At 37.0% G+C, this 115,343-nt stretch carries 113 protein-coding genes and 4 pseudogenes; 13 read left to right on the top strand and 104 right to left on the bottom strand.

Going from position 1 to position 115,343, the window contains the following annotated elements; genetic code table 11:
- Positions 1-50: 50 nt before the first annotated feature.
- The 54 genes and pseudogenes from yknW to nuoA form a co-directional block, all read right to left on the bottom strand.
- Positions 51-752, bottom strand: a complete 702-nt coding sequence (yknW, locus tag DN410_RS09935) for a YknW family membrane protein (protein ID WP_149176355.1) — start codon at positions 750-752, stop codon at positions 51-53.
- A gap of 126 nt (positions 753-878) precedes the next feature.
- Positions 879-2,081: an ABC transporter permease gene (locus DN410_RS09930; RefSeq protein ID WP_149176354.1), complete on the bottom strand. Its 1,203-nt coding sequence runs from the start codon at positions 2,079-2,081 to the stop codon at positions 879-881.
- Positions 2,078-2,758, bottom strand: a complete 681-nt coding sequence (locus DN410_RS09925) for an ABC transporter ATP-binding protein (protein ID WP_149176353.1) — start codon at positions 2,756-2,758, stop codon at positions 2,078-2,080. The genes DN410_RS09930 and DN410_RS09925 overlap by 4 nt, the downstream gene beginning before the upstream one ends.
- On the bottom strand, positions 2,755-3,948 hold the full coding sequence (locus DN410_RS09920) for an efflux RND transporter periplasmic adaptor subunit (RefSeq protein ID WP_149176352.1): 1,194 nt from the start codon (positions 3,946-3,948) through the stop codon (positions 2,755-2,757). Before DN410_RS09920 ends, DN410_RS09925 begins: the two co-directional genes overlap by 4 nt.
- 240 nt (positions 3,949-4,188) lie before the next feature.
- Positions 4,189-5,523, bottom strand: coding sequence for an MFS transporter (gene pgtP / locus DN410_RS09915; RefSeq protein ID WP_149176351.1), 1,335 nt, complete (start codon positions 5,521-5,523; stop codon positions 4,189-4,191).
- 19 nt (positions 5,524-5,542) lie between these two features.
- Positions 5,543-6,577 carry an ABC transporter substrate-binding protein gene (locus DN410_RS09910; RefSeq protein ID WP_149176350.1) on the bottom strand — a complete coding sequence of 345 codons (1,035 nt, stop codon included), beginning with the start codon at positions 6,575-6,577 and terminating at the stop codon, positions 5,543-5,545.
- Entirely contained in the window at positions 6,574-7,356 is a 783-nt protein-coding gene (locus DN410_RS09905) for a DUF3919 family protein (RefSeq protein ID WP_149176349.1), read from the bottom strand. Before DN410_RS09905 ends, DN410_RS09910 begins: the two co-directional genes overlap by 4 nt.
- A 66-nt stretch (positions 7,357-7,422) precedes the next feature.
- A complete protein-coding gene (locus DN410_RS09900) occupies positions 7,423-8,853 on the bottom strand; it encodes a HAMP domain-containing sensor histidine kinase (protein ID WP_149176348.1) in 1,431 nt (476 codons plus the stop codon).
- A gap of 11 nt (positions 8,854-8,864) precedes the next feature.
- Complete coding sequence (locus DN410_RS09895) at positions 8,865-9,536, bottom strand: response regulator transcription factor (RefSeq protein ID WP_149176395.1); 672 nt, start codon at positions 9,534-9,536, stop codon at positions 8,865-8,867.
- A gap of 122 nt (positions 9,537-9,658) precedes the next feature.
- Positions 9,659-10,603: a mannose-6-phosphate isomerase, class I gene (gene manA / locus DN410_RS09890; protein WP_149176347.1), complete on the bottom strand. Its 945-nt coding sequence runs from the start codon at positions 10,601-10,603 to the stop codon at positions 9,659-9,661.
- A gap of 17 nt (positions 10,604-10,620) precedes the next feature.
- Positions 10,621-12,564, bottom strand: a complete 1,944-nt coding sequence (locus DN410_RS09885) for a PTS fructose transporter subunit IIABC (RefSeq protein WP_149176346.1) — start codon at positions 12,562-12,564, stop codon at positions 10,621-10,623.
- 146 nt (positions 12,565-12,710) lie between these two features.
- Positions 12,711-14,657, bottom strand: a complete 1,947-nt coding sequence (locus tag DN410_RS09880) for a BglG family transcription antiterminator (RefSeq protein WP_149176345.1) — start codon at positions 14,655-14,657, stop codon at positions 12,711-12,713.
- Positions 14,658-14,836: 179 nt separating this feature from the next.
- Positions 14,837-15,829: a UDP-glucose 4-epimerase GalE gene (gene galE, locus DN410_RS09875; protein ID WP_149176344.1), complete on the bottom strand. Its 993-nt coding sequence runs from the start codon at positions 15,827-15,829 to the stop codon at positions 14,837-14,839.
- 89 nt (positions 15,830-15,918) lie between these two features.
- A complete protein-coding gene (locus DN410_RS09870) occupies positions 15,919-16,737 on the bottom strand; it encodes an SGNH/GDSL hydrolase family protein (RefSeq protein WP_149176343.1) in 819 nt (272 codons plus the stop codon).
- 98 nt (positions 16,738-16,835) lie between these two features.
- The gene (gene tagU / locus DN410_RS09865; RefSeq protein ID WP_149176342.1) at positions 16,836-17,750 is read right to left on the bottom strand and encodes a polyisoprenyl-teichoic acid--peptidoglycan teichoic acid transferase TagU; all 915 of its coding nucleotides are present in this window, start codon (positions 17,748-17,750) and stop codon (positions 16,836-16,838) included.
- Positions 17,751-17,851: 101 nt separating this feature from the next.
- Positions 17,852-18,796, bottom strand: a complete 945-nt coding sequence (gene manA, locus DN410_RS09860; protein ID WP_149176341.1) for a mannose-6-phosphate isomerase, class I — start codon at positions 18,794-18,796, stop codon at positions 17,852-17,854.
- A 31-nt stretch (positions 18,797-18,827) separates the two neighbouring features.
- The gene (locus tag DN410_RS09855; RefSeq protein WP_255446717.1) at positions 18,828-19,817 is read right to left on the bottom strand and encodes a glycosyltransferase; all 990 of its coding nucleotides are present in this window, start codon (positions 19,815-19,817) and stop codon (positions 18,828-18,830) included.
- A gap of 119 nt (positions 19,818-19,936) precedes the next feature.
- Entirely contained in the window at positions 19,937-21,322 is a 1,386-nt protein-coding gene (locus DN410_RS09850) for a sugar phosphate nucleotidyltransferase (protein ID WP_149176339.1), read from the bottom strand.
- A 50-nt stretch (positions 21,323-21,372) separates the two neighbouring features.
- On the bottom strand, positions 21,373-22,608 hold the full coding sequence (locus tag DN410_RS09845) for a glycosyltransferase family 4 protein (protein WP_149176338.1): 1,236 nt from the start codon (positions 22,606-22,608) through the stop codon (positions 21,373-21,375).
- Between the two features lie 14 nt (positions 22,609-22,622).
- Positions 22,623-23,717 carry a glycosyltransferase family 4 protein gene (locus DN410_RS09840; RefSeq protein ID WP_149176337.1) on the bottom strand — a complete coding sequence of 365 codons (1,095 nt, stop codon included), beginning with the start codon at positions 23,715-23,717 and terminating at the stop codon, positions 22,623-22,625.
- Between the two features lie 33 nt (positions 23,718-23,750).
- Entirely contained in the window at positions 23,751-24,968 is a 1,218-nt protein-coding gene (locus DN410_RS09835; protein WP_149176336.1) for a polysaccharide pyruvyl transferase family protein, read from the bottom strand.
- Positions 24,969-25,020: 52 nt separating this feature from the next.
- Positions 25,021-26,274 (bottom strand): lipopolysaccharide biosynthesis protein, encoded by a 1,254-nt coding sequence (locus tag DN410_RS09830; protein ID WP_149176335.1) that lies wholly within the window; start codon positions 26,272-26,274, stop codon positions 25,021-25,023.
- 17 nt (positions 26,275-26,291) lie between these two features.
- A complete protein-coding gene (locus DN410_RS09825) occupies positions 26,292-27,767 on the bottom strand; it encodes an O-antigen polymerase (RefSeq protein ID WP_149176334.1) in 1,476 nt (491 codons plus the stop codon).
- 134 nt (positions 27,768-27,901) lie between these two features.
- Positions 27,902-28,978: a GDP-mannose 4,6-dehydratase gene (gene gmd / locus DN410_RS09820; protein ID WP_149176333.1), complete on the bottom strand. Its 1,077-nt coding sequence runs from the start codon at positions 28,976-28,978 to the stop codon at positions 27,902-27,904.
- A gap of 35 nt (positions 28,979-29,013) precedes the next feature.
- Positions 29,014-29,958, bottom strand: coding sequence for a GDP-L-fucose synthase (fcl, locus tag DN410_RS09815; RefSeq protein WP_149176332.1), 945 nt, complete (start codon positions 29,956-29,958; stop codon positions 29,014-29,016).
- 30 nt (positions 29,959-29,988) lie between these two features.
- Positions 29,989-30,618 (bottom strand): sugar transferase, encoded by a 630-nt coding sequence (locus tag DN410_RS09810; RefSeq protein ID WP_472926183.1) that lies wholly within the window; start codon positions 30,616-30,618, stop codon positions 29,989-29,991.
- Positions 30,619-30,689: 71 nt separating this feature from the next.
- Positions 30,690-31,571, bottom strand: a complete 882-nt coding sequence (galU, locus tag DN410_RS09805; RefSeq protein ID WP_149176330.1) for a UTP--glucose-1-phosphate uridylyltransferase GalU — start codon at positions 31,569-31,571, stop codon at positions 30,690-30,692.
- Positions 31,572-31,814: 243 nt separating this feature from the next.
- Complete coding sequence (locus DN410_RS09800; protein ID WP_149176329.1) at positions 31,815-32,582, bottom strand: tyrosine-protein phosphatase; 768 nt, start codon at positions 32,580-32,582, stop codon at positions 31,815-31,817.
- Between the two features lie 24 nt (positions 32,583-32,606).
- Positions 32,607-33,353, bottom strand: a complete 747-nt coding sequence (locus tag DN410_RS09795) for a CpsD/CapB family tyrosine-protein kinase (RefSeq protein WP_149176328.1) — start codon at positions 33,351-33,353, stop codon at positions 32,607-32,609.
- Positions 33,343-34,086, bottom strand: a complete 744-nt coding sequence (locus DN410_RS09790) for a YveK family protein (protein WP_149176327.1) — start codon at positions 34,084-34,086, stop codon at positions 33,343-33,345. The genes DN410_RS09795 and DN410_RS09790 overlap by 11 nt, the downstream gene beginning before the upstream one ends.
- A gap of 273 nt (positions 34,087-34,359) precedes the next feature.
- Positions 34,360-35,037, bottom strand: a complete 678-nt coding sequence (locus tag DN410_RS09785; protein WP_149176326.1) for a CpsD/CapB family tyrosine-protein kinase — start codon at positions 35,035-35,037, stop codon at positions 34,360-34,362.
- Between the two features lie 373 nt (positions 35,038-35,410).
- Entirely contained in the window at positions 35,411-35,845 is a 435-nt protein-coding gene (fabZ, locus tag DN410_RS09780) for a 3-hydroxyacyl-ACP dehydratase FabZ (RefSeq protein ID WP_000931959.1), read from the bottom strand.
- A 469-nt stretch (positions 35,846-36,314) separates the two neighbouring features.
- Positions 36,315-37,316, bottom strand: coding sequence for a rod shape-determining protein (gene mreB / locus DN410_RS09775; protein ID WP_149176325.1), 1,002 nt, complete (start codon positions 37,314-37,316; stop codon positions 36,315-36,317).
- 161 nt (positions 37,317-37,477) lie between these two features.
- On the bottom strand, positions 37,478-37,750 hold the full coding sequence (gene spoIIID / locus DN410_RS09770; protein ID WP_000544012.1) for a sporulation transcriptional regulator SpoIIID: 273 nt from the start codon (positions 37,748-37,750) through the stop codon (positions 37,478-37,480).
- Positions 37,751-38,057: 307 nt separating this feature from the next.
- Positions 38,058-38,192, bottom strand: coding sequence for a hypothetical protein (locus tag DN410_RS09765; RefSeq protein ID WP_002019771.1), 135 nt, complete (start codon positions 38,190-38,192; stop codon positions 38,058-38,060).
- A 141-nt stretch (positions 38,193-38,333) separates the two neighbouring features.
- Positions 38,334-39,239 (bottom strand): stage II sporulation protein SpoIIQ, encoded by a 906-nt coding sequence (locus DN410_RS09760; protein ID WP_149176324.1) that lies wholly within the window; start codon positions 39,237-39,239, stop codon positions 38,334-38,336.
- 161 nt (positions 39,240-39,400) lie between these two features.
- Positions 39,401-40,105 (bottom strand): ABC transporter permease, encoded by a 705-nt coding sequence (locus tag DN410_RS09755; protein WP_149176323.1) that lies wholly within the window; start codon positions 40,103-40,105, stop codon positions 39,401-39,403.
- Entirely contained in the window at positions 40,105-40,947 is an 843-nt protein-coding gene (locus DN410_RS09750) for an ABC transporter ATP-binding protein (protein WP_149176322.1), read from the bottom strand. The genes DN410_RS09755 and DN410_RS09750 overlap by 1 nt, the downstream gene beginning before the upstream one ends.
- 182 nt (positions 40,948-41,129) lie before the next feature.
- Positions 41,130-42,137, bottom strand: a complete 1,008-nt coding sequence (locus DN410_RS09745; protein ID WP_149176321.1) for a LytTR family transcriptional regulator DNA-binding domain-containing protein — start codon at positions 42,135-42,137, stop codon at positions 41,130-41,132.
- A gap of 98 nt (positions 42,138-42,235) precedes the next feature.
- A complete protein-coding gene (gene spoIID, locus DN410_RS09740) occupies positions 42,236-43,255 on the bottom strand; it encodes a stage II sporulation protein D (RefSeq protein ID WP_149176320.1) in 1,020 nt (339 codons plus the stop codon).
- 254 nt (positions 43,256-43,509) lie between these two features.
- A complete protein-coding gene (gene murA / locus DN410_RS09735) occupies positions 43,510-44,814 on the bottom strand; it encodes a UDP-N-acetylglucosamine 1-carboxyvinyltransferase (RefSeq protein WP_000411264.1) in 1,305 nt (434 codons plus the stop codon).
- A 39-nt stretch (positions 44,815-44,853) separates the two neighbouring features.
- Positions 44,854-45,558 (bottom strand): YwmB family TATA-box binding protein, encoded by a 705-nt coding sequence (locus DN410_RS09730; protein WP_370456792.1) that lies wholly within the window; start codon positions 45,556-45,558, stop codon positions 44,854-44,856.
- 51 nt (positions 45,559-45,609) lie between these two features.
- Entirely contained in the window at positions 45,610-45,846 is a 237-nt protein-coding gene (locus DN410_RS09725) for a DUF1146 family protein (protein ID WP_000057886.1), read from the bottom strand.
- A 211-nt stretch (positions 45,847-46,057) separates the two neighbouring features.
- Positions 46,058-47,572 carry an NADH-quinone oxidoreductase subunit NuoN gene (gene nuoN, locus DN410_RS09720; RefSeq protein WP_370456796.1) on the bottom strand — a complete coding sequence of 505 codons (1,515 nt, stop codon included), beginning with the start codon at positions 47,570-47,572 and terminating at the stop codon, positions 46,058-46,060.
- A 7-nt stretch (positions 47,573-47,579) separates the two neighbouring features.
- Positions 47,580-49,082, bottom strand: a complete 1,503-nt coding sequence (locus DN410_RS09715; RefSeq protein ID WP_149176317.1) for an NADH-quinone oxidoreductase subunit M — start codon at positions 49,080-49,082, stop codon at positions 47,580-47,582.
- Positions 49,079-50,941 (bottom strand): NADH-quinone oxidoreductase subunit L, encoded by a 1,863-nt coding sequence (gene nuoL / locus DN410_RS09710; RefSeq protein ID WP_149176316.1) that lies wholly within the window; start codon positions 50,939-50,941, stop codon positions 49,079-49,081. The genes DN410_RS09715 and nuoL overlap by 4 nt, the downstream gene beginning before the upstream one ends.
- Before the next feature lie 29 nt (positions 50,942-50,970).
- A complete protein-coding gene (nuoK, locus tag DN410_RS09705; RefSeq protein ID WP_149176315.1) occupies positions 50,971-51,285 on the bottom strand; it encodes an NADH-quinone oxidoreductase subunit NuoK in 315 nt (104 codons plus the stop codon).
- Positions 51,278-51,805, bottom strand: coding sequence for an NADH-quinone oxidoreductase subunit J (locus tag DN410_RS09700; RefSeq protein WP_071711214.1), 528 nt, complete (start codon positions 51,803-51,805; stop codon positions 51,278-51,280). The genes nuoK and DN410_RS09700 overlap by 8 nt, the downstream gene beginning before the upstream one ends.
- Positions 51,802-52,221 (bottom strand): NADH-quinone oxidoreductase subunit NuoI, encoded by a 420-nt coding sequence (gene nuoI, locus DN410_RS09695; protein WP_000677191.1) that lies wholly within the window; start codon positions 52,219-52,221, stop codon positions 51,802-51,804. Before nuoI ends, DN410_RS09700 begins: the two co-directional genes overlap by 4 nt.
- 25 nt (positions 52,222-52,246) lie before the next feature.
- Positions 52,247-53,248, bottom strand: a complete 1,002-nt coding sequence (nuoH, locus tag DN410_RS09690) for an NADH-quinone oxidoreductase subunit NuoH (RefSeq protein ID WP_000573430.1) — start codon at positions 53,246-53,248, stop codon at positions 52,247-52,249.
- Positions 53,248-54,348, bottom strand: a complete 1,101-nt coding sequence (gene nuoD / locus DN410_RS09685) for an NADH-quinone oxidoreductase subunit NuoD (protein WP_149176314.1) — start codon at positions 54,346-54,348, stop codon at positions 53,248-53,250. The genes nuoH and nuoD overlap by 1 nt, the downstream gene beginning before the upstream one ends.
- Before the next feature lie 3 nt (positions 54,349-54,351).
- Positions 54,352-55,465 (bottom strand): annotated as a pseudogene (locus tag DN410_RS09680) (NADH-quinone oxidoreductase subunit C).
- Entirely contained in the window at positions 55,462-55,980 is a 519-nt protein-coding gene (gene nuoB, locus DN410_RS09675; RefSeq protein ID WP_000236331.1) for an NADH-quinone oxidoreductase subunit NuoB, read from the bottom strand. Before nuoB ends, DN410_RS09680 begins: the two are co-directional and overlap by 4 nt.
- The gene (gene nuoA, locus DN410_RS09670; protein WP_000179277.1) at positions 55,971-56,339 is read right to left on the bottom strand and encodes an NADH-quinone oxidoreductase subunit NuoA; all 369 of its coding nucleotides are present in this window, start codon (positions 56,337-56,339) and stop codon (positions 55,971-55,973) included. Before nuoA ends, nuoB begins: the two co-directional genes overlap by 10 nt.
- A gap of 288 nt (positions 56,340-56,627) precedes the next feature.
- Between nuoA and DN410_RS09665 the strand changes: the two genes are divergently transcribed.
- Entirely contained in the window at positions 56,628-59,357 is a 2,730-nt protein-coding gene (locus DN410_RS09665; RefSeq protein ID WP_149176313.1) for a putative bifunctional diguanylate cyclase/phosphodiesterase, read from the top strand.
- A gap of 87 nt (positions 59,358-59,444) precedes the next feature.
- On the opposite strand, the gene DN410_RS09660 is transcribed toward DN410_RS09665, so the two are convergent.
- From DN410_RS09660 to DN410_RS09570, 19 genes are all read right to left on the bottom strand, one after another.
- A complete protein-coding gene (locus DN410_RS09660; RefSeq protein WP_149176312.1) occupies positions 59,445-60,089 on the bottom strand; it encodes a DUF975 family protein in 645 nt (214 codons plus the stop codon).
- 44 nt (positions 60,090-60,133) lie between these two features.
- The gene (locus tag DN410_RS09655) at positions 60,134-60,919 is read right to left on the bottom strand and encodes a DUF975 family protein (protein WP_149176311.1); all 786 of its coding nucleotides are present in this window, start codon (positions 60,917-60,919) and stop codon (positions 60,134-60,136) included.
- Positions 60,920-61,108: 189 nt separating this feature from the next.
- Positions 61,109-61,510 (bottom strand): F0F1 ATP synthase subunit epsilon, encoded by a 402-nt coding sequence (gene atpC, locus DN410_RS09650; protein ID WP_000847215.1) that lies wholly within the window; start codon positions 61,508-61,510, stop codon positions 61,109-61,111.
- 20 nt (positions 61,511-61,530) lie between these two features.
- The gene (gene atpD / locus DN410_RS09645) at positions 61,531-62,937 is read right to left on the bottom strand and encodes a F0F1 ATP synthase subunit beta (protein ID WP_001032594.1); all 1,407 of its coding nucleotides are present in this window, start codon (positions 62,935-62,937) and stop codon (positions 61,531-61,533) included.
- A gap of 119 nt (positions 62,938-63,056) precedes the next feature.
- Entirely contained in the window at positions 63,057-63,917 is an 861-nt protein-coding gene (atpG, locus tag DN410_RS09640) for a F0F1 ATP synthase subunit gamma (RefSeq protein WP_000157703.1), read from the bottom strand.
- A 214-nt stretch (positions 63,918-64,131) separates the two neighbouring features.
- The gene (gene atpA / locus DN410_RS09635) at positions 64,132-65,640 is read right to left on the bottom strand and encodes a F0F1 ATP synthase subunit alpha (RefSeq protein WP_000027521.1); all 1,509 of its coding nucleotides are present in this window, start codon (positions 65,638-65,640) and stop codon (positions 64,132-64,134) included.
- A gap of 11 nt (positions 65,641-65,651) precedes the next feature.
- The gene (atpH, locus tag DN410_RS09630; protein WP_000064676.1) at positions 65,652-66,194 is read right to left on the bottom strand and encodes a F0F1 ATP synthase subunit delta; all 543 of its coding nucleotides are present in this window, start codon (positions 66,192-66,194) and stop codon (positions 65,652-65,654) included.
- A complete protein-coding gene (gene atpF, locus DN410_RS09625) occupies positions 66,191-66,697 on the bottom strand; it encodes a F0F1 ATP synthase subunit B (protein WP_001142618.1) in 507 nt (168 codons plus the stop codon). Before atpF ends, atpH begins: the two co-directional genes overlap by 4 nt.
- 128 nt (positions 66,698-66,825) lie before the next feature.
- The gene (gene atpE, locus DN410_RS09620; protein WP_000052064.1) at positions 66,826-67,044 is read right to left on the bottom strand and encodes a F0F1 ATP synthase subunit C; all 219 of its coding nucleotides are present in this window, start codon (positions 67,042-67,044) and stop codon (positions 66,826-66,828) included.
- A gap of 56 nt (positions 67,045-67,100) precedes the next feature.
- A complete protein-coding gene (atpB, locus tag DN410_RS09615) occupies positions 67,101-67,820 on the bottom strand; it encodes a F0F1 ATP synthase subunit A (protein ID WP_149176310.1) in 720 nt (239 codons plus the stop codon).
- Positions 67,821-67,827: 7 nt separating this feature from the next.
- Positions 67,828-68,220 (bottom strand): ATP synthase subunit I, encoded by a 393-nt coding sequence (locus tag DN410_RS09610; RefSeq protein WP_000567600.1) that lies wholly within the window; start codon positions 68,218-68,220, stop codon positions 67,828-67,830.
- Positions 68,220-68,444, bottom strand: coding sequence for an AtpZ/AtpI family protein (locus DN410_RS09605; protein WP_001171223.1), 225 nt, complete (start codon positions 68,442-68,444; stop codon positions 68,220-68,222). Before DN410_RS09605 ends, DN410_RS09610 begins: the two co-directional genes overlap by 1 nt.
- A 26-nt stretch (positions 68,445-68,470) precedes the next feature.
- Entirely contained in the window at positions 68,471-68,584 is a 114-nt protein-coding gene (locus DN410_RS09600; RefSeq protein ID WP_033712414.1) for a DUF4024 domain-containing protein, read from the bottom strand.
- A gap of 378 nt (positions 68,585-68,962) precedes the next feature.
- Positions 68,963-69,592, bottom strand: a complete 630-nt coding sequence (upp, locus tag DN410_RS09595) for a uracil phosphoribosyltransferase (protein ID WP_000517536.1) — start codon at positions 69,590-69,592, stop codon at positions 68,963-68,965.
- Positions 69,593-69,862: 270 nt separating this feature from the next.
- Positions 69,863-71,104 carry a serine hydroxymethyltransferase gene (gene glyA, locus DN410_RS09590; RefSeq protein ID WP_149176309.1) on the bottom strand — a complete coding sequence of 414 codons (1,242 nt, stop codon included), beginning with the start codon at positions 71,102-71,104 and terminating at the stop codon, positions 69,863-69,865.
- 215 nt (positions 71,105-71,319) lie between these two features.
- Complete coding sequence (locus DN410_RS09585; RefSeq protein ID WP_149176308.1) at positions 71,320-71,910, bottom strand: TIGR01440 family protein; 591 nt, start codon at positions 71,908-71,910, stop codon at positions 71,320-71,322.
- Positions 71,911-71,958: 48 nt separating this feature from the next.
- Positions 71,959-72,402 carry a ribose 5-phosphate isomerase B gene (rpiB, locus tag DN410_RS09580; RefSeq protein ID WP_149176307.1) on the bottom strand — a complete coding sequence of 148 codons (444 nt, stop codon included), beginning with the start codon at positions 72,400-72,402 and terminating at the stop codon, positions 71,959-71,961.
- Between the two features lie 96 nt (positions 72,403-72,498).
- Complete coding sequence (locus DN410_RS09575) at positions 72,499-72,939, bottom strand: low molecular weight protein arginine phosphatase (RefSeq protein WP_149176306.1); 441 nt, start codon at positions 72,937-72,939, stop codon at positions 72,499-72,501.
- A 392-nt stretch (positions 72,940-73,331) separates the two neighbouring features.
- Positions 73,332-73,829: a PTS sugar transporter subunit IIA gene (locus tag DN410_RS09570; RefSeq protein ID WP_100063355.1), complete on the bottom strand. Its 498-nt coding sequence runs from the start codon at positions 73,827-73,829 to the stop codon at positions 73,332-73,334.
- 387 nt (positions 73,830-74,216) lie between these two features.
- On the opposite strand from DN410_RS09570, the gene DN410_RS09565 reads away from it, so the two are divergent.
- Together DN410_RS09565 and DN410_RS09560 are read left to right on the top strand one after the other, a co-directional pair.
- Positions 74,217-74,603 carry a DoxX family protein gene (locus tag DN410_RS09565; protein WP_000968618.1) on the top strand — a complete coding sequence of 129 codons (387 nt, stop codon included), beginning with the start codon at positions 74,217-74,219 and terminating at the stop codon, positions 74,601-74,603.
- A gap of 166 nt (positions 74,604-74,769) precedes the next feature.
- Entirely contained in the window at positions 74,770-75,381 is a 612-nt protein-coding gene (locus DN410_RS09560) for a flavin reductase family protein (protein ID WP_149176305.1), read from the top strand.
- 434 nt (positions 75,382-75,815) lie between these two features.
- On the opposite strand, the gene DN410_RS09555 is transcribed toward DN410_RS09560, so the two are convergent.
- From DN410_RS09555 to spo0F, 15 genes are all read right to left on the bottom strand, one after another.
- The gene (locus DN410_RS09555) at positions 75,816-76,091 is read right to left on the bottom strand and encodes a DUF3935 domain-containing protein (protein ID WP_149176304.1); all 276 of its coding nucleotides are present in this window, start codon (positions 76,089-76,091) and stop codon (positions 75,816-75,818) included.
- A gap of 82 nt (positions 76,092-76,173) precedes the next feature.
- A complete protein-coding gene (locus DN410_RS28390) occupies positions 76,174-76,308 on the bottom strand; it encodes a hypothetical protein (RefSeq protein WP_255446712.1) in 135 nt (44 codons plus the stop codon).
- A gap of 19 nt (positions 76,309-76,327) precedes the next feature.
- Positions 76,328-76,876 (bottom strand): manganese efflux pump MntP, encoded by a 549-nt coding sequence (locus tag DN410_RS09550; RefSeq protein WP_000142483.1) that lies wholly within the window; start codon positions 76,874-76,876, stop codon positions 76,328-76,330.
- Between the two features lie 74 nt (positions 76,877-76,950).
- Positions 76,951-77,994 carry an L-threonylcarbamoyladenylate synthase gene (locus DN410_RS09545; protein WP_149176303.1) on the bottom strand — a complete coding sequence of 348 codons (1,044 nt, stop codon included), beginning with the start codon at positions 77,992-77,994 and terminating at the stop codon, positions 76,951-76,953.
- Positions 77,995-78,102: 108 nt separating this feature from the next.
- On the bottom strand, positions 78,103-78,561 hold the full coding sequence (locus DN410_RS09540) for a GNAT family N-acetyltransferase (RefSeq protein ID WP_098990772.1): 459 nt from the start codon (positions 78,559-78,561) through the stop codon (positions 78,103-78,105).
- Positions 78,562-78,611: 50 nt separating this feature from the next.
- Entirely contained in the window at positions 78,612-79,475 is an 864-nt protein-coding gene (gene spoIIR / locus DN410_RS09535; protein WP_149176302.1) for a stage II sporulation protein R, read from the bottom strand.
- 112 nt (positions 79,476-79,587) lie between these two features.
- Positions 79,588-80,439, bottom strand: coding sequence for a peptide chain release factor N(5)-glutamine methyltransferase (gene prmC, locus DN410_RS09530; RefSeq protein ID WP_149176301.1), 852 nt, complete (start codon positions 80,437-80,439; stop codon positions 79,588-79,590).
- Positions 80,439-81,506: a peptide chain release factor 1 gene (prfA, locus tag DN410_RS09525; RefSeq protein WP_149176394.1), complete on the bottom strand. Its 1,068-nt coding sequence runs from the start codon at positions 81,504-81,506 to the stop codon at positions 80,439-80,441. Before prfA ends, prmC begins: the two co-directional genes overlap by 1 nt.
- A 392-nt stretch (positions 81,507-81,898) precedes the next feature.
- The gene (locus DN410_RS09520) at positions 81,899-82,486 is read right to left on the bottom strand and encodes a thymidine kinase (RefSeq protein WP_000280852.1); all 588 of its coding nucleotides are present in this window, start codon (positions 82,484-82,486) and stop codon (positions 81,899-81,901) included.
- Between the two features lie 108 nt (positions 82,487-82,594).
- Positions 82,595-82,840 carry a type B 50S ribosomal protein L31 gene (locus DN410_RS09515; RefSeq protein ID WP_000643433.1) on the bottom strand — a complete coding sequence of 82 codons (246 nt, stop codon included), beginning with the start codon at positions 82,838-82,840 and terminating at the stop codon, positions 82,595-82,597.
- Positions 82,841-83,367: 527 nt separating this feature from the next.
- Complete coding sequence (gene rho, locus DN410_RS09510; RefSeq protein WP_001053898.1) at positions 83,368-84,639, bottom strand: transcription termination factor Rho; 1,272 nt, start codon at positions 84,637-84,639, stop codon at positions 83,368-83,370.
- 527 nt (positions 84,640-85,166) lie between these two features.
- Positions 85,167-86,132, bottom strand: a complete 966-nt coding sequence (gene glpX, locus DN410_RS09505; RefSeq protein ID WP_000442336.1) for a class II fructose-bisphosphatase — start codon at positions 86,130-86,132, stop codon at positions 85,167-85,169.
- A gap of 121 nt (positions 86,133-86,253) precedes the next feature.
- Positions 86,254-87,543 (bottom strand): UDP-N-acetylglucosamine 1-carboxyvinyltransferase, encoded by a 1,290-nt coding sequence (murA, locus tag DN410_RS09500; RefSeq protein WP_149176300.1) that lies wholly within the window; start codon positions 87,541-87,543, stop codon positions 86,254-86,256.
- Between the two features lie 319 nt (positions 87,544-87,862).
- Positions 87,863-88,720, bottom strand: a complete 858-nt coding sequence (locus tag DN410_RS09495; RefSeq protein WP_001131847.1) for a class II fructose-bisphosphate aldolase — start codon at positions 88,718-88,720, stop codon at positions 87,863-87,865.
- Between the two features lie 211 nt (positions 88,721-88,931).
- Positions 88,932-89,300 carry a sporulation initiation phosphotransferase Spo0F gene (spo0F, locus tag DN410_RS09490; RefSeq protein WP_000398592.1) on the bottom strand — a complete coding sequence of 123 codons (369 nt, stop codon included), beginning with the start codon at positions 89,298-89,300 and terminating at the stop codon, positions 88,932-88,934.
- A 200-nt stretch (positions 89,301-89,500) separates the two neighbouring features.
- Between spo0F and DN410_RS09485 the strand changes: the two genes are divergently transcribed.
- Complete coding sequence (locus tag DN410_RS09485; RefSeq protein ID WP_149176299.1) at positions 89,501-90,025, top strand: DUF2529 domain-containing protein; 525 nt, start codon at positions 89,501-89,503, stop codon at positions 90,023-90,025.
- 33 nt (positions 90,026-90,058) lie between these two features.
- Here DN410_RS09485 and pyrG read toward each other — a convergent pair whose 3' ends face one another.
- The 8 genes and pseudogenes from pyrG to DN410_RS09445 form a co-directional block, all read right to left on the bottom strand.
- Entirely contained in the window at positions 90,059-91,666 is a 1,608-nt protein-coding gene (gene pyrG / locus DN410_RS09480) for a CTP synthase (RefSeq protein ID WP_000170440.1), read from the bottom strand.
- Between the two features lie 257 nt (positions 91,667-91,923).
- Complete coding sequence (gene rpoE / locus DN410_RS09475; protein ID WP_149176298.1) at positions 91,924-92,460, bottom strand: DNA-directed RNA polymerase subunit delta; 537 nt, start codon at positions 92,458-92,460, stop codon at positions 91,924-91,926.
- 154 nt (positions 92,461-92,614) lie between these two features.
- Positions 92,615-93,244 (bottom strand): TetR/AcrR family transcriptional regulator, encoded by a 630-nt coding sequence (locus DN410_RS09470; protein WP_000238599.1) that lies wholly within the window; start codon positions 93,242-93,244, stop codon positions 92,615-92,617.
- 66 nt (positions 93,245-93,310) lie between these two features.
- Positions 93,311-94,450 (bottom strand): acyl-CoA dehydrogenase AcdA, encoded by a 1,140-nt coding sequence (acdA, locus tag DN410_RS09465; protein ID WP_149176297.1) that lies wholly within the window; start codon positions 94,448-94,450, stop codon positions 93,311-93,313.
- A 21-nt stretch (positions 94,451-94,471) separates the two neighbouring features.
- Positions 94,472-95,602: an acyl-CoA dehydrogenase gene (locus DN410_RS09460; RefSeq protein ID WP_149176296.1), complete on the bottom strand. Its 1,131-nt coding sequence runs from the start codon at positions 95,600-95,602 to the stop codon at positions 94,472-94,474.
- A gap of 72 nt (positions 95,603-95,674) precedes the next feature.
- Positions 95,675-96,526, bottom strand: a complete 852-nt coding sequence (locus tag DN410_RS09455; protein ID WP_149176295.1) for a 3-hydroxybutyryl-CoA dehydrogenase — start codon at positions 96,524-96,526, stop codon at positions 95,675-95,677.
- Positions 96,527-96,582: 56 nt separating this feature from the next.
- Positions 96,583-97,864 (bottom strand): annotated as a pseudogene (locus DN410_RS09450) (acetyl-CoA C-acetyltransferase).
- 9 nt (positions 97,865-97,873) lie between these two features.
- On the bottom strand, positions 97,874-99,985 hold the full coding sequence (locus DN410_RS09445) for a (Fe-S)-binding protein (protein WP_149176293.1): 2,112 nt from the start codon (positions 99,983-99,985) through the stop codon (positions 97,874-97,876).
- Between the two features lie 368 nt (positions 99,986-100,353).
- Between DN410_RS09445 and cls the strand changes: the two genes are divergently transcribed.
- The 3 genes from cls (at position 100,354) to DN410_RS09430 (ending at position 105,336) form a co-directional block, all read left to right on the top strand.
- The gene (cls, locus tag DN410_RS09440) at positions 100,354-101,547 is read left to right on the top strand and encodes a cardiolipin synthase (RefSeq protein WP_149176292.1); all 1,194 of its coding nucleotides are present in this window, start codon (positions 100,354-100,356) and stop codon (positions 101,545-101,547) included.
- Between the two features lie 28 nt (positions 101,548-101,575).
- Complete coding sequence (uvsE, locus tag DN410_RS09435; protein ID WP_149176291.1) at positions 101,576-102,529, top strand: UV DNA damage repair endonuclease UvsE; 954 nt, start codon at positions 101,576-101,578, stop codon at positions 102,527-102,529.
- Positions 102,530-102,657: 128 nt separating this feature from the next.
- Positions 102,658-105,336: a DUF4084 domain-containing protein gene (locus DN410_RS09430; RefSeq protein ID WP_149176290.1), complete on the top strand. Its 2,679-nt coding sequence runs from the start codon at positions 102,658-102,660 to the stop codon at positions 105,334-105,336.
- Positions 105,337-105,351: 15 nt separating this feature from the next.
- Here the strand turns inward: DN410_RS09430 and DN410_RS09425 are convergent, their stop codons facing one another.
- On the bottom strand, positions 105,352-105,498 hold the full coding sequence (locus tag DN410_RS09425; protein WP_088231949.1) for a quorum-sensing peptide PapR: 147 nt from the start codon (positions 105,496-105,498) through the stop codon (positions 105,352-105,354).
- An 88-nt stretch (positions 105,499-105,586) separates the two neighbouring features.
- Positions 105,587-106,444, bottom strand: coding sequence for a helix-turn-helix domain-containing protein (locus DN410_RS09420; RefSeq protein ID WP_149176289.1), 858 nt, complete (start codon positions 106,442-106,444; stop codon positions 105,587-105,589).
- A 168-nt stretch (positions 106,445-106,612) separates the two neighbouring features.
- Between DN410_RS09420 and DN410_RS28740 the strand changes: the two genes are divergently transcribed.
- Complete coding sequence (locus DN410_RS28740; protein ID WP_149176288.1) at positions 106,613-106,732, top strand: bacillolysin; 120 nt, start codon at positions 106,613-106,615, stop codon at positions 106,730-106,732.
- 155 nt (positions 106,733-106,887) lie between these two features.
- Complete coding sequence (locus tag DN410_RS28735; protein ID WP_149176393.1) at positions 106,888-107,163, top strand: bacillolysin; 276 nt, start codon at positions 106,888-106,890, stop codon at positions 107,161-107,163.
- A 46-nt stretch (positions 107,164-107,209) separates the two neighbouring features.
- Here DN410_RS28735 and DN410_RS09405 read toward each other — a convergent pair whose 3' ends face one another.
- Genes DN410_RS09405 through DN410_RS09390 form a run of 4 tightly spaced genes read right to left on the bottom strand, consistent with a single transcriptional unit; the run spans position 107,210 to position 110,573 of the window.
- Positions 107,210-107,812, bottom strand: a complete 603-nt coding sequence (locus DN410_RS09405; RefSeq protein WP_000619255.1) for a response regulator transcription factor — start codon at positions 107,810-107,812, stop codon at positions 107,210-107,212.
- Positions 107,809-108,939, bottom strand: coding sequence for a sensor histidine kinase (locus DN410_RS09400; protein ID WP_149176287.1), 1,131 nt, complete (start codon positions 108,937-108,939; stop codon positions 107,809-107,811). The genes DN410_RS09405 and DN410_RS09400 overlap by 4 nt, the downstream gene beginning before the upstream one ends.
- The gene (locus tag DN410_RS09395) at positions 108,940-109,674 is read right to left on the bottom strand and encodes an ABC transporter permease (protein WP_149176286.1); all 735 of its coding nucleotides are present in this window, start codon (positions 109,672-109,674) and stop codon (positions 108,940-108,942) included.
- Entirely contained in the window at positions 109,671-110,573 is a 903-nt protein-coding gene (locus DN410_RS09390; protein ID WP_149176285.1) for an ABC transporter ATP-binding protein, read from the bottom strand. The genes DN410_RS09395 and DN410_RS09390 overlap by 4 nt, the downstream gene beginning before the upstream one ends.
- A gap of 205 nt (positions 110,574-110,778) precedes the next feature.
- On the opposite strand from DN410_RS09390, the gene map reads away from it, so the two are divergent.
- From map to DN410_RS28380, 4 genes and pseudogenes are all read left to right on the top strand, one after another.
- On the top strand, positions 110,779-111,525 hold the full coding sequence (gene map / locus DN410_RS09385) for a type I methionyl aminopeptidase (protein WP_000586862.1): 747 nt from the start codon (positions 110,779-110,781) through the stop codon (positions 111,523-111,525).
- Positions 111,526-111,855: 330 nt separating this feature from the next.
- Positions 111,856-112,062 (top strand): annotated as a pseudogene (locus tag DN410_RS27890) (LPXTG cell wall anchor domain-containing protein); the annotation flags it as partial.
- 489 nt (positions 112,063-112,551) lie between these two features.
- On the top strand, positions 112,552-113,949 hold the full coding sequence (locus DN410_RS09375; RefSeq protein ID WP_149176283.1) for a M28 family metallopeptidase: 1,398 nt from the start codon (positions 112,552-112,554) through the stop codon (positions 113,947-113,949).
- A 362-nt stretch (positions 113,950-114,311) separates the two neighbouring features.
- Positions 114,312-114,490 (top strand): annotated as a pseudogene (locus DN410_RS28380) (M24 family metallopeptidase); the annotation flags it as partial.
- Positions 114,491-114,678: 188 nt separating this feature from the next.
- Here the strand turns inward: DN410_RS28380 and DN410_RS09370 are convergent.
- Together DN410_RS09370 and DN410_RS09365 are read right to left on the bottom strand one after the other, a co-directional pair.
- Positions 114,679-114,987: an LPXTG cell wall anchor domain-containing protein gene (locus DN410_RS09370; RefSeq protein ID WP_255446710.1), complete on the bottom strand. Its 309-nt coding sequence runs from the start codon at positions 114,985-114,987 to the stop codon at positions 114,679-114,681.
- A gap of 115 nt (positions 114,988-115,102) precedes the next feature.
- The gene (locus tag DN410_RS09365) at positions 115,103-115,270 is read right to left on the bottom strand and encodes a Cna B-type domain-containing protein (RefSeq protein WP_255446719.1); all 168 of its coding nucleotides are present in this window, start codon (positions 115,268-115,270) and stop codon (positions 115,103-115,105) included.
- Positions 115,271-115,343 lie beyond the last annotated feature (73 nt).

Genomic DNA, 115,343 nt, shown 5'->3' with positions numbered 1-115,343 from the left:
AAAAATAAAAAAGGTGACTCTCGGAAGAGCCACCTTTTAGTCCAATCATATTATACCGGCAAACCAGGTAAAAACTTTGCCATCAATACAACAATCGCAGCTAAGAATACCGCCTTAATAATGAATAAAACGATAATTGGAATAGCTGCTTTCACTTTACTTAATCCTGCTGTAACTTGTAATCCTAACCAAATTAAAACTAAATTCCATAAATAGAACACTTCAATTGAATTAGCGATTCCATATGCAAGTGAGCCTTTCTCAAATAACGGACCTAAACTTGTATACGCAGTTGGTGCAGCACCTAAAATTAAAGCTATAATACCATTAATGAGTCCACCAATAATAACAATAATATCCGCGTATACAATAATCATTACTATTTTTTTATAAGAAGTATCATTCCCGTAAAACATCATAAACACTTTATAAATAGCTGCAACAACTAATGTTGCAATCATAACACCTACTATTCCCCATAGCGTACTAGAAATTAAATTTGATACAAGCGATCCCTGCTCTGCAAGTGCACCACCTAATTTCTTTTGCATTTCAATCATCTCAGGTGATGTATACGTAATATACGAATTTAAACCACCCACAAGTCCTTGTAATAGCGCCACTATGAAGAACAGACCCCAAACTTTCTCAGTCGTCTTCATTCTCTCAAACTGTAAACCAGGCGAAGTAATCATTCCAAACAATGATGGCTTCTCTCCGCCAGTTTTTTGTGTATTCACATTCGCTTCCATTATAACGCCTCCTTCTATTTATATAACCCGTTCTAACGGGCGGTTCACTTCCTCATATAGAGGCTACGAACCGCCCACTAGAACGGTAATTTGTAGTAGAGAATCTCCTCTCTACTACACTATTAATTACTCATAACGTAATGCTTCAATTGGATCTAATTTCGCAGCTTTGTTCGCTGGAATTAATCCAAAAATAATACCAAGTGTCATTGAGAACAGTACGCCTCCAACGACAACTTCCCATGAAACGAGTGGTGGCCATTTTGCAAATGTGGATACTATATATGCCCCGCCATATCCAAGACCAATTCCAATCAAACCACCTAGAAGCGTTAACATAACTGCTTCAATTAAAAACTGTAATAAAATTTTACTACGCGTTGCACCAAGTGCTTTACGTATCCCAATTTCGCGCGTACGCTCCGTTACAGATACGAGCATAATGTTCATAACACCAATACCACCAACGACTAATGAAATACCCGCGATACCACCGATAATCATCGTCATAATACCAGTTACCTTAGAAACATTTTCTTGGAATTCTTTTAAATTCACCAGTTCATATTTACCTGAAATTTCACTTGGCTTACGACTATTTAATACATCAACAGCTTGTTTCCCAGCTGCTTCTAAATCGTCTACATTTTTAGCTTGAATTGCGATATTTTGAATATCATCTGTTCCGAATAAAACAGGCCATAATGTAAGGGGGATTAATGCTTCTTCCATTTCAAATCCCATAAACTCATTATCAGATGTATACACACCAATAATTTGCATCGGTTGTCCTTTCATCTCAATAATTTGTCCTACTGGGTTTACGTCCTTAAATAACGTCTCTTCTGTTTTTGTACTAATCATCACAACGTTATTTGCATGAGTAATATCTGATTCACTTAAAGTACGTCCCTTTACGACCTTTACTTTATTTACTGCAAAATATTCATTATCAAGACCAATAACATTCAACCTTGCTTTTTTATCATTTACATCAATCGTCTCTGTCGTCGAATTTGTCGTAATAACATGTGAAACATCTTTCACTTGTTTTACTTCTAAAATATCCTCTTCCGTTAACTTTGGTATTTCAAATCCGCCTATAGCAAATTCATCATTAATATCTGGTTTAAATTGAATTGGCATAAGATTATTACCACCAGAACCTGCGAATTTCGACTTCAGCATCGCTTCCCCGCCTTGCCCAATTGCAACGACAGTAATAATAGAACCTACCCCGATAATAATACCGAGCATCGTAAGAGCTGAACGCAGTTTATGAGCTAAAATAGAAGATAGGGCAATTTTTATACTATCTAGTAAACTCATACCGCACACCTTCTATCTTCTGTAATTTTCCCATCTCGCAATACAATGCGGCGGGAAGAATACGCTGCTACTTCCTCTTCATGCGTAACCATAACAATTGTCGTACCTTCTGCATTAAGTTTCGTGAAAATATCCATAACTTGCTCCCCAGACTTCGTATCAAGCGCACCAGTCGGCTCATCGGCCATAATGAACGTTGGATTATTCGCAATCGCTCTTGCAATTGCGACACGCTGCTTCTGTCCACCTGACAATTCATTTGGTAAATGATGTACGCGGTCCGCTAATCCAACTTTACCTAATGCCTCTAAAGCACGCTTGCGACGCTCGGCTTTCTTTATGCCGCCATATACGAGCGGAAGCTCAACATTTTCGACTGCGGAAAGACGCGGAAGCAAATTAAAGTGCTGAAACACAAAACCGATATATTCATTACGAATTAAAGCAAGCTTTGACTCGTCTGCTGTTAAGATATTCACATCATTCAGCATATATTCGCCTTCTGTTGGACGATCTAAACAACCGATAATATTCATAAGCGTTGACTTACCAGAACCAGAGGGCCCCATAATCGAAACGAACTCACCGTCTTGAATCGTTAAACTAATACCGTGCAAAATCGGCACCGCCAATTTTCCTTGATAATACGTTTTAGCAATATGATTTAACGTAATCATTTCTCTTTCACTTCCATTCCGTCATACACATCGTCGGAAGGATTTTTAACCACCTTTTGCCCCACTGTTACGCCTTCAGTAATCTCTGTCCAGTCTCCATCAGTAGAACCTTTTTTCACATTTTGTTTACGAAGCTTCCCTTTATCCTCAACATAAACAAATGCATCACCGTCTTTTTCTACAATGCTCTTAGTCGGCACAGCAACCATCTTCTTATTCTCTAAATTCACTTGCAATGAAACGTGATAACCTGGAGATAAACCATCTTGACTATCAAGACTTGCTTTATATGTATATTGGGACATACTTTGAGTCGCTTCACCCATACCGCCTGCTTGCGCCATCTCTGCACTCGTTGGGAATTCACTTACCTCTGTAATTTTACCTGTCCACTTCTTCTTATTATTTGCTTTCGCAGTTACAGTAAATGTTTGATCCTTTTGAATTTGTGACTTTTGAAGCTCAGTTAACGTCCCTTGAACTTGGAATGGATCTTTAGAAGCCACTTGTAAGAAGGCTTTCCCTTGACCACCTAACGCTTGAGATGAACTTTGCGCCGCATCTTTATCTAACTTTTGAACAACACCAGCAAAGTTACTATAAATCGTAAGTTCTTTCTGCTTTTTACTTAACTCTTCTTTCTGCAACTTCCCTTTCTCTTTCTCAAGATCAGTTGTCTTTTGTGCTATCTCTAACTCACTTACTTGCTCTTCCATCGGATCTGTTACTTCTTTCCCAGCTCCACTATCTTTCGCTTTCTTAATTTCTTTCTTCAGCGAATCAATCTTCTTCTTCCCTTGATCATAACGCATATCTGCCATCTTCTGATCAAGCTCAGCTTGCTTCATTTGAAGATTAATCTCTTCATTATCATAAGAGAATAACTTCGTACCTTTCTCTACCTCTTGCCCTTCTTTTACCTCAATATCTTTCACTTTTCCTTTAGTCGGATCCGCATAAAAACTTTCAATATTCCCAGGTTTCACCTGACCAGAAATTAACTTCGTATTATTTAGCTTTCGCTCCGTTACTTTCTCAAAACTTACAGCATCAGCAGATGTTGATGCCCCCTTCTTCTTGCCTTGCATAATAAAAATATTAACTGCTGCTACAATAACAATTAGTGCAATAACCCCGATGATAATCCATTTCTTCTTCTTGTTTGGAGTACGAACCGTATTTGGTAACATATTCTCTCTCCTTTTTATAACTTAATAGTTTAATATAAAAATTGCATAAAACTTTCTGAAAATGAATTACATATTATTACATTCTTTTTACAAAGTTTTACACATCCATTTATATTGTAACAAAAATTTCCATGATTAGAAATATGACATTATGTCTTTTAAGATAGATTTAAGGAAAGATTATCTTAATATAAGAAAAGCTATCCAAAATGATAATTGGATAGCTTTTCAGACAAAATATTACGCTACTTTAGAACCTTTTCTCTCATGTCCCATTTGAACAATCAGTAAGAACATTGTTGCTAATACACCACCTGCTAACAGTAACATGAAGCAGCCATCCCAGCCAGAACGATCAACAATAATACCAATTGCTGCGTTTGCTACGAAGCTTCCTCCCACATAACCAAACAGACCACACATACCAACCGTTGTACCTACTGCAAATTTCGGTACTAATTCCATTGCACTTAAACCAATTAAGAACTGTGGTACATAAATTAAACAACCGATAATAGAAACTGCAATACTCACAACAAGAACATTAGTTGCTTGCCAATATACGATTGTTCCAACAACAACCCCAGCCATACTCATAACACATAATGGCATACGTTTTCCTTTGAATAATTTATCGCTTAAGAAGCCAACAATTAAAGAACTCGGAATTGCCGCTGCCTCAAATATTGAATACGCTGCATGCGCTTCTGTTTTTGTAAAACCTTTAACTGTTGTTAAGTAAATTGGTACCCAGTTAATAACACCGAAACGAATTAAATAAACAAATGCATTTGCAATACATAAGAACCATACAAATTTATTTTTCACTACATATTTCATTAGAATTTCTTTTGGTGACATCTTGTTAGTATTATCTGCTTTTTCAAGATCTTCATAGTCATTACGATATTCATCAATTGGCGGAAGACCTTCAGATTCTGGTGTATCCTTCGCATTAATCCAAACAAGAACTGAAATTACCATAGCGATAATGGCTGGGAAAATAAACACGCCACCTTGCCAATGATTTTCACCAAAAATACCTACACCAATTCCAATGAATGGTGGAACAAGTAATCCACCAACGTTATGTGAAATATTCCAAAGACCTGTTTTCGTACCACGTTCTTTCTTTGAAAACCATTTCGTCATAACAATACTACAAGGGGGTGCTCCCATACCTTGTACAATACCGTTTAGAACAAGTAATGTTAAAATCATCCCAAAGGAAGATGCATAGCCGAAACAAATATTAACAAGACCAGATAAAAATAAACCTACTGCAATAAATCGTTGTGCAAAAGCCTTATCCGATAAATTCCCCATAAAGAATTTACTAAGTCCGTAAACAACAGCCATTACTGCGCCTAATAATCCAATTTGTGTCGTGCTAAATCCAAATTCATCTACTAAATACGTAGTAGATAAATTAAAGTTACTGCGAACTAAATAATAAGCAGCATATCCAACTGAAATCCCAATTAACACACGAATACGTAGTAATCGATATACACGATCAATCATATTCGCTGGCAATCGCTCAATTGCAGGTGCTGGCTTAAGCCATTTAAACATATATTTTCGTCTCCTTTTCTCACTTCTGAGAGAGACGCTGTCTATTCCATATCTCGATTATTCCACTATTTGATATACTTTGGTTCGTTCTTCTAACCGGCTGTCCTTCTATTTCTTTCTCATTCTTCGCAAACATCGTTGGTACACCAAACGAAACTTTTTCTAAAATGTGCCCCGCCTCTTCCGATAAACAATAATCAATAAATAAATCCGCAATAATACCACTCGGTGCACGCTTTAGTTTCGAAATCGCATTGACAGATAAGCCTGTTTGCTCAGGTTCGTTACTTACAATAGGAAAGCCTTGTTTTTGAAGCATTCTTTGATCTCCCATAAAATTGATGCCTATCATATATTCACCACTCGCAACAAGTTCTGCTGGTATGTAACCATTCACCGTTACTTCTCCAACTTGCTCTGCCAAGTTCTTAACATATTCCTTCGCTTCCTTTTCACCTAAAGTATCAATAAGTGATTGAAACAACGTATATGCTGTACCTGAAACATTTGGATCGGGCATGACAATCTTTCCCTTATATACTGGATTTAATAAATCTTGCCACCTTGATGGATAAGGAAGTCCGAGCGATGCTATTTCTTCATTCCACCGCTCTTTATTAATCGCAATTGCCAGTTTCTCCACTTCATAACCGTACCAATAACCGTCTTTATCTTTCACAGTCTTCGAAATACGATTCGCATGCTGGCTCGTAACAGGAATAGAAAGGTTCTGTTGCTTCATCATTTGATGCGCATCTACTGTACCACCAATAATAATATCTGCTTTCGGATTTCCAGCTTCCTCTTCCACTCTCCGAAGAAGCTCTTCCGTCGAAAGGCGAATAAACTCATACGTACATCCGCGCGGTTTACAAAATGACGAAAGCAAAGCCTCACCAACTTCCTCGCGGGCTGCTACATATGCAACAAGATGACGATCATCCAAAATAGGGAGACCATTTTTATTATATTTAATAGAGGTTGTATCTCGAGAGCAACTAGACATCGCTCCTCCGAATATTAGCAAAAAGAAGAAAAGGGCTATCTTTCTCATGATACATTCTCCTTTACGAGTAAATCTGCTAGGGAGCCCTTCATATACATGACATTCCCGTTATTATCACCGAGATATTGCACAACAAAGTACGTTGGATACACAGAAATCGTAAGAATATCTTCACGCTCATTCTTTATACGCTTACCTGTCTTATAAGCGGTAATATAAGCAATTGGTTCATTCTGTGATTGTAATAATTTCTGTATTTCTCCGTAATCTGTAATTTGCTTTGCGTACCGAATCGAATCAAGTATGTGCGTAAGATCCATCGCACGTTCTACATCACCTTGGCGGACGACGACATCCTTTGCTGAAGCAAAGAAATCGCTAATACGCTCTGGCGTGTAATACAGGCTTAACAAATACGTTTGAAGTGCTGAAATCATCGGATCCATACCATTCTTTCCGTATACGTTCGCCTCATACTGGAACAAGTCACCTACTGCAAAAGTACGCTTATGTCCATTCAAGTACGTTACTTCTCCAGTAAATACTTGTTCTTGGCTCTTAACATCCCTCGGCTCTATTCGAATTCGGTCAAAGAATGAAACAATCGTATGTAAACGAACTTCATCCGTTACAACAATTTCTCCCCACTTTTCATGCCTTACTCTTACTTCAGTTGGAAGTGATTCATTCACTCTTTGTAAAACGGCTTGTTTGTCATTTACAATTGTGATTCGATTATATATTTGCTTCTCCATAACATAAAACAAAATGAGAGAAACAATCATACAAAGGACAAACATAAGAATTTGAAATGATAGCCTTTTCATTTCTGCCTACCTCCAAGATAAAAAAACGTTGTTTCGAAAATACCGCATAATTGTTTCATAAATGTATCATTTAACCGCTTTCAAGTTTTTTATGTCTTCCATCCGCCTTGGAAGTAAGAATGTAATAAATATTGTAGTCCCTATCTCTTCACTACTCTCAATCTTCATACTTCCGCCTTGCTTATTCATAATCTCCTGACAAATATACAAACCATATCCATTCCCGTAACTAGAAGGCAGTACTTTACCTTCTGAAGATCCATCCCACTCCGCAAGCACGGCTTCATCTATACCAATACCATCATCATGAACAAAAATCTTCGCTTCATGCTCATTTACAATTACATTCATTCGTATTTGCGTAGCATCGCTATATTTTATCGCATTATCAAGCACGTTTAAGAAGATCTGTTTCGTCTTATCGAAATCCGCAACAACATGTACATCCGTTAACTCATTTATAACTTCAATCTCAAATTTCTGCAGGCGAGGTTTCACAATTGAAACTGCTTCTTCTGCCAATTCCTTTATGTTCACAACCGTAGGAGATACTTCGAACGTACTCGTTCCATATTTCGATGACTTAAGCAACTCTTCTACAAGTGATAATAACCGTTCACTTTCCACAGCCACATAACGAAGACTCTCCTGTACATCTTCCTTCGCTTGTAACTTCGGAATTAAATCAACATAACCAATAATCGCTGTTAGCGGTGTTTTCAGCTCATGCGTAATACGGTCTAAGAAATCTTTCTGTTTCTCTTTTTCTTCTTTCAATTGCTTAATATGCAGTTCAATTCCATCAGCCATCGCATTAAAGGATGCTGAAAGCTGTGCAATTTCCACATACTCGTTTAGTTCAATCTTACTTTTATAATCACCATTCGCAAGCCGCTGTGCCATTTGTCTTAATTGATCAATCGGCTTATGAAGAGACTTTGCCAAACGAATTGCAAAGAAAATACCAGTAGCCACTAGACAAAGAGACGTCATTAAAAACGTCCAACTCACATTTGTTAAAACTTCCTTCTCACCCGTTAACTCATTTATAAAACGAATACTTCCAATGACATCGTTTCCATAATAAACTGGGCTTGAAAACAAAAGAATTGGGGCCGGGTCTCCCTCTTCGAAAACATAAGATTTCTTTCCTTTCAAGGAGCTCTCAATATCAATATTTCGATGAAGTAATGCACCTTTTTGTGTATCTGCAACAACATCACCGTTCTTCCCAATCATCTGTACACGGACATCCATCCGCTTCGCTAAATAAGAAGCAATTAAAAGCGAGTTCGGACCTAACGTCTCCACCTCTGCTTCCTTCTCTAAGTAATTCATCGTATAAATTTGTGCTTCTACACTTAACTTTTCTAAAGAATCTGCTGCGTTATGATACATATTCTTTTCTAACGTAATATAAACAACCGCGTACAAAAGAACAAGAATCGGGATTAAAAGCCCAACTATCCCAAATACCATATTTCGTTTCAACGACATATCATCACCACTTAACAATCCAGCTTATAGCCAACGCCATAAATTGTTTTAATATACTCCCCGCTCGTACCAAGCTTCTTCCTAAGTCTTTGCACCATAATATCAACCGCTCTCGTATTTCCGATATACTCAAAACCCCATACTTTCTCAAGCAACTCATCTCTCATAAATACACGCTGCGGATTCGAAACAAACAGCTGACATAAATTAAACTCCCGGTACGTTAACTGAATTTCTTGTCCACTAACATGTAATTTTCTTTCCTTAGGACAAATGATTAACTCCCCGGCTCGAATTACCTCGTGACTTACAGCTACCTCCTCCTTCTTCACACGTCTGCTCATATTCTTCACACGAAGAATAAGCTCCGCATAATTGAAAGGTTTCGTCACATAATCATCCGCACCAAGTTGCAGGCCAAGCAATTTATCATTCATCTGACTCTTTGCAGTTAACATGAGTACTGGAATATCCCTATCCTTCTCACGGAACAAACGAAGCAACTCATACCCATCTGTATCTGGAAGCATAACATCCAAAATCAATACATCTGGTCCTTCATTCCATTTCTCTACGGCTTCTCTTCCGTCAGCTGCTGTCAACACTTCATACCCTTCCATCTCTAACTGCATACGAATCAAATTACGAATACTCGATTCATCATCAACTACAAGTATTTTCATCATTTTCCTCCCTCCGTTCTGTATTATAGTACAGTTTAGTATAGCAAAAATCGTACAAAAAAAGAGCGAGTATTGTCGAACATATTTTGTCGACGATACTCGCTCCTGTTATATTTTATCTCTTATACGCTCGCAATAATAAATTCAGCACGTCCTACAACTCTATATTCCCCAAAATTACTTGGTAATATGAAATGATCTCCTTGTTCAAATCGATACTTTTCAGTCCCATGTACCAATTCTCCTTCGCCATCTATTACACTTATAAGAAGAAATGAATTTTTTTGCGTTAAGTTAACTACTCCATCTAATTCCCATTTTTCCACCGAAAAATAAGAGCATTCAATAAATTTTGTTACATGTAAATCTTCTATTACGTCATATTGAATAGTTTGTTGATTTGAAACAAAGGGTGTCTCCATTACTTCCATACTTTTCTCAAGATGGAGTTCACGCAAATTCCCCTCTGAATCTCTTCTATTATAATCATATAATCGATAAGTAGTATCAGAGTTTTGTTGCGTTTCTAATATTAAAATACCTTCACCAATTGCATGAACCGTTCCGCTTGGAACAAAGAAGAAATCCCCTGGCTTCACTTTTACACGTTGTAATAGCTTGTCCCATCCTTCTTGTTCAACCATATCTACTAGTTCATCTTTTGTTTTCGCATGATGCCCATAAATAATCTCAGCACCTTCTTTACAATCAATGACATACCAACATTCAGTCTTTCCCAACTCACCATTTTCATTTATACGTGCATATTCATCATTCGGATGTACTTGAACAGATAAGTCACGATTTGCATCTAAAATTTTTGTAAGAAGAGGGAAGCGATCCCCCTCAATATTCCCAAATAATTCTCTATGATTGTTCCACAATTGTCCTAAAGATAAACCTTTATACTTTCCAGTCTTAACTACACTTTGTCCGTTCTGATGTGCAGCAAACGCCCAACATTCTCCCGTTTGTTCTGATGGTATTTCATATCCGAAAGAAGTTAATTTCGTACCACCCCAAATTCTTTCTTTAAAAATGGGTGCAAAAAATAACGGTTCTGTCATGATTAAAATCCTCCATTTTATACGATGTCATCTAATAACTTATGTGCTTCCTCTTTCGTTTGGACAGATATTAATCTCTCTCTATAACTATCATCCATAAGTTTTCGTGAAAGCATTTGAAGAATCTTCAAGTGCTCATTTCCTTCGCTCTCTTTTGGAACTGCAATCATAAATATTAACTTTGCATCCGTTCCGTCTAAACTTTTCCAATCTATCCCCGATTGTTTAATTCCAAATACAACACTCGGTTTTTTTACTGCATCCGACTTTCCATGAGGAATCGCAATATTCATTCCAATACCTGTACTGCTCTCTGCTTCGCGACTCATAATAGCTTGCTTAAATTCTGAATCAGAATGTAAAACACCTACAGCATTTAATTTCCCAATCATTTCATCAATAATATCGTCACGTGTCTCTCCTACTAAATTAATATCAATAAGCTCCAGACTCGTTATATCTGTTAACTTCTTAATTTCAACTTTTTCATCTTTCTTTTCTATTACTTGCTCTTGAACTTCCGCTACTTCCTTCGTCGCTGACACTTCTTTCATTTCCTGCGTTTCTTCAACTTTTGAAATATCTTTCTTTAATACATTCACAATAACCGCTGTAACAAGAGAACCTACAATAATAGCAACGAAGAACATAAATACGTTATCTACCGCTCCTAGTACCGCAACAATCGGTCCACCATGTGCTACTCTATCCCCTACATTACCAATCATTGCAATAACAGCACCTGTCATCGAACCGGCCATAATACTTGGAATAACACGTAATGGATCCTGCGCTGCAAAAGGAATAGCTCCTTCTGTAATACCGAATAAGCCCATCGTAAATGAGGCTTTCCCCATTTCCTTTTCAGACTCTTGGAACTTTCTCTTTCCTATAAATGTAGCAAGTCCCATCCCAATTGGTGGAATACAAATTGCTGCTGCGATCGGTCCCATAATTTCATAATTTCCTTCTCCAATCATTGCAGAACCAAATAAGAATGCCACTTTATTTACTGGACCACCCATATCAAATGAAATCATTGCACCTAAGATTAATGCTAAAAGAATTGAACTTGAACCTTGCATACCCGCTAACCAAGCTGTTAACGATTCAAATACTTGTGCTACAGGAGCACCGATAATAAATACAAATGCTAAACCAACAATAAGTGATGTAAATACCGGTATAATAATAATCGGCATAATTGGCTGAATCGCTTTTGGCACTTTTAACTTTTTAATGCCTAAAGCTACATAACCAGCTAAGAAACCTGCGATAATTCCACCTAGGAAACCAGCCCCACTCTCACTACCATAGAAACTTCCAGTTGCTGCAATATATCCGCCAATCATACCAGGAACAAGTCCAGGTTTATCAGCTATACTGTAAGCAATATAACCAGCTAGAATTGGAACCATAAATGCAAATGAAGCTCCACCTATTTGCTCAATTGTTTTCCAAAAAGAACCCTCTGGTATTACTAAACCACCAGGAGTTTTCTCACCGCCAAGTGTCAATGCAATTGCAATTAATAATCCACCTACAACAATGAAGGGAACCATGAATGATACACCATTCATTAAATGACGGTATATAGGATTTTGCTTTTTACCTTGTGAATCATCTCCTGCTTCTTTCACATCTGAATGATAAACAGGAACATTACCATCTACTACTTTTTGAATGAGTTCCTCTGGTTTACGAATACCATCTTTAACTCCTACAACTAATAGCTTTTTACCTATAAATCTATCTTTATTTACAGCACGATCTGCCGCTATAATAATGCCATCTGCTTCACGAATCTCTTGCTCAGTAAGTTCATTTTCAACACCTATACCACCTTGTGTTTCAACTTTCATTTGAATTCCTAATTTATCCGCTGCTTTTTGTAAATTTTCTGCAGCCATATACGTATGGGCAATCCCATTCGGACACGATGTAATCGCTAGTACTTTCATTTAAATCCTCCTTAAACCCATTATGTAAGCGCCTACATATAATATATATCAATATTCGATTCATAAAAGTTTTCTTTTTTACCGTAATCTCCGGAAAAAACATTATTTTACCGAAGCAAACAAAAAAGTAAGGCTTCTCGCCTTACCTATTCATATCTTAAATAAGATAAAAACTTCATTATATTCGTTTCCTTTATAAGCTTTTGAACAAAAACAGGTTGTTCACTTATAAAGGACAACTCATGAAATAATTGTTTCGTAACTTCCTTACCATCACTCTTAACCGCTAACATAAATACGAGCGATACCTTTTCTACTCCCCAGTCCAATGGCTCCCTAAGCGTAGCAACTGCAATTACAGATTGTTTAATTAGCTTAGGACTTCCGTGCGGGATGGCAACTCCTGCGCCAATTGTTGTTGCTGACATTCTATCTCTAGCAATCGCATTTTCAATATACTCTTTCTCTACATATCCCTTTTCATAAAGAGATCTCGCTAATCTTTCTATTAATTCGTAACGATGTTCTACTTCTTGTTGTAAAAAGACTAAAAAAGGAGTCGTGTAATTCAATAACACAAAGTCCTTATTCGCATTAGACGGCAGTTCATCTAATTTCTTCATAAAATCTTCTAATTTACTTTCTTCACTCCGCTCTAATAAAGGAGATACAACACAATGAGGAATCTTTAAATGCGGAAGATCTATCGTGGAAATGATAAGCTCTACCTTTTTATTTTTCATTAAATATTCTTCTAAATCGGACTTTGCGATACAATCCATCACATGGACATGACGGAATTTCCTTTCAATTTTTGTCCGTAATAATTGCGACATCCCTATCCCCATATGGCAAACAATAATCACATTTTTTGATACCTTTTTATCACTCAACCGCTCCATCGCCGCCTGAAAATGCAAAGTAAGATAAGCCGCTTCTTCCTCTGGAATTTGTAAGCTTAACAATTTATTAATATCATCCAGCTCATGGATTAACATATCAAACATATACGGATACATTCGCTTAATTTCATGGAGCATCGGGTTTGAGACAGAAAGATCATATTGCAAACGATTTAATGTCGTATACAAATGCATCTGTAATCCCTCTAATAAAAATGGGTCCTCCCCGAAATCGATTTCATTCACCATAGACATCCGCTCTATTAAATGCGATACAACTTGTAAAAGCACAGGATTACTCACATTTAACTTATTTCTTTCCCATTCATCTTGATAGCGAAATTTCCCGCCTAAAATATGAATAGCTAAATAAGCTACTTCTTCTTCAGTAAAATGGATCGTAAATACAAATTCTAGCCTTGTTAAAAAATCTAACGTCCAACCATACTCTTTCGTCTCTCGCACAACGTTCAAATCATCTTTAGACATTGAAATTGGTTGTTTCAACTTCATCCTCCGCACCATGATTAACGTATGCAATAAAAGATTTTCTAACGTATCATCTGTAAAAAATGTAGCATATCTTTTTTGTAACGCTTTCAATTCAGTCATTACGAATTCAATTTCATGATACAAAAATTGCTTTTTAATAAATTGATTCATTAATTCCTGATTATGAATTAAATCTGACAGTTTAGCTAATGCTTTCCTCTTACTTCTCTCATCACTCTCTACCGTTAATCCTATCCTCTGCTTTACAATTAAATCTAATCCCAGTTCCTCAAGCCAATTTTCAATTCTATCTAAATCTTTCTTAATCGTAGCTCGATTAACAAAATACTGCTCAGCAAGTTCCTGCACAGTAACTGATTTAACATTCATCAACAAGCTATAAGCAATTTGTAACACCCTATCCTCATCTGATTCATAGCTTATTTCTTGCCTTACAGCATATAATCTATTGAACAAACTGGACTTATCATACTCCTTAACTTCCAAACTCACACCTAAACCTGGTTTCCGAATAAGAAGAGCGTCTGAATATCTTTCTAAATACTCCTCAATCACCTTAAAATCATTACGAATCGTCTTCTCCGAACACCCTACCCTATCAGCAAGCTCCTGCACTAACAAGTACTCATTAGACTCAGATAATAAAACTTTTAAAATTTCCTCTTGTCTTTTATTCATCCGCCTCACCTGTTTCTTCAATCCTTTGTACCCAGTATGTTACTAACTTCGTGCATTTATCATAACATATTAGCGAATTTCAGAATCTGAGGATTTTATTGTTTGGAATTTGTTCATTTTTACATAAACAAAAAAACCTCAAAAGTAGTTAAAAACTACTTTTGAGGTTTAAAAAATCATTACTTTTCATACCCATTAGGTTTCTTCTGATGCCAATTCCAAGCATGCTCAATGATTGTCTTCACATTTACATACTGTGGATCCCAACCTAACTTCTCTTTCGCTTTCTGAGAAGAAGCAACTAAACGTGCTGGGTCTCCTGCACGGCGCGGTGCTACCTCAGCTGGAATTTCATGATTTGTAACTTCACGAACTGCATCAACGATTTCTTTTACACTGAAACCATTACCATTTCCTAAGTTATAAAAATCACTTTCTCCGCCGTTCTGTAGGTCTTTAAGCCCTAAGAAATGAGCCGCTACTAAATCTTCAACGTGAATGTAATCACGGATACATGTACCATCTGGTGTATTATAATCATCACCAAACATCATAATCTTCTCACGTTGACCTAACGCCACTTGCAACACAAGAGGAATTAAATGCGTCTCTGGACGGTGATCCTCCCCAATAATACCATTTGGAGTTGCACCAGCCACGTTAAAGTATCTGAAAATCTTATAACGTAAATTAGAAGCTTGGCTATACCAATGAAGCATCTTCTCGATTGCTAACTTCGTCTCTCCATACGTATTCGTTGGATTTGTCATCGTTTCCTCAGTAATAAGATCTACATCTACCTCACCATACGTCGCCGCAGTAGAAGAGAAAATAAACTTATCTACCTTAAACTCATCCATTACCTCTAATAAGCAAAGTGCACCATACACGTTGTTATTATAATATTGAAGAGGCTTCTCCATACTAACCCCAACTAAAGAATCAGCTGCGAAATGCATAACTGCCTCAATACTTTCTTTTGTAAAAACATCTCTTAAAAATGCTTTATCACGAAGGTCACCATTATAAAACTTCGCGCCTTCCGTAATCGCATCTTCATGACCTGTTTGTAAGTTATCTACCACTACTACAGATAGACCTTCGTCTACTAATTTTTTCACAGCGTGAGAACCGATGTAGCCAGCTCCACCGCAGATTAGAATTGAATTCATTGTCTTCCTCCTACATATATTAGGATTTCTTACTCACTTTCTTATTATAAAAGGTATACGATTGCTCGTATACCTTTTGTGTACCTTTATTACTTAGCAACAAAATAATCCGTTACATATTGTGCCCAAACTTCATGACCTTTAGCACTTGGGAAACCAAACTCTTCTTGTAAGTAAGGTAAAATAGCCTTCGTTGTTGCATCAGGCCATGCTGCCCAATGATCCACATATGTATAACCATTTTGCGTCGCAAATTGTTTCAATGCTTCAATCGCTTTCGGATAATTCTTCGCGCCATACACTGGGTTTGATGGTTGAATCATAATTGTAGCGCCTTTTGCACTAGTAGAAAGTGCTTGAACAAACTTCTGTGTATTTACAACAGAGTTTCCATTACCACTTTTACCATTGTCCGTAATAAATGGTGGCTCAAATAAAATCACATCTGGATTGTCTTTCGCAATCTCTTTATCACGTTTATTCGAGATTAATTCTTCTGTACTTTCACCCTTATATTCCTTAACTGTCACATTCCATAAACCCTTACCATAAGCAGTTTCTAAATTAGCCGTAAACTTAGCTACCCAAGCATCTTTTTCAGATGAAGAAGCTTCATCACCAACAATAACAAGATTCACTTTCTTTTTATCTGCAGCTGCTTTCTTCAACTTCTCTTTCACTTCATCTGGTAAATTCTTCGCATATGCTTCATTAAAAGATGACTTCGCATCTTGCTTCTTCTCTTCTTTCTTCGCTCCGCTATCTTTCACTTCAGCCTTTGTGTTCGTTACTTCACTCGTATGCCCTGTCGCATTCGCAACCTTCTTGTTCCAGTATAATTTACCACTCACAATCGAAGCGACAAACAATACAAAAGTCACAAGGACAAGTACTGCTTTCTTATTCATCGATTCACCTCATCTATTAATCTCACAATATATAATACTAATATAAATCTAAGCAAAAATAAACCCAACTCCTTCCAAAGGAGTCGGGTTATTACATATTACTTATTCAATTCAAGATGTGCTCTTAACTTATTCGTTAAATCTTGTTTTGCTGCATCTGGAACATAGTAGTACCAAATACCATCAGCGGCTTTATGACCGTCACCTGGTATTTGAATTTCTTCGCTGTTTTGCAAGCAATCCTTATAGTTCTTTTGAATATCAAACATTTGATCTTGCGTTAAACTTGTTTTAACGTTTTTCTCAATCGCCTTTAATACATCACCGTAGCTTGCTAGAGAAGATACACTTGCACCTTTTTTAATTACAGCTTGAATAACTTGACGTTGACGCATTTGACGACCGAAGTCACCACGTGGGTCATTATATCTCATACGAGTATATTTTAGAGCTTGCTCCCCATTTAAGTGAATATCTCCTTTTGAGAAATGCATACCTTCTTGTACAAATTCTAAATCGTTATAAACATCAATTCCACCAACAGCATCTACAATATCTTTAAAACCTTCCATATTAACTTCAATATAATGATCAACCGGTACATTTAAAAAGTTTTCTACTGTTTTTACAGACATATCAATCCCACCAAAAGCATAAGCGTGATTAATTTTGTCTTTCTTTCCTTTACCAACAATTTCTGTGTAAGAATCACGTGGGATACTAGTGATTTTCATTGACTTTGTTTTAGGGTTTAGTGTGAATAGCATTAAGGAATCTGAACGTCCCTGATCTTCACCACGTTGATCTACACCCATCATTAATATTGAAATGGGCTTTTTATCCGATACGTTTACTTTTTCTGAACGTTTATCAGATTTATCGCGATCTAACGGCTTATGAACGGCATCTAATGTGTTTGATACATTAGAATATACATAGTATGCATACGCTCCTCCTGCAATTACAAGAAAACCTATTATACCTAAAATCCAAAATAAAATTTTCTTTTTCATATTTTTACCCTCTTTATCAATATTTATAAATAACGCAATAATTTTACACTACTAATTATATTACCTTAAGACTGACTACAAACAAAGGAGAATTTATTATTCTACAGATGAGATACAATAGCAGCAATATTTCCTTTTATAACAAAGTTTCCAATTGTTATTGGTAAAATAAAGTGATCACCCTTTTTAATAGAAAACTCACCATCAATAGTAACCAGCGTCCCCTCTCCTTCAATTACACTCACTAATTGAAAGATTTCCCTTTGTTGAAATGATGCTTCCTCTTCAATTTCCCATTTATATACGGAAAAATATGCTTCATGCACATATGTTGTAATTAACGCACCATTTCTCTCAATAGTTTCTGGTTGAACTTGATGATCTTTATGAGGAATTCTTGCAACTTGAATTGCCTTATCTAAATGCAACTCTCGTTTCTTACCATTCGTATCTATTCGATCATAATCGTATACTCTATATGTGGTATCAGAACTTTGCTGTGTTTCTAGTACTACTGTACCTTCACAAAGAGCATGAATAGTTCCACTTGGTACATAGAAAAAATCACCTGGTTTAATGGAAACTCTGCGCAGTAAATCTCCCCAATTTCCATCTTTAATCATCTCTTCAAATTCTAATTTTGTAGAAGCATTATGACCATACACTAATTGAGCATCTTCTTTACAGTCAATAATGTACCAACACTCTGTTTTTCCAAGTTCACCATTCTCATAAACTTTTGCAAATTCATCATTTGGATGTACTTGTACAGATAAATCCTTATTAGCATCTAGTACCTTTGTTAATAATGGAAATTTCTCTGACGGACATACTCCAAACAAATGCTTCTCATCTCTCCATAATTGTTCAAGGGTTTTCCCCACGTATAGTCCCTCTCTCACAACACTCATCCCATTTGGATGAGCTGAAATCCCCCAGCATTCTCCAATGAATTCTGAGGATAAATCATAATTGAAATTTCCTAGTGATTTCCCTCCCCAAATTCTTTCTTGAAGAACAGGTTGTAAAAATAACGGTGATTTCATTCTTGTATAAAACCTTCTTTCCTACTAAAAGTTACGATATAGCAAATTCAAAAATATGAGATATAATATTATGAACTTCATTTTGATATGTAGAATTCTGGGTATCCATGTACCTTTCGATATCTATACTTTGTAGCTCTTCCCAAGTAATTAAATTACATAAATTATTATCCTTTAAAAATTGGATCGTATTTTGATCCTCACTTATACCTTTTCTATTAATAATTAATAGCGGTTTATTTTGAAGAATTGCTTCACTAACTGTACCCCAACCGGCTTTTGAAATAATACAATCAGCAATTGCTACATAATTTTGTGATTCGGTATAGTTTTCGGGGATTTTATGAACGTTTTTATGCTCAATTTTCATATTATAAGACACGATAAAAATATATCTTTCATCATCCCAAAGTGGCAACTTAGTTATATCCCCCATATCAATCTTCATTCCTAATGGCATAAATATAACCTGTTTTTCACCTGTTGGATTTAACTTCTTACTTATTTCTCTTACTTCCAATGGGTTAGTTGTTCTACTATAGAAACTAAAAGAAAAAGTATTTAATCTTGCCCAATTTTCCTCATTGCTTCCAGCTAATGTATAAAAACAATCCATTTTTTTATACATATTTTTAAATAATTGAAGCATATCATCTGGAATAACATTTTTATAAGCTGTATACCACGTAAAATTGGAAATTCCTATAGATGGTACTCCCAATTTATCTGCTATTTCAAAAGCAATTGGTGAAATGTCAGAAATAATATAATCCACGGAAAAAGCACTTAAAAAATCAATTTCGTTATTAATCTTTTGAGGTAAATTCGTACAGAACTCTTCATACGATTGTTGCAATTTTTCTTTGTCTAAATCCAATGAATTTTCTTTTAGAACAAACCCAACGTCAGTCTCCACATCATGAAAAATGACCTTATCCCCATACTCATTTAATGATGCACGAATAAATTGTATTGCAAATGAATTACAAACGATAACTTGCACATCTTCTCTTCTACTCAATATTGATCTAATTAGAGCAATACACCTTGTCGCATGCCCAAATCCATATTCTGAAATATAAAAAACAAAAGTTTTCATAGATTTATCCTTAAAAAATAACAGCTAGAATATACTAGCTGTTACATAATTACTTGCGCTTGTGACTGATAATAATGTTTTAAAATATCTTCCCATCTTGTATACAGGCGAACGAAATCTGTATCTACTACTTCTTTCCCCGTTTGTACTTCGATAAATTCTAATTCACTTAATGCACGAATAGCATGTTTCTTACCAGCTGGAATATGTACAATATCGCCAGCTTTTACGCGACGGATATGATCTTCTAAAATAAGTTCCCCTTCACCGCGAATAATTGTCCATACTTCATTCCGTAAATTATGATAATGATAAGTAGAATTTTGATTTTCTTCTATACAAATTCTTTTCGTTACCATTTCTTCATTTTCGTATTTTGCGTAGTCTAGCACTTTAGACCATCCCCAAATGCGTTCTTCATACATTGGTGGCTGGTCAAATGAACCAATTAAATCTTTAATTTTTGGACTAGAAGCTTTATCCGAAACTAAAATACCATCCGGGCTAGCCGCAACAACAACATCAGAAAGTCCCACAACTGTTACTGGAACCTCTAATTCATTTACTACATGTGTATTGTAAGAATCCTCACTAATTACACCTTTACCAATTTGAGTTGTAGCCATTTCTTCAGTTAATGTATTCCAAGTCCCTAAATCTTTCCAATATCCACTGTAAGGTAAGGCAACAATGTGATTTGCCTTTTCTACAACTTCATAATCAAAACTAATTTTTGGTAAATCACTATAATGTTTAGATAAATCATGATATAAAATTGGAAGATTCTTTTCTTCCAAAATATTGATTAGATAACGTAACTTAAAGGCAAATACACCACAATTCCATAAAGCCTTTTGTTCAATTAATGTTACTGCTTTTTCCTCACTTGGTTTTTCTGTAAAACGTGATACATCAAAATATTCATATGTAGTAGATTCTTCTGTTGGTACAATATAACCATATTTAGAAGATGGATATGTTGGCTCAACCCCCATAAGAGCTAAGTCTGCATCTGAATTTTGTAATGCTATCTCTAAATCTTTTACTCTCTCAAAAAAGCTATCTTCGACGTATGGATCTACTGGTAATACAATAACTGTTTCATCTAAATTTGTATGTTGCTCAGAAAATAAAAAAGAGCTAGCAAGAGCAATTGCGGGAAATGTGTCTCGACGCTCTGGCTCAACAATTAACGGCACATTCATTCCTAACTGATTATGAATCATCTCCGTTTGCGTTTTTGACGTAGCAATAACTGCAGATTCATTTAAACCTACTGACTCTAACTGCCCCCATACACGTTGTACCATTGATTGACGTGCACCATCTTCACTTTCTAACACTTTTAAGAATTGCTTAGAGCGAGTGTCATTTGATAGTGGCCATAAACGTTTTCCTGAACCACCTGATAAAAGAATTAATTTCATTAATAATGACCTCCCAAAATATAAAAAAGACTATCTAACATAGTCTTTTTTTATAGAGATTGTAAAACTTCACTATATTTTTGAATTGAAGTTTCCTTTTTTAGATTCTTTTCTAAATAATCTCTTCCTCTTATACCCATTTCTTTTCTTTCCTGATCCTGCATACTATAAAAATGCTTAATTGCTTCTATAATTCCATTGTAATCTTGGGGTTCAACTACAACACCACAGTCACTATTTGTTATTAGTATTTCTGCTTCACTTTCTCTTTCGAGTACACCAAGAATTGGTTTTCCTGCAGCCATAACCCCATAAATTTTACTAGGAACTGAGACACCCTTAATACCTTTTTGATTAACCACTAGGTGTATATCTGCAACATTTAAAGAGTATTTTATAAACTCTTTAGGCTGGTATGGAAGGAATAGAACATTCTCTATTCCATTTTCCATCACAAAGGTTTTCATATTTTCCTTCATAGCTCCTTCACCAATAAATAAAAATACTAAATCCTCATAATGGCTAAATTCCTTAGTTATTTTAATTATATTTTCTAAATCATAAAATAACCCTATATTTCCTGAGTACATAACTATAAATTTATTGTCTAACTTATTTTCTTCAATAAACTGAGCTACCATAGGATTATCTTTATTTACTGGAACGATTTCACCTTCGTTAGTCCAGTTATTAATAACAGAATGATTTGGAACTTTTTTGCTATCAAATCGTTTTTCTAAAGTTTTAGACATATCATTCCCTACAACTATAACGTGATCAGAATAACTACAATTTATATTATCTATTTTTCTAGCAATATTAAAAATAAATTTTTTATTAGTATAACTTACAGCCTCAGCTTGTTCAGGATTAAAGTCCTGAATATTGTATACATGTTTTGATTTTTTGAAGAATTTCCCTATAGTACCAACTATCCCACCTAGGACCGGTGGTTGTGAAATAGTATAGATGATATCAACATTCCTTTGTTTTAATAATGCTATAGTAGCCAATGTGAAGTACGATAAAATATATTTCACTCTACTCACTTTTGATTTTTTATCTACTTTAGGAACACGAACGCGTACAATATTTATATTCTCTAATTTATCTTCTTCGAAGATTTTTTTTGTTTTTATATCCTCGCCAGCGTACCCTGGTTGAGCTGCAATTACTGTAATATCAAATTTATCTTGTAACTCTAAACAAAGTTCTGTCATTAATTGTCCTGTTGATGCAAAATCCGGATAAAAATAGTTAATAACAAATACAATTTTCTTTTTCATGCTCCAATTCCCTCTTAATTCCTATCGAGTATTTGTATAATCTTACCTATATAATGTTTCATTGTATATTTCTTTTGGAATCTTGATTTACTATTACTTGCGTATCTGTCTAATAAATCCTTATCATTCATAAGTTTTAAAATGCTCTGTTTTATTGATTCTATATTTCCTTGTTCAATAATAATCCCGTTATCTTCTACTAGATCAGGAATGGCTCCTCTATTTGTTGAAATAATAGGCAATCCTGCTGCCATCCCTTCAATTATTGATATGGGCTGTCCCTCAATGGGATAATTAGACGGTAGTATCATTACATGTGACTTGAGTAATAATTCCTTCTTCTCTTGTCCCGTCACAATACCTTTATATGTAATAAAAGAACCTAAATTATTTTCTTCTATACATCTCCAAATCTCATTGAATTCTTCTTGATTATGAATACCACCAGCTAAGTCCATCCTTAACTTATATCCTTCTTTAATCAAATCCATAACAGCCCTAATTAACTCAGTATATCCTTTTTCTCTCATAAGATTGCTTAAATATACAATCTTAAAGTAATCATCCTTTTGATAAGTAGTCTTGTCTTCCTCTTTTATGAAATCCTCATCTATTCCATTAGGAACTATTTCGACACACTTTACCAAACCTCTATAATTAGAAACGAGTGATTTTTCTAATACGATCCCTACATCAACATTTCCAAGCACCCTTTTAGCAAACTTAAATTCCCTATTAGATAAATTATCTAGCACATACCCTAAGTTATTTCCGTGCAAATGTGTAATTGTTTTTTGGCAAAAATGGTTTCCCAAAACTAACATAATTAAATCTCTTATTAACCCTAATCTTGTTTGTGATATTGACAAATACATGATATCAACTTTACTAAATAACAATATTCTAAACAACTTTACTATTAAAAATATATCATTAAAAATTTTTCGCACAGAAAATTTCCCTGCTTTTTTTACATTTTTTCTATTTGTATCTAAAATATTGATATTATACTTACACTTTATATCTACCGACTGGATTATAGAATTAATTGCTACACTTTCACCATGAATAGGGGGTGGTACTGGACCAATAACCAATATTTTCTTCAAGACTATTCTCCTTATTTTTTAATATACCGTGTATTATGCTTCGTTTCTGCCAATTTCCTGTATTAGTTCAGATTGAATATTTGAAATTTCTTGATGTACTTTATCTATTGGATAATTTTCACCCTCAAGTATATTAATAATTGCATTGTAAACCTCTTGTGACGAAAAATCTTGGACATCAAAAACATAATCGCCTGCACCCATTAATTCAAAAGTACCCTTTGTCTTATATTGGTAAGCAAGAGCTAATGTAGGTGTTCCGCTAGCTAAGGCAAATATTGTAGAATGCATCCTACTTCCAATAAAAACATCCATTTTCCCATATAAATTTACTAATTGTTCTGGTACATCAACTATTTTATCTAAATCTATAATAGAACATTTGTTACTACCAATTTTATTTAATAACAGTTTTGAAACTTCTACATCAGTATCCCCTTCACCCACTGTCACTTGTGGGAAAATATAAAAACTTACATTTTTGTATTTTCCAATCAATTCTTTACAGCAATCGGCGACTTTATTCACATATGACTCTATATCATTAAAATCAGAATTTTTCCTAGCAAATCTCCAATCTAAAAGCGTTAACCCCACCTTATATGTAGATCTGTCCTCCTCAATTTCTGCACATTCAACTTCTCTAGATGGCAAAATAAATCCAATATCAGGAATTTCTTTTACATTTTCCAATCCTAGGTTTCCTAAAAGTTCTGTAGTGATTCTTTCGCGACTAATAAATGTATCCACATTTTTCAATACTGTTTTTACTAACAGTTTATCAATTTTGCTTGGTAATGGGCCTACACTTTGAGGGAAAGAGATAACCTTTTTATCCATCTTCTTGGCAAGCCAAACATGAAATAAAGAATTAAGTAAGCCTACCCCTAATGGCCCTTTTCTTGATGAATAGATATAGCCTCCCCCTACACTAAATACTATATCTGCCTGTTCATAGTACCTTAAAACTTCTGCATTGCTATTAATTGAAAATCTCATATATTTTTTCAAACCATTAAAATACCGTTCTAAACTGGATTCATTTTTATTTAAGGCCCAAATTGCTGGAACTGAATGAACATCATACTCTTTATAAAAGGCTTCATTTTCTTTCCAATGAGACGACATTACATAAATTTCAGCATTTTTATCGTATTTCCTAATTAAATGAATCATTGATACAACTATCCCTGCATCCCCCCTATTATTTATAGAATAAGCATTTACAAGTAAGTATTTCTTTTTTTTCATTTTACACCTTTACCTCTTTCATATATTTACATTACCTACAACGTAATAAAAATTAACTACGAGCATTGATGACTTTATAAAAACTAAAAATAAAATACCCAGTTAATATTAGAGTTGCTATTAAAATCCCTATAATTGCACCGTTTATACCATATAAACTAGTCAAATAAACACCTGCACCTAGCGTAATTAATGCACATAGTAAATTTCCTACAAAAAATGGCTTAGTAATATTCATTGCCCTTAACCCAATTACCGATGGTCTGTTTGCTCCTAATAAGAATTGGTATAAACCAAAGAAAATTGTCAAATAAGCAAATTCGACATAACTATTTCCAAATAACAACGGGTATATAAAGTATGCTATCACTGTTGCAGCTATAATAACTACCAACAGAGGAAACATCCTATTTCTATAAAAACTATTAATATATTTTTTTAATTCCACAGTACCTTGATTAAACACTATCTTTGAAGCTTTTGGCGTAGTTTTATTTTCAAAAAGGACTAATAGAATTGTTACTAGCCCCAATAAATTCATGCTCGTACGTAATCCGCCTAATTCGACATCCGATATAATATTAGCTATTAAAACGAAATATCCTTGTGTACATGCCCAATAACATACGCTACCAATCACGGTCCACTTTGCATACTCCCAATGGATAAATAAGACTCTCTTTTGAATTTTAAAAACAGAGCCTCCCCCCCCATTTTTCACCTTTTCACGTCTAACTGCGATAAATACTATTAAGATAGCAGTTAGATAACTTATAAATAAAATAAATAAACTACTGCTAACGTTTAAATTTATTTGCATCATTATATTTCCCAATAAAAATGTAACAACTAAAGTAATACTCCCAATTAGTATGTACATTAGTTTATCAATAGCATAAAATACCTTACGTATTAATTCATATACACTCCACGTAATAATGATCAAAACCCCAAAAATCATTTCATATATCCCCATCGACTTTACAAATATATGTAAAACCAACAATGAAAGTACACCAAGTAAACCGCTACTAATTATATTAAAAAGCAATAAATTTTTGATATATAAATCTTTTGCATCTTTAAATTTGGTTGGCAAAAAAACCAAAATTGGATTAGACCAAATACCCGTAACGATTAAAAAAACTAAACCTATACCCGAAAATATAATAATAAATTTTGCAAATTCATTAGGATTTAACAAATTCCCGTAAACTATTATGATAATAAAATTTAATAGAGAAGTTAAGGATTGCTCGATTAACCCTTTATTAAATATTATTTTTTTTAGCTTTAGCATTAACATCTGTATTCATCCTGACCTTAGATTCTTTCTTTCTTTTTCCTAGTACCTATTCCTAAAAAAAGCAATACTAGGACTATCGGTGCTATATCCTGTATATAATAAACCCAAAAATTGAATACATCCCCACGGATTAGACTAATAACCCTTACTATAGTTATAGTATAAATAAAGAAACAAATTATACTTTGATTTATAATAAATCTTTTATACATTATTCCCAAGACTACAGCCAAAATTAACATCCCTATTATTATTCCCAATAGTCCAAAGTTTAAATACATCTCTCCAACATAAGAAATATTCACTTCAACATTGTTAGGATAATAGAATTGTGGGAAAAAAGTTTTTGTGAAATATGACATAGCTCCATATCCTTTTTCAGGATATAAACTTCGAGGTATTGGGGATAGTAACGCCGCTAACAAAGTCTCACCGTATAGAAAAGTATATTGTGCCTTATTCGCCAGTAAAGTTAGCAAAGCATCGAACTGTAGGACATCATATCCTCCAAAGAAATACCTTGGGAAATCTTTAATTGCATTAATTAAAATTGTAAGCATTGATAAATCATCATTAGCTTTAAAATACTTATCCCTTAAAACAACGCGGTACACTATTACTACAAAGAAGAATAAAGTTCCTCCACCTATAATTGAGGTTGTAACACTTACTTGCTTCTTTAAATAGTGCATCATAATAAAAAGTGTCATTACCCCATATAAAATTGAAGATCTTCCACCAGTTAATAATAAAAGAGCAACTGAAACTATTAAAAGCATAAGCCATATTAACAGAGTTTTTTTATTATATTTTCTTTCAGTTAATATTCTCGCAGTGTACACAAACAATAAGATTTTAGACATATTCGCAATCATTAACAAGTATCCCAGATCTTTCAAATACACATTTCTCAATGCTAAGGAATCTAAATAATTTGTTATTCCACCTGCTCTTTCAAATAAATACAGGATTATACTTACTGTGAAGATTATTGAAATTACACTAAGTATATTTAAAACCCTACTTTGTAGCACGGAATACAAATTCTCCTTAAACTTAGGTTTTATTTTTTCAAAATAGTCATGTCTTCTAGCTGAGAGAAAGAAATGTAATGTTATGTTATAAACAAATATTGATACTAGACAATAGAGATTCGCCTTATTAAACGCTCCGATTTCAACATCAGTTATAGGATGTACATCAAATTCTCCTACACCTACCTCACCAGTAAACAGAATATATACAGGTTTCAAAATATATATAAAAACAAATAATATATTTGGAATAATAAAAGGAGAAAATATATCGAAAGTTTTTTGGACTCTCACATGATAGCCTATTGAAATTGCTATAATAAAACTAGATATTAATATACATACATACCCATACCCCAAAGAAAACTTATAACTAGAGTAATAAGTATATATAGGCACCAGGATACCTATTATGAAAGAAAAAAATAAACACATTCTCATTTGTTTTTCTTTAATCATTTTTTCACCATTATATTAAAGTGCAAAAGATAAGTTTAACAATAAACTTATCTTTTGCACAAACTTTCTATATATTGTCAAAAAACAAAATTCCACTAACATCTAAAACTATATTTAAAATATAGTCTTAAATATTAATCAAACATCTTTCTTAACTTTTCTTCCTTCACAACTTTCTTCATATCTTCCTCTACCATAATACGAACAAGTTCTTCAAAGGAAGTTTTCGTTGGATTCCAACCTAATAATGTTTTTGCCTTTGTAGGATCTCCTAATAATTGCTCTACTTCAGCTGGACGGAAGAATTTAGGATCTACTGCAACAAGTACTTTACCTGTCTCTTTATCGATACCTTTTTCTTCTACACCTTCTCCTACCCATTCAAGTTCAATACCAACATGTTTGAATGCTAGTGTAGTAAATTCACGTACTGTATGCATTTCACCAGTCGCAATTACAAAGTCTTCTGGTTTATCATGCTGAAGGATTAACCACATACATTCTACATAGTCTTTCGCATAGCCCCAGTCACGAAGTGAATCTAAGTTTCCTAAATACAATGTTTCTTGTTTTTCTTGTGCGATACGTGCTGCTGCAAGTGTAATTTTACGTGTTACAAATGTTTCACCGCGACGTTCTGATTCATGATTAAATAAAATCCCGTTTACTGCGAACATGTTATATGATTCACGGTAATTCTTTGTAATCCAAAAACCATAAATTTTTGCTACACCATATGGAGAACGTGGATAAAACGGCGTCGTTTCTTTTTGTGGTACTTCTTGTACTTTACCGTATAACTCAGACGTTGATGCTTGATAAATACGAGTCGTTTCAGTTAGACCTAAAATACGAACTGCTTCTAAAATACGTAATGTTCCTACACCATCTACATCTGCTGTATATTCAGGTACATCAAATGATACTTTTACATGTGATTGTGCACCTAAGTTGTAAATCTCGTCTGGACGAATTTCACTAATTAAACGAATTACATTAGACGTATCTGTAATGTCACCATAATGTAGGTGGAAATTTTCTTGGTTATTTAAGCCTTCAATTTCTTCATTTACTAGGCTCTCAATACGATCTAAATTATAAGAAGAACTACGACGAATAATACCGTGTACTTCATATCCTTTTTCTAATAAAAATTCTGCTAAATAAGATCCATCTTGTCCTGTTACGCCTGTAATAAGTGCTTTTTTCATAATATCCTCCAATTATCTCTATTAATCTTTTATTATTATTTTCTTACTAATGCTTTTTCTGTCTGTAGAAACCAATCATATGCTTTCTTTAAACCTTCATCTAAAGAAGTTGTTGCTTTCCAACCTAAAGCATTAATCTTTGTGACATCCACCAACTTACGAGGAGTACCATCTGGCTTAGAAGTATCAAAACGAAGCTCTCCAGTAAAACCTACTGTTGCTTTCACTTTTTCAGCAAGTTCTTTAATAGATAAATCTTCACCTACACCGACGTTTACAATTTCATTACCTTCATAGTTATTCATTAAGTACACACAAGCATCTGCTAAATCATCAGAATATAGGAACTCACGTAATGGCGTACCTGTTCCCCAAACTTCTACAAACTCAGCATTATTTTCTTTTGCTTCATGGAATTTACGAATTAATGCTGGTAATACATGTGATGTATGTAAATCAAAGTTATCATTTTCACCATACAAGTTTGTTGGCATTGCCGAAATATACTTAGTACCATATTGACGGTTGTATGATTCACACATTTTAATACCCGCAATTTTTGCAAGTGCATATGGCTCATTTGTCGGTTCTAATTCACCTGTTAATAAGTATTCCTCTTTTAATGGTTGCGGAGCTAATTTTGGATAAATACAAGTACTACCTAAAAATAATAACTTCTCTACACCTGAACGATATGCTGAATCAATTACGTTCGTTTGAATCATTAAATTATCACGAATAAAATCCGCCGGATATTGATTATTTGCAACAATTCCGCCTACTTTAGCTGCTGCTAAAAATACATAATCAATTTTTTCTGTCTGGAAAAACTCTTCTACTTGCCTTGGATCACGTAAATCTAATTCTTTACTTGTTTTATATACTAAATTTTCATATCCTTGTTCTTCTAATTTACGTAAGATTGCTGAACCAACTAATCCACGATGACCTGCTATATAAATTTTCGAATTTTTATTCATTCGTTTTTCTTCCTCTCATGTATACTTCAATTAATATGCACCTTTTCTTAATATAACTAATAGACATGTTTGAACTAATATTTTCAAATCTAATAAAAGTGATTGATTATATACATAATATAACTCTATGTCAACTCTCTCTGGATAACCTACATCACTTCTTCCACTAACTTGCCAATATCCTGTTAACCCTGGTTTAACAGATAAAAATTCATCTTTTCTTTGACCATATTCTCGTAATTCTTCTTGAACAACAGGTCTAGGTCCAACCAGGCTCATATCGCCCTTCAAGACATTAATAAATTGCGGCAATTCATCTAAACTAGTTCTCCTTAAGAATCTTCCAATACCAGTGATACGTGGATCTTCTTCTGGTTCAAGTTTATAATTATTTTCTACATATTTTTTATATAAAATTTCATTTTTCTTTAATTTCCCTTCAGCATCGACTACCATTGAACGGAACTTATAAATGTAAAATTCTTTACCATCTTTTCCTATTCGTACTTGCCTAAAAAATACTGGTCCTCTAGCTTCTCCCTTCATATAAAGAATCGGTATTAATATAAATAATGGAGAAAATATAATTAAGCCAATAATTGCTCCTAGAATATCCATGCACCGCTTTAAGAAAATATAAAATACTCCTGTTTGTTTAATATCCTCTGAATTTTCTTGCGCTGCTTCATTTACTAATCCTTGATTTTTCAACTTTCCACCCACCTTATATGTTAAACATGTATATTTTTTTCTTTAACCAATTGATCCATATATTTCATTAACTCTAGTTTTAATTCCTCGTGCTGGAGAGCCATCTCAATCGTCGTCTTAATAAACCCAAACTTCTCTCCAACGTCATAACGAACACCCTCAAAGTCATACGCAAACACACGCTGAATTTCATTTAATCGTTGAATCGCATCCGTCAACTGAATCTCTCCACCAGCACCTGTTTGCTGATCTTCAAGAAACATAAAAATTTCTGGTGTTAATATGTAACGACCCATAATTGCTAAATTAGATGGTGCTGTACCTTCCGCTGGCTTTTCTACAAACTGACGCACTTGGTAACGGCGGTCATTCTGTTCAACCGGATCAATAATACCGTAACGATGTGTTTCATTTTCCGATACCGTTTGTACACCAATAACTGATGACTGTGTTTCCTCGTATTGGTCCATTAGTTGGCGTAAACATGGTGTTTCAGCTTGCACAATATCATCACCAAGTAATACTGCAAATGGTTCGTTTCCAATAAATTTACGTGCACACCATACTGCGTGTCCTAAACCTTTCGGCTCTTTCTGTCTTATGTAATGAATGTTAATTTTTGATGAAGCTTGTACTTTTTCAAGTACTTCCAATTTCCCTTTTTCAAGTAAATTTTGTTCTAACTCAAAAGAGTGATCAAAGTGATCTTCAATTGCACGTTTCCCTTTTCCAGTCACAATAATAATATCTTCAATTCCTGATTCTATCGCTTCTTCTACTATGTATTGAATCGTCGGTTTATCGACAATCGGTAACATTTCTTTCGGCATCGCTTTCGTTGCTGGTAAAAATCTCGTCCCAAGACCAGCCGCTGGGATGATCGCTTTTCTTACTTTTTTCAATTGTAGTCCTCCTATATTATTCAATTTATATGTAGCAATAACAAAAACCCTACCTATATAGTCATTCTTATAACTCCATAGGTAGGATTTCTACACAAATAAAATTATGGGCATCCAACCCATCCTCACGTCATACTCCCGACGACAAGCGTCTAAGGTAGGTGCGAAATAAAAATTTCTACCCACAGCACGACCGAGTGCCCCCATTGATAACGGTTAGGAGACATCACCAAATCTCTTCAATTAAAAAATACCGAACAATTTTTTACGGCGAATGTGTTCTGGATCTTCTTTATAAATCGCTTTCCCGTTAATTAATAAGTTCGGGTTCTCTTTCAAATCACTCATCACACTCATCCCAAATTCCTTCTCAATTAATCCGTAACTTTCAGCTAAATGAAATCCTCTTGTTGTCGTGTTATGAGCATCTGAGGCAATCATATGTGTTAAATTATGTTCCACAAGTTGCATTGAAAACTTTTTAATCTTTTTGCCAAAGTTCCCTAAGAGACTTCCTGCCGTCACTTGTGTTAACGCACCTTTACTTACAAGGTTATATAACTTATCTGGCCTCTCGATTAACTCCGCATTACGTTCCGGATGAACGATAATTGGAATCATCCCTTTTACACGTAGTTCATATAATAGTTGTTCTGCATAACGAGGTACATGATTTGATGGGAATTCAATGAATATATATTTATTCGTTTCATTTAAAGTAACGATTTTACCAGCTTCATAATCTTCTAATAAGTCACCATATAATCTGACCTCTTGTCCTGGTAAAACTTTTAGTGGAATTTCATGTTGTTGTAGTTCATCATTTAATTGTTTCACTTGATGAATAATAGAAGTGCGCTCATTTACATATTTTCCATTTTGATGATGTGGTGTTGCGACAATTGTATGGATCCCTTCCCCGACAGCCTTTTGCGCCATCGCTAAACTATCTGTTACCGTTTGTGCACCGTCATCGATGCCATGCAAAATGTGACAATGTAAATCAATCACTTATTTCATCCTCCTCTCCCGTAATCATCTTTTTTCCCTTGAATATGAGATAAGTCTCATATTCAAGTAGTTCGCACCGTAGTAATAATATAAGCCATGTTCACGTTCACGATCATTTAGAACGACGCCTAACAATTTACCTTTTGCCGATTCTAATAAACCTTTTGCTTTTACGGCAGCTTCTTTTTCCGTTGCTTCACTACGGACAACGAGAATAGAGGCGTCACATACATTTGCCATAATTTGTGCATCGGTAACTGCTAAAATTGGTGGCAAATCAATGATCACTAAATCGTACATACTATACACTTGCGCAAGTAATTCTTGCATTGATTTCGATCCTAATAATTCCGCTGGGTTTGGCGGGATTGGCCCACACGCTAAAAAGTGTAAATTGTCTACCGCTGTCTTTTGTACACATTTTTCTAGACGCTCACTATGTGTTAATACGTTCGTTAATCCAAAAATATTGTCCGTTTGGAACATTTGGTGCATCGCTGGTTTACGCATATCCGCATCAATTAATAATACTTTCTTCCCTTGTTGTGCAAACACCACTGCCATATTCGCTGTTGTAGTCGTTTTTCCTTCACTCGGTTTAGCAGATGTTATCATTAATGAATGTATATTTTTATCAACAGCTGCAAACTCAATATTCGTTCGAATATTACGATATTGTTCTGAAATAGGTGATTTTGGTTGTTGATGAGCGATTAATTGACGACGTTGACGATGATTTTTTTTCTTTTTAAATAAACTATTAAGAGCCAATTGTTTGTCCCCTCACTTTTCTTGATGATGGAGCATGCGATTTCACGTTCGTTGTTTCTTCATCCATGCGAGCGACGATACCTAACACTGGTAAGCCCAGTAAGTTTTCTACATCTTCTTCCTTTTTCACTGTGTTATCTAAATATTCTAGCAAGAATGCAAGAGCAACTGAAGCTATTAAACCAATAACGAAAGTAATTGCTACATTTAACAGCGGTCGTGGTTTAATTGGAGATTGATTTTCCGCAACTTCTGCTTTCGATAGTACCGTTACGTTATCAACATTCATAATTTTTGCAACTTCACCTTTAAATACATCTGCAGTTACATTTGCAATATCACGAGCTAATTTAGGGTCTTTATCCTCAGCTGTAACAGAGATGACTTGTGAATCTCTTTCATTTCCAACATTAATCTTCTTTGCTAAAGCTTGTGTTGTCATGTTTAAATTCAGCTTTTCATTTACTTGATCTAAGATTACTGGACTTTTAATAATAACCTTATATGTATTCGTTAATTGAATATTCGTTTGAACTTCACCAGCTTGAATCATTGCCCCTTCTTGTTTCTTCTGGTTAACAAGAATTTGCGTTGAAGATTGATAGATTGGTGTCATAAAGAAGAAGCTAATGATAGCACTTACTATAGCTGCACCAAAGGCGATTACGAGAATCATTGCTACACGTTTTTTTAAGGTATAAAATAACTCTTTTAAACTAATTGTTTCTTCCATAGGTTCCTCCAACTTTCTAAAATTTACACATAAGAAAAATTATAACATATAATCTTACATTTTTTTATTTTAGTAATATCTACGTACGATTGTTATTTAAAAACATATATAATCTTACAAAATAATCTTAAATATGACAACACATTCCATCAAATTTCCAAAATTTTATATTATATCATGTTTTTTGCATAATGCAATGCGAAATTTTATAAACATTCCAAATAAAAGCAATCAATAAATATTTTTTATTGATTGCTTTTATTATTTTATATTTTAATAATATCCATATTGCTCTTGCTCTTCTTTTTTATCGTTTAAAACGACTCCAAGTATTTTCCCTGATGCTTTGTCTAATATTTGTTTCGTTTTTACGATTTTATCTTTTTCTGTTTTTTCACTGCGGACAACAAGTATGATTCCATCACACTTATTCGCAAGTATTTGCGCATCGGTAACCGCAAGAACTGGCGGTGTGTCTATTAAAACAATATCAAACATGTTATATGCTTCTAGTAATACCTCGTCCATTACTCGATTTCCTAACAGTTCTGCTGGGTTTGGTGGTATTGGACCTGATGCCATTACATATACATTCTCTATATCTGTCTTTTGAATGCATTGCATTACCTTTGTTTGTCCTGATAATACATTTGTTAGTCCATTTGAAGCATGGGCTGCACATAAGTCTTGTATGGAAGGCTTACGTAAATCAGCTCCAATTATTAACACTTTCTTTCCTTGTTGGCCGAAAACAACTGCTAAGTTTGCAACTGTTGTTGTTTTTCCGTCACCTGGATTCGCTGACGTAACCATGATAGAACGAATACGGCTATCTACAGATGTAAATTCAATATTTGTACGAATGTTACGGTATTGTTCTGTAATACGTGATTTAGGCTCCTGATGTGTAATTAATTGTCGTAGTGGTTTTCTTTTTTTTCTCCCGAACATATTCTAATCTCCTCTGTTAAAATGCGAAACTCTCCCTATTTCTTTATGCTCGATATACACGCCTATTTCATTCATGAACGATATATTACGCTCATCCCCCACTTTTTTCCACTGGTAATTCCGTCCAAATATACACACAACTTATAATAAACAACAACGCTTCAGCTTCCCTTATATGTAAGTAGCAATAATATGACAATCGCTTATTTCTTTTCTTCGTTTATATCAGTTTTTAGATGAACACTAAAGTAATTATATGGTAATATCCATTCATTTACAACTAATTTTCTGACTAGTTTGTATTTTTTTCTATCGATATATAACGGAAATAAAAAATCTCCCTGTATTTTTCACAAGGAGACTTTTATACTTTTTATTCCTTCTTATCACCAATCGCAAATGTAATTTCTGCTTCACATGCAACTTCACCATCCACTGTTGCGATTGCTTTTCCTTTTCCGATTGGACCACGTACGCGTGTCATTTCTACTTCTAGGCGAAGTTGATCACCTGGGCGTACTTGTTTTTTGAAACGACAATTGTCGATTCCAGCGAAGAAAGCTAGTCTTCCGCGGTTTTCTTCTTTCTTTAATACAGCAACTGCTCCGACTTGCGCTAATGCTTCTACAATAAGTACACCTGGCATAACTGCATAGTCAGGGAAGTGTCCATTAAAGAATTCTTCATTTGCGGATACATTTTTAATTCCAACCGCTCTTTTCCCCTCATCCACTTCTAATATTTTATCAACGAGTAAGAATGGATAGCGGTGAGGAATGATTTCTTTAATTTGTTCTATATTTAGCATGTAACAATCGCCCCTTTTGTAATATTGGTCTTACCACTTGGACATATTGTTTATTATCCCATTTTGTTTATTGTTTGTCATTATAAAGTGAAATTTTACTTCCTATTATAAAAAAATGCATACACTCTATTCCATTAAAATAGTTGCACATTCCTGCAACTGACACGGAGGTAGAAAAGAGTGTATGCCCAAATTAGGGAAAGGCAATATGTATTTGAACATGATTTGCCTTATTGTCGTATTCGACTCATTATATTATAAACGTTTTCAAATAAGGAAATATTAAATTTAACCATATATATGAATATTTTACCTGTTTTCTTCGTTTTTCTTTAAATTCCTTCTATTTTCTCAATAAATCAAAATATAAAAATATAAAAACAAAAAAGAACTAAGGTTATGACACCTTAGTTCTTCCCGCTTTAGTCCGCTATTTGCGGCTATTCATCAGCGTGGTTACACCCGCATGTTATCTTAAAGCACGACGTGGTAATTTATCGATATTCTCTAACATAATACCTGTACCAACGGCAACACATTGCATTGGGTTTTCAGCAATTAATACTGGGACTTTTAGTTCTTCTGCTAGAAGCATGTCGATACCGTGTAGTAAAGCTCCACCGCCTGTTAGAATAACACCGCGGTCGATGATGTCCGCAGATAATTCTGGTGGCGTGCGCTCTAGTACACCTTTTGCAGCTTGTACAATGACAGCTGCGTCTTCTTTTAGTGCTTCTGTAATTTCTTCAGAGCATACTGTAATTGTGCGTGGTAAACCTGTTACCATGTCACGTCCGCGAATTTCAAGTTCTTCGCTACGTGCACCTGGGAATACTGTACCAACTTTAATTTTAATATTTTCTGAAGTACGTTCTCCAATTAATAGCTTATACTTACGTTTAACGTAGTTTAAGATCTCCATATCAAACTTATCGCCAGCCATTTTGATAGAGGAAGAGGTAACAATATCACCCATAGATAGTACAGCGATATCTGTTGTACCTCCACCAATATCAACAACCATGTTACCGCTTGGTTGGAAGATTTCCATACCAGCACCAACTGCGGCTACTTTTGGTTCTTCTTCTAAAAATACTGTTTTACCGCCTGAACGTTCAGCAGCCTCACGAATTGCTTTTTGTTCTACTGATGTGATGTTCGTTGGGCAACAAATTAAAATACGCGGTTTTGAAAAGAAGCTCTTTACGTCCAATTTGTTAATGAAATACTTTAACATTGCTTCTGTAATTTCGAAATCTGCGATTACACCATCTTTAAGTGGACGAATTGCTACAATATTACCAGGCGTACGTCCCACCATACTTCTTGCTTCTTCACCTACTGCTAATACTTTACCTGTATTACGATCAATTGCCACAACAGATGGCTCATTTAATACAATACCCTTACCTTTAACATGAATTAATACGTTAGCCGTACCTAGGTCAATTCCGATATCTCGCGCAAACATTCCCGTCTTTTCCTCCTCGATATTCAAAATCAGGTTACACCCGAATTCTTTTACACCTAATTTCTGATTTTATCATAAATTTAACAGAAACGTAATATTCACAAAAAGAATTCTTCTGAAAAATATTACCGAATTTGAACGGAATGTTTGCGATCGTACCCTTATTGACGTACCGGCTTTTCTACATCTTCTTTTCTATACTTTTGCTTTGTTGCTTCTCCACCTCTTAAATGACGAATAGACTTATGATAATCAAGAATTTCTTTCACTTCATTTGCGAGCTCTGGATTAATTTCTGGTAAACGTTCTGTTAAATCTTTATGGACTGTACTCTTTGATACCCCAAATTCCTTTGCAATGACACGCACTGTCTTTCTTGTCTCCACGATATACTTACCAATCTTGATAGTTCTCTCTTTGATGTAATCGTGCACACCACTCGCCTCCCTAAATTGGATGTGAGAAGTGTGAAATGAGCCTCGCTGCATACGACTAAGAAGTAAGTGTGAGTGCTGTTTGTAAGCGTTAAACATTCTTGGATTTATAATGAAATGATTCACGATTTCTCACCTCAAACACTCTCTTTGCTTTGGTTTATACCATTGTATTGCCCGCACTACTGATATATGCTACATGTTCACTATTTTTGCGGACTAAGTTAAGAAAAATTACGTTTTTTTGTGAGAAATACGTTAACAATGACGATTATGGCAAAAAAAATAACACCTTATATGAAAGGTGTCATTCTTCTCGCTCAAATTCTTCTTCTAATAATTGATGGTGGGGAACCTCTTTTTTACCGGCAATATAATAATATAAAGTGAATAAAACAAACAATAAAATAATAGCAATCGACAGAACAAATAAAAATGACACAGTATCCCCTCCTTTTTGTAATATATATTCGAGAATCTCGTCATTTTTCCTTGTTATTGCAACTTTTTTCTCGAAATTGATTATTTTTATATGGAAATGAAAAAATCAGCTCCCCTAGTGGGAACTGATTTTTTCACATTCTTATTCTTGTGAAGAAGAACCGTTAGATGATTCTGTAGAACCATTTGTTGATTTTTCTTCTTTCTTCGGTTCTTCTTTTTTGTCACTAGTCGAGCCGCTTGTCGATTTTTCTTCTTTTTGAGACTTATCTTCTGTTTTACTTTCTGGCTTCGTGCTTGTTGACTTTTCTTCTTTTTGAGATTTGTCATCAGCTTTTTTACCAGAAGCATTTGTTGCCTTTGCAGCACCTGCATCAGCTTTAATTTCTGCTACTGATTTATTTAAGTAACGCTCAGGGTTCACAGCTACATTGTCTTTACGTACTTCAAAGTGAACGTGAGAACCTGCCTCTTTATTCATTGCACTTAGACCGGATTTTCCTAATACTTCACCTTGTGCAACTCTTGCACCTTTTTCTACTTTCACACTGCCTAAGCTTTGATAAGATACCGCTACACCATTTCCACTATCAACTGTTACAACATAACCAAGAAGCGAATCTTTTCCAGCTTTCGTTACTGTACCACTTAAAGCAGCTGTAACATTAAATTCTTTTCCATTCTTCGCAGCAATGTCAATTCCTTTATTCGGGGAATATGTGTTGTTATAAAAGACAAGTGCTTTTTCTTGTTCCGCCTCAGTTGCTACGTCTTCATAGAACTTCTTCTGTACGACTACTTCCGCATTCGCGGCAGCTGGCATTTTCACTACTTCTGAAGATTTTGTTACTGGTACTGCTGGATCTTCCGATTGTGTATACGGTGTTGCTTGATCATGGTTCGGAGTCTTCTTCGGATTAGCCCCTTGGAACCATAGCGCAACCATTAAGATTACCGCTGCACAAGCAATGTATAGTGCCGGAAACACCCATCTTCTTTGAAATAAATGTACTACCTTTTGCGACTTTTTATTATTCCTTCCTCGCATTCTATCATCACCTCAGCAATCATTTTGAACAATATTGACGCATCCTATACAACGTATAACTAATTACTTTTCGACAAAATCTGTAAAAATATGTATAAGAATTGTAAAATTTCCGAGGAAATGATAGAAAATAGAAAAAACTGAGCATTTCAGCTCAGTTTTTAGTCCATTTGTTTCTTTTTATATACGATTAAACATGCAATAAGTGAAATAATAAACCACACTCCAACATTTAGTACATGCCCACTAATACTACTAAACCCTGCTCCCTCTACTAAGCTGTTAATTGCTTTTGCCATATGAGATGTTGGAAGATACTCAATCATTGTCTTAATTACTTTATTTTCAACCATCGGCTCAAATTGTACAGCTAAATACATCGTCATTAATATCGGCATTCCAATTAGTGATGTTTGCGGTACAGAATCAGCTAATAACCCAATCGTTGTTCCAATTATGATAAATAGAATTGTTCCACTTAAGAAAAGAAACCCTAGCAATACGAGATTGCCACTGAATTGATCTAGAATGAATAAGTTCACAATACAAATACAAAGCGTCAAACATGCCGTTAATATACTTTTTCCAAGAAGAACTTCAACAGAAGAAGCTGGTGATAACATTAACACACGTAGTGTATATTTTTCTTTTTCTTCTGCGATTACCATCGATTGAACAAACCCAGCAACAAATATACAGGACATTAAAGTAATAATACCAACTCCTGCACTCCCTTGCCCAAACCTGCTAAATATAAATGCAAATATAATTGGTAAAGATGCCATTAACAGCACTTGTGAATTTGCCTTAAAATCTTGTACTTCTTTTCTAAAAATAGCTGATACACGTCTCATTGAAAATGTCATTATAGTCCCCTCCCAGTAACTTCAATAAAGATATCGCCTAGCGTTGGTTCGTGTGAATGAATGGATAGTAATTCTCCTTTTTTCATCCATTCTGAAATACGTTTTGCACCTAATTCATCTTTTTGCACGACTTCTTTTTGTTTATCTTTTAATACAACTTGTATTTGATCTTTCGCGTATTGTAAGCGAAGGTTTTCCGGTGTATCAAGCGCTACAATTTCTCCACCGCATAGAAAGGCGATGCGGTTACAAAGCGTTTCTGCTTCGTCCATATTGTGCGTCGTTAAGAAAATCGTCGTTCCCTCTTTATTTAAGTCTCTTAATATTTTATGAATGTTTTGTACATTTACTGGATCGAGTGCAGATGTTGGTTCGTCTAGGAAGAGGATATCTGGTTTATGAAGAATTGCTCTTGCTAGTGTAACGCGCTGCTTCATTCCCTTTGATAGTTTCTTTACTACTGTTTTTTTATCATCTAGTAAGTTCACTTGCGCTAGTACTTCATCGATTCGTTCTTTTTTACAATCGTATAAGTCACAAAATAATAGTAAGTTATCATAAATGCTAAGTCTTTCGTATAAGCCACTGTTGTCTGTTAAAATGCCAATTCGTTTATAATCGATGCTGCTTGGTCCTGTAATATCTTTTCCTAATACTTTTACAGTTCCAACACTATGAAGTAATTGAGAAGTTAAAATTTTTACTGTTGTTGTTTTACCAGATCCACTCGGTCCGAGGAATCCGAAAATCTCTCCTTGCTTCACCTCAATATTTACATTTCGAAGTGCCGTCTTTTCATTGAAGCTTTTCATTACATCTTTCATTTCAATTGCCAATGTCATTTCGTCATCCCCTTTGTTTTTTCTTTTTTATAGATGAAAGTCGCTTTAGCGCTTTTCGTTTGTTTGTTTCGCTTTTCTTGACTCAATCATATGAAAAACAAAAGGGTTACGCAGTAAAATACCGGTAAAAGGAGTATTTTTACCGGTGAATGAATCATATTTTGAGCTTATTGGAGCGAATTTTATAGCCCAATTACACCTTTTAACTCATCCATTCGTCCTTTCGAAAGCGGAATTGAACTTTTTCTTTCGTCATCCAAAATTAAACTAAAGCTATTACGAGTCCAAGTAATCACTTCTCGTACTCTTTGTAAATTCACAAGGTACGAGCGATGACATCTAAAGAAACCAAAACCTGTTAATCTTACTTCTAGTTCACTTAATGTTAATGCGCATACGAAATCCCCTTCACGAACGTGAATATGGGTTACTCCGTTTTGCGTTTCAATAAAATGAATTTCCATCGGGTCTAATAAAATGATTTTATCGTTCACTTTCGCTGGTATTCTTTCTAGTTTCATTTGCGGAATCATTTGAACGACTTTTTCTTCATCGACTTCTTCTGCTTCTTCTTGCTCAATTTCTACTTTTTTCACACCATCTTGATTTAATATGTATACATCTTCTGTTAATGAAAGAGCGTCCGATAAGAAAGATGACGTAATAAAGATTGCCTTTCCTTGCTCTTTCATTTTCATAATTGCTTTTCGGATAATAATCGTACTCTCTGTATCTACATTTTGCTCTGGCTCTTCCAAAATAACTAAATCTGGATTATGAATCATGACACGCCCGATATGAAGACGGCGTTTCTCTGAAAATGATAATTTTTCTATTTTAACGTTTAACCTGTCTAGGAGACCGACATATTGCACCACTTCTTCTATACTCATATTTGATTCATAAAGTCCTATTAAAAATTTGAAGTATTCCTTCACCTTCAAACGATTGTATGCTTCATCTTTTAAAAAACAAAAGCCGATGCGGAAATAATTTTCCTTTCCCATTGCTTCGCCTTCAAATAGCACATTGCCAGTTGAAGCTTCTTCCTCGCCAATAATGATGCGGTGCAATACTTTAGCTGTATGGTTATTACATTGCAAAACAACGCATTGTCCTTTCTCAACCTCTAGCTCAATTGCTGGCAGCTGGTTTGTCTTCCCTAATTGTTTCAACTCCAATAACGCCATTCCGTCTCCCCCAAGTGTTTTTCTCTCATTATACCAAACAATTAATGGAAAATTATGATATTTTAAACAAAAAAGTAGGTGCCAGGAGACCCTGACACCTACTTTTTCACCATCAATTTTCCTTCATAATCATTCATCGTCTTTATTTCAACGCCTTTATAATAATGAGCGACGATATCAGTATATTTCTTACCTTCCGCTGCCATGCCATTCGCCCCGTACTGACTCATACCGACGCCGTGGCCAAATCCTTTCGTTGTAACAACGATTTTATCCCCTTGTTGTTTCCATGTGAAGTCAGACGAGCGTAAATCTAATTTGTCACGCACATCTCTTCCTGTTAATGTTTTACCTTGAAACGCTACATCTTTTACACGTTTTCCTTCTGTACGCTCTTTAATATCGCCGACTTTTCCGCCCGCTAGTATTTTCACCCCGAGACGTTTTTGAAAGTCAGCTACGGTGAATGTTTGCTCACTCGTAAACTTTGGAGATGCTTCATCCCACGGACTGTCTACACTCTTTAAGTACGGATAATCATTTCCCCAATAATCAGCTGCATTTTCTGTTCGCCCGTTACTCGTTGAGAAGAACGAAGCTGAAATTGGTTTCCCTTCATACGTTAAAACTTGTCCTGCGGTTTTCGAAACTGCTTCCTCGATTTTCTTCAAATTATTTTCGTAGTTATTACCCCATTGTTTCTTCAATTCTTCTTTGCTTTTGTACACTTGATCTTTCACCGTATCTGTCACGTCCGCATTGTTTTTCTTTCCTCCGCTTAGCATACGCTGCACGACAAATGTTCTCGCTGCTAATGCCTGCGCTTTTAGCGCCTCTATTTCAAAACTGGCATTCATCTCAGAAGCTACTACGCCGGTCACATACTCCTCCATAGGTAATGTTTCTACCTTCTTCTGCTGATCACGATATACAGCAACTTGAACCGCTGTATCGACTTTCCCTGGAGCTGGTATACTTTCTATTGCTGGAGGAGTTTTAGAGGCTGCTTCTTCCCCTACTTTTGCTTTCGCAAATGGAATAACAAGGGCTGCAGGTACAATGATAACGAGCGCTATTAAGAGCGCTACTGTAATAAAAAGTGGCTTTGAAAGTTTCATCCTATTCCCCCAATATAAAGTTGGCTTCTTTTCATTCTTATGGAACTACGGAATTTTTTAGAACATACTTGGGGGTATCGGTATAAAGTGAATTTTTAATGAGGCGGAGTTTCGCTGACCGCAAATAGCAAAATAAAACTGAAATTTTCTAAATATTTTTACTGGTACGTGCATAAGTATAGAATTTATTGACTATAACAGTAATAAGCCCAAAAAAATAGCCCCTATGTCAAAAGACATAGAGACTATTTCAATTAAGCGTGAAGATCAGAAACTTCTTGTTCTTTCACTTCTTCTACTTTTTCGTTTACACGTTCAATAGTTGCACCTAATGCAGCTAATTTCTTATGGAAATCTACATAACCACGGTCAAGATGTTTTAACTCAGTTACACGAGTGTAACCTTCTGATACTAAACCAGCTAAGATTAACGCTGCAGCTGCACGTAAATCAGTTGCACCTACTTCAGCACCTTGTAAGCTGTTTGGACCGTTCATAATAACAGAACGACCTTCGATTTTAATATCAGCATTCATACGACGGAATTCTTCAACGTGCATAAAGCGGTTTTCGAATACCGTTTCTGTAATCATACTTGTTCCATCAGCTTGTAGTAATAATGCCATCATTTGTGATTGCATGTCTGTTGGGAAACCTGGGTGAGGCATAGTTTTAATATCAACCGCTTTTAACTTATCTGGGCCGATAACACGTACACCTTCATTTTCCTCAATAATTTTAACACCCATTTCTTCCATTTTCGCTGTAATTGAGCGTAAATGTTCAGGTACAGCATTTTCAATTAAGATGTCTCCACCAGTAATTGCCGCTGCAACCATGAATGTTCCCGCTTCAATACGGTCAGGAATAATAGAGTGGTTTGCACCATATAATTTATCAACGCCTTCAATACGGATCGTTCCAGTTCCAGCTCCGCGTACTTTCGCTCCCATCGCATTTAAGAAGTTAGCTAAGTCAACGATTTCTGGCTCTTTCGCTGCGTTTTCAAGGATTGTTGTCCCTTTTGCTAATGTAGCTGCAGACATAATGTTTTCTGTCGCGCCCACGCTTGGGAAGTCTAAATAAATTTTAGCTCCTTTTAGTTCTCCCTCTACGTATGCCTCAACAAAACCATTACCAACCTGTACTTTTGCTCCCATTGCTTCGAAGCCTTTTAAATGTTGATCAATTGGACGTGAACCAATTGCACATCCACCAGGAAGTGCAATACGAGCACGACCATTACGTGCTAATAATGGCCCCATTACTTGAACAGATGCACGCATTTTACGTACATATTCAAATGGTGCTTCGATGTTTAATTCTTTAGAAGCATCGATTGTTACTTGGTTATTTTCAAATACGACTTCAGCGTTTAAATGACGTAATACCTCATTAATTGTGTATACATCAGACAAAACTGGTACTTCAGATAGTACATTCTTTCCATCACTCGCTAATAGGGCTGCAGCGATTATAGGTAATACAGCATTTTTTGCGCCCTCAACACGCACTGTGCCGTTTAACCGCTTTCCGCCACGGACGATGATCTTTTCCAAATTATTCCCCTCCGTGTCCTTTTTTCAGTATCTATTCACTCAATACTCAGAAGTTATGATCGGTGTGCCAACCACAATTGTATCCTTGTTGTCTGTAGAACGTATTGCTATTTGCACATTTATTTTCTCTCTATTTGTTGAAAGAGCGTCATCCCACTTTTTATTGTATGCGGAGACTGATACAAATGCTCTTTCTTCTATCTGTTCGATCGCTCTTGCTGAAAGATCTTTCAAAACCTGATTGGTTTTATTTTGCAAAACACCTTCAATCTTATCATTCAGTACACCTTGAACACAAGTGTAAATTATAGGTTTTTCACTAAAAATTTTATTCATGTTCTGAACGTAACTCGGGTCCCATTTCGCCCCGCTCACTTCAAAAATAATGAAAGTGTTTTCTTTAGTATTTTCCTTACTCCATGTTACTACTACTCGTTCTTCATATGAAGAAAACTTTTTATAGGATGTAGCTTTATATCCATCTGGAGATTGCTCTAATTCCCATTTTTGAATATTGGCCTTGTCCTTCACATCGTTTAACAATTTTTGAAACGTATGTATGTTAGAAATTGTTTTTGTTTCTCGCGCTAACCATGACCATTTCTCTACTTTAGCATCATTTTTCTCTAATGCTGCGATCATGCTCTCCATTTTCTGTTCATCACTTATCGGTTTCATCTCTCTATATCCAACCAAAAAGAAAATAACACTCAAGGCAATAATAAGAATGGCTTTAAGCTTCAATTTCATCCCCTCCTATCCCCATTGTTAACGGAGATATGAGGTTCTATACACTTACTTTACCAAATACGTTAAACTCTTCGAATAGCCTAAATAATCAAGGAAAAAGTTACTTACAGATGTCCCAATTGCAATTGTAACTAGGATGAGTAGCACCCTCGTCTGCATCACTTTTCCAGGCTTCATTAAACGCTCAATGTGAATGCCTTGCAGGGCCCACCACGTAATGGTAATAAACAATAAATGCGAAACGATGGCAATCAGTGCTTGTTGCCCTAAAAGTTGTGCCAAAAAATCGACCCCTTTTTACTCGGCTACTACTTATACAAAATATAAAAACGATACCATAATAAGTAGGAGCCACACTTTTTCAAATGCAAATAAGCATCTTACATTTCAGATCGTAATTTTCTTTCAAAGAACATATACCCATGTGCATTTTCATTTGTGATTCACACAAAATAAAAAGCGCAGAGTACCGACTCCACACCTTTTATTTTTACTATTGTACCACGTTCCCTAGGAAGAAGAAATCTTTCATTAATGGAAAATATTCATAAAAGAAATTGTATCCAATCATCGGCATAATCCCTAGTATTACAATCGAAATTGCACAAAGACTCATAACAACTTTTATATTTAATGGTAACCGAATCTTCTCTTCTGTCTCTCCCGTGCGGAAAAACATTTGTTGTAAAATCCGGAAATAATATACGAATGAAACGACTGTCGTCCCCATCATAATAGAAGCTAGTACGTAATGAGCCGGTTCTACATGAAGAGCACCTAAAAAGATGTTAATTTTCCCGATGAAACCAGCCGTTCCTGGTATTCCGGCTAACGATAAAATAAAAATCGTCATCACTATCGCTGTAAATGGCGACCTTTTATATAATCCAGTGAAAATGGTTATATTTTCTTTGTCACTTTGTAAGATTAAGCCGTGGATAATGGCAAATGCTCCTATATTCATAAGCATATACGCAAGCATGTAAAACCACATACTATCCATTGTGAACGTCGATAACGCAACAAGTGGAACGAGTAAATACCCCGCATGCGCGATTCCTGAGTAGGCAAATAAACGTTTTACGTTGTATTGCTTTAATGCGACTACATTCCCAACAATCATCGTAATACTTGCTAATACCGCAATGTATATGCTCATATGTCCATACAAAGACTCTGCATCTCCTTGTATTGAAACATTTGCAAAAACCATAAGGAACAGGCGAATAATAAGGAGAAAACCAGCAATTTTAGAAATCGTTCCGAGGAAAGCAGTAACAGGTGTAGCAGCCCCTTCATATACATCAGGTGCCCACATATGAAATGGCACTGTTGCAATTTTGAATGAGAGCCCAACAAGCAATAATAGAAATGCGAGAGCTAACAATAAATGAATACCGCTAGTTAGCTCCCCGGTGAATGCTTTTTGCATATCCAACATGTTAGTCGAACCTGTAATACCGTATAAATAACTCATTCCAAAGAGCGTAATTGCTGTTCCAATCCCTCCGTTAATAACATACTTCATTGCCGCTTCATTTGATGCACGGTTCCTTTTTCGTATGCCTACTAAAATGTATGAAGAAAGTGATAGTAGCTCTAGGCCGACGAACAGTGTAATGAAATCAACGCTAGAAGCCATAAACATCGCTCCAAGCAGCGCCATTAAAAATAAGTAATAATATTCTCCCTTATCCTCAATTGGATTCTTCTTGTCATCGCTCATTGCGGTGCACAATATAAGGGCTGCTCCGCCTAATAACAACGTTTTAAATCCTTTTGAAAATCCATCTAACACAAACGATCCATTTAAAATATCTCCCGCTGGTTCACCATATAACGTAATTAATGACACGATTGCTACGAGGACAGCGGCGATTGCACCAAGCGCTACATACCTATGGTTCAGCTTAAAAAACAAATCACATATGGAAAGAAGGATGGCAGCCCCGAGAATAATGAATTCTGGCACCATCAAATGCCATGATAAGCTAAGTAACGTATCCATATCCATCCTACTTCACCCCCAATGTTTTCAATGTATTTTGAAGCGGATCCCCTAGTATTTCTGGCATTACCCCAATTGCAATAATACAGAAGATAAGCAATAGGACCGGGACATACTCCCATCCGTGTATATCAGATTTCACTTCCCACTCTTTCTTACCAAACGTCACTTGCAGTGTCGCCCTTAATACGTACACTGCGGTTAAAATAATGCCAAGTACGCCGGCCGCCGCAATGACTGGTTTTCCTTGGAATAAACCGAGAAAGGCAAGAAATTCGCTAACAAATCCAGACATCCCCGGCAATCCAAGCGATGCCATTCCTCCTGCTAAGAAGAAGCCGCTAAGTACTGGGACACTTTTTGCGAGTCCACCAAGCGCTGTAATGTGTGACGTTCCGAAACGTTGTTCTATAACACCGAGTAAGAAAAAGAGTAAGGCTGCAATTAAACCGTGCGATACAACCTGGAATAGCGCCCCTTGTGTACCTGGTGCATTAAGTGCCGCAAGCCCCATTAAAACAATTCCCATATGTGAAATACTAGAGTAGGCAAGTACCTTCCTAAAATCCGTTTGGATAAGCGCTAAAAAGGCACCGTACAATAAATTAATGACTCCTAAAATCGCAAGTAGCGTCGCAAACTCGCGAAAGTATTCCGGGAATAATCCCTTTCCGAAACGGATAATACCGTACGCTCCAATCTTTAACAAAACGCCCGCATGAAGCATGACTACTGCAGGATGTGCCTCAACATGCACATTGACCATCCAGCGATGCAACGGGAACACGGGTAGTTTAATTGCAAAAGCAATCATTATGGCAATAAATACACCAAGTTGTAAGCTACTCGGGATGATCTGTCCTTCCCCAGCACTTCCGCTCGTTAATATCTCTTTCAGTTCCGTAATATTTGTCGTACCTGTTTTCGCAAACAAAATCGAGAAAACGATGAGCAAAATAGCTGAGCCAATCCCGTTATATATTAAATAACTATATGCAGCTTTCTCACTCGACAATTTTCCCCACTTCCCAATTAATAAAAACATTGGTGGCAACGTAATTTCAAAGAAGATAAAGAACAGCATTAAATTTTGAGCAGCGAAGACACCAAGCATTCCTATTTCTAGCATGAGTAATAGCATATAAAATGCTTTCAAATTTCTTTTAATAGAAAAGGCTGCAATTGCTGCAAGCATCGCTAGAAGAGCCGTCAGCACCATCATGACAAGTGATAACCCGTCAATACCGAGCTCATAATAAATGGAAAACCATCTTTTATCCACCGCCGTAAAGTCCCCAAATTTAATCCATTTCACTTTTTCATCAAATAGCGATAAACTCTTTCCAGAAGCATATGTACAAGCGAGGACGATAGCGATTCCAAACGGAAGTGCCGTCCCGAATAAACCGAGCGCTCGCACTGTACGCGATTCTTTTTTCGGTGTTAATACAAGTAAGAGAATTCCTAACAGCGGGGAAAAAATGAAGAACGTTAACAACAAATCATTCATCGTAAATCCCCTCCCGTATAGAGCAAAATAATGACGAGTAATGCGAGCGAAACTGCTGTTACAGTGCCATATACTTGTACATTCCCGTTTTGAAGTTTCGATCCTATGCTGCTTGCACCTTTAACTAGACTTCCAATTAAAACTGCGAGTCCTTCTACAACATATACTTCAAACAAGCGAAGCACATGAGCGATTCCTTTCGTAATAGGCAACACCGTAACATTGTATAGTTCATCCACATAATATTTTTCTTTCAGGAGATTATGCAGGAAGGATCCTTCTCCTCCAGCCCAATTTCTCGAGATAGTTTTCTTTCCATATATGAAATAAGCAAGAGCAATTCCCGCAAATGAAACGAGAGTCGCAACAACCATAATCCAAACAGGTCCATGTGCTTCTTCCACCTTAAACGCCACATCTTTCGTAAGCCAATCTCCGAGAAACGTCCCAAACCATGGTGTATTTATATATCCCGCTACTACCGCGAGAACGCCGAGAACAATCATCGGATACGTCATAACGCGGGGCGATTCATGCACGTCTTCCTTCGTCTTCGCTTCCCCAGTAAAGACAAGGAAGTATAGACGGAACATGTAAAATGCCGTTAAGAATGCTGCAATTACTGCTAATACGAATAAAAAGTAATTACCATTCATCCAAGTCGCAGCCAAAATTTCATCTTTACTAAAGAACCCAGAAAGGAGTGGAACCCCACTAATTGCAAGTGTACCTATTAAAAACAGCGCACCCGTTACTTTCATCTTCTTCTGTAAACCACCCATTTTATTAATGTTTTGCGTATGCACTGCATGAATTACACTTCCTGCCGCCAAGAATAGTAGCGCTTTAAAAAAGGCGTGTGTCGTTAAATGAAAGACACCGGCTACATAACCCGCAGAACCTAGCGCAAGCATCATATATCCAAGCTGGCTAACTGTAGAATAAGCAAGTACTCTCTTTATATCCGTTTGTACAAGGCCGATAGAGGCCGCAAAAATTGCAGTGAAAGCTCCAACGATTGCCACTGTCTGCATCGCTACCGCACTTGCCGAAAATAATGGGAACATCGTCGCTACTAAATATACGCCAGCTGCAACCATCGTCGCCGCGTGAATAAGCGCTGAAACAGGCGTCGGTCCTTCCATTGCATCGGGCAACCACGTATGAAGCGGAAACTGACCTGATTTCCCCATCGCACCGACAAAAATTAATATCGCCGTTATTGTAATCATAGAAGGAGAGAGATCTCCCGTATGAATCACCCTAAAAATGGCATCATATTCAAAACTACCTGCGTGCCAAAAAATTAAAATCATCCCAATAAATAAACCAACATCGCCAATACGTGTCATAATAAAAGCCTTTTTCGCAGCAGCCTTCGCTTCTTCTTTAAAGAAATAAAAACCGATGAGTAAAAATGAACCAAGGCCCACTAACTCCCAAAATACGTAAAGCTGCAACAAATTCGTCGATATGACAAGCCCTAGCATTGCAAATGTGAAGAGCCCTAAATACGCATAAAAGGTTGGTAACCTTTCGTCACCTTTCATATAACCTTTCGAATACACATGTACAAGCAAACTTACAAGTGTAACGATAAACAACATTAAAGCCCCTAATGCCGTCACCTCAAAGCCAAATGATATATCTATATCTCCAGCTCTAAGCCATACCCACTTATGCTTCACTGGTACTGTCGAAAACCTTTCTATTAATACAAGTACCGCGAATATAAAGGAGAGAAAAATGAAGAAACTACTAAGTACGCTGCTTCCTTCTCTAATTTTCTTCCCGAACATAATAAGTAACAAAAACGAAACAAGCGGGAAAAGCGGTATGAGCCATGCATAATCGATCATTGTTTCCTTCCCCCTTTTCGGTCACAATGCTATCCTTTGAGCGTATCCATTTCATCTACATGAACTGTCGTACGATTACGGTACAAGGCAATTAAAATAGCGAGTCCTACCGCCGCCTCCGCTGCCGCAACAGCCATCGTAAACAACGCGAAAATTTGCCCTGTTAAATTCGGAAACAAACCTAATTTACTAAACGCCACTAAGTTTAAATTGGCAGCGCCCAGCATTAACTCGATACAAATTAATACGATTACGGTATTTCGCTTCGTTAAAGCTCCAAATAGGCCGATGCAAAACAAAATAATCGCAAGTGTTAAATACGCAGAAGCTGGAACACTACTCATTGGAATCCTCCTCTTTCTCATCCTTCTTCGCAAGTATAATTGCGCCAACAAGTGCTACAAGTAAAATAACCGAGGTTAACTCAAATGGAATAATATATTTTGAATAGAGAAGTGTACCGATTTGAAGTGTGTTGTTTTCATGGAGAGGTAAACTTCCTTGTGTGGTGCTTTGATTTGAAAAATCGATACTATTAACAGCGAAATACATAACCGCTCCAAATGCTACAACCGCAAAGAAGATAATCCATTTTCGAAGAGTGAGACGCGATTCATTTTCCGCATTATGTTTCGTTAACATAATGCCAAAAATCATAATGATTGTGATCGCACCAGAGTAAAGTAAAATTTGTGCAACGCCGATAAATTCGGCTGATAAAAGGAAGTACAAACCTGCAATGCTGAGAAATGTAAGAACGAGAGCTAGCATCATATGCATTACTTTCGTTAAGTTCAACATAAGAACTCCGCCGATAATTGCAGACAAGGATAGTATAAAGAATGCTACAAACTCGCCATTCATGCTTTATTCTCCTTCCTGACGTTTTCGTCGTTTTCGTCAAGCCACTGCAAATTTTTAAATAAATCATCACGCGAATACTCCGCGAGCTCAAAATTATTTGTCATGACAATTGCCTCTGTCGGACAAACTTCTGTACACAAATCGCAAAGAATACAAATTTCAAAATTAATATCGTACGTATCAATAATTTTTCCTTTCTTCGTAGGATCAGGATGTTTTTTTCCCGTTAATTGAATACAATCTGTCGGACAAATGTTAGAGCATTGATTACAAACAATACATTTTTCCGGATAAAATTTTTGAATCCCCCGAAAACGGTCGGGCAATGGCAACGGCTGATTTGGATAATCGTACGTTACCTTCTTCTTACTCAAATTACTTAATGTATATTTTAATCCTTTAAATAGTCCTTTCATCTCTTGCTGGCACCCCCCTCATAGATTAGAAGAATAACTCCTTAATCAATGCCGTTAAGAAAATATTTGCAAGTGCAATTGGTAATAACACTTTCCAGCCAAACTCCATTAACTGGTCACCTCTTATGCGCGGAAACGTGACGCGGAACCAAATTAATAAGAAGACGACACTGCTAAATTTCAAAGCAAACCATACAGCTCCTGGAATAAATCCAAGAAACATAACTGGATTCCATCCGCCTAAAAAGAGCACTGTAATTAAAGATGCCATTCCGAAGAAATAGACATACTCTGAAAGCATGAAAAATGCCCAGCGAAACCCTGAGTATTCTGTATGATATCCAGAAACAAGTTCCGACTCCGCTTCTGGTAAATCAAACGGTGTCCTATTTAACTCTGCTACCGCTGCGATTAAGAAAACGACGAAACCGATTGGCTGTACGAAAATGTACCAAACATTCTCCTGCGCTGCTACGATTTCATTTAAATTTAGGCTACCTGCTAACAACACTATTCCTATTACACTCATTACAAGCGGAATTTCATAAGAAATCATTTGCGCCGCCGCACGCATCCCTCCTAAAAGGGAATATTTATTATTGGATGCCCATCCTCCAGTTACGACGCCAATCGTCGTAATGCCAGAAACAGCAATATAATAAAGCAGCCCGACTCCAATATCTGCAAACTGAAATTTATCAGTAAACGGGATAACCGCGAGCACCATAAATGCTGGTGCGAATGCAATGACAGGCGCTAATATAAATAACGGTTTATCTGCTGCTTTCGGAATACTATCTTCTTTCAATAATAGTTTCAAAACATCAGCTACGGTTTGCAGTAGACCGAACCGGCCCCCAACTTGGTTTGGTCCAATCCTCCCTTGCATAAATCCCATCACTTTTCGCTCTGCCAAAATGCCGTATGTAACGAAGCCAAGGACTGCAAATAATAGGAGCACCGCTAATCCGAAAAAAATGAAAAAATTCGTCCAGCTTGAAGGTGATTGTAAGAGCGTCTCAATCATTAGCCATCAACCTCCCCAAGTACAATATCAACTCCACCTAAAATCGTAATTAAATTGGCGATATTTTCACCTTTCAATAACTTTGGTAAAATTTGCAAATTATAAAAAGAAGGTCTGCGGAATTTCAAGCGGTACGGCTCTTTCTTTCCATCACTAGCAATATAGCAACCAATCTCTCCGCGCGGTGACTCTATACGGACGAACGCTTCCCCTTTAGGAGCCTTAATAATTTTAGGTACTTTAGCAAGTACCGCTCCATCTTTCGGGAACTGCTGGACTGCTTGCTCAACAATTTTTAACGACTCCTCAATCTCCTGCATTCGGCAAACGTAGCGATCCCAAGCATCCCCCACGCTCCCAACAGGAATATCGAAATCGAAGCGATCGTAAATGGAATACGGCTCATCTTTGCGAAGATCCCAGTTTACCCCGGTGCACCGCAAATTCGCTCCGCTTAAAGAATACGCAATCGCTTCTTCCGCGCTATAAATACCAACGCCCTTCACACGGTTCAAGAAAATTTCATTACCGCTAACGAGATCATGGTAACCTGCCAATTGCTCTCTCATATACGGAATAAACTCTTCCACCTTTTCAATCCAGCCGTCCGGCGCATCCCACTTCACACCGCCAACTCTCATATAGTTAAAAGTAAGCCGTGCACCGCATAATTCATTTAATAAATTGATAATCATCTCTCGTTCACGAAACGCATACAAAAACGGACTAACCGCCCCTATATCAAGAAGATTCGTCCCCCACCAAACGAGATGACTTGCAATCCTTCCAAGCTCCATCGCAAGTACTCGCAAGTATTCGGCTCGCTCTGGGATTTCAAGCCCCATCATCGTCTCTACAGCATGGCAAATGACGTAATTATTCGTCATAGCTGATAAGTAGTCCATTCGATCTGTATAAGGAATAATTTGCGTATACTGTAAGCTCTCAGCAATTTTTTCAGTCCCGCGATGCAAATATCCAATAACCGGCGTAGCTTCTTTAATAATTTCCCCGTCAATCTTAATAACAAGCCTGAACACACCATGTGTACTCGGATGCTGAGGCCCTACATTCAACAGCATTTCTTCCGTACGAATCATAAGCTACACCTCCACATCATACGGTTCATAATCTTTCCTAAGCGGGTGTCCTACCCAATCATCAGGCATTAATATGCGTGATAAATTCGGATGCCCCTTAAATACAATGCCGAGCAAATCATACGCTTCTCGCTCCGGCCAATCTGCCCCTTTCCAAAGCGTTGTCACCGATTCTACTTGCGGCGCCTCCCGATCCAGCTTTACTTTCACCGCTACTGACTGTTTCTTTCCATATGAAAATAAATGAACATACACTTCCATATGTGTCACAAAATCCGTAGCATGCAACTCGGACATGTAATCAAAAGCAAGTCCCTCATGGAATCGCAATGACTCCATCACTTCATAATATTTCGCGGAATCCACCACAAGAGTTGGTACATCTTTTGAAAGTTTATTAATGTAGGAATCTACTAATGCACTCTCTCCTACTTTCTCCTTAATAACCTCAACATACTGATTTAAATACGGCTGATTCATAGACGGTTCTTCCTGCTTCGGCTCATCTTCTTTCTTACCTTCAGCGCCCTTTACCTTCGCCCTTGCCGCTGCTGCCGCTTTTGCCTTTGCTGCTGCAATCGCCTTTGCCTTTTCATCTCCCGAATCTCCAGCACCTTGCGAGGATTTCGCCTTCGCTAGTGCCGCCGCTTTCGCTTTTGCTGCTGCCACGGCCTTTGCCTTTGCTTTGGCCTTTTCCTCTTCCGTTACCTCTTCGCTTCCTTCTCTCTTCTGCTTCGCTAACGCTGCTGCTTTTGCTTTCGCGGCGGCGGCTGCCTTCGCCTTCGCTTTTGCCTTTTCTTCTTCCGTTACCTCTTCGCTTCCTTCTCTCTTCTGCTTCGCTTACGCTTCTGCTTTTGCCTTTCCGTTGCCTTTTCGCTTCCTTCTGCTTCGCTAACGCCGCTGCTTTTGCTTTCGCGGTGGCTGCTGCACGTCGTTTTGCTTCTTCTACAGTTAGTTCGTCATTTTTTGGTAGCGCTTTCTCTTTTTCCTGATTTTCTTCCTCAATTTTACTTATTTCTGCCGCATGTTTCGCAACAAGACGTTTTCTCGCCTCTTCCTTCGCCCGCCTAGCCGCTTCTTTTTTTAAATCCTCTAACTCTTTATTTGGATCACTCATTTATTCGTCACCTGCTTTCCTGTCTTTGCCTCGTAACGAATTTTTTCTTTCAACTTATTAATTCCATAAATTAAAGCTGCAGGATTTGGTGGGCATCCAGGAATATACACATCAACTGGGACAATTTGATCTACACCTTTCACAACAGCATACGAATTTACATATGGACCACCAGCTGTCGCACAAGATCCCATCGCAATAACCCATTTCGGTTCAGGCATTTGATCGTATAAGCGCCTAACAATAGGAGCCATCTTCTTCGTTACTGTTCCCGACACAATCATGACATCCGATTGCCTTGGTGAAGTCCGAAAAAATGACCCAAATCGATCTAAATCATAATGTGATGAGCCTACTCCCATCATTTCAATGGCACAGCATGCCAGTCCAAACGTCATCGGCCATAAAGAATTGCTCCGTGCCCATCCTTTCAACTGTTCCAATGTAGAAAAAAAGATATTTCGTTCTAATTCCGCTCGTTCATTTGGATGTAATTCCTCAAAATTTATAACCATTGTAACACCTTCTTTTTCCAAGCATACGCTAATCCAACTAGCAACATTACAACAAAGATAAGCATTTCAATTAATGCAAATAAACCTAGCTTGTCATATGCCACAGCCCATGGATATAAAAATAAAGTTTCTACATCAAAGATGACAAACAATAGGGCAAAAATATAATAACGAGCATGAAACCGAATATTCGCATCATGAAAAGGCTCAATTCCACTCTCATACGTCGTCGCTTTCGCTGCACTCGGCTTGTTTGGGCGCAACATTCTTCCTAATGTAAGAGCCACTACCGGCAGCAATATGCCTACTAGCAAGAAAATCAAAACGATCATATAACTATTTTCATATACACTCGCCATTGTGAAACCCTCCCCCCTAAATTAAGAACAAGTTCACATAGTAAACAATATGTCCTAGTTGCAGTAATTATTATTTTTAAATTTTTCTAAATAATGCAACTATTTTAATCATTATAGCAAACTTCAAATTCCTATGTCGATATGTTGGGGACAGAAACGAGAATTATTAAAATCTATTTTTATAAATCACTTTACCTGTGTAAAATAAACATAGAAATTATATATGTCTTTTAGCAATCGTAAAAAATAAAAAGGAAAGTTTATATGTATATAACGTAGGTGATATAAATGAAAAAACAAACACATGTAAGTATTCTTATTAGCATTTTACTGTTATTTATCATAATTCATTACGCCGTAATGCCTTTTCTATATGAATACTCATTTCCTTTTCAAATATTAATTGGCATGAGTACCCTATTAATTGATATTATCGCTTGTAGCTATATACTCTATTTTTCAAATATGAAAAAAGGATTACCTCGCTTATTTTGGATGATATTATCAGTTGGAACCCTTTCTTATTTCATCGGTGATATAGTCGTTGCCTATCAACGTTTAATTTTAAAGGACTTCTATACGTTCGTTGATCCATCCGATTTTTTTTACTTACTCTTTTTAACTAGCTTTGCGCTTGCCTTTCTATACGAAATCATTTACAACCGAGATTTATTAGAAAAGCTTTTTATGATATGTGATATTTGTATTATTGTTACAGCCCAATTTACTTTAAGTTATTACTTGCTCATCGAACGAACCATTCACGTTTTTACAACATCCTATATCGACATAGTTGTTCAACTTACCTATCCAATGGTTGATTTACTCTTTCTTTTAATAGGAATCAATCTTTTATTTAGACCATTATCCTTATTACCAAAACGGGTTGGTGCACTTCTTGGCAGTGCTTTAATTTTATATGCTACTACGGATGCTATTTATGCTTATATAAAATACTTCACACCAGACTACTCTATGTTTACAGTTACTCCGCTCTATCAAGTTGTCTTAGTGATAGTAGCAATCGCCTGTATTCTCCATACAAACGAGCCTGAAAAACAAGAACAAGTACTATTAACACCTAAATTTGGTGAATCCATTCGATTATCCTTACCTTATGTTTCAGTAGTAATGCTTATTGTTTTTATATTGGTCGAAAATGTTTTTGCACCTATTGTAGTAATCGGTCTTATGATAACTTTCGCTTTCGTTCTCACACGTCATAGTTTGGTTCGAAAACAAAATAAAATATTATTACTAGCCCAAATGCAATTTAATTTAGAACTCGAGAAACAAATTGAACTACGTACAGAAGATTTAGTTAAACAAAAAAATGAATTATATCATAACCAACAAATGTTTAAATCTTTATACGAGCATCATCCAGATCCAATCTTCACATTAGATTTGTACGGTAATTTTCTCAAAGTGAATAACGCTGGTACTACGTTACTCGGTTATCAAACGAATGAATTATTAAATCAACCCTATTACTCACTCATATACGAAGAAGATTTGGAAGAAATTATCAATGCCTTTCATCATGTGAAAAAAGGAAGTTCTATTTCTTTAGAAATACGGGCATATCACAAAAACAGAGATATTTACTACTTGCATGTTACGGCCGTTCCCATCTTTTTAAAGGAGCATATTTCTGGAGTTTATTTAATGATTAAAGATATTACGGAAAATAAACAACAACAAGAACAAATTAATTTCCTTGCATATCACGATACTTTAACAGAGCTTGCAAATCGCCGTTCATTTCATCAATATTTAGAAAAAGCGATTGCACGAGCAAAACTAACAAAAAGGCCTTTTGCGGTTATGTTTCTTGACCTAGACCGCTTTAAAGTAATTAATGATACCCTCGGACACCGGATAGGAGATCTCCTTTTAATTGCAGTAGCAAGAAGACTTGAACAAATATCGACACCAAATATGAAACTTGCTCGACTAGCTGGGGATGAGTTCACAATCCTCATCGAAAATTATAAAAAAAAGCCGGATGTACAAAAAATAGCTGATATGATTGTAGCAGCCATGAACGAACCATTTGAAATTGAAAATCAACATTTACAAATCTCACCGAGTATCGGAATCGCGATATACCCTGAAGCAGGTGAAGATCCTTTGTCCATTTTACAGCATGCTGACATGGCCATGTATGAAGCAAAAAACAGAGGGAAAAACGGTAGCTCTCTTTACACGAAAGAACTATATAAAAAAATAGAACGAAAAGCTCGAATTGAAAAAGATTTGCCACTCGCTTTAGTAAATAAAGAGTTCTATCTCGTGTATCAACCACAAATTGATATTACGACGAAAAAAATCATCGGTGCGGAAGCATTAATACGCTGGAAACACCCACTACTAGGCGACATCCCGCCATGTGAGTTTATTCCTATTGTAGAAGAGACTCCTCAAGTCATCCCGCTTGGACATTGGGTGCTGAAAGAATCATGTTGCCAATTAAGAATGTGGCAAACGCTCGGCTATACAGATTTAAAAATGAGTGTAAATTTATCAGCGAAAGAATTTCAGCAGAATCAATTAATCGAAAATATTTCCCAAATACTACAAGAAGTCAAAGTTAATCCTAAATCTGTAACACTCGAGCTAACTGAGAGAATCGCGATGATCAATGAGCAGGAAACATTATTAAGACTAAAGCAATTAAAAGAATACGGCATTCACACATCTATTGATGACTTCGGTACCGGCTACTCTTCTCTTGCATATTTGTCAATTTTCCCTATCGATACATTAAAAATCCCAAGAGAATTTACACAACTAGCCGATCATCGTCCTGAAGAAAGAGCCATCGTTTCAACCATTCTTTCTCTTGCAAACACTTTAAACCTTTCAGTCGTTGCCGAAGGAATTGAAACAGAAAAACAGCTGAAATTTTTACAAAAAAACAACTGTAAATATATGCAAGGTTACTATTTCAGTAAACCTCTAACAAGTAAGCAATTTATAAGGTTTCTACAAAAAACACCCAGTATGAACAAATAGTTCACACTGGGTGTTTTTACCCTACTAGTTGCGAGCAGTAAATAGCGGGTATGGCTAAAGGCTACTTACAGTTTCACTTTATATTGCTCAAATTTTTTTCTCATAATATTCTTCTGCAATCTCTTCGTAAAAAGCTGCAGCTGTTGTATAGAAATATGGAATTAACCATAGGAATCCAATCCCGAGTGTAATACAACTTAATATAAACCAGCCAATAAAACTTAAACATAAAAGGAAATACTCCATTTTATGTCCATCCATCATACGACGGCTTTCTGTAATAGCTTGGTTTAATGAATACTCAGGATGATCGTTTATAATAAAATATGTCATCGCATAAGAAAACGATTTAATAATGCCCGGAATAATGAAAAGTAACGTCCATAAAAAAAGATAAAGATTCACTAATAAATATACTAAAAATGATTTTAGAAATCTTTTCCCACCCGTAAACCAAACAAATATATTACCGATGCTAGCTTGTTTTTCACGAATGATATTTAAAGCAAGGTAATATCCACCTAAAGTTAACGGCCCACTAACAAAGAATGTAAGAATATTTATTATTAGTGACCCTTCTGTTTCTTGCCAATCCAAAACGGAAGAAAATCCCCAATCAATACTAAAACTAAAAGCCGTGATAAGAATGGAAACAAGTAATGTTGCCCCAACCGCTAAGCCCCATTTTCCTTCAAGCGAGTCTAGCGCTTCTCCTTTTAAATCACTAATCATAACTTTCCTCCTATACGTAATAATTCTATTAGTATAGCATGTTCCTACTGCAATTCACCTTTTGAAATGTAGCGATAAAAATGTGCTGTCGTTGTACTCATATACGGACTAACCCAAAGAAAACCTATTCCGAGTGTAAGAATTGCTAAAAGTGCCCAACCTATAAAACTCAGCCATAAAAGGAATAAATCTAACTTATGTCCCTTCATAAGATGCTTACTTTCTTTCATTGCCTGTGACACACTATATTCTGGATTTTCAATCATCACATAGTACGTTAGCGCATAAGAAAAGTACATTACAATCATACCAACAATTGAAATAGCTAATAGTACGAAGAAAGCAATTGTAAACGACAGATTTCCTTCTTCACCTAAAAATGCGAATAAGCCTATTAACAACATCGGAATCCATGTACCTGTATATAATAAAATTGCAAGCATTGCCCACATTGTTTTGATCATTCTTTTAAAACCACGAAATCCTTCAAACAAGTAGTCTACTCTAGCATCTTCTCGTTTACTAATTTGTAGAAATACATTCGTGTAACCGTATGAGGTAATACCATAAGATGCATTACTCAAAATAATCATTATGCAATAGAAAATCCCAAATGTAATACCTGCTCCAATTGACATCGTTTCCTCTTCAACTGACCCAGCTAAGCTAACAACTAAGAAAAATATAATAATTCCTGGAATTAAAAGTATAAGCATTGCAGCCATTGAAACAACATAGCTTAAAATAAAATATAAAATCGTCGATCCAACACCTAGTCCCCATTTTCCCTTTAAAGAGTGCAATGCTTCTCGTTTCATTTCACCGATCATGTATTCATCCCCTTTATAAATTGTTGTACATTCTCTACTTATACAAGCATCAATACAATTATACCATTTTTGTAAAATTATTCATAAAGCGAAAATTTAATCAGCCCTCACCAACCGGGCGTTTACTGCCCGCAAATAGCGGGATAAATTACATAAAAAATCCGTAAAGGCAAAGCCTTTACGGATTTTTTATTTCATATCGGAAACGTTTAAACGGTTCACAGCACGCTGCAAGGCCATTTCTGCACGTCTAAAGTCAACGTGAGCTTGTTTATCTTGCATACGTTGCTCAGCACGACGTTTCGCTTCATTTGCACGATGGATATCGATATGGTTTGCTTCTTCAGCAGATGATGATAATACAGTTACTTTATCTGGACGAACTTCGATAAAGCCACCACTTACTGCTACATAATCAGTGTGTCCACCGTTTTTCAGACGAACTGCACTAATTTTTAATGGTGCAACAGTTGGAATGTGACCTGGTAAGATCCCCATTTCCCCACTCTCTGCTTTTACACTTACCATTTCTACTTCTTTTTCGTAAACCGGTCCATCAGGAGTTACAATACTGACTGGAAATGTCTTCATACTTCGTCCCTCCTAAGGCCTTACGCCATCATTTTCTTCGCGTTCTCAATAACTTCTTCAATGCCACCAACTAAGCGGAATGCATCTTCTGGAAGGTCATCATATTTTCCTTCAAGAATTTCTTTGAAGCCACTAACTGTATTTTTTACAGGTACGTAAGAACCTTTTTGACCTGTAAACTGCTCAGCTACGTGGAAGTTTTGAGATAAGAAGAATTGAATACGACGAGCACGGTGTACAACTAACTTATCTTCTTCAGATAACTCATCCATACCTAAGATAGCGATGATATCTTGAAGCTCTTTGTAACGTTGTAAAGTTTGCTGCACTTGACGTGCTACTTCATAATGCTCTTCTCCTACGATTTCTGGAGAAAGTGCACGAGATGTAGATGCTAATGGATCTACGGCTGGGTAAATACCCATTTGAGTTAAACGACGCTCTAAGTTTGTTGTTGCATCTAAGTGAGCGAACGTTGTAGCTGGTGCTGGGTCAGTATAGTCATCGGCTGGTACATATACCGCTTGGATAGACGTGATAGACCCTTTATTTGTAGATGTAATACGCTCTTGTAATTGACCCATTTCTGTTGCAAGTGTTGGTTGGTAACCTACCGCAGATGGCATACGACCAAGAAGGGCAGATACTTCAGAACCTGCTTGCGTGAAACGGAAGATGTTATCGATGAACAATAGTACGTCTTGTCCTTGCTCATCACGGAAATGTTCAGCCATTGTTAAACCTGTTAATGCAACACGTTGACGTGCTCCAGGTGGCTCGTTCATTTGTCCGAATACCATCGCAGTTTTCTTGATTACGCCAGAATCGCTCATTTCGTGGTATAAGTCATTACCCTCACGAGTACGCTCACCTACACCAGCGAATACAGAGATACCACCGTGCTCTTGTGCGATGTTATTGATTAACTCCTGAATTAATACTGTTTTACCTACACCGGCACCACCGAATAGACCGATTTTACCACCCTTAATGTAAGGAGCAAGTAAGTCTACTACTTTAATACCAGTTTCAAGAATTTCTACTTTAGTAGATAATTCTTCAAATGCAGGTGCTTGACGGTGAATTGGATCACGACGTACATCCGCAGGAACATCACCATCTAAGTCAATTGCATCACCTAATACGTTGAATACACGACCAAGTGTTGCATCACCAACTGGTACAGAGATTGCTTTACCAGTATCTTCTACTTCTGTGCCACGAACAAGTCCATCTGTGGAAGACATCGCAACTGTACGAACTGTATCATCACCTAAATGAAGTGCAACTTCAAATGTTAAGTTCATGCTTCCGTTTTCGTTGCTTTGTTTTACCGTAAGGGCGTTGTAGATTTCTGGTAGCTTTCCGCCATCAAACTTAACGTCTACAACCGGACCCATGATTTGCGTAACGCGCCCTTTATTCATCGGGTTCCCTCCTAGCTTTCTTTTAATTAGCCAACTTGCTACGAGCAGTTAGCTTTTAATTTTTTATTGGTTTATAGCTTACGCGACTCTTTTGAAAGAGCCGCCTACGCTTTTTATGACTATTCTAACGCTGCTGCTCCACCAACGATTTCCGTAATTTCTTGCGTAATCGCTGCCTGACGCGCACGGTTGAATGAAAGTGTAAGTGAATCGATAACTTCCATTGCGTTGTCTGTAGCACTCTTCATTGCTGTCATACGCGCTGCGTGTTCACTTGCTTTACCGTCTAGTAATGCACCGTACACTAAGCTTTCTGCGTATTGTGGCAATAGTACTTTTAAAATTTCTTCTTCAGAAGGTTCGAATTCATAAGCTGTCGTCGGTTTGTCAGACGCCACATCAGTAAGCGGTAAAATTTTATTTTCCGTTACCTCTTGTGAAATTTTACTTACGTAATGGTTGTAGTAAATGTACAGCTCATCATAAGCACCATCTGCGAACATCGCAATTGCTCGAGAAGCAAGATCTTTAATGTCAGTAAATGATGGGTGGTCAGATAATCCAACTACTTCATCAATGATGTTAAAGCCGCGACGTTTTAAATAATCACGTCCTAGTCGTCCAAGCACAATAATAGAATATTGGTTTGAATCCATATTATGACGTTCACGAATTACGTTACTAACTGTACGTAATACGTTACTGTTATAACCACCTGCTAGTCCGCGATCCGATGTAATAACGATGTATCCTGTACGCTTTACAGGACGCGCGTTTAGCATTGGATGATTAATCCCTTTGCTTCCTTGCGCAATGCTCGCTACTACTTCTTGAATCTTTTCCATATACGGAACGAAAGATTTAGCATTTTGCTCTGCACGGTTTAACTTAGATGCAGATACCATCTCCATCGCTTTCGTAATTTGACTCGTTTTCTTTGTCGAGGTAATCTTCGCTTTTATATCGCGTAAAGATGCCACAGGTTTTCACCACCTTTTTTCCGGAAGTTGGCACGATTAGTAAGAATCCTCTTCCTAATCTACGTTGCAAGATATTCTTGCTCATGATTGAAGGAAAAGAATAGGTGCACCTACTCTTTTCCTTTACATGACCTTTAGCAATCTCAGAGCCCGAGATGCCGTTATATATTATCTAGCTTCGGCGGTTTGTACGAGCCGCTTCGGCTTTTATTTATTACTCAGAAGCTACGAATACTTTTTTAAATCCATTGATTGCTGCTGCAAATTTGTCGTCATCCGCAAGCTTCTTAGTTGTGCGGATTTCTTCTAATAAGTCAGTCGCATTAGAATCTAACCAAGCATGGAATTCTTCTTCGAAACGAGTGATATCTACTACTGGGATATCATCTAGGAATCCACGTGTTAAAGCGTAAAGAATGATAACTTGTTTCTCTACACGTAACGGTTTGTGTAATCCTTGTTTTAATACTTCAACAGTACGAGCACCACGGTTTAATTTCGCTTGTGTTGCTTTATCAAGGTCAGAACCGAACTGAGCGAACGCTTCTAACTCACGGTAAGATGCAAGGTCAAGACGAAGTGTACCTGATACTTTACTCATTGCTTTAATCTGAGCAGATCCACCTACACGAGATACAGAAGTACCCGCATCGATCGCTGGACGTACGCCAGAGAAGAATAGGTCAGATTGTAAGAAGATTTGTCCATCCGTAATTGAGATTACGTTTGTTGGGATGTAAGCTGATACGTCCCCTGCTTGTGTTTCGATGAAAGGTAATGCAGTTAAAGAACCGCCGCCTCTTGCATCACTTAATTTTGCTGCACGCTCTAATAAGCGAGAATGTAAGTAGAATACATCCCCTGGATAAGCTTCACGACCTGGAGGACGACGTAATAGTAATGACAGCTCACGGTAAGCTGCTGCTTGTTTTGATAAGTCATCATATACTACTAATACGTGTTTACCATTGTACATGAACTCTTCACCCATTGTTACACCAGCATAAGGAGCTAAGTATAATAATGGAGCTGGTTGAGAAGCAGATGCAGTTACAACGATTGTGTACTCTAATGCACCATGCTTACGTAGTGTTTCTACTACGTTACGTACAGTTGATTCTTTTTGTCCGATAGCTACATAGATACAAATCATATCTTCATCTTTTTGGTTAATGATTGTATCAAGTGCAACTGCTGTTTTACCTGTTTGACGGTCACCAATGATTAACTCACGTTGACCACGGCCAATTGGTACAAGAGCATCGATCGCTTTAATACCTGTTTGAAGTGGCTCATGAACAGATTTACGATCCATTACACCTGGTGCTGGGCTTTCGATTGGACGAGTGTTTGTTGTATTGATTGGGCCTAAACCATCGACTGGTTGACCTAATGGGTTTACAACACGACCGATTAGTTCTTTTCCTACTGGTACTTGCATGATGCGACCAGTACGACGAACTTCGTCACCTTCACGGATTTCTGTGTAAGGTCCTAAAATGATAATACCTACGTTGTTTTCCTCTAAGTTTTGTGCTAGTCCCATAACGCCGTTAGAGAACTCTACAAGTTCACCAGCCATAACGTTATCAAGACCATGAGCACGCGCGATACCGTCACCAACTTGGATAACTGTACCAACATCACTAACTTCGATTTCAGACTGGTAGTTCTCGATTTGTTGCTTTATCAGTGCGCTAATTTCTTCAGCTCTGATGCTCATGTGCTTCACCCCTATCTATTCTTCATTAATTCACGCTGAATACGTGCTAATTTTCCTTGTAAACTTCCGTCATAAATGCGATTTCCAATGCGTACTTTAATGCCGCCTAGTAAATCTTCATCTACAACATTTTTCACGCGAATAGCATCTTTTCCCGTTCTCTTTGCAAATGCTTCTGCAATGTTAAGCTTCTCTTCCTCTGATAGAAGACGAGTAGAATATACAGTTGCATCCGCTACATTACGTTCCTCATTAGCAAGAACAACATATTCATCTGCAATTTCAGGTAAGATATCGATACGCTTGTTATCAATTAAAATATATAACGTATTTAAAATAGATTCAGAAACAGATCCGAATACGTTTGCAAGAAACGTTTTCTTCTGCTCTTTTGAAATGTTCGGTTGCGTTAAAAAGCTATGTAGTTCTCCGTTCTTTACAAAAACGTTTTGTACAAGGCGTAATTCCTCTTCAAACATTTCTAATACGTGTTTTTCTTTTGCAATTTTAAAAAGAGCGACAGCATAACGTTTTGCTACAATCCCATTGCTCATCGCGCTTCTCCTACTTCTTTAATATAATCGCGAATTAACTTCACTTGATCTTCTTCTTTTAATTCTTTTTCAATTACTTTAGAAGCAATTTGAACAGATAAAGAAGCGACTTGTTCTTGTAAAGCAGCAATCGCTTGCTCTTTTTCGCGTTGAATTTCTTGTACAGCAGATGCTTTAATTGATTCTGCTTCTTCTTTCGCAGCAGCAACAATAACATCTTTTTGATCTACAGCTTGTTTTTTCGCTCTTTCGATTAACTCTTGTGCTTCAACACGTGATTGTTTTAACATTTCACGTTGTTCTTCTACTAACTTCTTCGCTTCAGCGTTACTTCTTTCTGCAGCGTCGATTTCATTAGTAACATGCTCTTCACGTTCTTTCATAATTCCCATTAAAGGACCCCACGCAAATTTGCGTAGCATTACTAATAGAAGTAAGAAAATGAACAATGTATAAGCAATCGTTCCAAATGGAATGGCAGCCCCTAATAATAAAGTTGGCACAAGGATTCACTCCCTTCAAAATATCTAAATTGATCATATGAAAAAAAAAGACATACGTTTCGTTCATAAAGCAATGGCGAAGAAAGTTCAAAAAACACTCTTCGCCATCTATGTAAGGGGAGTCTCCCTTATTTGTTCATTACGATGAAAGCAATAACTACACCGATGATTGGAAGTGCCTCAACTAAAGCAACCCCGATGAACATAATTGTTTGAAGTGCGCCTTTTAATTCTGGTTGACGAGCAACACCTTCGATTGTACGTGATACGATAAGACCGTTACCAATACCTGCACCTAATGCTGATAAACCAATTGCAATTGCAGCTGCGATTACACCTAAACTCATTTAATTTGTCCTCCTTTGTATTATAAAAAAATAAATTTTTTCTTACTTAAATTATATTAATGGTCATGACTTACTTTATGAGCCATATAAACCATCGTTAACATAACGAAAATAAATGCTTGGATTGATCCAACGAATACACTGAATCCCATCCATGCTAACATCGGTACAAGTGCACCTAATGCTCCAAGAACTGATGCCCCGCCTAACTTAGCAAGTAATCCTAATAAGATCTCACCTGCATAAATGTTACCGAATAAACGAAGACCTAACGTTAATGTGTTAGCAAACTCCTCAATAACCTTTAATGGGAATAAGAATTTCATAGGTTGGAAATAACCTTTAACGTATTCTTTCGTACCCTTCATCTTAATTCCATAATAATGGGTGAGGGTAACTACCATCACGGCTAATGTTAATGTAACTGCTGGATCAGACGTTGGTGATCTCCACCATGCAATATGTTCGCCAGCTTCAGTTGCTGAATACATGAATGGTAAACCAAGGAAGTTCGATACGATGATAAACATGATAAGCGTAACGCCAAGCGTTAAGAAACGTCCACCTGTTTTCCAGTCCATCGTACTATTGATAATCCCTTTCACGAAGTCAAACACCCATTCCATGAAGTTTTGCATTCCTGTTGGGCGAAGAGCTAAGCTGCGAGTTCCGATAACAGCGATTAAGAAAACAATAACTGCTGCTACAGTAACCATCATAACTGATGACAAATCGAACGTTAAACCTAGAAATTTAACTAATTTACCGTGTTCCACTAGTAATTCACCTCTCTTCCCTGCTCTTATACTCTAAATAAAGAAAATCTATGATCATGACAAGGTATCCTGTCAGCAATCCTACACCTAAGCCCCACATCGCAATTAACTCTTGATATTTGGCTGCAAATAAAATTAATAACCCAATCGTGGCGAACCTTGAATATGTACTTACCGCTGTTGCCTTAAACTTCACGTTTTCTCCATTTGTTACGCGATCTAACAGCTTGTCTGTTCTACGTGCAATGATGCGCAAACTAAGAAAACTGAAAATCGTTCCGATAATCAGCCCAAGAAATACATCCTTGTAAGAGGTAAAGCCCCATCCTAGCACTAGAAGCGCAAGCAAGTAGTACATATATTTCTTTTGTCTTTGGACAAGTCCATGTACGTCTATCATCATTGCTCTCCCGAATAGTAATGTCGAATGAGTCGAATCATTGCGTATACCCCTGTTCCTAATCCGAGTAATAACCCTATAATAAGAAACAACGGAAACGTTCCAACCTTATTATCAATCCATTGCCCCCCAAAGATTCCAACAAGAATAGAACCGACTAACTGAGCAAGAATTCCTGACATTAAAGCATACGCTTTTATATGGCTGCGATCGTTTTTTTGCAAGGATTCATCCCTCCAATATGTAACCCTCATTCACGATGTGTTAATAATAACTCATTTTTCTGCATAAATTCTATACAAAATAAAAAGTTTACATTTTCGTCACGGAATAGATGTATTTTTGTCACTGAAAGCCCTACCATCTATCCCCGTTGTTAGCATACAATAGGGTATTAACAGTGTCAACGAGAAATCGTAAAAAATCAAAAAATTTGAGTATTAGTCATTTCCTCCCAAAAATGAAAACGTTCCCCTTCTAAATACTGGTTAGAGATATGCAATTTCTAACAGTTTTCTCTTTATAATAGAAGAAAATGTTCACAAGTTTGTCACTATTATATTTTTAAAATATAACGCTTTCCTTCCATAATATAGTGTTCCCTAGACGTAAGACTTCTATATTATATGCGATGTATATACTACTTATGTTGTATATACCATGTATATTTATCCTCCCCTCCCCCGCTTGCTTCGAACAAAAAAAAGACGAGCTGGGGAACCTCCCCTTCTCGTCAGTTGTCTTACTTCGTTCCGAATAAACGGTCACCAGCATCACCAAGACCTGGCACTACATATCCGTGATCATTTAATTTCTCATCTAATGCTGCAACATAAATATCCACATCAGGATGCTCTTCTTGTACTACTTTCACTCCTTCTGGAGCAGCTACGATACACATTAATTTAATTTGTTTCGCACCGCGCTTTTTCAGAGAGTTAATTGCTTCAGCTGCAGAACCACCTGTTGCTAGCATCGGATCTAGTACGATGAAGTCACGCTCTTCTACATCCGTTGGAAGTTTCACATAGTATTCTACCGGTTGCAATGTTTCAGGGTCACGATATAAACCAACGTGTCCTACTTTTGCTGCTGGAATTAATTTCAGAATTCCATCAACCATTCCTAAACCTGCACGTAAAATCGGAATTAAACCAAGTTTTTTACCAGCGATCACTTTTGTTGTCGCTTTGCTTACAGGTGTTTCAATTTCAATGTCTTTAAGTGGAAGATCGCGAGTAATTTCGAAAGCCATTAAACTTGCTACTTCATCCACTAATTCACGAAAATCTTTCGTACCTGTATTCTTATCGCGAATATATGTAATCTTATGTTGAATTAACGGGTGATCAAATACATACAGTTTTCCCATGTGAATCTCTCCTTTAGATGATATTCATGCGTTCACACGCTTTTTTACACTATTTACGATTGTAAAGAAAACGCTACTAATATTCAAGGGCAAATTTGGTAAAATCATGATTTTACATGAATCTATCTAGTATCTTTACCAATTCTGGGAGCTGTATCCTTCATTATATCGCCAAAATTTATTCATCATTTGTATACATACTTTAAAAACAATATATGTCCAAAAAAAGACTGCCAAAACAATTGCGTCTCAGCAGTCTTTTTCAATCTATTATAGATTTGGATACATTGGGAATTTGCTCGTTAACGCTTCTACACGCTTACGTGCTTCTTCTAATGCAGCTTCATTTTCATGATTTTTTAATGTGTAAGCAATAAGTGACGCAATTTCATCCATTTCTTCTAAACCGAAACCACGAGATGTAACAGCTGCTGTACCGATACGTACACCACTTGTTACAAATGGGCTTGCTGTTTCAAATGGAATTGTATTTTTGTTCACCGTAATACCAACTTCATCTAATACGTGCTCTGCTACTTTACCTGTAATTTCTAAGTTACGAACATCAATCAAGATTAAGTGATTATCTGTTCCACCAGATACAAGTGTAAGTCCTTCTTTTTGAAGACCTTCAGCTAAACGGTGTGAATTGTTAATAATGTTTTGTGCATATGTTTTAAAATCATCTTGAAGCGCCTCACCGAATGCAACAGCTTTCGCAGCAATTACGTGCATAAGTGGACCACCTTGAATACCAGGGAAGATTGATTTATCAATTTGTTTTGCAAATTGCTCTTCACATAAAATCATACCACCACGTGGGCCACGTAAAGTTTTATGTGTTGTCGTTGTAACGAAATGTGCATGCGGCACTGGATTTGGATGTAAACCAGCTGCTACTAAACCAGCGATATGAGCCATATCAACCATTAAGTATGCGCCAACTTCATCTGCAATCTCACGGAATCGTTTGAAATCGATAACACGAGGATATGCACTTGCACCTGCAACGATTAATTTTGGTTTATGTTCTTTCGCTTTTGCTAATACATCATCGTAATTAATACGGTGAGAGTCAGCATCCACGCCATATTCTACGAAATTATATTGTACTCCACTGAAGTTAACAGGGCTTCCGTGTGTTAAGTGACCACCATGAGATAAATTCATACCAAGTACTGTATCGCCTTGCTCTAAAATTGTGAAGTATACTGCCATGTTCGCTTGTGCACCAGAATGCGGTTGAACATTTACGTGCTCTGCGCCGAAAATTTCTTTTACGCGATCACGTGCGATATCTTCTACTACGTCTACGTGTTCACAGCCACCATAGTAACGTTTTCCAGGATATCCTTCAGCATACTTATTCGTTAAAACAGAACCTTGCGCCTCCATTACCGCTTCACTTACGAAGTTTTCTGAAGCAATTAACTCAATCTTTGAACGCTGTCTACCTAGTTCTGCCTCAATTGCAGCAAATACCTTTTCGTCTTGACGTTTTAAATGATCCACCAAAATCCCCCTTTTCTGAACGAATTACATCGATTCCCAATAGTTTTTTCTTTTTTATTCAGAAAAAACGAAAATTCAGGTTGTAATTCTTTCGAACATTCATGTTTTCAACTACATTCTAACATGACTTTCTATATCATAAAAGAAAAAAAAGACCGAAAATCGGTCTTTTCTTTCTTCTATTATAAAGTCAGACAACATACTTTTTATCGTATTTAACGGCAAGTGATAGTTTCTTCCTTCGCCGCGTAGACAGCACGTGCTCCACCAATTAGCTTTCCACGTGTTTTCGCCATCGTTACATGCGCACTTCCAATTTCCTTTACACTTGTACGAACCGGAACAGCTACATGCTTTAAATGCATACCGATAAATGTATCGCCAATATCCATTCCGGCATCTGCTTTAATAAATTCAACTACTACCGGATCTTTCAAATTGTGATACGCGTATGTCCCCAATGCACCACCTGCTGATCTAACAGGCGTAACTGTTACAATTTCAAATTGATATTTAATCGCCACATCTCTCTCAACTACTAAAGCACGATTTAAATGCTCACAACATTGAAAAGCCAATTCGATACCTGTTTGTTCTTGAAATTGTTTTAACTCAGAAAAAATCGCTTCTGCCACTTCCATCGTTCCTGATGTTCCAATTCTTTCTCCTAGCACTTCGCTCGTGCTACACCCCACTACAAAAATTTGACCACTTTGTAATGAAGCTTGCTCTTGGAAATCAGAAAGCGACATTTGTAGCTGTTCTCTTACCTTTACGATTTCTGTCATTACGCCTCTTCCTTTCACAGGTTGGTTCACCAAATTATATTTCATACTGCTTCTAGTTAGAATCTATTACTTTGCTTCGTATGTTTTAATTTTTCCTACGCGGTTTTCGTGACGGCCACCTTCAAATTCAGTTGTTAACCAAATTTTTGCGATGTCACGCGCTAGACCAGCACCAATTACACGCTCGCCCATTGCTAACATGTTTGTATCATTATGTTCTCTTGTTGCTCTCGCGCTGAAAGTATCATGAACTAACGCACAACGAATACCATTTACTTTGTTTGCAGCAATTGACATACCGATGCCTGTCCCACAAACTAAAATACCACGGTCTACTTCGCCATTTGCTACCATTTCCGCTGCTGGAAACGCAAAATCAGGGTAATCAACAGAACCAGCTTCACATTCACAACCTAAATCAATATATTCAATATTTAACTCTTCTAATAAATTTACAAGTTCTTTACGGATATTCATACCGCCGTGATCAGATGCTATTACTACTTTCATTTTTACCCCTCCAAAGTTTCAATCAACTATCTTCATTTCTCACTCGCGCCTATAATGGAACGAAGTGATCTCCAATATCGTATTATACACGAAACATCAACCTTCTGAATGTTTTTTCAGTAAAGTTTGTACAAGTTTTTCCATCTCTTCTAACGTTTCTTTATAAATAGCAAGTGATCCGCCAAATGGATCTGAAATATCCTTACTTATCCCCTCAGTTACTCCATATAATGTATCTACTTTCTTTTCAACGCTCGGATAATGTCCAAGTACAATTTGCCTATGGTTTTCCGTCATCGTTACTACAATATCTGCCCAATCAATCAAAGTTTCGTTTATCTGCTGTGCGGCATGATCGATTGCAATTCCCTTTTCAGCTAAAGCTTCCTTTGCATGTACCGACGCATCGCTTCCAGGATAGGCGAAAACACCAGCAGATTGCACTTCAAACTTACCTTCTCCATGATGGCGAAGTAATGCCTCAGCCATCGGGCTACGGCATGTATTTCCAGTGCAAACAAATAATACTCGTTTCATCTAAACCCACCCCTTTTCTCTATTTCCTACCTTTTACCCCGCATTAACGGGCAGTAAGACTCCCACCTCAAAATTTGGCGAATGTGAGGGAATTAGCTAGAGACTAACTGCCCGTAAAAGCCCGATTGGTTCAACTATTAATTAGTGGGATAACCCCCTCCACTAATTAAAGTTTCACTTTATCATAGCGTACATTAGAATAGAACAAAAGAAATGTGAATAAACGAAAGGCGCATTTCTCTTATATTTTTTCTAAGAAAAATGCGCCTTATCCACATATATGTGAAACCCTATTTCCAAGTGCCCAAAGTATTTTACCATACATAAGGAACAGACTACCAAACAAAATAAGGAATCCATTTCATACGAAACGGATTCCTTTCATGTGATAATTATTTCATTGTAACTTTCATTACTTCTGTTGAACCTTTTGTAGCAGTTACACCTACAGTTGTCTTAATAGACTCCGCTGCATCTGTGTTTGTAATAACGATTGGAGTAATTGTGCTTTTCGCTTTTTCACGAATTAATTCTAAGTCGAATGAGATTAATTTATCTCCAGCTTTTACAGCTTGTCCTTCAGAAACGTGAGCTTCGAAACCTTCACCTTCCATTTTTACAGTTTCTAATCCAACGTGGATTAAAATTTCTGTACCGTTTTTCGCTTTAATTCCGATCGCATGTTTCGTATGGAATAATTGTACGATTTCACCATCAACTGGAGATACAACTACACCTTCAGTAGGTTCGATTGCAACACCGTCACCCATCATACGACCAGCGAATACTGGATCTGGTACTTCTTCAATATTTTTCACTGCTCCAGTTAATGGAGCTACGATTGTTTCTTCATTTGTTTTTGAACCAAGACCGAATAATTTTTTAAACATAGGATAGTCCTCCTTATAATTTACCTAAAAGTTTATAGGGCAATCTCTATTAAAGATCAGAATAAACGTAAGACCTCATACTTCGAATATTATACTGTAAAAACGCTTTCGAAATAAATTACGTCATTACTACTAGACTCTTATTGTAGCGTCTCACAAAATTCCAGTCAATTCTGATTGTCTGAATAACAATAAGAAGTTAACTTCTACTTATATTTTCTCTTTTTTTACCCAACTTGTCTAGAGGTCTTTACTACATTTTATTTTTTGTTGTTAATTTGTAAAATTTTTTTCAAACTTTTTTCAAAATCCGCTTGACTAAAGTAAGTAACTATTTTATTATTACTTACGTAAGATAAGTTAATAACTTTTAGGAGGTTTTCAAAAATGATGGATTTCGGTCTTCTTATTATTCGTCTTATTATAGGTATTACATTCATGGGTCATGGTGCTCAAAAATTATTCGGTTGGTTCGGCGGTTACGGTTTAAAAGGAACAGGTGGCTGGATGGAATCAATCGGTTTACGCCCTGGTGTATTCATGGCATTTATGGCTGGCGCAACTGAATTATTAGGTGGTTTCTTATTCGCATCAGGCATTTTCACTGCAATCGGTTCATTATTTATCGTTGGAACAATGTTAATGGCAATCTTCACTGTTCATGGAAAAAACGGTTACTGGGTAACTCAAAATGGATATGAATATAACTTAATGTTAATCGCTGTTGCTATCGGTGTAGCTTTAATCGGACCTGGCGCATACGTTTTACTGTAATTTTTATCTCAATTTCGAGACATTTACCAAAAAAGAGATTACTTCAGTGCAATTGAGGTAATCTCTTTTTTTACACCATCAAAAAAATATTGTTTTCAGCAGGAGATTCCCATTGATATCTTGTAAACAAACAGTAGGTCTTCATATTTAGAAAGGGGATTACAACATGTTATCCATTAATCCAAACGAACAAACCGAAAAAGATAATTACAAATTACTAACAGGAAGTATCATTCCGCGTCCTGTCGCATTCGTTACTTCTGTAACAAAAGACGGCGTATTAAATGGAGCACCATATAGTTATTTCAATATCGTTGCTGCCAATCCACCACTTATTTCAGTTTCTGTACAACGAAAAGCCGGAGAAAGAAAGGACACTTCCCGAAACGCAATTGAAAAAGGTGAATTTGTCGTACATATCTCTGACGAATCATATGTAGCGGCAATTAACGAAACAGCAGCTAATCTCCCACCAAATGAAAGTGAAATTGAACTAGCAAAATTAACACCAATTGAAAGTGATGTCATCTCCGTTCCAGGTGTGAAAGAAGCAAATATTCGAATGGAATGCGTACTAGAACGCGCAATCCCTCTTGGCGGAACAGAAGACTCACCAGCTTGCGATCTACTAATCGGACGCGTCGTTCGTTTCCACGTCGCAGAACACCTATACGAAAATGGCCGCATTCACGCAGAAGGACTAAAACCAATAAGCCGCCTAGCAGGACACAACTACGCAAAACTAGGAGAACAATTTGAATTAGTGAGGCCTATTTAAAAGCGGAAGCGGCTCGCTCAGAGTGGGAGGAGGATGGAGCTTCTGACGTAGAGGCGCTTTTTGCCTCGCAGGAAGACGCGAAGCCACCGACCATTCTAGCCGCTGGAGCTGGATATATTTAAAGGCGGAAGCGGCTCGTTCAGAATGGGAGGAGGATGGAGCTTCTGACGTAGAGGCGCTTTTTGCCTCGCAGGAAGACGCGAAGCCACCGACTATTCTAGCCGCTGGAGCTGGATATATTTAAAGGCGGAAGCGGCTCGCCCAGAATGGGAGGAGGATGGAGCTTCTGACGTAGAGGCGCTTTTTGCCTCGCAGGAAGACGCGAAGCCACCGACTATTCTAGCCGCTGGAGCTGGATAATATCTAAAAACAGAAGCCGCTCGCTCTACTACATCATCCAAAAAATCCCCCGCTAAAAAGCGGGGGATTTTTTTTTATAATTCTTCCTTTTTGTCCTCTAAAGTCGGGAATTTCTCTTTTTTCGGTTTACCAAGCTTAATTACAAAGAAATATAGGGAAAGCAATGTAATAAGAAAAACAATTAAAAACGGGTATGGAGAATAAAAAGCACGTGCTGCCTCCGTTTTCCCCGCAACAAACTTCAATGACTCAATATCTAAAAACTCAGCAAACATTTGTACACCGAGCATGCTAAACCAAAAAACAAAAAAACTAATAATAATACCAAAGACTTGCTTCAATCTCGTCATTCATCTCATCCTTTCTATAATCTGTAATTTTTTAGTGCAATCAATATAGTACAAACAAAACTATGCACAGAAAGGAGCTATCTTACCATTCGCGAATTAACTTAACCCAATCTAAAATCGAAATTTGCAAAATAATACCCCAACAAATAACAAGCAGTCGTAACGACCTAGGAAAAAACGTTATAAATCGAATATACCATTCCATTAACTTGTTCATAACGTCCTCCTCCTCAAAATTATATAGGAAAAAGGAGATATAATCCAAATCCAACCAGAATGATACCACCTACTATTTCACCATATGTACCGAGCATATCTTTCGCATGTCTACCAATTAATAAACCAATCCACGCTAATAGCATGCTAACAAACCCAAAAAGTAATATCGTAATAATTGTCTGTGCCCCGTAAATTCCAAGACTAAGACCTACTGAAAAACTATCTATACTGACGCCAAATGCAAATACAAATAAACTAATTCCAATAGGTGCAGTTCTAGCTTCTTCATTTTCCAAAATAGACGAATATACAATATAGAATCCTAGTCCAATTAATAAAATAGCACCTGCAAAATGGGCAATATCTCCATACTTCTCTGATAAAAAACGACCTAATACCATTCCTACAAATGGCATGATAATATGAAAAATCCCTATCGTCATACCGATATACAGGATTTGTCTTAACTTTAAGGTCATCATCCCCATACCAAGACTCACCGAGAACGCATCCATCCCTAAGGCGAATGCCATAATTATTAAAGGTATTAGCTGTTCAAACGTCATTCATGTCCCTCCTCGGACGTGCTACTTCAAAATATGCTTATCCGAGGAGAAATATTCTGTTTGCTAATCGTACCTTATGATTCAGTAATAATTTGATGCCCTGCCGCTTTTGTTAAGCGATTCATAATCGCATTCCCTATTCCTTCATTCGGGAATGACTCACTAAAAATAACATCCACTTCACTTGCATCAAATGTTCTAAGTACATCATATAATTTAGTTGCAACGCTAGCTAAATCACTTCGAACACCACAAGATAGTACAACATCCGCGCTATATACATGCTGATACTCTTCTGTCGTTAGTACACCTACTTTAAATCCTTCTTTCTTTTTCTTATCCACAATACATTGAATAAATTCGCGCGATCCTTCAACGATACTAAGTGGTGCTTTCGGTGCATAATGTGTATATTTCATTCCAGGTGATTTCGGTTTTTCCTTCTCATCCTTTAAAGCTGGATCTAAAGAAACAGTACCTATCACCGCTTCCAATTGTTCTTTCGTAATGCCACCTGGACGTAGAATCGTTGGAACTGCGCTCGTACAATCAATTACAGTTGACTCAACCCCTACTCCCGTTGCACCACCATCCACAATACCCGCGATCTTCTCATTTAAATCTTCATATACGTGAGAAGCTAACGTCGGACTTGGACGCCCGGAACGATTCGCACTTGGTGCCGCAACAGGTACATTTGCTTCCTCAATCAGAGCAAGCGCTACTGGATGATCAGGCATTCTTACTCCAACCGTATTAAGTCCTGCCGTCACCTTCTCTGAAATCCCTTCTTTTCTAGGTAAAATAATTGTTAACGGGCCTGGCCAAAAATGTTCCATTAACTTTTCTGCAACTGGCGGAATTTCCTTCACAATCCCATCTAACTGAGATTTTGTACCGATGTGGACAATAAGTGGATTATCACTCGGTCTTCCTTTCGCTTCAAAAATTTTCGCGATTGCTTCATCATTCATCGCGTTCGCACCTAGCCCATATACCGTCTCTGTAGGGAAGGCAATTGCTTCATTTTCTCTTAATAATTTTGCTGCTTCTTGTAACTGTGGATAATATTTTTTTCTTTCCACAACATTATCCACAACCCACATATTTGTATGCATTTTTTCCCACGTCCTTTTCTACCATGAAATACTTGTCTATTTTTAGTTTACTACGAGATTTATCCAAAAGACAAACAAGGTTTATCCACAAAATGTGGATAAACCTAATTAATCCGTGGATAACTTTGTGAATAGCTGACAATTTAGTATTATTGCATTTGGCTCTTTTATATTTTTACAAAAGTGTTCTAACTGTCGAATTCCCTCTGGCACGTTTTCTTTTTCTATAGTGACAAAGTCAAAAAACTGAAAGATCGTTATTGATTGTGGATGATTTGTTAGTAAGTACAATTGTCGAATATTTTTTTCTTTCATATACTGCAAAAACATTTCAAAAAAATATAAGAACGTTTGTTTATCCACATTAGGTGTGAATAAACAAGAACGAATAAGCACATCTTCTCCACTTTGTTCATAACCAATTACAGCTCGTATTTCTTCCGCCTCTTCTAAAATCATAAATTGTGCGTACAACTCATTTATTTTATCATCTTTTTTATTAGCTTGTCCGAAAAATGAATGTAATCTTTCCACATCTGCTTTCGTAGCAAAATACACCTTCTTCATAGTAAATCCCTCCTCTTTTTTTATATATGAGGAGGAACTTGTTCATAGTACTATTTAGAGAATAAAGATGTAAAAGCTTCAACAATAAACAATTTAACTTCTGGCTTTTCTTCTTCCTCTTCTACTTTTACATACTCATTTTGTTTTTCTTGTTTTTGTTCCACAGGTTTCTCCACTTTTTCCACAGTTTTTGTTTCTTCTTTACTTACAGGTTGTTCTTCTACTTTCGTTTCATTTTTTACTACTTTCTTTTCAGAAGCTGTTACCTTTTTTGCTACTTCCTTCTTTACTACTTCCTTTTCCTTCACCTCATCCTCTTTTTTCTCTTGTGTATCCACTACTTCCTCATCTAGTTGTTTTACCTGCTCCTCTTCAGGAGATTCAGCCTTCACAACATGTTCTTCTTTCCTTACAGCTGTACCACTTGAAAAATCTAAGAAACACATCGGCGGAAATAATACACACCACCAGTTTGCCCCTTCACCTTCACCAATTGTAATTAATACTGCCTCATATTCCCCTGCTGGGTAAATAAAATTTCCATATACCTTTGTAGGAAACTTTACATTCTTACTGAATTTCACTTGAAATGAATCTTTACTTCCTTCTTTTTTCAAAGTATTTGCCACCGTTTTTTCGATTTCTGGAATATGACTTTGAATGACTTTACGTGCCTCTTCAAATGAAGTTAAATCCGCTACCCATCCATCAATTTGTGCTTTTACTTCATCACGCACTTTGCGCTTTAACGCCTGGTCTTTATCCGAATCACTATTTGCTAAAATCCGTAATCGAACGGCCTCTTTCGGAATAACTGAAGGTCCTTTCGCATCAGCTTTCATATATCCAAACTGCACAAGCAACTGTGCACCAATTAATAATAGAAGAAGATAAGCAATAACCTGTTTTTTCATTTCCTCCACCGTCCCTTCTACAAACAGTGTGGACAGACTTTCATCTTTCTAAACTATTAAATTCAAAATCTATATAAATTTTCTCATAAAAAAATAGAGTAAGGTGTGAACCTTACTCCATCTCTGCAAATACCATACGATCTTTTCCATTAATATCAAAAACAACCTCAACATGAGCATGTGGAAAAGCTTGTTGCAATAGCCCTTTTACATCCTCACCTTGCCCTACTCCAATTTCAAATGCCACAATTGCTTTCTTCTGCAACACATTCGGCAATTCTTCCATAAAACGACGATAGAAATCTAATCCGTCTTCACCGCCAACAAGCGCTCTCTTTGGCTCATGCTCTTTCACCACAGGAGAAAGACCACGCCAATCTTCTTCCGGTATATATGGAGGATTTGAAACAACAACATCTAACTTTTGACCTGTTTCATAAAATGGTGACAATAAATCACCGTGATAGAACGTTACTTCTGCACCCAAAGCTTTTGCATTTTCTTTTGCAACCTCAATCGACTCTTGTGCAATATCTACCGTATACACATGAAGATTTTTATTTTCTAAAGCAAGGGTAATCGAAATCGCTCCGCTGCCTGTACCGATATCTGCTACATGTAGTTTCTTATCACCAAAATGGCGCTCGATTCTTTCTAATACTCCCACTATAAGCTCTTCTGTTTCCGGCCTTGGTATTAGTACTTCTTCATTCACAAAGAACGATCGTCCATAAAACATTTCATAACCAATCATATATTGAATCGGAATACCTTCTACATGCTTGTGGATAAACTCTGTAAAACTTTTTTCTTGTTCCACAGTTATCTCTTCACGCATATTCATCAACAATCCCGTTCTGTTCGTCTTTAATACATGACAAAGGACAATTTCTCCCGCATTTTCATCTCGTCCATTTTCCTGTAAAAAAGAAGAAGCCCATTTCAGGGCTTCATAGACACGCATTACTCAGCTGCCTCCATCTTTTGAGCCTGATCTTCCATCACTAAGGCATTGATGAAATCATCTAACTTACCTTGTAAGATTTGATCTAGCTTTTGAATCGTTAAACCGATTCGATGGTCTGTAACACGGTTTTGCGGGAAGTTATACGTACGAATACGCTCTGAACGATCACCCGTACCAACAGCTTGTTTACGGTTTTGATCATACTCAGCTTGTGCTTCTTGTCTAAACTTATCATAAACACGTGCGCGTAATACTTTCATCGCTTTTTCTTTATTCTTAATTTGTGATTTCTCATCCTGACAAGATACAACTACACCAGTCGGTAAATGCGTTAAGCGTACCGCTGACATCGTTGTATTAACGCTCTGTCCACCAGGTCCACTAGAAGCGAATGTATCAACACGAACATCTTTCTCATGAATGTCGATCTCTACTTCTTCTGCTTCTGGTAATACAGCTACAGTTGCTGTAGATGTATGAATACGTCCACCAGATTCCGTTTCAGGAACACGTTGTACACGGTGAGCACCATTCTCGAATTTCAGCTTCGCGAAAGCACCTTTACCGTTGATCATAAAGATAATCTCTTTATATCCACCTAATTCTGTATAGCTAGCCTCGATAATTTCCGTTTTCCAGCCTTGTACCTCAGCGTAACGGCTATACATACGGTATAAGTCACCAGCAAATAAAGCAGCCTCGTCGCCACCAGCAGCTCCACGAACCTCAACGATAACGTTCTTATCATCATTAGGGTCTTTTGGTACAAGTAAAATTTTCAGACGATCTGACAATTCCTTATCTTGTCCTTCTAATTCAGAAACCTCTTCTTTTACCATTTCACGCATTTCTGCGTCTAACTTATCTTCTAACATTGCTTTCGCATCTTTTAATTGCTCACGAACATCCTTATACTCACGATATACTTCTACCGTTTCCTGTATATCAGATTGTTCCTTTGAATATTCACGAAGCTTATTAGTATCGCTAATAACCTCTGGGTCACTTAACAATTCATTTAACTTCTCATAACGATTTTCTACAGCTTGCAAACGATCTAACACATCATTCACCTCTACATCCTAGTATCTAATACAAATAGTATATGGTACTTACTCAAAAAAACGCAAATTATATTTAAAAGCGTAAGCGGCTTGCTCAGAATCGCAGGTCATTGGAACTCTCTCGCTTGAAGCGCTTTTTGCTTCAAGCGAGAGAGTGAAATGGCCGGAGATTCTAGCCGCTGAAGCTAGATAATATATTTAAAAGTGCAGGTGGCTCGTTCAGCTCTGACCAGCTAAGGTTCTTTCGACCTAAAGGTGCTTTTTACCTTTCGGGCGGAAGGTTCTTAGATGCGAAGAGCTAGCCACCGGAACTAGATATCATTTAAAAGCGCAAGCGGTTCACACCACTCACTCTCTCTATTTTGAAAAAAACCCGCCTTGCGCAGCGAGTTTTACTGATCTTTGTTTGTAGGAACTGCATGACAATGACGACAGCGTGGCTCATACGATTCTGAAGCCCCAACTAAAATAATTGGATCATCAAATGCCGCTGGTTCTCCATTAATTAATCGTTGTGTACGACTTGCTGGAGATCCACATGCAGAACATACTGCTTGCAATTTTGTTACATGTTCAGCAATCGCCATCAGCTGAGGAACTTGTCCAAATGGTAGACCACGGAAATCTTGGTCTAAACCAGCTACAATGACACGATAGCCACGATTTGCCAATACTTGCACCACTTCCACAATGTCCCCATCAAAAAACTGTACCTCATCGATTGCAATAACATCCATATCTTCTGTTATATGCTCAAATATATCTTTTGAGGCAGAAACAGGAACTGCTTTTACCTTTAATCCGTTATGTGATACAACGTCTTCTTCGCTATAACGATTATCAATACATGGTTTAAATACAATTGCATGTTGTTTCGCAAATTGTGTACGACGCACACGGCGGATAAGCTCTTCTGATTTACCAGAAAACATACTACCGCAAATCACTTCAATCCAGCCATTTTGATTTATTAAGTACATGAAGCTCTCCTTTCATCTACTTTTTAGTTAAAAGTAGGGTAAAGGTATAATATTTTCGCAAAAAAAACAGACAAGCGAATACATACACTTGCCTGTTTTATGTTTTTATTACTTAAGACCGTATTTCTTATTGAAGCGGTCAACGCGTCCGTCTGCAGTAGCAAACTTCTGACGTCCAGTGTAGAATGGGTGAGAATCAGAACTGATCTCAACTTTTAGTAATGGATAAGTGTTACCATCTTCCCACTCAACAGTTTCGTTAGATCCTTTAGTAGATCCGCTTAAGAATTTGAAGCCTGTGTTTGTGTCCATGAATACAACTTTCTTGTAATCTGGGTGAATTCCTGCTTTCATTCTTTTCATCTCCTTCCGCCCTGAATCATTTTCGAAACAGAGTTTTTCATCTTCAGCTGCATACACAACTATATTGATGAAACACATATGATGAAATTATAACAAGGCTAACTTCATTTTGCAACTACCTGTTTTTGTCTTTTTAAATTTAAAAGCGCAAGCGGCTCGTTCAAAATCGCAGGGCATTGGAACTCTCGACCTTGAAGCGCTTTTTGCTTCGAGTGAGAGAGTGAAATGACCGGAGATTTTAGCCGCTGGAGCTGGATATCATTTAAAAGCGCAAGTGGCTCGTTCAGAATGGGAGGGGGATGGAGCTTCTGACGTAGAGGCGCTTTTTGCCTCGTAGGAAGACGCGAAGCCACCGACCATTCTAGCCGCTGGAGCTGGATACTATTTAAAAGCGTACGCGGCTCATTCAGCTCCAACAATAATCAACCAATATCCTTCCACTCATCTCTCTTTAACATCACCTAAAAAGCATAAAAAACTCGCTTACCACAAAATAAGCGAGTCCCAATCTTTTCCCTTTACTTAGTTGTTACATATCTTTTCGAGTCTGCAACAATGTTTTGTAAAAATTCTTCATTTGTCTTTGTTTGACGAAGCTTACGTAAGAAACCTTCAACAAAGTCTGGTGTATCACGCATTGTTTTACGAATACCCCATAACTTGTCTAAATGTTCTTTCGGAATTAATAGATCTTCTTTACGTGTACCAGAACGACGAATATCAATCGCCGGGAAGATACGACGTTCAGCTAATGAACGATCTAAGTGAAGTTCCATATTTCCAGTTCCTTTAAACTCTTCGTAAATTACATCGTCCATACGAGATCCTGTATCGACAAGCGCTGTTGCTAAAATAGTTAAACTACCGCCTTCTTCAATATTACGTGCAGCTCCAAAGAAACGCTTCGGTCTATGGAAGGCAGCTGGGTCGATACCACCCGATAATGTTCTACCACTTGGCGGAATAACAAGGTTGTAAGCTCGCGCTAAACGGGTAATACTATCCATTAAAATGATAACATCTTTTTTGTGCTCTACAAGACGCATTGCACGTTCTAACACAAGTTCAGCTACTTTAATATGATTTTCTGGTACTTCATCAAAAGTAGAACTTACAACATCTCCTTTAACAGAACGTTCAATGTCTGTTACTTCCTCTGGACGCTCATCAATTAAAAGTACAATTAATTCAGCTTCCGGGTGATTTGTTGTAACACTGTGCGCTATTTCTTTTAATAGACTAGTTTTACCAGCCTTTGGAGGCGCGACAATTAAACCACGTTGTCCAAATCCAACTGGTGCGATTAAATCCATGATACGTGTCGGTAACTTTTTCGGTTCCGTTTCCAATTTCATTTGGCGATCTGGGTATAATGGTGTTAATGCAGGGAAATGCACACGCTCTTTTGCTGACTCTGGATCATCTCCGTTTACAGCTTCAACTTGTAATAATCCAAAATAGCGTTCATTTTCTTTCGGAGGTCGTACTTTACCAGAAACCTTATCTCCATTACGTAAATCGAAACGACGAATTTGCGAAGCTGAGATATAAATATCTTCTGAGCTTGGAGAATAGTTGATAGGACGTAGGAATCCAAATCCTTCTGATTGAATAATTTCTAATACACCTTCCATGAAAAAGAAACCTTCTTTTTCTGCTCGAGCTTTTAAAATAGCGAAGATTAACTCTTTTTTCGTTAACTTGCTATAATACGAAATCTTAAATTCTTTCGCAAGCTCATATAACTCTTTTAATTTCATGTTTTCTAATGCTGCAATTGACAAATTCATTCAGACACCACACTTTAACGTTATTCTCTTTTCAAATGGGTAAAGGGAAAAAATACGGAAGGCAAATAATTAATAATGAAAGGCAATAAGTTCAAGTAGGGTAATATTCACTATTGTAACCCTTTTATCTAGTTTTAATCAATACGTTGGAACACAAATACAAGAAGCGAAGACAAGAAAATTTGTCTTCGCTTTTTATATTTCTTTCTTTTTTCTACTCACCCTATTTTAAATGGCGATAAATAGGCCATTTATGATTCTGAGCGAGCCGCTTCCACCTTTTATTTAAATCCAGTTCCAGCGGCTAGAATCTCCGGTCATTTCACTCTCTCACTCGAAGCAAAAAGCGCTTCAAGGTCGAGAGTTCGAAGTGTCCTGCGATGCTGAACGAGCCGCTTCCACCTTTTACTGAATCCAGCTCCGGTGGCTAGAAGGGTCAGTCATTTCACCCCTTCCTGCGAGGCACAAAACGCCTCTTCGTCAGGAGCTCCAATGCCTTCCTCTTCTGAGCAAGCCACCTCCGCTTTTTATTTAATAACCAAGTTCGGTTTTTTATTCAAGCTATGGCGTCCGTCTACGAAGCGGACTGTGCCTGATTTTGCACGCATAACAAGAGATTGTGTTGTTCCTACGCTACCTTTAAATTGAACACCGCGTAATAGTTCTCCGTCTGTTACGCCTGTTGCTGCAAAGATTGCATCGTCGCCTTTTACTAAGTCCTCCATGCGAAGGATGCGGTTGATGTCTTCTATGCCCATCTTTTTGCAACGTGCCAATTCAGCTTCGTTTTGTGGTAATAGTTTTCCGTGAATCTCGCCGCCTAAACATTTTAATGCAACTGCTGCTAATACACCCTCAGGTGCACCACCAGAACCGAATAAAATATCTACACCAGTACGATCAAATGCAGTATTAATTGCGCCAGCTACGTCTCCATCATTAATCAATTTAATGCGAGCACCAGCTTTACGAATTTCTTCAATAATCGCTTGATGACGTGGACGGTTTAAAACTGTCGCTACAACATCTTCAATATCTTTGTTTTTCGCTTTCGCAACTGCACGTAAGTTATCGATAATAGGCGCATCAATATCGACTGCCCCAACCGCTTCTGGGCCAACCGCGATTTTATCCATGTACATGTCAGGAGCATGTAACAAATTGCCGTGATCTGCGATTGCAATAACAGCAAGTGCGTTCCATCCGCCAGCTGCTACGATGTTTGTCCCTTCTAAAGGATCAACTGCAACGTCTACGCGCGGACCATATCCTGTACCTAATTTCTCTCCGATATACAGCATTGGCGCTTCATCCATTTCACCTTCACCAATTACAACTGTACCTTTCATCGGAATTGTATCAAATACATCACGCATAGCTGATGTTGCTGCACCGTCTGCCTCATCTTTTTTCCCGCGTCCCATCCAACGCGCTGATGATAATGCTGCAGCCTCTGTTACACGTACTAACTCCATAGATAAACTTCTTTCCAAGATAATCCCTCTCCTTTAAGTCTCTAATATTTCTGCCGTATTTTGTGAACCGGATTTTTCTATAAAATGTACTTCCGCTAATGATGATACTTCGCTCCCCATTAACGGAAGTATCACCACTTTAAGCGTTCTTCATTTCTTCAATCTCTTGCTTTGTCATTTGCTCTCGCCAAATGTTTGCACCAAGCCCCTTAAGCTTGTCTACTATATTTTCGTAACCTCGATCAATATGCTCAAGTCCGGTTACTTCTGTAATGCCATCCGCCATTAACCCTGCAATAACAAGCGCAGCTCCAGCTCGCAAATCACTTGCTTTCACTTTTGCACCTTGTAGTAAAACAGGGCCAGTTACGATAGCTGAACGACCTTCTACTTTAATTTGTGCATTCATACGACGTAATTCATCAATATGTTTAAACCGTGCACCATAAATCGTATCCGTTACAACACCCGTTCCATGCGCCTTTGTTAAAAGTGTTGTAAACGGCTGTTGTAAATCTGTTGGGAAACCTGGATATACAAGCGTTTTTATATCAACTACTTTTAATCTTCTATCACCGTTCACTGTAATCTGGTCATCATTCGTTTCAACTTGGACACCAGCTTCTCTTAACTTTGCCGTAACTGACTCTAAATGCTGAGGAATAACATTATCAACTGTTACTTTTCCTCCTGACGCAGCACCTAAAATCATATACGTACCGGCTTCAATACGATCTGGAATAATTGTATGATGACAACCGTGCAGTGAATCCACACCATCAATTCGGATTACATCTGTACCAGCACCTTTAATACGTGCTCCCATGCTCGTTAACAAGGTAGCTACATCAATAATCTCAGGTTCTTTCGCTGCATTTTCAATAACAGTTCTACCTTTCGCTCGTACAGCTGCTAACATAATATTAATTGTAGCCCCTACACTAACAACGTCTAAATAAATACGTGCTCCGCGCAATTCATCTGCTCTTAAGTAGATAGCACCCTGTTCATTTGTAACATGTGCACCTAGCGCCTCAAAACCTTTAATATGCTGATCAATCGGTCTTGGTCCTAAATGACATCCACCCGGAAGCCCAATAACAGCTTTTTTAAAACGGCCAAGCATCGCACCCATTAAATAATAAGAAGCGCGCAATTTTTTCACTTTTCCATTTGGTAAAGGCATCGCAACCATATTAGAAGGATCGACTACCATCTCTTCCTCCTGTCCATAAGTTACTTTCCCTCCAATTTCCTCTAGTAAGTCTCCTAACATTTTCACGTCCGAAATATTAGGAACACCACCAATAGTTACTGGAGTATCTGCTAAAATTGTCGCTGGAATCAGTGCAACGGCACTGTTCTTTGCACCACTCACGCGAATTGTTCCATTTAAAGCTCTTCCGCCTTCAATTAGCAATTTTTCCATATTGAGCTCCCTTCTTGTGAATGTATTTACTTTCTATTTTCTTTATAGAAAGCTCCCCTTAAGAATCTCAACTACTCTTTCCACCCTAAAAACCATCACCTACTGTTCCCCTGTAGTATAAATAGGTGAAGGTTAACTATTCATCGAATTATAAATCAGATACTTATCACATTTATTAATAGGACTATGCACATTATTTTCTATATTTAAAGATTTAAAAATTCACTTTATAAAATCTTTCGACTTGTTCACGCTTTCATTATACAACGAAAGGAAACCGTCTAAAAGAGTAGACGGTTTCCAAAACGGAATTTTATTCTTACGCTTTACCGTTAGAACCGAATTCGCGCATTTTACCAGCAACAGTTGCTTTGATAGCGTCGCGGCCAGGTCCGATAAATTTACGAGGATCGTAAACTTCTTGGTCTTTATTTAATACTTCACGAACAGCTTTTGTAAACTCGATTTGGTTCTCAGTGTTTACGTTGATTTTTGAAGTACCTAAAGAGATAGCTTTTACGATATCAGCAGTTGGGATACCAGTACCACCGTGTAATACTAAAGGTACACCAGTGAAGTCACGAACTTGTTCCATTTCAGCGAATCCTAAGTTAGGCTCACCTTTGTAAGGACCGTGTACAGAACCTAAAGCTGGAGCTAGGCAGTCGATGCCAGTTGCTTCAACAAGGTGTTTACACTCTGCAGGATCAGCGTAAATTACGCCTTCAGCGATTACGTCGTCTTCTTGTCCGCCAACTGTTCCAAGCTCAGCTTCAACAGATACGTTACGAGCGTGTGCGTATTCTACTACTTTTTTAGTAGTTTCAACGTTTTCTTCGAATGGGTGGTGAGAAGCGTCGATCATTACAGATGTGAAACCTGCATCGATTGCTTCTTTACACTTTTCAAAGCTTGAACCATGGTCAAGGTGAATCGCTACAGGAACAGAAATGTTCATTTCTTCGATTAAAGCTTTAACCATAGCTACAACTGTTTTGAAACCAGTCATATGACGAGCTGCACCCTCAGATACACCTAGGATTACAGGAGATTTTTCTTCTTCCGCAGCAGCTAAGATAGCTTGAGTCCACTCTAAGTTGTTCATGTTGAATTGACCAACTGCGTATTTTCCTTCTAGTGCTTTGTTTAGCATTTCTTTCATAGAAACTAAAGGCATGGTGAATCCTCCTAAAAAACGTTTTTTGTATCCGATAAGTTCTTATCGCTGGTAGTATGACCAGGATAAGGTAAAATATGTATATTTACATACCGGACTTTTTTCTACACTCAATAGGATAACAACTTGTACTCAAAAACTCAACCGTATTCACCTGCACAATAGTCCATGTAAACGCTTTTTTCCATATTTTTTATAAAAAATTCATTTTTTATGCCTCTACAGCAAGCTGATCTCTCACCGCTTGACGAATTTCATCAATATCAAATGGTTTAGCAAAGTGCATTAAAGCTCCTAAATCTTTTGCTTCTTGGATCATATCAAGCTCTCCATAAGCAGTCATTAAAATTACTTTAATACTCTCATCAATTTCCTTTACATGCTTTAAAATCTCTATACCATCCATACCTGGGATTTTCATATCTAACACAACTAAATCTGGATTATCCTTTTTCACGATATCTAAAGCTTGAAAACCATTCGCTGCTTGGAACGTCTGATAACCTTCTTTTTGGAACACTTCATGTAATAACACACGAATGCCATATTGATCATCAACGATTAAAATTTTCCCTTCCATAACTCCCAACCTTTCTGTGTAAGTACAAGATTTACAGCTTCTTATATCTTATCGATTTATTTTCGCTATTCTTTGCCAAATTCCTTCCTATTCTTTCTTATTTTACCGTTTCCTATTTCGTTATGCCACCTACGATTTCACCTTTCCAAAAAAATAAACTATAATGAAAACCGGCAAACACGTACGAAAGGAGTAACATTATGTTAAAAATTTTTTCAACTCAATTAAGTGGTTATTTCTCCAGAGTTTCCCAAAAAGAGGAAATGAATATAGAGGATAGTGCTCGTCTACTTGCTCAAGCACTAGTTGGCGATGGTTACATTTATTTACATGGTACAAATGAAATGGAGGGCGTTATTGTTGAAGCGCTATTCGGTGCTGAACCAATGCAGCAAGCAAAACGCTTATTTGAAAATGGTAAAGAAGCAAAAGTAACTTCTGCAGATCGTGTACTTCTTATTAGCCGTTTTTCAACAGATGAAGAAGTTATACAAATCGCAAAAAAACTTCAAGAAGACGGGCATTCTATCGTTGGAATCTCTGCCATTCAAGAAGGTGCTGCGTCACTGGAACAATATACAGATGTACATATTGATACAAAACTGTTAAAAGGTCTTATTCCAGACGATGAAGGTAACCGCTACGGATTCCCAAGTTTAATTGTAGCTTTATTTGCTTATCATGGAATTAAATTTACAATTGATGAAATGTTAAACGAATATTAAAAAAAGCGCCCTATTTCAGGCGCTTTTTTTTTATTACTTGCTCTCTTTATTCGTAATAGAAGCACTTACAAAATCATGGAACAATGGTTGTGGGCGGTTTGGACGAGATACAAGTTCTGGGTGGAACTGTGCTGCCACGAACCAAGGGTGGTCTTTTAATTCAATGATTTCAACTAGACGGCCGTCTGGGCTTGTACCAGAGAATACAAATCCTGCTTTTTCCATATCCGGGCGGAATTGATTGTTGAACTCATAACGATGACGATGACGCTCATATACAACCGGCTCACTGTAAGCTCTGTAAGCATTTGTTTCTTCAGCAAGCTTACATGGATATAGACCAAGACGAAGTGTACCACCTAAGTCTTCTACATCTTTTTGTTCTGGTAATAAGTCGATGATTGCATAAGGAGTGTCAGGGTTAATCTCAGAAGAGTTAGCTCCTTCTAATCCTAATACGTTACGTGCGAATTCGATTGATGCAAGTTGCATACCTAAGCAAATTCCTAAGAATGGAACTTTGTTTTCACGAGCATATTGAATTGCAACGATTTTACCTTCTACACCACGATCGCCGAAGCCACCTGGTACAAGAATACCATCTGTATCGCCAACTAATTCTTTTACGTTTTCTGCTGTTACGTGCTCAGCATTTACCCATTTCACTTCTACATCTGTATCGAAAGAGTAACCTGCATGACGAAGTGCTTCTACAACAGAGATGTATGCATCTTGAAGCTCTACGTATTTACCAACAAGAGCGATTTTTGTTTTCTTAGAAAGGTTACGTACTTTATCAACTAGCGCAGTCCACTCTGTCATATCTGCAGCTGGATTGTCTAATTTTAAGTGATCGCAAACGATTTGGTCCATATTTTGCTCTTGTAGAGATAATGGAACTGCATATAAAGTATCTGCATCGCGTGCTTCGATAACTGCTTTTGTATCGATGTCACAGAATAATGCAAGCTTGTCTTTCATATCTTGAGAAACAGGCAGTTCTGTACGAACAACGATAATGTTTGGTTGAATACCTAAGCTACGAAGTTCTTTAACGCTATGTTGCGTTGGCTTTGTTTTCATTTCGCCCGCTGCTTTTAAGTATGGGATTAACGTACAGTGAATGTACATTACATTGTCACGACCAATGTCGCTCTTAATTTGACGGATTGCTTCTAAGAATGGTAAAGACTCGATATCACCAACAGTTCCACCGATTTCTGTAATAACAACGTCCGCGTTTGTTTCGCGACCAGAACGGTATACACGTTCTTTAATTTCATTAGTAATGTGAGGAATAACTTGAACTGTTCCTCCTAGGTATTCACCACGACGCTCTTTTTGAAGAACTGAAGAGTAAATTTTACCTGTTGTTACGTTGCTGTATTTGTTTAAGTTGATGTCGATGAAACGCTCATAGTGACCAAGGTCTAAGTCAGTTTCTGCGCCATCATCTGTTACGAATACCTCACCGTGTTGGTATGGGCTCATAGTCCCTGGGTCTACGTTAATGTATGGATCAAACTTTTGAATCGTTACGTTTAAACCACGATTTTTTAATAGTCTTCCAAGAGATGCTGCTGTAATACCTTTACCTAAAGACGATACTACACCGCCTGTTACAAAAATATACTTAGTCATGAAAAAGCTCCCTTCTACTTTGCTGTTATATAATCACCGTTGCAAAGCGCAACGTATGTAGATAACACTGTATCTATCTTATTGTTAGACTCTTTGTATTTTCTAAACAAAAAACAAAAAAGAAAATTGCTCCCCTCATCACATAAAGTAATAAGTAGGGAGCAATTTTCTTTTATATTTACACTTTAAAAGTATTATCGTCCTTTTTTAAAGAGCCCAAAAATGATTCTACATGGACGATAATGAAAAGTCAAGAACTACAGTTCTTCCTCTTCTTCTTCTTCAGTTTCATCGTACTCAAGTTCTTCTTCAGCGAAGTCTTCATCATCTTCATCTAAATCATCAAGATCGTCGTCATCTCCGTCTTCTTCTTCAAGAACCTTGTCCAAATCTTCTACATCGTCTTCTTCTTCATCTACATTTCCGTCTGCATCGTCAAAGTCATCTTCATCTTCTTCAATGTAGTCGTCAAAACCGTCTTCTTCAACTTTACGTTTCTTCTTCGGTTTTGGTTGCGGTAAGATTTCTTCATCAATTTGCTCATATGGGTACCAGCTGCGTAGCCCCCAACGATTTTCTCCTAAATTAATGAAACGTCCGTCGATGTTTAAATCTGTATAAAATTGTGCGAGTTTCGCATTAACTTGCTCTTGAGATAGTCCCAGCACTTGAGCGATTTCTTGAACCAACTCGTTGAATGTCGTTGCTTGTCTTTTATCCCCTAAAACGCTATGTACAACTTCAATCATTGAACATTCTTTTAGCTCTTCTGGTGAATATTGCTTAAAATTCACTTATGCGGCACTTCCTTTCATCAAATATAACCTTATATATAACGGTCTGCCTAAAAAAATCCATACTATTCATTATAAACAAAAGTCGCACAAATATGCTACAAAAAAAACGTGAAACTTTTATATGGCAATAAAATTATAATTTGTCCGTTCCTTATTTCGGAAGCATATGAGCCCCCTGCAACACATACCTAATTTGCATTTCTGTATATTCCTCGAGCGTATATAATTTTTGCAAGGCCCAGCGTCTAAATCCCCACATCTGTCCTTGTATAAAAATATTATGTGCAAGAAGCTGTATTTCCTTTTTATTCAATGTAAATGTTCCATTTTCTGTACACTGTTCTAAAATATTTTCAAACATCCCTACCATTTGAAACTCTTTTTCTAATACGTATGGAAGAGATTCTTTCGGTAAAAAACGTACCTCTTGATACATAATTAATACTTCTTCTTGTAATTCATCCATAACCTTAAAATAATTCGTTATCGCTATCTTTAAACTTTCTATACTTCCCTTCTCTGTACACACTACTTCCTCTAACCGTTCTTTTACATGTTCATAAATACTATCACAAACTAAATATAAAACATCATCTTTCGTACGAATATACTCATAAAGTGTTCCAATACTAAATCCAGCCGCCTTCGCAATTTCTCTCGTTGTTGTACGCGGAAATCCTTTTTGCTTAAACAATTGCACCGCACCTTTAATCATTTGTTCACGCCTTAACGCAACTAACTTTTCATCTTTTACTGATGCATGTACGTTATGTTTAACCATCCCCTTCACCTCTCTCAATTATTTGTTGGAAGGAAAAAGCGTAGGAAAATACCTACGCTTTCGTTCCTACTTCGTTAACATACGAGAAATTACAAGCCTTTGAATCTCTTGTGTTCCTTCATAAATCTGTGTGATTTTTGCATCTCGCATATAACGCTCTACTGGATAATCTTTCGTATAACCGTAACCACCAAATACTTGTACTGCTTCCGTCGTCACCTTCATCGCTGTATCACCCGCAAATACTTTTGACATCGCTGATTCTTTCCCATACGGAAGCCCTTCTGATTCAAGCCAAGCTGCTTGATATGTCAAAAGGCGCGCCGCTTCTATATCCGTTGCCATATCGGCAAGTTTAAAGCCAATCCCTTGCTGCGCTGCAATCGGCTTTCCAAATTGATGACGCTCTCTTGCATATTCTACAGAAGCATCTAAAGCCCCTTGTGCAATACCCACTGCTTGCGCCGCAATACCATTACGACCGCCATCTAATGTTTGCATCGCAATCTTAAATCCTTGCCCTTCCTCTCCAAGTAAGTTCTCTACAGGAATACGGCAATCTTCAAACATAATTTCAGTCGTTGGCGAAGAGCGAATCCCTAACTTACTTTCTTTCTTCCCAACTGAAAATCCTGGTGTATCACTTTCTACAATAAATGCACTCGTACCGCTCTGCTTCGATTCAGGATCTGTTAGCGCAAAAACAACATAAATATCGGCAATGCCGCCATTTGTAATAAAGATTTTCGACCCATTTAATACGTAATGGTCTCCATCTCTTTTTGCAATTGTCTTCATTCCACCAGCGTCCGATCCAGATCCTGGCTCGGTTAAACCATATGCACCAATTTTCGTCCCTTCAGCCATCGGTCGCAAAAACTTTTGCTTTTGCTCTTCCGTTCCGAATTTAAAAATCGGCCATCCAGCAAGTGAAGTATGCGCAGACAGTGTTACCCCGGTAGAGGCACAAACGCGGGATAACTCTTCAATTGCAATTACGTACGCTAAGTAATCGCTTCCAATTCCGCCGTACTCTTCAGGCCATGGAATACCTGTCAAGCCAAGCTCTGCCATTTGATCAAATAATGCACGATCAAATCTCTCTTCCTCATCACGTTCAGCTGCTGTTGGTGCTACTTCGTTCTTAGCAAAGTCTCGAACCATTTTTCTTATCATTTCATGTTCTTCTGATAGTTTAAAATGCATCTCCGTCTCCCCCTCGTCCTTTTATAAAGCACGGCTAATAACAAGTTTCTGTATTTCACTCGTTCCTTCATATATTTGCGTGATTTTTGCATCACGGAAAAATCTTTCTACTGGGTAGTCTTTCGTATAACCGTAACCACCAAATACTTGCACTGCTTCAATCGCAACTTCAACCGCTGTCTTAGAAGCGAATAATTTCGCAATAGATGCTTCTTTACCACATGGTAATCCTTGCGCTCTTAGCGATGCCGCCCTATATACGAGTAATCGTGCAGCCTCCACATTCGTTGCCATATCTGCCAGTTTGAAGCCAATCCCTTGCTGCGCCGCAATTGGCTTTCCGAATTGCTCACGTTCTTTCGCATAATCAATCGCACATGCAAGCGCCGCTTCAGCAATTCCTAACGCCTGTGCACCGATTCCAATTCGTCCAACATCTAAATTCGCCATCGCCACCTTGAATCCTTGTCCTTCTTCCCCAAGTAAATTCTCAGCTGGCACTTTCATATCTTCAAACGTAAGTTGTACTGTACGTGAACCAAGAAGCCCCATCTTATGCTCGTCTTTTCCTATAATTAAACCAGGCGTGTCTTTCTCTACTATGAATGCAGAAATACCACTTTTTCCTGCCTCTGGATTTGTAGAAGCGAATACAATATATGTACTTGCTTCGCCCCCATTTGTAATAAATACTTTCGATCCATTAATAATATAATGATCGTCTTTCTTTACAGCCCTTGATTTTAAACTCCCTGCATCTGATCCTGCATTCGGTTCTGTTAAAGCAAATGCACCTAAATATTCACCAGTCGCAAGTTTAGAAACATATCTCTGTTTCTGCTCTTCTGTTCCGAAATATAAAATCGGATTCATGCCAACTGACGTATGTACAGCTAAAATTACACCAACCGTTGCGCTTACCTTTGAGATTTCTTCAATTGCTAAAATGTAAGAAATAAAATCCATTTCTGCGCCGCCGTATTTCGCAGGCGCTGGAATACCCATTAGCCCAAGCTCACCCATCTTTTGCAAAATTTCTTTCGGGAACACCCCTTGTTCCATACTAGGAACAAAGGGAGCTATTTCTTTCTGTGCAAAATCTCGAACCATTTTCCTCATCATTTGTTGCTCTTCCGTAAAATGAAAATTCATATACTTCGCCTCCATTTGCTATACATCTTTTTAAAAATTTGGTAAGACCACTATTTTAATAAAGGGAGGAATTTATTCGTAAACGTAGAAACCACGGCCCGTTTTACGTCCTAACCATCCTGCATTTACGTACTTACGTAATAATGGACATGGGCGATATTTACTATCTCCTAATCCTTCATGCAACACTTCCATAATGTATAAGCATGTGTCTAGACCGATAAAGTCAGCTAATGTTAAAGGTCCCATCGGGTGATTCATACCGAGTTTCATTACTTCATCAATCGCTTCTTTCGTCGCTACACCTTCATATAACGTATAAATTGCTTCGTTAATCATCGGTAATAAAATACGGTTTGATACAAAACCTGGGAAATCATTTACTTCAACTGGTACTTTCCCAATTTTCTTCGTAATGTCTTCAATCGTTTCGTATACCGCTTCATCCGTAGCTAAACCACGAATAATTTCAACAAGCTTCATAACAGGAACTGGATTCATAAAGTGCATACCGATTACTTTTTCTGGACGTTTCGTTACCGCTGCAATTTCTGTAATTGGTAAAGATGACGTATTCGTCGCTAAAATGGCATGATCCGGTGCGATTTCATCTAGATTCGCAAAAATTTTCTTTTTAATATCCATTTTCTCAACAGCCGCTTCAATAACAAGATCAGCCTCTTTCACACAATCTAAATCAAGCGTTACTGTAAGACGATTTAACGTCGCTTCCTTCTCTTCTTCCTTCATACGTCCTTTTTCTACTTGGCGTGCTAAGTTTTTCGTAATGATAGCCAGCCCTCTATCTAATTGCTCTTGTTTTAAATCTTGAACCTTCACGTCATATCCTGCCATTGCACATACTTGCGCAATTCCCGATCCCATTTGTCCTGCACCAATTACAACAATTTTTTGTACACTCATTTCTTCTTCCCCCTTAATATAAGTCTGTAATAAATGAATTGTTTTCTCGCCGTAAATTAATGAACTTCAATCATCACTGCATCACCTTGGCCGCCACCGCTACAAATCGAAGCGATGCCAATTCCGCCGCCGCGTTGCTTAAGTGCATGGATTAGTGTAACGATAATGCGCGCTCCGCTTGCCCCAATCGGATGTCCCATCGCCACTGCGCCGCCATTTACATTCAATTTTTCTGGGTCAATTCCCGCAATCTCTGTACTTGCAATTGCTACCGCTGCAAAAGCTTCATTAATCTCAAATAAATCGATGTCTTCAATTGTCTTGCCTGTTTTTTTCAACAATGCGTTAATTGCATAGCCTGGTGTTCTTGGGAAATCCTTTGATTCTACCGCGATTGCCGTATGCGCTAAAATTGTCGCTAATGGCGTTCTTCCTTCTTGCTTCGCTCTGTCCTCGCTCATTAATACAAGTGCAGCACCGCCATCATTTAGGCCAGGAGCATTACCAGCTGTCACTGCTGCCGTCTTATCGAATACAGGCTTTAATTTTGCTAACTTTTCAACCGTTGTATCCTCGCGTGGTGCCTCATCCTTTGCAACAACAATAGGATCGCCTTTTCTTTGCGGAATCGTTACTGGCACAATTTCCTCTTCAAAACGTCCTTCTTTATGTGCTGAAACCGCACGCTGATGGCTACGATATGCCCATTCATCTTGCGCTTCGCGAGAAATTCCATCTTCCTTCGCAACTTCTCCGCCATAAACACCCATGTGTACACCTGAAAATGCGCATGTTAAACCGTCTGCAACGTTTAAATCAACGACTTCGTTGTTACCCATTCTGTATCCCCATCTTGCTCCGCGTAAAATGTAAGGACTGTTACTCATCGACTCCATACCGCCAGCTACAATCAATGATTGATCGCCAGTACGAATAATTTGATCCGCTAACGTAACCGCGCGAAGCCCTGATGCACAAACTTTATTCACTGTTTCCGTCTGCACTTCCCAAGGGATTCCAGCAGCCCTCGCCGCTTGGCGCGATGGAATTTGTCCCTGCCCACCTTGAATAACCGTTCCAAATATAACTTCCTCAACATCACTAGCAGAAACATTTGCTCTTTCAAGCGCCGCTTTAATTGCAATCCCTCCAAGTTCTGTTGCTTTCACATCTTTTAAAGTTCCTCCAAATTTCCCAACCGGTGTTCTTGCTGCACTTAAAATAACTGTTTTACTCATTTCTCTTTCCCCCATTTCTTTTTATCACTGAGCGCGCGCTCGGTGTTCCTACGTTGAGAAGAGGTGCAATAATTGCACCTCTTTCTAAAGTTGTATGCATTCCTACAAACTAGATTGCTTCTTTCTTCTGTCCAATAACTGAGCGTTCTAAAATCTCTGTTACATCGAGAGTTTGAACTTTCTCTTCAACTTCTTTCGCTTTCGTACCATCACTAATCATCGTTAAGCAATAAGGACATCCTGTACCGATAATAGATGGCTGTACAGCTAATGCTTGTTCTGTACGAGCAACGTTAATACGTGAACCTGTTGTTTCTTCCATCCACATTAAACCGCCACCTGCGCCACAGCACATTCCAGTTTCGCGATTTCGCGCCATCTCTACAAGATTCACTCCAGGAATCGCTTTCAAAATATCACGCGGCGCCTCGTACACTTCGTTGTATCTTCCTAAGTAACAGGAATCATGGTACGTAACTGTTTCCTCAATAGCGTGAACAGGCTTTAAGCGGCCTTCTTTCACCCACTGAGCTAGCAATTCTGTATGATGATAGACTTCTGCTTGCAAACCAAAGTCCGGATACTCATTTTTAAATGTGTTATAAGCATGAGGATCAATCGTAACGATTTTCTTCACTCCTGCCTTTTCAAATTCTTCAATATTCTTTGTCGCCATCTCTTGGAATACAAATTCATTTCCAAGGCGGCGCGGTGTATCTCCAGAATTCTTTTCTTTATTACCGAGGATCGCGAATGAAATGCCTGCTTCGTTCATTAATTTCGCAAACGATATCGCAATCTTCTGACTACGATTGTCGTATGATCCCATTGAACCAACCCAGAATAAATACTCGAATTCTTCACCAGCTTTTGATTTTTCTTTTACTGTTGGAACTGTTACTTCGTCATCACCTTGGCGCCATGTTTCGCGCTCTTTACGGTTCAGACCCCACGGATTTCCTTGACGTTCAATGTTTGTCATCGCGCGTTGTGCTTCCGCGTCCATTTTTCCTTCTGTTAAAACGAGATAACGGCGTAAATCAATAATTTTGTCAACATGCTCATTCATAACTGGACATTGATCTTCACAGTTACGACACGTTGTACATGCCCAAATCTCTTCTTCTGTAATAACATCTCCGATTAAACTCGGATCGTAAGCGAGAGTTGTAGCCGCTGATTCTTGTTGCCCTTTTCCGGCTGCCATCATCGCCAACTGATTTCCTTGTGTATTATTAAAAGCCACTACTGGAACCCACGGTGCTTTTGATGTTACCGCAGCTCCTTTATCAGTTAAATGATCGCGAAGCTTTAAAATCAAGTCCATCGGCGATAGCATTTTTCCTGTGCCTGTTGCTGGACACATATTTGTACAGCGACCACACTCTACACAAGCGTATAAATCAATAAGTTGATTTTGTCTAAAGTCTTCAATTTTACCAACACCAAATGTTTCTTGCGTTTCATCTTCAAAATCAATCTTTTCAAGCTTCCCTGGGTTTGAAAGACGACCGAAGAACACATTAGCTGGTCCCGCAATTAAATGCGCATGTTTTGATTGTGGAACATACACTAAAAATGTTAACAAGATTAGTAAATGCACCCACCAAGAGAAATAGAACACTGAAATGGCTACGGTTTCATTTATCCCCGAGAAAACGTAAGCGATCGCAGAAGCGATTGGTTCACTCCATGAAAGCTCCTCGCCATGCCATATAAGTCCCATACCGTTACCAAGTAGTACAGAAACCATTAAGCCTCCGATAAAAATAAGAACAAGGCCCGATTTAAAGTTACGCTTTAAACGAACAAGCTTTTCAACATAGCGTCTATGAAAAGCCCAAAAGACTGCAATTAAAATTACAAGTGTGACAATTTCCTGGAAGAATGTAAATGCAGGGTATAGTGGTCCAAGTGGAAGATGTGATCCTGGTGCGAGTCCTTTCCAAACGAAGTCAATTGCTCCAAATTGGACAAGAATAAATCCGTAAAAGAACATAACGTGAATAATGCCGCTCTTTTTATCTTTCAGCAGCTTTTTCTGACCGAAAACATTAACTTTAAGAAGATCCCAACGCTCTTTAAAACGACGGTCAAATTCAATCTTTTTTCCTAACTGTATGTAGGCCATCCTCGTTCGTATAAGATACACAAACAAATATCCCGCATAAGCAATAACAGCAATGGCAGCCAGCCAATTAATGATCAGTAAGCTATTCATTTTTATGCTACCCCTCTCTTTGTAAGCCCTCTTTCTTTTTTAGAATCTTCAAAAACATATAATTTTCTGAATTTTATCCCCTATCTTCATTATATAATGAGTGAGCATTCAGTCAACAGTTTTTTGTTATACAACAACATATTTTTTTAATAAAGCTGTTTATTTCGGTGAAACTATAAAGTGACACTTTAAGCAATGGGGGCTTTCATTCTCCACTAATTATTAGCCCACACCAATCGGGCTTTTACAAGCCGTTAATCTCCCACCCAACTTCTTTGCTTTAACCTAATTTTGAACTGTGAGGCTTACTGCCCGCAAATGGTGGGGTAAAGTGAAGGGGCAAAGAATGCAAAGGAGGGAATTCACTCATGTTCTTCTTATCTCTCTTGTTAATATGCGTTACGCTTTGGATTACAATTGATTTTTTATATGGGAGACACCTTCATTTGAAACGTGTGCGCCCTCGCACTTTCCCTTTACGTCAAAGTGATTTTCACCTTTATACATACGGACAAGATTTATATGATGCTTTATTTACTGATATAAAACAAGCAAAGCACCACGTGCACGTTTTATTCTTCATTGTAAAAAACGATAAGATTAGTCGTCAGTTTTTAAAGTTACTTATTGATAAGGCACAGGAAGGAATTGAAGTAAGACTTTTACTCGATCGATTTGGTAGCCATTATTTATCAAACGAAGCAATCCGTTCCCTCCAAAAACATGGTGTCTCTTTTTCTTTTTGTCATAAAGTTAAACTCCCTTTTCCTTTCTTTTCTGCCAATCAAAGAAATCATAGAAAAATTACAGTCATTGATGGGGAAATTGGTTATATCGGGGGCTTCAATATCGGCGAGGAGTACTTAGGACATAATGAGCGATTAGGACTATGGAGAGACTATCATTTACGTCTTACAGGAGAAGGTGTTCAAGATTTACAAAAGCAATTTTTGCATGACTGGTTAGATGATACAAACGAAAATTTATTGGAGGTTTCTCTTTATTTTCCGAAACAACAACCAGGTACCATCCTACACCAATTCGTTCCGACCGATGGGGCCTATTTACAACATACTTTTTTACATTTAATTGAAAGTGCAAAAAAAGAACTCTTTATCGGTACACCTTATTTCATTCCTGGCAAAAAAATTATGAGTGCTCTATTAAAAGCACATGAAAGAGGAGTTCACATAACGATTCTCGTTCCAGAAAAGGCTGATCACGCCCTTGTTCGAGAAGCAAAATTCCCGTACTGCCGAAAGTTAATACAGGCTGGTTGTGATATTTACGCATTTCAACAAGGTTTTTTTCACGCAAAAATTATTATAGTAGACGATGAAATCTGTGATATCGGAACTGCAAATTTTGATATGAGAAGTTTATATAGTAACCATGAAATTAACTGCCTTTTATACAATAAACATTTCATACAAACAGTAAAAAATAAATTCCATGAAGATCTAGAAAATGCATCATTACTTTCCTTTGAAGATGTCAGCCCCCGTTCTCTTATTGATAGAGGAAAAGAGTGGATAGGAACAATCGTTGCTTTCTTCCTATAGGAAAGGGAATAAAAGAGGTATATCACATATGATTATAAGATTTGGATATGTCTCACATGCAATGGCATTGTGGGACTGTTCTCCTGCCAAAACAATGACGTTTACCAGTTTCAAAAAACTTAATAAACAAGAGCGCGAGGATAAATTGTACCATGTCACAAGACAAAATCTTGAACATACAATACGTATCCTTCATTACAATATAGCGCATGAAATCCCACTATATCGCCTATCGTCTTCTATCGTTCCACTTGCAACACACCCTGAAGTTGAGTTTGATTATATTGAAGCATTTACACCACTTTGGCGTAAAATAGGGGCATTAATTCAAGAACACAATTTACGAGTAAGCTTTCATCCAAATCAATTTACATTATTCACAAGCGACAAACCACATATTACAACTAACGCTATTACAGATATGGACTATCATTACAAAGTATTAGATGCGATAGGAGTTGCCGATTCTTCTTACATTAATATTCATGTTGGTGGGGCCTATGGAAATAAGGAAAAAGCAATTGAACGTTTCCATGAAAACATAAAAAAACTTCCTACGCATATAAAAAAACAAATGACTCTTGAAAACGATGATAAAACATATACAACTTCTGAAACTTTATCTATTTGCCAAAAAGAAAATATTCCTTTTGTATTTGATTATCATCATCATATGGCTAATCTTTGCGAGGAACCGCTGGAAGAGTTACTACCTGCAATTTTTGAAACTTGGTCACATACAAACATACCGCCAAAAGTTCACATCTCTTCTCCTAGATCAGAAAAAGAATTTAGGGCTCACGCTGCATATATTGATTTAGAGTTTATTAAGCCGTTCTTACACATCGCAAAAAAAATAAATCATGATTTCGATATTATGATTGAAAGTAAACAGAAAGATTTGGCACTATTACAATTAATACATGACCTTTCTTCTATAAAAGGAGTAAAAAGAACAAATGGCGCAACATTACGATGGTAAATTGTAATGTTGCGCTATTTTTTTCAAAAAAAGTAATTTTTATAGTAAAAAACACCCTATTTTATATGCTATTATTTAAATTAGCATTTTCCACCTGAGATTCAACTTTATTGAAACGGAGCCATAATATGATTAATCAAAAAAAGTATGTACAATTTGTCCTGATGTATATAATTATATTTTCTCTTTGGATATTCCTTATTCCTAAGGACTTGAATATAAAAGAAATTGGAATTCTTTTCTTATTTTGTTTTGCTACACTCTTTTCTTGCTATTGCCTATATAAAGCAATTAAGAAGATGAAACGCGGCGACAAACTATTTTGGGTTCTAGTACTATGTACTTGTATATGTGGATTAACTATGGAAATTACTTTATTTCTGCATGCCCTTTCTATATATGAACAAGTCATATTCTCATATAAGGCATTACCTTTTTTCATCGTACAATATATTTTGCTCTTTTCTGGCTTTGCTATAAAGTTTATAAAACATTACTCTATTAGAGGCCTTGCTCAATTTTCATTCGATAGCATCTTTATTGTTATTATGAATATTTATTTCACCTTAACCTTTATTTTGGATCTCTCAAGCTTTCGTATGTTAACGACGGATATGTGGCTTTTAATTGGATACTTTGTTGCACAATCATTAGTGATTTACGCCGTTATTAGCTTATATAGAAGAGAAACATATTCTTCTAGTAGAATCGCGTTAATTATCGGCTTTACTATTATACTTGTATATGGATATGTATATCTGTTCCAATTAAACGCCGGAATGGGCTCTTCTGCTGAAGTCTCTTATTTAATACATACCGCTTCCATTTTACTAATAGGTTTATCATCCATACTATACATTTTGGATAAACCAATACGCCATGAAACGAAAACAAAATATTATCGATTCGATTATGTACGCTTTATATTACCTTATTTCAGTATAATTATTACTTTTGCTTTTATTATCCTTCAACCTTGGGATGATCAGTTCATGCTAATCGGTCTAGTATTATCATTAATCTTATTATTTCTACGACAACTTTACATGTGGAAAGACAATCAAGCATTAATTGACACATACGAGAAGTTGACTACACAACTAGAAGACGAAGTTGAAGAAGGTGCATCTGCATTATCCAAAAGTGAACAACGTTATAAATCTTTATTTGAAGATCACCCTGATGCCGTGTTCTCCTTAAATATGAATGGTATTTTTCAACGCTCTAATCAGGCATGTGAAAGTTTATTTACTGCTTACTATTGTGAGGTAGCCAGCTATTCTCTTCTACATTTCATTGATTCAAAAGACCATGAACTACTAAAGAGGGCTTTACAAATTACAAAAGAAGGTAGACCACAAACCTTAGAAGTTCGTACAAAAGAAAAAGAAGGCTACTATTATTACCTTCACATTACGCTTATCCCTACGTTTATAAATAAAGAAGTTGTTGGAATGTTCGGGATAGCACGCGACATTACCACTTTATATGAAAAACAAAAACTAGTAGAGCATTTAGCTTTTCATGATGCACTTACCGGGTTACCAAATCGCCGTAAGTTTGAAAAAGATTTAAAAGCTATTTTAAATACAGCACAATCTAGTGCAAATGATATTGCCGTCATGTTCCTCGATTTAGATCGATTCAAAAAAATTAATGATCGCCTTGGTCATGATGTTGGAGATTTACTATTAATCGAAGTAGCAAAGCGATTACGCGGGTGTTTGCGTTCTAAAGATATCGTTGCTCGTCAAGGTGGAGATGAGTTTACAATCCTCTTACCAGATATGTATTCTGAAAAAAGTGCGTCTTTCATCGCTGAACAAATTTTAACTATTTTAAACAAACCGTTCTTCATTAAAGACGAAGAACTATCTATTACACCAAGTATTGGAATTGCAATGTATCCTGATTATGGAACTACTGTAACCGAATTAATGAAAAATGCGGATACGGCTATGTATTGTGCGAAAGCAAACGGAAAAAACAGATTTGTTTTCTTCTCAAAAGAAATGAGCATTGCTCAAAATGAGAGTAACTTCCTTGAAGGCGAACTTTCAAAAGCATTACAACAAAATGAATTTTTCCTTGAATATCAACCGCAAGTACATACAAAAACAAAACAAATTATCGGTTTTGAGGCATTAATTCGCTGGAAACATCCAAAACTCGGAATTGTATCACCTGTCCAGTTCATTCCTCTAGCAGAGGAAACCGGATTTATTATTGAACTTGGTAATTGGATTTTACGGAAAGCCTGCTCGGAAGCAAAAAAATGGCATAACCAAGGCTTTTCTCATTTAAAAGTTGGTGTAAATTTATCTGTTGTTCAATTTAATCACCCAGATTTAATACCAACTATTTCAAAAGTTCTAGAAGAAACAAAACTAAAACCAGAAGCATTAGATATTGAGATTACGGAAAGTATCGCGATTAATCAAAATCATTCTGTAGTTGCTAAACTAGAAGAACTTCAAAATCTCGGTATTCAAATTTCAATTGATGACTTCGGAACCGGTTATAGTTCCTTAGCTTATTTAACAAAATATCCAATCAACACATTAAAAATTGCCCGAGAATTTATTTGTGGCATTACAAATAGCCCCTTAGAAGAAGCTATCATCGCTTCCATTATTAAGCTATCAAAAGAATTAAATTTAGAAGTTATTGCAGAAGGTGTAGAAACAGAAGAACAGTGGAATTTTTTACATGCACAAAACTGTGATCATATTCAAGGCTTCTTCTTTAGCAAACCCGTTTCTAATAAAGATGTTTGGATGTTACTCCACAAAAAAACAACCGTCTAAGTAAGACGGTTGCTTTTAATATTCATAAGGCATGTCTGAAGCTAATTGTACCTCTTGATCGTTATGAGAAATTACTTGGCTTTTCTCTAAAGCTGTATCTGTTAATGAAATACCCCATGCCATCGCTAACGTTAATAGGCTACCAATAAGTAGTTTTTTCATATTCCATCACCCACATTTTTTCTTTTAATATATCATGAAAATTTATCCATACATTATGCAATTATGCATATCTCGTTTTTAGATTGTTTTATCTCTTCATTTTTTTTATAAATTTTTCTTTATACGGATGCATTTCTAAAATATCGAAAAAGAAACAAGCCTTTTCATATGCCTCTTCAACCTCTGTCCTATCGTATTCTAGCTTTTCTAAGCATTCACCTTTTTGATAGTATAACTGTCCAATCAATGCCATACTATTAATTCGACACGATATTTCAATGGCTTTATTTATTTGGTAAAGTGCTTCTTCATATTGATTATCTACGTATAATGTTTTTGCATGATTATGTCTTACCTTCACATCAAACTCTTTATTTTCCGGCAATGCTTCTAATTGCTTTAATATACCTTCAAATAACTCCAGACCCTTCTTAAGATGACCATTTTCAGAATAAATATTTGCAATTGCATTTTCTATATAAAGATTTTGGTATACATCTATTCCAGCTAATTGTTGGTTTAACAACTTTTTTAATTCTAAAATACAATATTCGTAATCAATTTTCTTCAATATGTAAGCTGCTACATGATATTGCCATTGAAGAAACTGCTGAAACTCAGGATGATATTCTTCCTTTTTCAGTTCATTCCATGCTTTATTATAAATTTCTTTATATTTCTTTTGCTTACAAAGCATAATAATTTGATCTTTTAACTGCTTTTTCCTCTCAAGATCGGAATAAATGAGTACCTCATAAAAATGAATAATAGGAACTTGTAATTTTGCTGCGATACCTTGCAATATATCCATACTTGGGTATACCGCACCCGATTCAATTCTGCTCACTTCCGATTGATGACATATGTTCTCGGATAACTGTTTTTGTGTTAATCCCCTCATCGCCCTAATTTTCTTAATTTCACTTCCTAATTTTTCTGCCTGCATACTTATTCACCATCCCACTATAACAATCTAATTTATTAAGTTGTCATACCACTACAATAATGTGAATTCGACAATTTTTGATATGAAATAATGCATAATATATATAAAATTCGGCAAATTCTTCATACCATTCACCTCACATACAGGAATAAATTAGAAGTGTTATAGATGAATTATAAGAGAATTGCCAGTACTTTCATTACATTCGGTCTCCTTTGTCCTTTACCAACAGAAGCTATTCACACCCGAGAATTAGACAAAAGTGAAGTATTAGTTGAAATTGCTTAGCCTGGTTTAACAATTGAAAAATTAACACAACCTCAAAATGATACGAAAGAAACTATTACGAAAAAGTATTTAAAAGGTGAGGCAAACGGGGCTAAAGCTCAACAAGAGCAATTTACAACTAAAAAAACGTAGATTTCCAACCTACCAATAAAGAAATAAACGAAAATCAAACCGAAGTTCCCCTTGCACAAACTTACAAAAACTATAAAATATATGGCCAAGATTTCATTGTAGAAGTAGATAAAAATAGAGTAATTACTACTGTTAGTTGTAAAGTTGTCCAACATTTAGAACAACGACCTAATCTTACTATAACAAATTTTTTGTCGAAAAATGAAGTAAAATCTACATTACATAATACGCTTCAAATTCCAAACGATGCGGTTGAAACAGAATTCTTTAACGAAAGCGTTGTTTATCCTGATTGGTGAGGGCTGAATATAAAAAGAAGTTTACCTCTCATAGGTAAACTTCTTTCTATATCCATCCCTTTTCTTCTGCAATTGTAATTGCCTCAATTCTATTTTTCGCATCAAGCTTCGTTAACACTTCAGAAATGTAATTACGTACTGTACCAGGTGATAGATAAAGTGTCTTCGCAATTTCATTTGCCGTCTTGCCTTCTTTTGCAAGCAACAATACTTCTTTTTCACGATCTGATAACGGATTTTGCTCTTGCCATAATCCGAACATTAAATCTTGAGAGATCTCTCGTTTACCTTTCATTACGTTACGAATCGATGCAGCTAAATCCTCGCTTGGGCTATCCTTCAATAAATATCCGTGCACACCAGCTTTCATTGCTCGTTCAAAATATCCAGGGCGCGCGAATGTTGTTAAAATCATTACTTTACATGCCGATTTTTCTTTCTTCAGCGTTTCCGCAACATCTAATCCGCTTTGAATCGGCATCTCAATATCCATAATGCTTACATCAGGTTTTAGCGATTCGATTAACTTCAGCGCCTCTTCTCCATTTGCAGCTTGCCCAATTACTTCAATATCATCTTCTAGATCAAGCAGAGCCCCTAATGCACCACGAAGCATCCGTTGATCTTCTGCAATAATAATTCGAATCATGCCTTCACCTCATCTTTTCCTGTTCGAATAACAACTGGAACTTTCACTGTTAATAGCGTCCCTGGATTTATCGTACCCAGCTCAACAAACCCATCAATAAGGGCGATGCGCTCCTTCATACCACGAATACCATTCCCATCGTGATTTTGATCTGCTAAACCAATTCCGTCATCTTCTACTGTCAAAATCAATTCACCTTGTGATTCTAGTACAGAAACTATGCAACGTGTCGCCTTACTATGCTTTACGACATTCGTCACAGCTTCACGTAAACACATCCCTACAATGTTTTGTTCAATAGGTGATAACGAACCTGAACTTGCCTCCTGCTTTACTTCTAATTCAATATTAGCAGCTTGTAAGATCGCTTTTATTTGCTCCAGCTCTTCTTCTACTGTAATCATACGCATATCCGAAATTAATTCCCTTAGCTGCTTCAACGCGGTACGAGATGTTTGTGTAATTTCCTTTGCTTCCGCACTTGCACGCTCTGGATTTTTTACAATTAACTTCTCAACTAGCTGGCTTTTTAACGTAATCAGAGATAACGTATGCCCGAGCGTATCATGAAGATCTCTTGCAATTCGTTGCCGCTCCTCACGTTTCACCAAATCTTTAATTTGTTCGTTTGCTTCATTTAATTGATTTCTTAATATCTTTTTTTGATTAAAGTTGCGCATCCCGAATGGCGTAAGAAGCATTAAAATAAACATCGGAACGATATTTACTAAACTTGTAGTTGTTAGTTGATTCACATTTACAAATACAAACGCTCCAAGCATTACAATTAACAAACATAGTAGTAACCGAAATACTTTCTTACTTGGTGCAAATCCCATCGCACTTGCCGTGAAAAACCCAAAGAATATCATGAAAGGATTGTAAAATAAAGCAAATAAAAGAATGAGTATCATTTGAATACATGCCCAAAAAACAAACGTCCTCTGCACAAAATAAAGCTGACGGTATGTGGTGATGAAAACTATCAACATACCGCTTCCAATTACAAGCTTCCACCCTGACGCCTGCGATAAATGGTAAATTGGAAATAATAAATACACGAGAAACATATACGGGAAGAAACCCATATGTTTTGGAAAAATCTCAATCCGCTTCTTCTCTATCATTTATACCGCTTCCTGTCTTTTTCTTATATATATTGATATTACAACAAATATAAGGAAATAACCTCCTAGTATCGCGATATTTTCCCATCCAATTGATTTTCCAGCTACAATATCCCATGCACCGCTTCCAAAATGATATGTTGGTGTCCATTCACCAATCGTTCTTAATATTTTCGGGAATATTTCAATTGGCATCCATAGACCACCAAGAATTGCTAAACACATATTTAAAATATTTGCTAAGCCCGCAGCAGCATCCGCCTTCTTAATAGAACCTATTATTGTCCCTAACGCTAAAAATGGTGTCACACCTAACAACAACCATAATCCAGCACCAATCCATTGCCCTACTGTTAACTCAACATGATTAATTAATATTCCTGCGATAAAGATAACTAAGATTGAAAAAGCATTCACTACAGTTTGAGCGATGATCTTCGCTGTTATATATGCTCCCTCTGGAAGTGGTGTAATTTTTAAAAGGTGTGTCCACCCCTGCCCTTTTTCTTGAGAAATTCTAACACCAAAACTAAAAAGTGCCGTCCCTACAATACTGAAAGTTGCCATCGAAATTAAATAGTGTGCTTTCCACGCATCCCCGTTTTGTGGTACTTGAACAACATTTGTAAAAATGTAATAAAACATAACCGGCATTAATAATGAGAAAAAGATAAATAATTTATTACGGAATGTACGTAAAATTTCTATTTTGCATTGCATCCATAAAGCTTTCATGCGATCTCCCCCTTTTGATTTGCAACAAATTGTTCAAATGCTTCATCCAGACTTCCCCGTTCAACTGAAACGTCTGTTACGGGTAAATTCCTTTGATAAATTGCTTGTAAAGTCGCATCTGTATCTTCTGTTGTTAAAATACAACGTCCCTCATTTGACTGTACATCTGTCACATGTGGCAATTCCTTTAATAAACTCTTAGGAATCTTTTCTTTCGAATAAAACGAGATTGTCTTTCGAGAAATCGTCGCTTTCATCTCATCAGGCGTGCCATCTGCGATAACTTTTCCGTTTGCAAATAATAAAATACGATTCGCTAAAGCATCCGCTTCTTCTAAATAGTGCGTCGTTAAAATAATCGTTTTCCCTTCACTTGCTAACTTTCGAATCGTTTCCCAAAATGTTCTTCGAGACGTAATATCCATTCCAACTGTCGGCTCATCTAAAAATAGCAAATCTGGATTACCTGTAAGTGCGAGCGCAAAGTTTAACCTTCTTTTTTGCCCACCTGATAATTTCTCACATCTTTGCTTTCGCTCTGATTCTAAATTTGATAACTGTAATAAAGTTTCTTTTGCTACCGGATTTGTATAATAACTACGGAATAGCTCAATTGCTTCTTCCACCGTAATACTATCAATAACACTTACTTCTTGTAGCATCGCACCGAGGCTATTACGAACATCTCTATGCTTTGGACTCTTTCCAAATATAGAAACCGTTCCTTCAGTCGGATCCTTTAATCCAAGCATCATCGACATCGTCGTCGTTTTTCCTGCACCATTCGGTCCAAGTAGTGCTACTATTTCTCCTTTGTTCACATGAAACGAAACGTTATTTACTGCTTTTTTATGTTTAAATGTTTTAGAAACACCATTTACTTTAATAATCTTTTCCATCTCTCCACCCCCGCTGTTTCTTATATTTACATTGTATGTGTTGGAAAACTTAGGAAACAGTATGATGCGTCATAACATCAATATGACAATTGTCATGTATTCTTTATGAGACGAATCAGCCTGCATACCGCAAGCGAGTAGCAGGACGAAAATAAACATGATACAATCGGATAAGATATATATTCGAGGAAGGACAGTGGTTTTCATGATTATTCGTAATGAACAAGACTTAGAAGGCTTACGAAAAATCGGCCGCATCGTTGCGCTTGCACGTGAAGAAATGAAAAAACAAGCAAAGCCAGGCATGACAACGAAAGAGCTAGATTTGATCGGTAAAAAAGTATTAGACGAGCATGGTGCTATTTCTGCACCTGAAAAAGAATATGATTTCCCTGGTGTAACTTGCATCAGTGTAAATGAGGAAGTTGCTCACGGTATTCCAGGAGATCGTGTATTAAAAGAAGGCGACTTAGTAAATGTCGACGTATCTGCTGCACTTGGTGGCTATTATGCAGATACAGGTATTTCATTTGTACTGGGGGAAGATGAAGCAAAAGAAAAGCTTTGCCAAGCAGCAGTTGATGCATTTTGGGCAGCAATGAAAAAGGTGAAAGCTGGTTCAAAACAAAACCAAATCGGTCGTGCTGTTTCAAACTTCGCACATAAAAATGGATACAATGTTATTCAAAACTTAACTGGTCACGGCATTGGTCTTAGCTTACACGAAGCACCAAACCACATTTTAAGCTATTTTGACCCAATGGATAATGCGCTTCTAAAAGATGGCCTTGTTATCGCTGTAGAGCCATTCATTTCTATGAAAGCTGATCATATTATCGAGCGCGGTGACGATGGTTGGACGTTCGTTACACCTGACAAAAGCCTTGTTGCACAATGTGAACATACAGTTGTCGTAACACGCGGCGAACCGATAATCTTAACAGAAATATAAAAAAAAGGACCACTTCATAATACGGAGTGGCCTTTTTTACACGTTTGAAAAGAAGCAATGTTGTTCAACTCTTTACCATTTACATATATACTTTTTAAAGAAGGTTATTGATGATTACCTCTAATAAAAAGATAATCATCATAGAGAGGACTTTCTTTTTTTATTTTAAGCACCAATTAAAGTGATTTCTTTCTATTTATAAAAGGAAGGTTCCGCTTTAATCTACAAAATTATATGCTCTTTTTAGGCAAATCATCTAACTACTTGTTCAAGGTATATATTTTCTTCAACCTGACCAAATTCGACCCAATCTACATTTTATTTTCGCCTCAAGATCACAAAGGTAATAAAACATCTGAAGAACAAGCTAAAGAAACAGATGACCAACAGTTGAACAAACAAAAAGATGATCAAAATATGGATAAAAACCTTCCAAATACAGGTCATAAAGAAGATACTACACAAACAGTAGGTATCGTTCTTCTACTAGCTGGATTGTTAAGTATTTTAGCTACAAAACGAAAAAAACATTATTAATAATATTTCGCATCCAATCAATCTCTCAATTGATTGGATGTTTTTTTATGCAAAAAGGACGATACATAAAGTATCGTCTTTTTAACGGGGTGAGGCTGTCCAACAGTACGGAAAACTCTTGAACAGCCTCGTATTTTCATATGGATGCCTTACATATATCATTGATGATAATTATGAAATGCGGAAACATAGTTACCATCACATGATTCAAACATGAGAAAAGAAACCATATAACAGTCCCTTTTCCCTACATAATCTAAAGTTTGGGTACACTAGATTCATGCAATATAGGAGCTTTCCAAGCAGAAAGCGAACCTTCATCTAAAATGATAGCATACATACCTCCGCCAAAAATATGCAAATATGCATATAACGTTTTTTATTTCTCAACAACAAAATATTGAAAATTCAGTTTTCTAAAGGTAAAATAAAGTCGTTAACCGTCTTCTTTTGTCAGTCAGAGAGAATAGAAGAATGGGAGAGGAAAAAATGAGAAAATCACTGAAACAAAAAATAGTAAGCTCCTTGCTTGCTGTATCACTCGCCGTTAGCTTAGCTCCAATTGGACAAGCAAAAGCTGATTCCACGTCAGAAATCACGCAAACCCCACCTATTACAAAACAAGTTGATGCAAGCCGCGCTATCGAACATGTTCGATTTTTATCCGAAACAATCGGTCCCCGTCCTGGTGGGACAAAATCAGAAGAATGGGCTTCCCGTTACGTTGGTATGAAGCTCAAATCAATGGGCTATGAAGTAGAATATCAGCCATTTCAAGTACCGGATCAGTACGTTGGATTTATCGATTCACCATTATCTACAAAACGTAATTGGCAAGCTGGTGCTGCTCCAAATGCACTAATTTCTACAGAAGCTGTTACAGCGCCTCTTATCTTTGTTCAAGGTGGCACAAAACTAGAAGATATTCCAAATGAGGTAAACGGAAAAATTGTTTTATTTGAAAGAGGAACAACAGTAGCAGACTACAATAAACAAGTCGAAAATGCTGTTAGCAAAGGTGCAAAAGGTGTTCTTTTATATAGTTTAATCGGTGGCCGCGGAAACTACGGACAAACTTTCAATCCTCGCTTAACGAAAAAGCAATCTGTGCCTGTATTTGGTCTTGCTTATGCTCAAGGAAATGCGTTTAAAGAAGAAATTGCGAAAAAAGGAACAACAATTCTTTCCCTAAAAGCGAGACATGAATCTAATTTGACATCCCTAAATGTTATTGCTAAAAAGAAACCAAAAAAGAGTACAGGTAATGAAAAAGCTGTTGTTGTAAGCTCACACTACGATAGTGTCGTTGGAGCACCTGGAGCAAACGATAATGCTTCTGGTACAGGTTTAGTATTAGAGTTAGCTCGCGCTTTTCAAAATGTAGAAACTGATAAAGAAATTCGTTTTATTGCTTTCGGATCTGAAGAAATCGGATTACTTGGCTCTGATTATTATGTGAATAGTCTGTCCCAAAAAGAACGTGACCGGATTTTAGGTGTCTTTAACGCAGACATGGTTGCAACAAGTTATGATAAGGCAAAGAATTTATACGCAATGACTCCTGATGGCTCAACAAACCTTGTAACAGATGCTGCCTTACAAGCAGGGAAACAATTAAATAATGATCTCGTTCTTCAAGGAAAATTTGGCTCTAGTGATCACGTACCATTTGCTGAAGTGGGTATTCCTTCTGCACTATTTATTTGGATGGGTGTCGATAGTTGGAATCCATTAATCTATCATATCGAAAAGGTATATCACACACCTCAAGATAACGTATTTGAGAACATTTCATCAGAACGTATGAAAATGGCATTAGAGGTCATTGGTACAGGCGTCTATAATAGCCTTCAACCTACCGTGAAAACAGGACAAAAAGCTGCTTAATACTATTTCAAGCCACCGATTAATCGGTGGTTTTTTATTAAGGAAAAATAAATATGTATATCAGTATATTTATTACCCGAAGAAACTCAATTAATTAAAGTATATTAATTATACGATTTATCGTGTATAATATAAACGTAATATATCGATTTAGTTTAATCATTGAATGATATTACCATGTAAAATAAAAATTGTAATAATAGTAATTACATTTAATAAAGAAGGCTTTCTACTATAAAAAAATTATTCTTGCAGTTGTGTTAGCTTTAACGGTTATTTCAGGAACTAATGCTTTTATTCCTGAAACAAACGCTGATGCAGCTACTCACGAGCAAAGTTTTACAAAATACTATTTCTAAATTAGCCATAAAAATGGCTATGCATTCACCCAAAACTTAACGGAACATGGTCATTGATCTTAAATTACATGAGATACCACACCACATTCTAAGCTTATGGTCCAATGGATAATCGACTTATCGAAAACGGTTTCGTTGTTACTTTAGAGCCACTTATCTCTATGAAAGCCGACCATATTATTCGGCCGGTGATTGAGTCCAACCTGAAACCGTTCTCTTTTTTCTAAAAAAACCCTTCAGGTTGCATTCTTCACTTCACTTTATCATGAAGTGTTTTTGAATACTTACCTAAAGGGCGTAATATCAATAGTAATTTTTTATTTGTCTGCTACTCAGATTACAGTGTAATCAATAATCTAAATCTTTTTTATTATTTTATTCGCTGACGAGCGAGTAGGATTCCACCTAAAAGGAACAATACCATACCTCCAAGAATTGAACTCATTTCTGCTGATGTTCCTCCTGTGTTAGGAAGTAATGTTGGCTTATCATTTTCTGTAGTAGGTGGAACTTTTGAATCGCTATTTTTGTCTGCATTTGTGCTTGGATCTTTTGGATCTGTGCTTGGATCTTTTGGATCTGTGCTTGGATCTACATTTGGTTCGTCCTTGATTTTTGTATTTGTGATGTCATAACCATTTACTTCGGATTTGTATCCCGCTACTGGTTGTTCTTTCACTTCATACTTGTACGCTAACCCGTTTGCATCATATACTTGTAGTTTTTCAAACGTCTACTTGCCAGTTTGTTACCAGCTCTTCACTTCTTTTGTTTGAATACTGTTCCATTTTGAATCAATTGTACTGTGATGCTTTCTGGGCGATCTTATTGTTGTAGTCTTCCCAGACTTTCTTACCACTTAGTTCTGTTTTGTCCGTATTCTTGTAAGTGTTCGTGATCGTTGTTCCTTCTACTTTTGTTTCGTAGCCATCAACTTTTACTTCACTTACTGTGTACTGGATCTCATTTCCTTGTCCATCGTACTTTGGTAGATCTTTAAAGCTGAAAGTCCAGTTGCCTTCTTATCAGCTTTCA

The organism is Bacillus sp. SH5-2 (assembly GCF_008368905.1).
GTDB classification, from domain to species: domain Bacteria; phylum Bacillota; class Bacilli; order Bacillales; family Bacillaceae_G; genus Bacillus_A; species Bacillus_A luti.
This window is presented reverse-complemented; position numbering and strand designations above follow the sequence as displayed.

What these genes read in the sequence shown, in the direction of transcription:
- yknW (WP_149176355.1), bottom strand. Translation starts at nt 752, where the DNA reads ATGGAAGCGAATGTGAATACACAAAAAACTGGCGGAGAGAAGCCATCA.
- DN410_RS09930 (WP_149176354.1), bottom strand. Translation starts at nt 2,081, where the DNA reads ATGAGTTTACTAGATAGTATAAAAATTGCCCTATCTTCTATTTTAGCT.
- DN410_RS09925 (WP_149176353.1), bottom strand. Translation starts at nt 2,758, where the DNA reads ATGATTACGTTAAATCATATTGCTAAAACGTATTATCAAGGAAAATTG.
- DN410_RS09920 (WP_149176352.1), bottom strand. Translation starts at nt 3,948, where the DNA reads ATGTTACCAAATACGGTTCGTACTCCAAACAAGAAGAAGAAATGGATT.
- pgtP (WP_149176351.1), bottom strand. Translation starts at nt 5,523, where the DNA reads ATGTTTAAATGGCTTAAGCCAGCACCTGCAATTGAGCGATTGCCAGCG.
- DN410_RS09910 (WP_149176350.1), bottom strand. Translation starts at nt 6,577, where the DNA reads ATGAGAAAGATAGCCCTTTTCTTCTTTTTGCTAATATTCGGAGGAGCG.
- DN410_RS09905 (WP_149176349.1), bottom strand. Translation starts at nt 7,356, where the DNA reads ATGAAAAGGCTATCATTTCAAATTCTTATGTTTGTCCTTTGTATGATT.
- DN410_RS09900 (WP_149176348.1), bottom strand. Translation starts at nt 8,853, where the DNA reads ATGTCGTTGAAACGAAATATGGTATTTGGGATAGTTGGGCTTTTAATC.
- DN410_RS09895 (WP_149176395.1), bottom strand. Translation starts at nt 9,536, where the DNA reads ATGAAAATACTTGTAGTTGATGATGAATCGAGTATTCGTAATTTGATT.
- manA (WP_149176347.1), bottom strand. Translation starts at nt 10,603, where the DNA reads ATGACAGAACCGTTATTTTTTGCACCCATTTTTAAAGAAAGAATTTGG.
- DN410_RS09885 (WP_149176346.1), bottom strand. Translation starts at nt 12,564, where the DNA reads ATGAAAGTACTAGCGATTACATCGTGTCCGAATGGGATTGCCCATACG.
- DN410_RS09880 (WP_149176345.1), bottom strand. Translation starts at nt 14,657, where the DNA reads ATGAATAAAAGACAAGAGGAAATTTTAAAAGTTTTATTATCTGAGTCT.
- galE (WP_149176344.1), bottom strand. Translation starts at nt 15,829, where the DNA reads ATGAATTCAATTCTAATCTGCGGTGGAGCTGGCTACATCGGTTCTCAC.
- DN410_RS09870 (WP_149176343.1), bottom strand. Translation starts at nt 16,737, where the DNA reads ATGAATAAGAAAGCAGTACTTGTCCTTGTGACTTTTGTATTGTTTGTC.
- tagU (WP_149176342.1), bottom strand. Translation starts at nt 17,750, where the DNA reads ATGAAAAAGAAAATTTTATTTTGGATTTTAGGTATAATAGGTTTTCTT.
- manA (WP_149176341.1), bottom strand. Translation starts at nt 18,796, where the DNA reads ATGAAATCACCGTTATTTTTACAACCTGTTCTTCAAGAAAGAATTTGG.
- DN410_RS09850 (WP_149176339.1), bottom strand. Translation starts at nt 21,322, where the DNA reads ATGAAATTAATTCTTTTATCAGGTGGTTCAGGAAAACGTTTATGGCCA.
- DN410_RS09845 (WP_149176338.1), bottom strand. Translation starts at nt 22,608, where the DNA reads ATGAAAAAGAAAATTGTATTTGTTATTAACTATTTTTATCCGGATTTT.
- DN410_RS09835 (WP_149176336.1), bottom strand. Translation starts at nt 24,968, where the DNA reads ATGAAAAAAAAGAAATACTTACTTGTAAATGCTTATTCTATAAATAAT.
- DN410_RS09830 (WP_149176335.1), bottom strand. Translation starts at nt 26,274, where the DNA reads ATGTTAATGCTAAAGCTAAAAAAAATAATATTTAATAAAGGGTTAATC.
- DN410_RS09825 (WP_149176334.1), bottom strand. Translation starts at nt 27,767, where the DNA reads ATGATTAAAGAAAAACAAATGAGAATGTGTTTATTTTTTTCTTTCATA.
- gmd (WP_149176333.1), bottom strand. Translation starts at nt 28,978, where the DNA reads ATGAAAAAAGCACTTATTACAGGCGTAACAGGACAAGATGGATCTTAT.
- fcl (WP_149176332.1), bottom strand. Translation starts at nt 29,958, where the DNA reads ATGAATAAAAATTCGAAAATTTATATAGCAGGTCATCGTGGATTAGTT.
- DN410_RS09790 (WP_149176327.1), bottom strand. Translation starts at nt 34,086, where the DNA reads ATGGAAGAAACAATTAGTTTAAAAGAGTTATTTTATACCTTAAAAAAA.
- DN410_RS09785 (WP_149176326.1), bottom strand. Translation starts at nt 35,037, where the DNA reads ATGTTCGGGAGAAAAAAAAGAAAACCACTACGACAATTAATTACACAT.
- fabZ (WP_000931959.1), bottom strand. Translation starts at nt 35,845, where the DNA reads ATGCTAAATATAGAACAAATTAAAGAAATCATTCCTCACCGCTATCCA.
- mreB (WP_149176325.1), bottom strand. Translation starts at nt 37,316, where the DNA reads ATGTTTGCGCGAGATATCGGAATTGACCTAGGTACGGCTAACGTATTA.
- DN410_RS09760 (WP_149176324.1), bottom strand. Translation starts at nt 39,239, where the DNA reads ATGCGAGGAAGGAATAATAAAAAGTCGCAAAAGGTAGTACATTTATTT.
- DN410_RS09755 (WP_149176323.1), bottom strand. Translation starts at nt 40,105, where the DNA reads ATGACATTTTCAATGAGACGTGTATCAGCTATTTTTAGAAAAGAAGTA.
- DN410_RS09750 (WP_149176322.1), bottom strand. Translation starts at nt 40,947, where the DNA reads ATGACATTGGCAATTGAAATGAAAGATGTAATGAAAAGCTTCAATGAA.
- DN410_RS09745 (WP_149176321.1), bottom strand. Translation starts at nt 42,137, where the DNA reads ATGGCGTTATTGGAGTTGAAACAATTAGGGAAGACAAACCAGCTGCCA.
- spoIID (WP_149176320.1), bottom strand. Translation starts at nt 43,255, where the DNA reads ATGAAACTTTCAAAGCCACTTTTTATTACAGTAGCGCTCTTAATAGCG.
- nuoN (WP_370456796.1), bottom strand. Translation starts at nt 47,572, where the DNA reads ATGGATACGTTACTTAGCTTATCATGGCATTTGATGGTGCCAGAATTC.
- DN410_RS09715 (WP_149176317.1), bottom strand. Translation starts at nt 49,082, where the DNA reads ATGAATGATTTGTTGTTAACGTTCTTCATTTTTTCCCCGCTGTTAGGA.
- nuoL (WP_149176316.1), bottom strand. Translation starts at nt 50,941, where the DNA reads ATGATCGATTATGCATGGCTCATACCGCTTTTCCCGCTTGTTTCGTTT.
- nuoK (WP_149176315.1), bottom strand. Translation starts at nt 51,285, where the DNA reads ATGAGTAGTGTTCCAGCTTCTGCGTATTTAACACTTGCGATTATTTTG.
- DN410_RS09700 (WP_071711214.1), bottom strand. Translation starts at nt 51,805, where the DNA reads ATGAATGGCGAGTTTGTAGCATTCTTTATACTATCCTTGTCTGCAATT.
- nuoI (WP_000677191.1), bottom strand. Translation starts at nt 52,221, where the DNA reads ATGAAAGGACTATTTAAAGGATTAAAATATACATTAAGTAATTTGAGT.
- nuoH (WP_000573430.1), bottom strand. Translation starts at nt 53,248, where the DNA reads ATGATTGAGACGCTCTTACAATCACCTTCAAGCTGGACGAATTTTTTC.
- nuoD (WP_149176314.1), bottom strand. Translation starts at nt 54,348, where the DNA reads ATGATTCGTACGGAAGAAATGCTGTTGAATGTAGGGCCTCAGCATCCG.
- nuoB (WP_000236331.1), bottom strand. Translation starts at nt 55,980, where the DNA reads ATGGTTATAAATTTTGAGGAATTACATCCAAATGAACGAGCGGAATTA.
- nuoA (WP_000179277.1), bottom strand. Translation starts at nt 56,339, where the DNA reads ATGGCGAGTGTATATGAAAATAGTTATATGATCGTTTTGATTTTCTTG.
- DN410_RS09665 (WP_149176313.1), top strand. Translation starts at nt 56,628, where the DNA reads ATGAAAAAACAAACACATGTAAGTATTCTTATTAGCATTTTACTGTTA.
- DN410_RS09660 (WP_149176312.1), bottom strand. Translation starts at nt 60,089, where the DNA reads ATGATTAGTGATTTAAAAGGAGAAGCGCTAGACTCGCTTGAAGGAAAA.
- DN410_RS09655 (WP_149176311.1), bottom strand. Translation starts at nt 60,919, where the DNA reads ATGATCGGTGAAATGAAACGAGAAGCATTGCACTCTTTAAAGGGAAAA.
- atpC (WP_000847215.1), bottom strand. Translation starts at nt 61,510, where the DNA reads ATGAAGACATTTCCAGTCAGTATTGTAACTCCTGATGGACCGGTTTAC.
- atpD (WP_001032594.1), bottom strand. Translation starts at nt 62,937, where the DNA reads ATGAATAAAGGGCGCGTTACGCAAATCATGGGTCCGGTTGTAGACGTT.
- atpA (WP_000027521.1), bottom strand. Translation starts at nt 65,640, where the DNA reads ATGAGCATCAGAGCTGAAGAAATTAGCGCACTGATAAAGCAACAAATC.
- atpH (WP_000064676.1), bottom strand. Translation starts at nt 66,194, where the DNA reads ATGAGCAATGGGATTGTAGCAAAACGTTATGCTGTCGCTCTTTTTAAA.
- atpE (WP_000052064.1), bottom strand. Translation starts at nt 67,044, where the DNA reads ATGAGTTTAGGTGTAATCGCAGCTGCAATTGCAATTGGTTTATCAGCA.
- DN410_RS09610 (WP_000567600.1), bottom strand. Translation starts at nt 68,220, where the DNA reads ATGATAGACGTACATGGACTTGTCCAAAGACAAAAGAAATATATGTAC.
- DN410_RS09600 (WP_033712414.1), bottom strand. Translation starts at nt 68,584, where the DNA reads ATGGTAGGGCTTTCAGTGACAAAAATACATCTATTCCGTGACGAAAAT.
- upp (WP_000517536.1), bottom strand. Translation starts at nt 69,592, where the DNA reads ATGGGAAAACTGTATGTATTTGATCACCCGTTAATTCAACATAAGATT.
- rpiB (WP_149176307.1), bottom strand. Translation starts at nt 72,402, where the DNA reads ATGAAAGTAGTAATAGCATCTGATCACGGCGGTATGAATATCCGTAAA.
- DN410_RS09575 (WP_149176306.1), bottom strand. Translation starts at nt 72,939, where the DNA reads ATGAAACGAGTATTATTTGTTTGCACTGGAAATACATGCCGTAGCCCG.
- DN410_RS09570 (WP_100063355.1), bottom strand. Translation starts at nt 73,829, where the DNA reads ATGTTTAAAAAATTATTCGGTCTTGGTTCAAAAACAAATGAAGAAACA.
- DN410_RS09565 (WP_000968618.1), top strand. Translation starts at nt 74,217, where the DNA reads ATGATGGATTTCGGTCTTCTTATTATTCGTCTTATTATAGGTATTACA.
- DN410_RS09560 (WP_149176305.1), top strand. Translation starts at nt 74,770, where the DNA reads ATGTTATCCATTAATCCAAACGAACAAACCGAAAAAGATAATTACAAA.
- DN410_RS09555 (WP_149176304.1), bottom strand. Translation starts at nt 76,091, where the DNA reads ATGACGAGATTGAAGCAAGTCTTTGGTATTATTATTAGTTTTTTTGTT.
- DN410_RS28390 (WP_255446712.1), bottom strand. Translation starts at nt 76,308, where the DNA reads ATGAACAAGTTAATGGAATGGTATATTCGATTTATAACGTTTTTTCCT.
- DN410_RS09550 (WP_000142483.1), bottom strand. Translation starts at nt 76,876, where the DNA reads ATGACGTTTGAACAGCTAATACCTTTAATAATTATGGCATTCGCCTTA.
- DN410_RS09545 (WP_149176303.1), bottom strand. Translation starts at nt 77,994, where the DNA reads ATGCATACAAATATGTGGGTTGTGGATAATGTTGTGGAAAGAAAAAAA.
- DN410_RS09540 (WP_098990772.1), bottom strand. Translation starts at nt 78,561, where the DNA reads ATGAAGAAGGTGTATTTTGCTACGAAAGCAGATGTGGAAAGATTACAT.
- spoIIR (WP_149176302.1), bottom strand. Translation starts at nt 79,475, where the DNA reads ATGAAAAAACAGGTTATTGCTTATCTTCTTCTATTATTAATTGGTGCA.
- prmC (WP_149176301.1), bottom strand. Translation starts at nt 80,439, where the DNA reads ATGCGTGTCTATGAAGCCCTGAAATGGGCTTCTTCTTTTTTACAGGAA.
- DN410_RS09520 (WP_000280852.1), bottom strand. Translation starts at nt 82,486, where the DNA reads ATGTACTTAATAAATCAAAATGGCTGGATTGAAGTGATTTGCGGTAGT.
- DN410_RS09515 (WP_000643433.1), bottom strand. Translation starts at nt 82,840, where the DNA reads ATGAAAGCAGGAATTCACCCAGATTACAAGAAAGTTGTATTCATGGAC.
- rho (WP_001053898.1), bottom strand. Translation starts at nt 84,639, where the DNA reads ATGAATTTGTCAATTGCAGCATTAGAAAACATGAAATTAAAAGAGTTA.
- murA (WP_149176300.1), bottom strand. Translation starts at nt 87,543, where the DNA reads ATGGAAAAATTGCTAATTGAAGGCGGAAGAGCTTTAAATGGAACAATT.
- DN410_RS09495 (WP_001131847.1), bottom strand. Translation starts at nt 88,720, where the DNA reads ATGCCTTTAGTTTCTATGAAAGAAATGCTAAACAAAGCACTAGAAGGA.
- spo0F (WP_000398592.1), bottom strand. Translation starts at nt 89,300, where the DNA reads ATGGAAGGGAAAATTTTAATCGTTGATGATCAATATGGCATTCGTGTG.
- DN410_RS09485 (WP_149176299.1), top strand. Translation starts at nt 89,501, where the DNA reads ATGTTAAAAATTTTTTCAACTCAATTAAGTGGTTATTTCTCCAGAGTT.
- pyrG (WP_000170440.1), bottom strand. Translation starts at nt 91,666, where the DNA reads ATGACTAAGTATATTTTTGTAACAGGCGGTGTAGTATCGTCTTTAGGT.
- DN410_RS09470 (WP_000238599.1), bottom strand. Translation starts at nt 93,244, where the DNA reads ATGGTTAAACATAACGTACATGCATCAGTAAAAGATGAAAAGTTAGTT.
- acdA (WP_149176297.1), bottom strand. Translation starts at nt 94,450, where the DNA reads ATGCATTTTAAACTATCAGAAGAACATGAAATGATAAGAAAAATGGTT.
- DN410_RS09460 (WP_149176296.1), bottom strand. Translation starts at nt 95,602, where the DNA reads ATGAATTTTCATTTTACGGAAGAGCAACAAATGATGAGGAAAATGGTT.
- DN410_RS09455 (WP_149176295.1), bottom strand. Translation starts at nt 96,526, where the DNA reads ATGAGTGTACAAAAAATTGTTGTAATTGGTGCAGGACAAATGGGATCG.
- DN410_RS09445 (WP_149176293.1), bottom strand. Translation starts at nt 99,985, where the DNA reads ATGAATAGCTTACTGATCATTAATTGGCTGGCTGCCATTGCTGTTATT.
- cls (WP_149176292.1), top strand. Translation starts at nt 100,354, where the DNA reads ATGTTCTTCTTATCTCTCTTGTTAATATGCGTTACGCTTTGGATTACA.
- uvsE (WP_149176291.1), top strand. Translation starts at nt 101,576, where the DNA reads ATGATTATAAGATTTGGATATGTCTCACATGCAATGGCATTGTGGGAC.
- DN410_RS09430 (WP_149176290.1), top strand. Translation starts at nt 102,658, where the DNA reads ATGATTAATCAAAAAAAGTATGTACAATTTGTCCTGATGTATATAATT.
- DN410_RS09425 (WP_088231949.1), bottom strand. Translation starts at nt 105,498, where the DNA reads ATGAAAAAACTACTTATTGGTAGCCTATTAACGTTAGCGATGGCATGG.
- DN410_RS09420 (WP_149176289.1), bottom strand. Translation starts at nt 106,444, where the DNA reads ATGCAGGCAGAAAAATTAGGAAGTGAAATTAAGAAAATTAGGGCGATG.
- DN410_RS28740 (WP_149176288.1), top strand. Translation starts at nt 106,613, where the DNA reads ATGAATTATAAGAGAATTGCCAGTACTTTCATTACATTCGGTCTCCTT.
- DN410_RS09405 (WP_000619255.1), bottom strand. Translation starts at nt 107,812, where the DNA reads ATGATTCGAATTATTATTGCAGAAGATCAACGGATGCTTCGTGGTGCA.
- DN410_RS09400 (WP_149176287.1), bottom strand. Translation starts at nt 108,939, where the DNA reads ATGATAGAGAAGAAGCGGATTGAGATTTTTCCAAAACATATGGGTTTC.
- DN410_RS09395 (WP_149176286.1), bottom strand. Translation starts at nt 109,674, where the DNA reads ATGAAAGCTTTATGGATGCAATGCAAAATAGAAATTTTACGTACATTC.
- DN410_RS09390 (WP_149176285.1), bottom strand. Translation starts at nt 110,573, where the DNA reads ATGGAAAAGATTATTAAAGTAAATGGTGTTTCTAAAACATTTAAACAT.
- map (WP_000586862.1), top strand. Translation starts at nt 110,779, where the DNA reads ATGATTATTCGTAATGAACAAGACTTAGAAGGCTTACGAAAAATCGGC.
- DN410_RS09375 (WP_149176283.1), top strand. Translation starts at nt 112,552, where the DNA reads ATGAGAAAATCACTGAAACAAAAAATAGTAAGCTCCTTGCTTGCTGTA.